The 114,168-nt window shown below is 63.3% G+C and carries 102 protein-coding genes and 1 tRNA gene (1 of these 103 only partly in view); 79 read left to right on the top strand and 24 right to left on the bottom strand.

What is annotated here, in order from left to right; translation table 11 throughout:
• The 9 genes from AUL39_RS00515 to AUL39_RS00475 form a co-directional block, all read left to right on the top strand.
• Positions 1-305 carry the 3' end of a DUF2232 domain-containing protein gene (locus AUL39_RS00515; RefSeq protein WP_059052579.1) on the top strand. The gene continues 775 nt to the left of window position 1, outside the view, so the window shows 305 of its 1,080 coding nt (coding positions 776-1,080); its start codon lies off the left edge, out of view; its stop codon occupies positions 303-305.
• 23 nt (positions 306-328) lie between these two features.
• Positions 329-868 carry a 50S ribosomal protein L9 gene (gene rplI / locus AUL39_RS00510; protein ID WP_059052578.1) on the top strand — a complete coding sequence of 180 codons (540 nt, stop codon included), beginning with the start codon at positions 329-331 and terminating at the stop codon, positions 866-868.
• A gap of 534 nt (positions 869-1,402) precedes the next feature.
• Positions 1,403-2,758 (top strand): replicative DNA helicase, encoded by a 1,356-nt coding sequence (dnaB, locus tag AUL39_RS00505; protein ID WP_070807546.1) that lies wholly within the window; start codon positions 1,403-1,405, stop codon positions 2,756-2,758.
• A gap of 206 nt (positions 2,759-2,964) precedes the next feature.
• Entirely contained in the window at positions 2,965-4,245 is a 1,281-nt protein-coding gene (locus AUL39_RS00500; RefSeq protein WP_059052574.1) for an adenylosuccinate synthase, read from the top strand.
• Positions 4,246-4,310: 65 nt separating this feature from the next.
• Complete coding sequence (purD, locus tag AUL39_RS00495; RefSeq protein ID WP_059052572.1) at positions 4,311-5,606, top strand: phosphoribosylamine--glycine ligase; 1,296 nt, start codon at positions 4,311-4,313, stop codon at positions 5,604-5,606.
• A gap of 194 nt (positions 5,607-5,800) precedes the next feature.
• Complete coding sequence (locus AUL39_RS00490; RefSeq protein ID WP_082667235.1) at positions 5,801-6,514, top strand: NUDIX domain-containing protein; 714 nt, start codon at positions 5,801-5,803, stop codon at positions 6,512-6,514.
• Positions 6,507-7,367 (top strand): hypothetical protein, encoded by an 861-nt coding sequence (locus AUL39_RS00485; RefSeq protein ID WP_070807524.1) that lies wholly within the window; start codon positions 6,507-6,509, stop codon positions 7,365-7,367. The genes AUL39_RS00490 and AUL39_RS00485 overlap by 8 nt, the downstream gene beginning before the upstream one ends.
• Before the next feature lie 867 nt (positions 7,368-8,234).
• A complete protein-coding gene (locus tag AUL39_RS11165; protein WP_160326999.1) occupies positions 8,235-8,384 on the top strand; it encodes a hypothetical protein in 150 nt (49 codons plus the stop codon).
• Between the two features lie 69 nt (positions 8,385-8,453).
• Positions 8,454-8,813 carry a hypothetical protein gene (locus AUL39_RS00475; RefSeq protein ID WP_059052569.1) on the top strand — a complete coding sequence of 120 codons (360 nt, stop codon included), beginning with the start codon at positions 8,454-8,456 and terminating at the stop codon, positions 8,811-8,813.
• 166 nt (positions 8,814-8,979) lie between these two features.
• Here AUL39_RS00475 and AUL39_RS00470 read toward each other — a convergent pair whose 3' ends face one another.
• Positions 8,980-9,849, bottom strand: coding sequence for a pyridoxamine kinase (locus AUL39_RS00470; protein ID WP_059052567.1), 870 nt, complete (start codon positions 9,847-9,849; stop codon positions 8,980-8,982).
• A 144-nt stretch (positions 9,850-9,993) separates the two neighbouring features.
• On the opposite strand from AUL39_RS00470, the gene purE reads away from it, so the two are divergent.
• From purE to AUL39_RS10805, 7 genes are all read left to right on the top strand, one after another.
• Positions 9,994-10,455, top strand: coding sequence for a 5-(carboxyamino)imidazole ribonucleotide mutase (purE, locus tag AUL39_RS00465; RefSeq protein ID WP_059052565.1), 462 nt, complete (start codon positions 9,994-9,996; stop codon positions 10,453-10,455).
• A gap of 57 nt (positions 10,456-10,512) precedes the next feature.
• On the top strand, positions 10,513-10,962 hold the full coding sequence (locus AUL39_RS00460; RefSeq protein ID WP_059052563.1) for a GatB/YqeY domain-containing protein: 450 nt from the start codon (positions 10,513-10,515) through the stop codon (positions 10,960-10,962).
• Between the two features lie 27 nt (positions 10,963-10,989).
• On the top strand, positions 10,990-11,982 hold the full coding sequence (locus AUL39_RS00455; protein ID WP_059052561.1) for a class B sortase: 993 nt from the start codon (positions 10,990-10,992) through the stop codon (positions 11,980-11,982).
• Positions 11,979-13,580 (top strand): amidophosphoribosyltransferase, encoded by a 1,602-nt coding sequence (gene purF / locus AUL39_RS00450; protein ID WP_235810711.1) that lies wholly within the window; start codon positions 11,979-11,981, stop codon positions 13,578-13,580. The genes AUL39_RS00455 and purF overlap by 4 nt, the downstream gene beginning before the upstream one ends.
• Before the next feature lies 1 nt (position 13,581).
• Positions 13,582-14,652, top strand: a complete 1,071-nt coding sequence (purM, locus tag AUL39_RS00445) for a phosphoribosylformylglycinamidine cyclo-ligase (RefSeq protein ID WP_059052558.1) — start codon at positions 13,582-13,584, stop codon at positions 14,650-14,652.
• The gene (purN, locus tag AUL39_RS00440; RefSeq protein ID WP_059052556.1) at positions 14,649-15,263 is read left to right on the top strand and encodes a phosphoribosylglycinamide formyltransferase; all 615 of its coding nucleotides are present in this window, start codon (positions 14,649-14,651) and stop codon (positions 15,261-15,263) included. The genes purM and purN overlap by 4 nt, the downstream gene beginning before the upstream one ends.
• Before the next feature lie 464 nt (positions 15,264-15,727).
• Positions 15,728-16,303 carry a Spy0128 family protein gene (locus tag AUL39_RS10805; RefSeq protein WP_153001524.1) on the top strand — a complete coding sequence of 192 codons (576 nt, stop codon included), beginning with the start codon at positions 15,728-15,730 and terminating at the stop codon, positions 16,301-16,303.
• A 121-nt stretch (positions 16,304-16,424) separates the two neighbouring features.
• On the opposite strand, the gene rlmD is transcribed toward AUL39_RS10805, so the two are convergent.
• Positions 16,425-17,606 carry a 23S rRNA (uracil(1939)-C(5))-methyltransferase RlmD gene (gene rlmD / locus AUL39_RS00430; RefSeq protein ID WP_059052552.1) on the bottom strand — a complete coding sequence of 394 codons (1,182 nt, stop codon included), beginning with the start codon at positions 17,604-17,606 and terminating at the stop codon, positions 16,425-16,427.
• A 215-nt stretch (positions 17,607-17,821) separates the two neighbouring features.
• Here rlmD and AUL39_RS00425 point away from each other — a divergent pair, with 215 nt between their 5' ends.
• The 3 genes from AUL39_RS00425 to AUL39_RS00415 all read left to right on the top strand — a co-directional run bounded on the left by AUL39_RS00425 (position 17,822) and on the right by AUL39_RS00415 (position 22,780).
• The gene (locus tag AUL39_RS00425) at positions 17,822-19,294 is read left to right on the top strand and encodes a radical SAM protein (protein WP_059052551.1); all 1,473 of its coding nucleotides are present in this window, start codon (positions 17,822-17,824) and stop codon (positions 19,292-19,294) included.
• A 298-nt stretch (positions 19,295-19,592) separates the two neighbouring features.
• Positions 19,593-21,668: an elongation factor G gene (locus tag AUL39_RS00420; RefSeq protein WP_059052550.1), complete on the top strand. Its 2,076-nt coding sequence runs from the start codon at positions 19,593-19,595 to the stop codon at positions 21,666-21,668.
• A 197-nt stretch (positions 21,669-21,865) separates the two neighbouring features.
• Positions 21,866-22,780 carry a hypothetical protein gene (locus tag AUL39_RS00415; protein WP_160326998.1) on the top strand — a complete coding sequence of 305 codons (915 nt, stop codon included), beginning with the start codon at positions 21,866-21,868 and terminating at the stop codon, positions 22,778-22,780.
• 307 nt (positions 22,781-23,087) lie between these two features.
• On the opposite strand, the gene AUL39_RS00410 is transcribed toward AUL39_RS00415, so the two are convergent.
• Positions 23,088-24,032 (bottom strand): endonuclease/exonuclease/phosphatase family protein, encoded by a 945-nt coding sequence (locus AUL39_RS00410; RefSeq protein WP_059052544.1) that lies wholly within the window; start codon positions 24,030-24,032, stop codon positions 23,088-23,090.
• A gap of 598 nt (positions 24,033-24,630) precedes the next feature.
• Here AUL39_RS00410 and AUL39_RS00405 point away from each other — a divergent pair.
• The 5 genes from AUL39_RS00405 (at position 24,631) to mtnA (ending at position 30,057) form a co-directional block, all read left to right on the top strand.
• Positions 24,631-26,139, top strand: coding sequence for a hemolysin family protein (locus tag AUL39_RS00405; RefSeq protein WP_059052542.1), 1,509 nt, complete (start codon positions 24,631-24,633; stop codon positions 26,137-26,139).
• A gap of 163 nt (positions 26,140-26,302) precedes the next feature.
• Positions 26,303-27,121: a cyanophycin synthetase family protein gene (locus tag AUL39_RS00400; protein WP_059052535.1), complete on the top strand. Its 819-nt coding sequence runs from the start codon at positions 26,303-26,305 to the stop codon at positions 27,119-27,121.
• 99 nt (positions 27,122-27,220) lie between these two features.
• The gene (locus AUL39_RS00395) at positions 27,221-27,667 is read left to right on the top strand and encodes a YtxH domain-containing protein (protein WP_059052534.1); all 447 of its coding nucleotides are present in this window, start codon (positions 27,221-27,223) and stop codon (positions 27,665-27,667) included.
• A 148-nt stretch (positions 27,668-27,815) separates the two neighbouring features.
• Entirely contained in the window at positions 27,816-28,919 is a 1,104-nt protein-coding gene (locus AUL39_RS00390; protein WP_059052533.1) for a PRC-barrel domain-containing protein, read from the top strand.
• Between the two features lie 64 nt (positions 28,920-28,983).
• Positions 28,984-30,057 (top strand): S-methyl-5-thioribose-1-phosphate isomerase, encoded by a 1,074-nt coding sequence (mtnA, locus tag AUL39_RS00385; protein ID WP_059052532.1) that lies wholly within the window; start codon positions 28,984-28,986, stop codon positions 30,055-30,057.
• Between the two features lie 234 nt (positions 30,058-30,291).
• Here mtnA and AUL39_RS00380 read toward each other — a convergent pair whose 3' ends face one another.
• The 4 genes from AUL39_RS00380 to AUL39_RS00365 form a co-directional block, all read right to left on the bottom strand.
• Positions 30,292-31,551 carry an Nramp family divalent metal transporter gene (locus AUL39_RS00380; protein WP_059052529.1) on the bottom strand — a complete coding sequence of 420 codons (1,260 nt, stop codon included), beginning with the start codon at positions 31,549-31,551 and terminating at the stop codon, positions 30,292-30,294.
• 3 nt (positions 31,552-31,554) lie between these two features.
• Positions 31,555-33,408, bottom strand: coding sequence for a magnesium transporter (locus AUL39_RS00375; RefSeq protein ID WP_059052528.1), 1,854 nt, complete (start codon positions 33,406-33,408; stop codon positions 31,555-31,557).
• A 516-nt stretch (positions 33,409-33,924) separates the two neighbouring features.
• Positions 33,925-34,476 carry a LemA family protein gene (locus AUL39_RS00370; RefSeq protein WP_059052524.1) on the bottom strand — a complete coding sequence of 184 codons (552 nt, stop codon included), beginning with the start codon at positions 34,474-34,476 and terminating at the stop codon, positions 33,925-33,927.
• Positions 34,477-34,562: 86 nt separating this feature from the next.
• Positions 34,563-34,648 (bottom strand) — tRNA-Ser (locus tag AUL39_RS00365).
• 73 nt (positions 34,649-34,721) lie between these two features.
• Here AUL39_RS00365 and tadA point away from each other — a divergent pair.
• The gene (tadA, locus tag AUL39_RS00360) at positions 34,722-35,219 is read left to right on the top strand and encodes a tRNA adenosine(34) deaminase TadA (RefSeq protein WP_070807523.1); all 498 of its coding nucleotides are present in this window, start codon (positions 34,722-34,724) and stop codon (positions 35,217-35,219) included.
• A gap of 149 nt (positions 35,220-35,368) precedes the next feature.
• A complete protein-coding gene (locus AUL39_RS00355) occupies positions 35,369-36,499 on the top strand; it encodes an ATP-binding protein (protein ID WP_059052522.1) in 1,131 nt (376 codons plus the stop codon).
• Between the two features lie 184 nt (positions 36,500-36,683).
• On the opposite strand, the gene AUL39_RS00350 is transcribed toward AUL39_RS00355, so the two are convergent.
• Together AUL39_RS00350 and AUL39_RS00345 are read right to left on the bottom strand one after the other, a co-directional pair.
• On the bottom strand, positions 36,684-37,973 hold the full coding sequence (locus AUL39_RS00350) for a class I SAM-dependent rRNA methyltransferase (protein ID WP_059052519.1): 1,290 nt from the start codon (positions 37,971-37,973) through the stop codon (positions 36,684-36,686).
• A gap of 205 nt (positions 37,974-38,178) precedes the next feature.
• Positions 38,179-39,447: a DEAD/DEAH box helicase gene (locus AUL39_RS00345; protein ID WP_059052517.1), complete on the bottom strand. Its 1,269-nt coding sequence runs from the start codon at positions 39,445-39,447 to the stop codon at positions 38,179-38,181.
• 272 nt (positions 39,448-39,719) lie between these two features.
• Here AUL39_RS00345 and AUL39_RS00340 point away from each other — a divergent pair, with 272 nt between their 5' ends.
• From AUL39_RS00340 to AUL39_RS00315, 6 genes are all read left to right on the top strand, one after another.
• Positions 39,720-40,685 (top strand): homoserine O-succinyltransferase, encoded by a 966-nt coding sequence (locus tag AUL39_RS00340; protein ID WP_059052515.1) that lies wholly within the window; start codon positions 39,720-39,722, stop codon positions 40,683-40,685.
• Complete coding sequence (locus tag AUL39_RS00335) at positions 40,685-41,164, top strand: hypothetical protein (RefSeq protein ID WP_059052510.1); 480 nt, start codon at positions 40,685-40,687, stop codon at positions 41,162-41,164. Before AUL39_RS00340 ends, AUL39_RS00335 begins: the two co-directional genes overlap by 1 nt.
• Positions 41,165-42,403 carry a serine/threonine protein kinase gene (locus AUL39_RS00330; protein ID WP_059052508.1) on the top strand — a complete coding sequence of 413 codons (1,239 nt, stop codon included), beginning with the start codon at positions 41,165-41,167 and terminating at the stop codon, positions 42,401-42,403.
• An 84-nt stretch (positions 42,404-42,487) separates the two neighbouring features.
• Positions 42,488-42,937, top strand: a complete 450-nt coding sequence (locus AUL39_RS00325) for a hypothetical protein (RefSeq protein ID WP_059052503.1) — start codon at positions 42,488-42,490, stop codon at positions 42,935-42,937.
• A 110-nt stretch (positions 42,938-43,047) separates the two neighbouring features.
• Complete coding sequence (locus AUL39_RS00320; RefSeq protein ID WP_059052501.1) at positions 43,048-43,863, top strand: FxLYD domain-containing protein; 816 nt, start codon at positions 43,048-43,050, stop codon at positions 43,861-43,863.
• Between the two features lie 47 nt (positions 43,864-43,910).
• Positions 43,911-44,216, top strand: a complete 306-nt coding sequence (locus tag AUL39_RS00315; RefSeq protein ID WP_059052498.1) for a hypothetical protein — start codon at positions 43,911-43,913, stop codon at positions 44,214-44,216.
• Between the two features lie 84 nt (positions 44,217-44,300).
• Here AUL39_RS00315 and yfcE read toward each other — a convergent pair whose 3' ends face one another.
• The 3 genes from yfcE to AUL39_RS00300 all read right to left on the bottom strand — a co-directional run bounded on the left by yfcE (position 44,301) and on the right by AUL39_RS00300 (position 47,183).
• Positions 44,301-44,861: a phosphodiesterase gene (gene yfcE / locus AUL39_RS00310; protein WP_059052496.1), complete on the bottom strand. Its 561-nt coding sequence runs from the start codon at positions 44,859-44,861 to the stop codon at positions 44,301-44,303.
• 235 nt (positions 44,862-45,096) lie between these two features.
• Positions 45,097-46,482, bottom strand: coding sequence for an ATP-binding protein (locus tag AUL39_RS00305; protein WP_082667153.1), 1,386 nt, complete (start codon positions 46,480-46,482; stop codon positions 45,097-45,099).
• The gene (locus tag AUL39_RS00300) at positions 46,479-47,183 is read right to left on the bottom strand and encodes a LytR/AlgR family response regulator transcription factor (RefSeq protein ID WP_059052491.1); all 705 of its coding nucleotides are present in this window, start codon (positions 47,181-47,183) and stop codon (positions 46,479-46,481) included. Before AUL39_RS00300 ends, AUL39_RS00305 begins: the two co-directional genes overlap by 4 nt.
• Positions 47,184-47,367: 184 nt before the next feature.
• On the opposite strand from AUL39_RS00300, the gene AUL39_RS11160 reads away from it, so the two are divergent.
• The 12 genes from AUL39_RS11160 to AUL39_RS00240 all read left to right on the top strand — a co-directional run bounded on the left by AUL39_RS11160 (position 47,368) and on the right by AUL39_RS00240 (position 63,908).
• Complete coding sequence (locus AUL39_RS11160; RefSeq protein ID WP_059052489.1) at positions 47,368-47,637, top strand: hypothetical protein; 270 nt, start codon at positions 47,368-47,370, stop codon at positions 47,635-47,637.
• Positions 47,638-47,639: 2 nt separating this feature from the next.
• Positions 47,640-50,702: a glycoside hydrolase family 3 N-terminal domain-containing protein gene (locus tag AUL39_RS00290; protein WP_059052487.1), complete on the top strand. Its 3,063-nt coding sequence runs from the start codon at positions 47,640-47,642 to the stop codon at positions 50,700-50,702.
• A 597-nt stretch (positions 50,703-51,299) separates the two neighbouring features.
• A complete protein-coding gene (gene dnaK, locus AUL39_RS00285) occupies positions 51,300-53,213 on the top strand; it encodes a molecular chaperone DnaK (RefSeq protein WP_059052485.1) in 1,914 nt (637 codons plus the stop codon).
• A 107-nt stretch (positions 53,214-53,320) separates the two neighbouring features.
• Complete coding sequence (locus tag AUL39_RS00280; protein WP_059052483.1) at positions 53,321-54,178, top strand: nucleotide exchange factor GrpE; 858 nt, start codon at positions 53,321-53,323, stop codon at positions 54,176-54,178.
• A gap of 63 nt (positions 54,179-54,241) precedes the next feature.
• A complete protein-coding gene (locus AUL39_RS00275; RefSeq protein ID WP_059052481.1) occupies positions 54,242-55,201 on the top strand; it encodes a DnaJ C-terminal domain-containing protein in 960 nt (319 codons plus the stop codon).
• Entirely contained in the window at positions 55,191-55,643 is a 453-nt protein-coding gene (locus AUL39_RS00270; protein ID WP_059052479.1) for a heat shock protein transcriptional repressor HspR, read from the top strand. The genes AUL39_RS00275 and AUL39_RS00270 overlap by 11 nt, the downstream gene beginning before the upstream one ends.
• Positions 55,644-56,107: 464 nt before the next feature.
• A complete protein-coding gene (locus AUL39_RS00265; protein ID WP_059052477.1) occupies positions 56,108-57,118 on the top strand; it encodes an SPFH domain-containing protein in 1,011 nt (336 codons plus the stop codon).
• A gap of 21 nt (positions 57,119-57,139) precedes the next feature.
• Entirely contained in the window at positions 57,140-57,355 is a 216-nt protein-coding gene (locus tag AUL39_RS00260; RefSeq protein ID WP_059052475.1) for a hypothetical protein, read from the top strand.
• 39 nt (positions 57,356-57,394) lie between these two features.
• A complete protein-coding gene (locus tag AUL39_RS00255) occupies positions 57,395-58,483 on the top strand; it encodes a CPBP family intramembrane glutamic endopeptidase (RefSeq protein WP_059052471.1) in 1,089 nt (362 codons plus the stop codon).
• A gap of 656 nt (positions 58,484-59,139) precedes the next feature.
• Positions 59,140-61,845, top strand: a complete 2,706-nt coding sequence (clpB, locus tag AUL39_RS00250) for an ATP-dependent chaperone ClpB (RefSeq protein ID WP_082667151.1) — start codon at positions 59,140-59,142, stop codon at positions 61,843-61,845.
• Positions 61,846-62,031: 186 nt separating this feature from the next.
• The gene (locus tag AUL39_RS00245; RefSeq protein WP_059052468.1) at positions 62,032-63,702 is read left to right on the top strand and encodes a PASTA domain-containing protein; all 1,671 of its coding nucleotides are present in this window, start codon (positions 62,032-62,034) and stop codon (positions 63,700-63,702) included.
• Positions 63,703-63,707: 5 nt separating this feature from the next.
• A complete protein-coding gene (locus AUL39_RS00240) occupies positions 63,708-63,908 on the top strand; it encodes a hypothetical protein (RefSeq protein WP_059052466.1) in 201 nt (66 codons plus the stop codon).
• A gap of 33 nt (positions 63,909-63,941) precedes the next feature.
• Here AUL39_RS00240 and AUL39_RS00235 read toward each other — a convergent pair whose 3' ends face one another.
• Complete coding sequence (locus AUL39_RS00235) at positions 63,942-64,523, bottom strand: hypothetical protein (RefSeq protein WP_059052464.1); 582 nt, start codon at positions 64,521-64,523, stop codon at positions 63,942-63,944.
• A gap of 239 nt (positions 64,524-64,762) precedes the next feature.
• Here AUL39_RS00235 and AUL39_RS00230 point away from each other — a divergent pair, with 239 nt between their 5' ends.
• The gene (locus tag AUL39_RS00230; RefSeq protein ID WP_059052462.1) at positions 64,763-65,188 is read left to right on the top strand and encodes an Hsp20/alpha crystallin family protein; all 426 of its coding nucleotides are present in this window, start codon (positions 64,763-64,765) and stop codon (positions 65,186-65,188) included.
• A 226-nt stretch (positions 65,189-65,414) separates the two neighbouring features.
• Here AUL39_RS00230 and AUL39_RS00225 read toward each other — a convergent pair whose 3' ends face one another.
• From AUL39_RS00225 to AUL39_RS00200, 6 genes are all read right to left on the bottom strand, one after another.
• Positions 65,415-68,255: an ABC transporter permease gene (locus tag AUL39_RS00225; protein WP_059052460.1), complete on the bottom strand. Its 2,841-nt coding sequence runs from the start codon at positions 68,253-68,255 to the stop codon at positions 65,415-65,417.
• A gap of 5 nt (positions 68,256-68,260) precedes the next feature.
• On the bottom strand, positions 68,261-68,941 hold the full coding sequence (locus tag AUL39_RS00220) for an ABC transporter ATP-binding protein (RefSeq protein ID WP_059053996.1): 681 nt from the start codon (positions 68,939-68,941) through the stop codon (positions 68,261-68,263).
• Positions 68,942-69,017: 76 nt separating this feature from the next.
• Complete coding sequence (locus AUL39_RS00215; RefSeq protein WP_059052457.1) at positions 69,018-70,049, bottom strand: sensor histidine kinase; 1,032 nt, start codon at positions 70,047-70,049, stop codon at positions 69,018-69,020.
• 4 nt (positions 70,050-70,053) lie between these two features.
• Positions 70,054-70,731, bottom strand: a complete 678-nt coding sequence (locus AUL39_RS00210) for a response regulator transcription factor (protein ID WP_059052456.1) — start codon at positions 70,729-70,731, stop codon at positions 70,054-70,056.
• Between the two features lie 131 nt (positions 70,732-70,862).
• Positions 70,863-71,687 (bottom strand): MBL fold metallo-hydrolase, encoded by an 825-nt coding sequence (locus AUL39_RS00205; protein WP_059052454.1) that lies wholly within the window; start codon positions 71,685-71,687, stop codon positions 70,863-70,865.
• Positions 71,688-72,061: 374 nt separating this feature from the next.
• On the bottom strand, positions 72,062-72,889 hold the full coding sequence (locus AUL39_RS00200; protein ID WP_059052452.1) for a hypothetical protein: 828 nt from the start codon (positions 72,887-72,889) through the stop codon (positions 72,062-72,064).
• Positions 72,890-73,945: 1,056 nt separating this feature from the next.
• On the opposite strand from AUL39_RS00200, the gene tilS reads away from it, so the two are divergent.
• From tilS to feoB, 6 genes are all read left to right on the top strand, one after another.
• Positions 73,946-75,481: a tRNA lysidine(34) synthetase TilS gene (gene tilS, locus AUL39_RS00195; RefSeq protein WP_082667150.1), complete on the top strand. Its 1,536-nt coding sequence runs from the start codon at positions 73,946-73,948 to the stop codon at positions 75,479-75,481.
• 54 nt (positions 75,482-75,535) lie between these two features.
• Positions 75,536-76,087, top strand: coding sequence for a hypoxanthine phosphoribosyltransferase (gene hpt, locus AUL39_RS00190; RefSeq protein ID WP_059052450.1), 552 nt, complete (start codon positions 75,536-75,538; stop codon positions 76,085-76,087).
• 39 nt (positions 76,088-76,126) lie between these two features.
• The gene (ftsH, locus tag AUL39_RS00185) at positions 76,127-78,169 is read left to right on the top strand and encodes an ATP-dependent zinc metalloprotease FtsH (RefSeq protein ID WP_082667149.1); all 2,043 of its coding nucleotides are present in this window, start codon (positions 76,127-76,129) and stop codon (positions 78,167-78,169) included.
• A complete protein-coding gene (locus tag AUL39_RS00180) occupies positions 78,159-79,343 on the top strand; it encodes a pyridoxal phosphate-dependent aminotransferase (RefSeq protein WP_059052448.1) in 1,185 nt (394 codons plus the stop codon). The genes ftsH and AUL39_RS00180 overlap by 11 nt, the downstream gene beginning before the upstream one ends.
• A 73-nt stretch (positions 79,344-79,416) precedes the next feature.
• Positions 79,417-80,475, top strand: coding sequence for a phosphatase (locus AUL39_RS00175; protein ID WP_235810710.1), 1,059 nt, complete (start codon positions 79,417-79,419; stop codon positions 80,473-80,475).
• Positions 80,476-80,604: 129 nt separating this feature from the next.
• Positions 80,605-82,962 (top strand): ferrous iron transport protein B, encoded by a 2,358-nt coding sequence (gene feoB / locus AUL39_RS00170; protein ID WP_059052446.1) that lies wholly within the window; start codon positions 80,605-80,607, stop codon positions 82,960-82,962.
• Positions 82,963-83,021: 59 nt separating this feature from the next.
• Here the strand turns inward: feoB and AUL39_RS00165 are convergent, their stop codons facing one another.
• Positions 83,022-83,804, bottom strand: a complete 783-nt coding sequence (locus tag AUL39_RS00165) for an exodeoxyribonuclease III (RefSeq protein ID WP_059053990.1) — start codon at positions 83,802-83,804, stop codon at positions 83,022-83,024.
• A gap of 154 nt (positions 83,805-83,958) precedes the next feature.
• Between AUL39_RS00165 and AUL39_RS11155 the strand changes: the two genes are divergently transcribed.
• The gene (locus tag AUL39_RS11155; protein WP_059052444.1) at positions 83,959-84,333 is read left to right on the top strand and encodes a hypothetical protein; all 375 of its coding nucleotides are present in this window, start codon (positions 83,959-83,961) and stop codon (positions 84,331-84,333) included.
• A complete protein-coding gene (locus AUL39_RS00155; RefSeq protein ID WP_059052442.1) occupies positions 84,330-84,827 on the top strand; it encodes a type II toxin-antitoxin system VapC family toxin in 498 nt (165 codons plus the stop codon). The genes AUL39_RS11155 and AUL39_RS00155 overlap by 4 nt, the downstream gene beginning before the upstream one ends.
• A 17-nt stretch (positions 84,828-84,844) precedes the next feature.
• Here the strand turns inward: AUL39_RS00155 and AUL39_RS00150 are convergent, their stop codons facing one another.
• Together AUL39_RS00150 and AUL39_RS00145 are read right to left on the bottom strand one after the other, a co-directional pair.
• The gene (locus AUL39_RS00150; RefSeq protein WP_059052440.1) at positions 84,845-85,735 is read right to left on the bottom strand and encodes a patatin-like phospholipase family protein; all 891 of its coding nucleotides are present in this window, start codon (positions 85,733-85,735) and stop codon (positions 84,845-84,847) included.
• Positions 85,736-85,885: 150 nt separating this feature from the next.
• Positions 85,886-86,902 (bottom strand): patatin-like phospholipase family protein, encoded by a 1,017-nt coding sequence (locus AUL39_RS00145; RefSeq protein ID WP_235810709.1) that lies wholly within the window; start codon positions 86,900-86,902, stop codon positions 85,886-85,888.
• 66 nt (positions 86,903-86,968) lie between these two features.
• Between AUL39_RS00145 and AUL39_RS00140 the strand changes: the two genes are divergently transcribed.
• The 3 genes from AUL39_RS00140 (at position 86,969) to AUL39_RS00130 (ending at position 89,890) form a co-directional block, all read left to right on the top strand.
• Positions 86,969-87,712: an NAD-dependent protein deacylase gene (locus AUL39_RS00140; RefSeq protein ID WP_059052438.1), complete on the top strand. Its 744-nt coding sequence runs from the start codon at positions 86,969-86,971 to the stop codon at positions 87,710-87,712.
• 97 nt (positions 87,713-87,809) lie between these two features.
• Positions 87,810-89,246, top strand: coding sequence for a 2-amino-4-hydroxy-6-hydroxymethyldihydropteridine diphosphokinase (gene folK / locus AUL39_RS00135; RefSeq protein ID WP_059053986.1), 1,437 nt, complete (start codon positions 87,810-87,812; stop codon positions 89,244-89,246).
• Positions 89,237-89,890, top strand: coding sequence for a hypothetical protein (locus AUL39_RS00130; RefSeq protein WP_059052436.1), 654 nt, complete (start codon positions 89,237-89,239; stop codon positions 89,888-89,890). Before folK ends, AUL39_RS00130 begins: the two co-directional genes overlap by 10 nt.
• Before the next feature lie 38 nt (positions 89,891-89,928).
• On the opposite strand, the gene AUL39_RS00125 is transcribed toward AUL39_RS00130, so the two are convergent.
• Positions 89,929-90,702 (bottom strand): type III pantothenate kinase, encoded by a 774-nt coding sequence (locus tag AUL39_RS00125; RefSeq protein ID WP_059052435.1) that lies wholly within the window; start codon positions 90,700-90,702, stop codon positions 89,929-89,931.
• A 699-nt stretch (positions 90,703-91,401) separates the two neighbouring features.
• Here AUL39_RS00125 and rpmE point away from each other — a divergent pair.
• A complete protein-coding gene (gene rpmE, locus AUL39_RS00120; RefSeq protein ID WP_059052433.1) occupies positions 91,402-91,836 on the top strand; it encodes a 50S ribosomal protein L31 in 435 nt (144 codons plus the stop codon).
• Between the two features lie 83 nt (positions 91,837-91,919).
• On the opposite strand, the gene AUL39_RS00115 is transcribed toward rpmE, so the two are convergent.
• Complete coding sequence (locus tag AUL39_RS00115; RefSeq protein ID WP_059052431.1) at positions 91,920-92,789, bottom strand: trigger factor; 870 nt, start codon at positions 92,787-92,789, stop codon at positions 91,920-91,922.
• Between the two features lie 218 nt (positions 92,790-93,007).
• Between AUL39_RS00115 and relB the strand changes: the two genes are divergently transcribed.
• The 22 genes from relB (at position 93,008) to AUL39_RS00005 (ending at position 114,031) form a co-directional block, all read left to right on the top strand.
• Positions 93,008-93,235: a type II toxin-antitoxin system RelB family antitoxin gene (relB, locus tag AUL39_RS00110; RefSeq protein ID WP_059052429.1), complete on the top strand. Its 228-nt coding sequence runs from the start codon at positions 93,008-93,010 to the stop codon at positions 93,233-93,235.
• Positions 93,232-93,519 (top strand): type II toxin-antitoxin system RelE family toxin, encoded by a 288-nt coding sequence (locus AUL39_RS00105; RefSeq protein WP_059052427.1) that lies wholly within the window; start codon positions 93,232-93,234, stop codon positions 93,517-93,519. Before relB ends, AUL39_RS00105 begins: the two co-directional genes overlap by 4 nt.
• Before the next feature lie 262 nt (positions 93,520-93,781).
• Positions 93,782-95,194: an NAD(P)/FAD-dependent oxidoreductase gene (locus AUL39_RS00100; protein WP_059052425.1), complete on the top strand. Its 1,413-nt coding sequence runs from the start codon at positions 93,782-93,784 to the stop codon at positions 95,192-95,194.
• Between the two features lie 161 nt (positions 95,195-95,355).
• Positions 95,356-96,423 (top strand): peptide chain release factor 1, encoded by a 1,068-nt coding sequence (gene prfA, locus AUL39_RS00095; RefSeq protein ID WP_032110000.1) that lies wholly within the window; start codon positions 95,356-95,358, stop codon positions 96,421-96,423.
• 410 nt (positions 96,424-96,833) lie between these two features.
• Positions 96,834-97,901, top strand: a complete 1,068-nt coding sequence (locus AUL39_RS00090) for a N5-glutamine methyltransferase family protein (RefSeq protein WP_059052423.1) — start codon at positions 96,834-96,836, stop codon at positions 97,899-97,901.
• A 224-nt stretch (positions 97,902-98,125) separates the two neighbouring features.
• Positions 98,126-98,761 (top strand): L-threonylcarbamoyladenylate synthase, encoded by a 636-nt coding sequence (locus AUL39_RS00085; RefSeq protein WP_059052421.1) that lies wholly within the window; start codon positions 98,126-98,128, stop codon positions 98,759-98,761.
• 240 nt (positions 98,762-99,001) lie between these two features.
• On the top strand, positions 99,002-100,255 hold the full coding sequence (gene glyA, locus AUL39_RS00080; protein ID WP_059052419.1) for a serine hydroxymethyltransferase: 1,254 nt from the start codon (positions 99,002-99,004) through the stop codon (positions 100,253-100,255).
• Positions 100,256-100,373: 118 nt separating this feature from the next.
• The gene (gene upp / locus AUL39_RS00075; protein ID WP_059052418.1) at positions 100,374-101,018 is read left to right on the top strand and encodes a uracil phosphoribosyltransferase; all 645 of its coding nucleotides are present in this window, start codon (positions 100,374-100,376) and stop codon (positions 101,016-101,018) included.
• Position 101,019: 1 nt separating this feature from the next.
• The gene (locus AUL39_RS11150; protein WP_059052416.1) at positions 101,020-101,298 is read left to right on the top strand and encodes a hypothetical protein; all 279 of its coding nucleotides are present in this window, start codon (positions 101,020-101,022) and stop codon (positions 101,296-101,298) included.
• Between the two features lie 437 nt (positions 101,299-101,735).
• Positions 101,736-102,536 (top strand): F0F1 ATP synthase subunit A, encoded by an 801-nt coding sequence (gene atpB, locus AUL39_RS00065; RefSeq protein ID WP_059052414.1) that lies wholly within the window; start codon positions 101,736-101,738, stop codon positions 102,534-102,536.
• Positions 102,537-102,624: 88 nt separating this feature from the next.
• Entirely contained in the window at positions 102,625-102,819 is a 195-nt protein-coding gene (atpE, locus tag AUL39_RS00060) for an ATP synthase F0 subunit C (RefSeq protein WP_059052411.1), read from the top strand.
• A gap of 42 nt (positions 102,820-102,861) precedes the next feature.
• The gene (gene atpF, locus AUL39_RS00055; RefSeq protein WP_059052409.1) at positions 102,862-103,470 is read left to right on the top strand and encodes a F0F1 ATP synthase subunit B; all 609 of its coding nucleotides are present in this window, start codon (positions 102,862-102,864) and stop codon (positions 103,468-103,470) included.
• The gene (locus AUL39_RS00050; RefSeq protein ID WP_059052407.1) at positions 103,460-103,933 is read left to right on the top strand and encodes a F0F1 ATP synthase subunit delta; all 474 of its coding nucleotides are present in this window, start codon (positions 103,460-103,462) and stop codon (positions 103,931-103,933) included. The genes atpF and AUL39_RS00050 overlap by 11 nt, the downstream gene beginning before the upstream one ends.
• 20 nt (positions 103,934-103,953) lie before the next feature.
• On the top strand, positions 103,954-105,624 hold the full coding sequence (atpA, locus tag AUL39_RS00045) for a F0F1 ATP synthase subunit alpha (RefSeq protein WP_059053984.1): 1,671 nt from the start codon (positions 103,954-103,956) through the stop codon (positions 105,622-105,624).
• 6 nt (positions 105,625-105,630) lie between these two features.
• Positions 105,631-106,548 carry an ATP synthase F1 subunit gamma gene (gene atpG, locus AUL39_RS00040; protein ID WP_059052405.1) on the top strand — a complete coding sequence of 306 codons (918 nt, stop codon included), beginning with the start codon at positions 105,631-105,633 and terminating at the stop codon, positions 106,546-106,548.
• Entirely contained in the window at positions 106,548-108,038 is a 1,491-nt protein-coding gene (gene atpD, locus AUL39_RS00035) for a F0F1 ATP synthase subunit beta (protein ID WP_082667147.1), read from the top strand. The genes atpG and atpD overlap by 1 nt, the downstream gene beginning before the upstream one ends.
• A gap of 8 nt (positions 108,039-108,046) precedes the next feature.
• Positions 108,047-108,472 (top strand): ATP synthase F1 subunit epsilon, encoded by a 426-nt coding sequence (gene atpC / locus AUL39_RS00030; RefSeq protein ID WP_059052403.1) that lies wholly within the window; start codon positions 108,047-108,049, stop codon positions 108,470-108,472.
• Positions 108,473-108,523: 51 nt separating this feature from the next.
• Positions 108,524-109,810, top strand: a complete 1,287-nt coding sequence (gene murA, locus AUL39_RS00025; RefSeq protein ID WP_059052402.1) for a UDP-N-acetylglucosamine 1-carboxyvinyltransferase — start codon at positions 108,524-108,526, stop codon at positions 109,808-109,810.
• A gap of 32 nt (positions 109,811-109,842) precedes the next feature.
• Positions 109,843-111,063: an LCP family protein gene (locus AUL39_RS00020; RefSeq protein WP_059052400.1), complete on the top strand. Its 1,221-nt coding sequence runs from the start codon at positions 109,843-109,845 to the stop codon at positions 111,061-111,063.
• A 67-nt stretch (positions 111,064-111,130) separates the two neighbouring features.
• Positions 111,131-111,559 (top strand): metal-dependent transcriptional regulator, encoded by a 429-nt coding sequence (locus AUL39_RS00015; protein ID WP_059052398.1) that lies wholly within the window; start codon positions 111,131-111,133, stop codon positions 111,557-111,559.
• Between the two features lie 179 nt (positions 111,560-111,738).
• Complete coding sequence (locus tag AUL39_RS00010) at positions 111,739-112,635, top strand: UTP--glucose-1-phosphate uridylyltransferase (protein WP_059052396.1); 897 nt, start codon at positions 111,739-111,741, stop codon at positions 112,633-112,635.
• Complete coding sequence (locus AUL39_RS00005; RefSeq protein WP_235810708.1) at positions 112,628-114,031, top strand: phosphohexomutase domain-containing protein; 1,404 nt, start codon at positions 112,628-112,630, stop codon at positions 114,029-114,031. Before AUL39_RS00010 ends, AUL39_RS00005 begins: the two co-directional genes overlap by 8 nt.
• Positions 114,032-114,168 lie beyond the last annotated feature (137 nt).

Below are 114,168 nucleotides of genomic sequence, written 5' to 3'. Positions count from 1 at the left end.
CGGTAGGTGTGGTGCCACAGGCATACACCAATGCCGTGAACATGGTCTCGGCTAACGTCCTGGTGGCTCTCCGGATTGCCTTTGCAATCCAGGGCTTTGCCATCATTGCCTGGCTTATTCAAACCAGGCATGTGGGTGCGTTTGCGGGCGCGTGCACAATAGTCGCCGGGCTTTTTCTCGAAGACCAGTTTTACGTCATGACCATCGTGGGGCTTGTCGATGTGTGGAAGAACTTCCGTCACCTTCCCAGGGGCGTGAAGACCACCATCCAGAGCAACACGGACCAAGATCAGAAGTCGGCATAGCCGACTGAACGAAGGAGTGTCCCATGAAAGTCATCCTCTTGGGTGAGCTCCGGGGCAAGGGCGGAGAGGGCGACGTCGTCGACGTGGCCCAGGGCTACGCGGAGAACTACCTCTTCCGCAACAAGATCGCCCAGCCTGCCACCCCGGGTAACCTTAAGCAGCTCGAGCAGCGCCGCGACAGCATTGCCAAGCGCGAGGCCGAGCGCATTGCTAACGCCGAGGCAACCAAGGCCATCCTTGACGAGAAGCTCGTGAAGGTCGACGCGAAGATTGGCGAGGAGGGCCAGCTCTTTGGCTCCATCACCTCTCAGCAGATCGTCGATGCCATCAAAGCGCAGCTTGGCGTTGACGTTGACCGCAAGCGCATCGTCCGTGGCGCCACCATCAAGACTGCTGGCCGTCACGCCGTCGAGATCAACCTCTACCGCGAGATCAACGCCAAGATCGTCGTTCTCGTGGGTGACGAGCCCGTGGCCGAGGAGCCCAAGGCTGAGGAGGCTGCCGAGCCCGAGGTCGCTGAGGCTGCCGACGAGGCAACTGAGACCACCGAGGCTGCCGAGTAGCCTTCGGAGTTTTCGACCAAACATGCTCTCAACTGGGGATTTCAACAATTCCCGCAGGTCAAGAGTAGTGGTCCAAGAACTCGGTTGGTAAGCGCACTACCACAAATTTGCCCCGCATGCACGTGTGGCATGCGGGGCAAACGCTCGAAAGATGCATGTTTTAAGCCTATTTAACTGGGAAAACGCCACGAAATCGGATAATCGCATCAAACCCGCTGGTCTATCTTGCACGTAATGAATATTTAAGGTGGTTGCGATAATCGGACTCCTGGCACGCATCCTCGTCGTTCGCCAAATTGTTGAAAACGTTGAAAACTCTCAAAGTCCCCGCTCAGCGAGAGGCGTTTTCAACATCGTATGTAGAAGACTTTGCCGCAACCTTCCCTTCTCGCAGGTAGATGGCGTACGTTGGGTGGACGGCGAGCAGCGGTACCAAATTGGGCAACACGGTAGCATCCAAGGGACGATAAGACTGGCACACAGGAGGGGGCACGGCTCGTGGCACAGGACGGCTACGACATCAATCCAACTCAGATGACGGCAACGTCGGACGTTGCAATGCCACAGGATCCCGAGGCAGAGTCCTCGGTCCTCTCGGCCATGCTCATCTCGCAGGACGTTTTGCAGGAGTGCCTCATCGAGCTGGAGCCGGATGATTTTTACATCCCCTCCAACCGCAAGATTTACCTTGCCATGCGCGAGATGTTCGACCGCAACATGGCAGTGGACACCATCTCGCTTGCGGACTTCCTCAAGAGCCAGGGCGAGCTTGAGCGCGTGGGCGGCAGGCCCTACCTGCTGGATTTGGGCAACAACTCGCTGGCGCTCGTTGGCTGGCGCCGCCACGTCGAGATGCTGCGCCGTGACTCTACGCTGCGCCGCATGATCTCTGCCGCCGCGCAAATCACCGCCCTAGCCTACGATGCCCCCGAGGACACCAAGGAGGTTGTGGACAGGGCCGAGAAGATGCTGCTCGACGTCACCAACAGGGACGTGCGCTCGAGCTACCAGCCAATTGGCACCATCATGAGCGACCTGTTTGACCAGCTCTCTGACATGTGCGAGAACCAGACCGCAGAGCTGGGCGTCAAGACGGGCTTCCCCACCATCGACTCCAAACTCCTGGGCCTGCGGCCTGGCCAGATGATTGTCATCGGCGCCCGACCCGGCGTTGGTAAGACCTCCTTCGCGCTGAACCTTGCCGTGAACGCGGCGTTCAACGGTGCCTCGGTCGCGTTCTTCTCGCTCGAGATGAGCAAGATCGAGATTGCGCAGCGCCTTCTCTCGGCCCAGTCTGGCGTTGGCCTGCAAGAGATTCGCTCGGCCCACATCCAGAACGATCAGTGGCCCGAGCTCATCCGCGGCACAGACGAGCTCTCGGGCCTGGATATCATGATCGATGACACACCTGGCACCACCGTCACCGAGATTAGAGCTAAGGCACGCCGCATGCTGCATGGTAAGAAGCTTGGGCTTGTCGTGGTGGACTACCTGCAGCTCCTTTCGCCGCCGGCAGGCATGCGCCGTGCGGACAGCCGTGCCACCGAGGTCTCGGAGATGTCGCGTGGCATCAAGATCATGGCCAAGGACCTTGAGTGCCCCGTCATTGCGCTGTCCCAGCTCTCGCGTCGCGTAACCGAGCGCACCGGCAAGCGCCCCGAGCTCTCGGACCTGCGCGAGTCTGGCGCTATCGAGCAGGACGCCGACATCGTCATCCTTCTCGACCGCTCCATGGACGAGGAGGAGGCAGCTCGCGACGACCGCCCGGACATGGGCGTCACCAATTTCATCATCGCGAAGAACCGCTCCGGCGCGCTTGGCGACGTGCCTCTCACCTTTGTGGGCAACAAGACAAAGTTCCTCGAGGTCACGACGCACTACGACGACTAGCGCCTGTGCGTCCCTCTCGCCAGCTGCGCCCAATGCTGTTCCGCGCTGCTCTCACAACGGAAAAATTGTTATGGCTGTGGGATGTTTCCGCACGTCTTTGCGCTGCTCCCGATAACCGCTGGCCATGCCGTATACTGGCTTGGTTAGGGGCACCGTGCGACAGGCGCCGGCAGCCCGGCTTATCACACTCTTTTTGAGGGGGAGCAATGCCTGCATCAGTTCTCGTGGGTACGCAGTGGGGCGACGAGGGCAAGGGTAAGGTGACAGACCTCATCTCCGGCGACTTTGACGTTGTCTGCCGCTACGCCGGCGGAGCCAACGCGGGCCACACCGTCATTGCCGGTGGCCACAAGCTCGCCCTTCACCAGGTGCCCTCTGGCGTCATGTACAAGGGTGTCTATCCCGTGATTGGCAACGGCTGCATCGTCGACCCCGAGGTGCTCCTTGGTGAGATCGACACCCTCGAGGCCCAGAGCATCTCCTGCAAGGACCTCAAGATCTCCGGCAACGCCCACATCGTGATGCCTTACCACAAGGACCTCGATGGCGCGCACGAGAAGAAGCTTGGCAAAAACCTCATTGGCACCACCAAGCGCGGCGTTGGCCCCTGCTACATGGACAAGATGAACCGCACCGGCCTGCGCATCCAGGACATGCTGGACGAGAAGATCTTCCGCGAGAAGCTTGAGGCTGCGCTGGCATACACCAACCCCATCCTCGAGAAGGTCTACGAGCTGCCCACCTACACCGTGGATCAGATTTGCGAGACCTACCTGCCCTACGCTGAGCGTATCCGCCCGTACATCGTGGAGAGCTCCCTCTTCTTGAACGAGCAGCTCGAGGCCGGCAAGAACATCCTCTTCGAGGGTGCGCAGGCAACCATGCTCGATATTGACCATGGCACCTACCCCTTTGTGACCTCCTCCAACTGCACCGCCGGCGGTGCCGTGACGGGCTCGGGCGTTGGCCCCACGCGCATCGACCGCGTGCTGGGCGTCGCCAAGGCATACCTCACGCGCGTGGGCTCTGGTCCGTTCCCCACGGAGCTGTTCGACGAGATTGGCGACAAGCTGGGCGAGGTTGGCCACGAGTATGGCGTGACCACGGGTCGCAAGCGTCGCTGCGGCTGGTATGACGCCGTGGTTGTGAACTACGCCGCCCGCGTGAACGGCCTTACGGACCTGGCCATCACCAAGCTCGACGTTCTGGGCTGCCTGGACGAGATTAAGGTCTGTGTTGCCTACGAGTGCGACGGTAAGCGCTATACCACCGTCCCCGAGCACCAGTCCGTCTTCTACCATGCCAAGCCTGTCTACGAGACGCTGCCCGGCTGGAATTGCGACATCTCCGGCGTGCGCAACTTCTACCAGCTCCCGCGCGAGGCAAAGGACTACATCGACTTCCTCGAGCAGCTTGCGGGCGTACGCGTCTCCATCATCACGGTGGGACCGGACCGCGAGCAGACCATTAACCGTTACTGGGACTAAGTGACGCGCTGACGCGCCCGGATACACCGGGCGCGTCATGCTGTTGCGACAACAAGGGAGGACACGTGGGCGATTCTAAGGTCGATATTCTTCTCCTGGGTGCGGGTGGGCGCGAGCATGCGCTTCTCGCCAAGCTTGCCGAGTCGCCCCGCGCGGGCAAGCTTTGGGTGGCACCTGGCAACGGCGGCATGGACGCTATGGCCGAGGTTGCTGCAATCGACCAGGACTCGCCCGTCGACGTGGCCAACTTCGCTCGCGAGAACGGCGTTGACCTCGTGGTCATTGGCCCGGAGGCGCCGCTCGTCGAGGGCGTTGCAGATGCCGTGCGCTCGGCGGGCATTATGTGCTTTGGACCCAACGCCTCGGCGGCGCGCATGGAGGGTTCGAAGAAGTTTGCTAAGCAGGTTATGGCACGCGCCGGTGTGCCCACCGCAGCGTGGCGTTCCTTCACCGAGCAGGAGCCCTGCGAGGAGTACATCCGCCGGCTTGACGGCCCCTGTGTGGTTAAGGCCGACGGCCTTGCCGCTGGCAAGGGTGTCATTGTGGCCAAGGATGTCGACGAAGCCCTGGCTGGCGTGCGCGAATGCTTCTCGGGCCGCTTTGGCGAGGCTGGTGCAACGGTAATCGTGGAGGAGACCCTCGACGGTCCCGAGTGCTCGCTTCTCGCGCTTACCGACGGCACTACGCTCGTGCCGCTTGCCACGGCGCAGGACCACAAGCGCGCCCTCGACGGCGATAAAGGTCCCAACACCGGCGGTATGGGGGTCTACTCGCCTGTTCCCATGGTTACGCCTGAGGAGCACGCCGCAATGGTTGCCATTGAGCAGCGCGTGGTCGACGAGCTCCGTGCCGAGGGCATCACGTACTCTGGCTGCCTGTACGGTGGCTTCATGCTCACCAAGGACGGTCCCAAGGTCCTCGAGTTTAACGCCCGCTTTGGCGACCCCGAGACCCAGGTGGTGCTGCCGCGCATGCAGGCAGACCTTGTCGACGTCTTTCTCGCCTGCGACGAGGGGACCCTCTCGCCCGACATGGTTTCCTGGAACGACGACTGGGCCGTCTCGGTGGTTCTTACCAGCGCCGGGTATCCCGGAAGTTACGAGAAGGGCAAGGCTATCTCGGGCATCGAGCGTGCAGAGTCGCTGGACGGCGTTACCGTCTACCACGCCGGCACCGCGATTGACGCCAACGGACAGCTGGTCACGGCCGGCGGCCGCGTGCTTGATGTGACAGCCGTGGCGCCCACCTTCGAGGAGGCTCGTCGTCAGGCGTACGCCGCGTGCGAGCTCATCGACTTTGAGGGCAAGACCATGCGGTATGACATTGGGGCAAAGGCGGTTCTGCCCCGCAACAACGGATAGTCCCGGCGGGTTTACGCAACACGGCAAACTACGTTATTTGGAGGAACAGGGCGGTGGCACGGGTGCAGGACACGGGCGACGAGATGGACGAGGGGTACTCCTACGAGGGCGCACCTGCGGACGATTCGCAGATTCGCCCGCAGTACGTCGAGGCCGTTCCCACGATGGATGACCTCCGCTCTGCCACCGCAGACATGCGCTCGGCGGCAGATGATCTCACCTTTGATGGTGACCGCTCGAGCCAAGATCACGTCTCAGGCGTCCCCCAGGCCCGTGACCTGGTGCTGGGTGAGGATGACCCGCGCGACGCCGGCCTGGAAGAGCACCCTGTCTCCGAGGACGTTGCCTGGACCGGACGCATCTTCAACGTCAACCGCCTGCGTGTGAAGCTCCCGGATGGTCGAACTGCCGTGCGTGACGTGGTGCGTCATCCCGGTGCCGTGGCGATTGTCGCGCTCACGGACGAGGGGCGCATCTGCCTGGTGCGCCAGTTCCGCACAGCGCTTGACCGCGTGACGGTCGAGATTCCCGCGGGCAAGCTCGATCCCGGTGAGGACCCGCTTGACGCGGCCCACCGCGAGCTGGCCGAGGAGACCGGCATGCAGGCCGAGAAGATGGCCTACCTTACCACCATTGCCACGTCCGATGGCTTCTGCGACGAGCTCATTCACCTCTACATGGCAACGGGCCTGAGCTATCAAAAGTCGAGCCCCGATGCCGACGAGTTTATCAATGTGGACCTTGTTGACCTCTCCGAGCTGGTCGACGCGGTTCTCGACGGTAGGATTGAGGACGCAAAGACCGTGGTGGGCGCTCTCGTCTGCGATGCAATCGCGCACCGCCTTGCGCCTGGTGAGACCGCCGGTCCTGTGAATGACCCCGCAGGCGAGGGGGAGCTTGATGGCTAAGTCAAACATCGAGATGGCCCGCCGCCAGACCAATGCCCTTACCGGCGACGAGGCTGAGAAGCTCTTCGAAACCGTTGACGAGACGGGCCACTCCAACGAGGAGGTCGCCCGCCGCGAGCGCAGGCGCCGCAAGGAGAAGGGTGCGGGCGTCGACATCGACCCGCTTTCCGCCGACGACCCCTCCGGTTCCAACGTGGGCAAGGTCATCGCAAAGACGGCCGTTGGCTTTGTGCTGGTCTTTCTCGTGATTGTTGTTGTCGGACAGGTCATTTTTGGCGTGGTGCGTCGCTCCAACACCGCAGACCTCGCGCACAACGTGACGGTTGCCACGGTGGCTTCGGCGCTGCGCGGCGGCGTCGAGTGGGGCAACGGCTTCACGCAGTTCCCCGAGGACTTCTCGGTGCAGGAGGCGGACGAGAACACCGGTACCGTCGAGGTGACCGTGATCGACACGACCTCCGAGGACGCGCTCGAGTGCTTTGCAGGCTCGCAGGTGCAGGCCTCGGCCTTCTCGGTGAACTGCCTGCTCAACCCCAACATCAATACCGTTATCTACCACGTGAACGTGCACATGGACGAGAACGGCAAGTTCAAGACGTCGCAGCTCTTTGGGTTCCTCAAGCCCACCGGCGATGTGACCTCGTTCATTACGTTTGTGTGGTCCAAGACGCAGAGCTCCACGGGCGTGAACTTTAACTGCAGCATCACGGGTGTGGATGAGACGCTCGAGGAGGAGCTGCGCGACCAGGTCACTACGTCGTTTACGCCGGTTGCGATTCTGAATGACCTCACGGGCGGGTCGACGGGGAGCGATGCGGAGACGAGCAGCGGGTCTGGCACTGGCTCGAAGTAGGGATGCGGGGGCACTAGGATGCCCAGGCAGCCGTGCCATGGGGCATTCTCGCAATCCCGCTCAATCTCGCCGTTTATGGGTGGCTAACCGTTCGGAATCCGCGCCGTTCCCGCAATGCCGCGCAACCTCGCCGTTTAAGGCGCTCTAAACGTTCGGAAAAGTGCTAACCGGCGAAAAGACGCGCCATGGGCGAGAAGGCCAAAATGGCATGACACGGTATGACAGCGTGAGCCATCTCAATTCTCGGCAATTCGATCAGAGCTACCCCTCATGGCCAGAATGCTACCGCCTACAGAATTACTTTAGAGACCAAACGACCAAACACCCTCTCTGAGCTGCGCGGAAGATTGCTGTCAGACAAGTGTCAGTTATAGATGACTCCGGGCTCGGTACAAGAAGCTCACCAGGGCGACCGGAGGGGGGCTAGTCGTGAGCAGGGGGTACTGGCGTGTGGTGCAGGATGAGGTGAACGAAGCTCTTGATGCGTCGGAGCAACGCGGGATGTGTCTCTGCGTGAAGAGCGATCGAACGAAGAGGCTTCTTGATCGTCGCGCTAAGGCGGGAGATGTGGTAGCACCATTCCCGCACGTGTATGCAAGGGCCTCGTATTGGAGGTCCCTCTCGCCAGCAACACAGGCCCTTCACGTAGCGAGGGCCGTCGCCGCACTGCATCCGGCTTGGGTGTTCTGCGGGACTTCTGCAGCGATAGTCCATGGCTTGCAAGTTTCCGAACCTGACCCCTCCGTTGTCCACGCACTGGATACAAGGGGTGGCAAGGGGCGCCGAAGCAAGTACGTGGTAAGGCACCGCATGCGTCCGGGCGATGACGAGAAAACCGAGGTTGTGTCGGGTGTAAAGGTAACGTCATTGGAGAGGACCATTGCGGACTGCTTGCGAACGCTTTCCCTGCCGGCAGGTCTTGCCGTTGCGGATTCCGCGCTTCGCGACTACGGCCTTTCGCGAGAAGACCTTGCAAACTTTGTGCAGGCCCAGCCGCATGCGCGCGGTTCTCGGTAGGCGCTTCAAACCATTGGCTGGGCGGATGGACGCTCCGAGAATGGCGGAGAGTCGGTTGCTCGCGGAATCATGATTGAGCTGGGGTTTTGCGTGCCAGAGCTGCAGGTTCTTGTGGAAGATCCGTCGCGACCTGGGTGCGAGTTCAGGGTTGACTACGTGTGGGAAACGGGTGTGGCACGCCCGATATTTGGCGAGCTTGACGGTGCAGCAAAGTATGCCGAGCGCGGAAGCTCTGGCGAGAAGGTCTCTGGCAGGGCGCTGCTCGCCGAGCGACGACGGGAGTCTCGCCTCACGTTGTACGGTGCGTCAATCATGCGGTTCAGCTTTGAGGAGGCAAAGAATCGCCCGTTCTTCAAGGAGTTGCTTGAGCGCTACGGTGTGCCTCGACGGTTGGCGTCAACGGAGATGCCGCGCGATTTCGCCGTTTAAGGTGGGCTAACCGTTCGGAATCAGCGGCAAGTCCCGTTATGCCGCGGGATTTCGCCGTTTAAGGGTCCCTAACCGTTCGGAAAATTCCTAACCGGCGAGAATCCGCGGCATCACCGAGAGGCCCCCGCCGCGCCCCGGCCCCGCGTTGCCGCCGGCCCGCCGGCGCCTACCCAACGAGTGCCGTGACCTGCCCCAACAGGCTCTCGAACGACACCCCGCGCACCTCGTTATCCGGCTGCAGCCGCGTGATGCGCATGGCATCCCGCACGAAGTCCGTGGCAAACGCCACCGCGTCGTACACGCTGCGCCCGCACATAACGGCCCCAGTAAGCGTTGAGGCAAACAGGTCGCCGGTCCCGTGCGTCATGAAAGGCAGTTGCTCGCCCACAACCTCTACTAGGTCGATCTTCTCGCCAGCCACGTAATTTCTGATAAGACTATCACCGCGCACCACGCCCTTTACCACAACGAGATGCGCGCCCATTCCCACCAGCTGCGCCACGTACCTCTCTACTTCGGCCTCCGAGAGATCCTGCCCGTGGTAGGGCATGCCGGTTAGTAGGTGTGCCTCCGTGAGGTTTGGCGTGAGAATGTCTGCCCCGGCAACCAGCTCGCGCATCTTCTCGCACAGCTCAACCGTGTACGTGGGGTACATCTTTCCGCCGTCACCCATAACCGGATCAACCACGCGCAGCGCACCCGGGTGCTCGCGATACAGCCGCTGAATAGCGCCCACTTGCGCAGCAGACCCCAGGAACCCAGAGTAAATTGCATCAAGCTCGATACCTTCTTTAGCCCAGGCATCCAGATAATCCTCAAGGATTCGCGTCGTATCGTGCATATAGTATGTAGGGAACTTGGTGTGCGCCGAGAATAGTGAGGTGGGCACCGGGCACACATCGCATCCTGCCGCAGAGAGCACGGGAATGGCAATCCCCAGCGAGCACTTGCCGTATCCGCACAGGTCGTGCACCGCGGCGACGCGCGGAATGTACGCGCCCTCTCGCTTGTAAAGAACAAGATCCTTTGCGTCCATGTGCTACCTTTCGGGTCGTAATTGGCTCGTGGCGCCTGCCGTGTCTCTGTTGCTGTTGGTTAATGATAGGCCGTTCGCGCCCCGGCACGCCCGGCTCCATCTATACTGTGATGCGTCTCTGAACCCAAATCCAAAGGGGGTCCTATGGCGGACAAGCCGCTGGTGGGAATCATTATGGGGTCTAAGTCGGACATGCCGGCGATGGAGGCGTGCACCGCTCAGCTGGATGAGCTGGGCGTTCCGTACGAGCTGGTCATTGCCTCGGCGCACCGCGCGCCACAGAAGGTTCACGACTGGGCGTCCACCGCTGCGGACCGCGGCCTTAAGGTGATCATTGCTGCCGCGGGCAAGGCCGCTCACCTGGGCGGCGTTGTTGCAGCCTACACGCCGCTGCCCATAGTTGGCGTTCCCATGAAGACGAGCGACCTGGGTGGCATGGACTCCCTGCTCTCCATGGTGCAGATGCCCTCGGGTGTGCCTGTGGCCTGCGTGGCCATTGGCGGCGCCAAGAACGCAGCCATCTACGCAACCCAGATTCTTGGGGCCACCATGCCGGAGTACCGCGAGAAGATTATCCAGATGAAGCAGCAGATGGCAGCGGCGTAGAGTCCGCCGTGCTGCGTGCGGCCGCGCTCACCTCGCGGCCAGGGAGGAAAGCACTACATGAAGAAGGAAGAGCTGCTCGAGCAGATCAAGCTTGCCATGAAGGCGCACGACAAGGCGCGCGTCTCCATCTTGCGCCAGGTAAACCAGGCCGTGAAGCAGGTCGAGGTCGATGAGCGCCGCGACGCCACCGAGGCGGATATCACCAAGGCGGTGAAGAAGCTCCAGAAGGTCACCGCCGAGGAGCTCGACGGCCTGCGAAAGGCCGGCGCCGAGTCCCACGCCGAGCGCATCCAGGAGCTCTCGACACAGGCAGACGTCCTTTCCCAGCTGCTGCCGCGCCAGCTTGAGGGCGCCGACCTCGAGAAGCTGGCCGACTCTCTCATTGCCGAACTGGGCGCCACGGCCAAGCGCGACATGGGCAAGGTCATGGGTGCACTTACCAAGGCAACCAATGGCAACTTCGACAAGCCCGCCGCCGCGGCGTACGTGGGGAGCAAGCTCTCCTAGTTCGCCTCGACCGAGAAAGGCAGTCACGTGTCAAACAGTCAGGGCAAGCATTTTGGCCAGACGTCTGGGGGTGAGCCTACGCTGCCGCACGGCACCGCTAATGACCAGCGTGCGGCTGGCTTCATTCCCGTGGTCACCGACGACCCGTCGTCCAAGGGCGCGGCAGGCGCAGGCGCTCGTTCCTCTCGCCATGGCCGCCGCATGAAGAGCGACAACTACCGCGAGACCGACCCCTACGACCTCTCCGGTCGTAGGTCTCGCGATCCGCGCAAGCGGCGCAACCGCATTATCTCTACGGTGCTCTTCATTGTGGGCATCGTGCTTATCGTGGTGGCGGCCGGCTTGTACGGCTACTCGCAGTGGCAGTACCACGAGCAGGACGTGGAGAACGAGAAGCTCGCTACCTACGCAACCGTGGACGACGAAGGCAACCAGCCGCCTGTGGTGGACTGGGCTGGCCTCAAGGCAGTGAACCCCGAGGTTGTTGGGTGGGTGCAGATTCCCAACACCGTGGTGAGCTTCCCCGTTTACCAGGCGTCGGATAACGACAAGTACCTCCATACCAACGCCGAGGGCACCTACTCGCTAGGCGGCCAGGTCTTTATGGACTACCAAAATCAGGCGCCCGGCATGCTCGACCAGCAGACCATCATCTATGGCCATCACCTACGCAACGGTGCCATGTTCAAGCCCATTGCCGACATGGACAACCAAGAGGCCTTCGACTCCGTGAGCACCGTGTGGTACGTCACCGAAGACGCCAACTATGAGCTTGAGCCCCTCTTCCTCTACTACACGGACGAGAACGACACCAACGTGCGCGTCTTTGACTGGTCCAGCGACGACGAGTTCCACTTGTATCTCTCGGACCTTCTCGCCAAGGCCGTGACCAGCCGCTCTGACGCCTCGGAGCTCATCGGCAAGACGAGCCACGTGCTTACCCTCTGCACCTGCAACTACATTGATGGCTATGGCCGCACCATCCTGGTGTGCGTCCCCAAGAGCGAGGTGGCATCGTGACGGAAGCGTCGTGGACGCCAGAGCCCAGTGACGACAAGCTGCACGACGAGTGCGGCGTCTTTGGCGTGTGGGCGCCAAACCGCGACCCAGCGCGCATGGCGTACTTTGGCCTGCGGGCGTTGCAGCACCGCGGGCAGGAGTCGGCGGGCATTGCGGTGGGAGACGGGCGCACCGTTCTGGTGCGCAAGGACCTTGGCCTGGTCACGCAGGTCTTCTCCGAGGCAGACCTTGCCGCAATGCCGGGCAAGGTGGCTATTGGCCACTGCCGGTACGGAACGGCCGGTGCCAAGGGGTGGGAGTCCGCGCAGCCGCACCTCTCGATGATCAACGACGTGATCATCGCGCTGGCCCACAACGGCACGCTCGTGAACTTTGACGCGCTGCGCGCCGAGCTCATTGAGATGGGCATACCCTTCCGATCCAGCACCGACAGCGAAGTTGCGGCCAAGCTCATTGGCTACTTCACGCAGCGCGGGCATCGCCTGCGTACGGGTATCGCGCACACCATGCGCATGCTCGAGGGCGGCTATGCCATGGTGCTTGCGCGCGAGAACGCCCTCTACGCCTTCCGCGACCCGCACGGCATTCGTCCGCTGGTTCTGGGCAAGCTTGGTGAAGGAGAATGGGCCGTTGCGTCCGAGACCTGCGCCCTGGATATTGTTGGTGCCACCTATGTGCGCGAGGTTGCGCCCGGTGAAATCATCCGCATCTCCGATGACGGCTTTCGCTCCGAGCAGGGTGTGCCGCCGCAGCCCCGTGCCGATTGCATCTTTGAGCACGTGTACTTCTCGCGACCGGACTCGGTGAAGGACGGCAGCTCGTTCTATCTCATGCGTCACAACATGGGCCGCCGTCTTGCGCGCGAGACCCCCGTTGATGCCGACCTTGTCATCTCGGTGCCGGACTCCGGCACGCCCGCGGCCGAAGGCTACGCTGCCGAGCTGGGGCTGCCGTACGGCACCGGCCTCATCAAGAACCGCTACGTTGCGCGCACCTTCATCCAGCCCACGCAGGCCCTGCGCCAGATGGGCGTGCGGCTCAAGCTCAACCCGCTGCCCGACGTGGTGCGCGGCAAGCGCATCGTGATGGTGGACGACTCCATCGTGCGCGGCACCACGTCCAAGCAGATCGTCCAGATGCTGCGCGACGCCGGCGCCACCGAGGTCCACATGCGCTCGGCCTCGCCCATGGTCACCTGGCCGTGCTTCTATGGCATCGACACCGCCAACCAGGACCAGCTCATCGCCGCCAACATGTCACTCGAGGAGATGCGCGACTTTATCGGCGCCGACACGCTGGGCTTCCTCTCGCCGCAGGGTCTTATCGACTGCGTGCCTCACGGCGGCTACTGCACGGCCTGCTTTACCGGCGACTATCCGGTTGCCATCCCGCGCTCGTTCTACGAGGAGAAGTTCCTGCCCGGCTACAAGCCGCATAACCTCATGCAGGCGTCTCTCGAGTCGCACATGAGCATCGACCAGATTGCGCGCGAGGTCGAGCAGGACTCGGCGGCGCGGCTTGAGGCCGCAGGCGCCGCGGGCGAGGCAGGCGGAAATGCCGAGAACAACGATGAAACCCCAGCTAGGAAGGATGCCTAAGATGGCAGATAAGCCCCAGCACGTCTCGTATGCAGATGCCGGCGTCGACGTGGACGAGGGTGCCCGCGCCGTCGACGCAATCAAGGCGGCCGTTGCCTCGACCAACCGACCCGAGGTCATTGGCGGCCTGGGCGGCTTTGGCTCGTGCTTCTCGATGGCCGCGTACAAGGACATGGAGGACCCGGTGCTGGTCTCGGGCACGGATGGCGTGGGCACCAAGCTTGCCATCGCGCAGCTGCTTGACCGGCACGAGACCGTGGGTGAGGACCTCGTTGCCATGTGCGTCGACGACGTGGTGCCTATTGGTGCGGAGCCGCTGTTCTTCCTGGATTACGTTGCCATTGGCAAGCTGCACGCCGAGCACGTTGCCAAGATCGTGGGCGGCATTGCCGAGGGCTGCCGCAAGTCCGGCTGCGCGCTGGTTGGCGGCGAGATGGCCGAGCACCCCGGCGTCATGAACCCCAACGACTACGACCTGGCCGGCTTTGTGGTGGGCGTGGTCGACCGGCCCAAGATGATTGGTCCGCACCTGGTGCACGAGGGCGACGTGATTCTCGGCCTTCCCAGCTCCGGCATTCACTCCAATGGCTACTCGCTCGTGCGCAAGGTGGCTATCGAGGGCAAGACCGTGGAAGAGCTGGAACGCCCGCTTCCCGAGCTGGGCGGCGAGAGCCTGGCCGACGCCGTGATGCGCCCCACCACCATTTACGCCGGCGGGCTGGTTCGCGCACTCAAGGCCGGCGTGCCCATCCACGCTATGGCGCACATCACCGGTGGCGGCATTACCGAGAACCTCAATCGTGCGCTGCCCGCAAACGTTGACGCCGTGGTCGACCGCGGCGGTGAGGATGGCCCCGCATGGGACGTGCCGCCGGTCATCACGTACATGGTGCGCGCTGCGGGCCTCACGCCCGACGAGGCGTACAAGACCTTCAACATGGGCGTTGGCATGAGCATCATCTGTAGTCGCGACGACGTGGACGAGGTCTGCGAGGGGCTTGTTGCCCAGGGGTTCTCGCCGTTCGTGATGGGCGAGTGCGTCGCGGGCGAGGGCAAGGTGACCTATCGATGAGCATTAAGCTGGGAGTGCTCATTAGCGGCTCGGGTACCAACCTGCAGGCGCTCATCGATGCTATTGCCGCAGGTAGGCTTGATGCCAGCATCGAGCTGGTGGTGAGTTCGCGGCCAAGCGCGTACGGTCTCAAGCGCGCCGAGGCGGCGGGCATCCAGACGCTCACGCTCTCCAAGGAGATCTACGCAGACCCAATGGTTGCTGACGAGGTCATAGCCACCGAGCTGCGCCGCGCTGGTGTGGACTACGTGCTCATGGCTGGCTACATGCGGATGGTGCATGACCCCATCCTGGCCAGCTTCCCCAACCGCGTGGTCAACATCCATCCGGCGCTGCTGCCCAGCTTCAAGGGGGCGCACGCCATCCAGGACGCCTTCGACTGCGGCGTCAAGGTCACGGGTGTGACGGTTCACTTTGCCAACAGCGATTACGACTGCGGCCCCATCATCGCACAGCGGCCGGTGGAGGTAGAGGAGGGCTGGACCGTCGACCAGCTCGAGGCTCGCATCCACGAGGTCGAGCACCAGCTCTACCCGCGTGTGGCGCAGCTCTTGGCAGAGGGACGCGTGCACGTGCGCGAAGACGGACACGTGGTGATCGACCAGGCGTAGCGGCAGTGCTTGATAGCTGATCTGTGGCCCCTCCGGTTTTGGCTGGAGGGGCCTTTCCGTTTGGCAGCAGTTTTGATTGAACCCCTTATGTGTTACTGCGCGAGAGTTTGCCGGTGTTACTACTTGAGGGGTCGAGAAAACCCGTAGCCCAACCGCAAATTCTTGCCGCAGACCCGCCCCCCTGCAACCCCGGAGAATAGCTCCTTTTATTAATACCGCCATCGTCGACCTGGGCAAACGTGATGAACGTTTAAAAAAGAGCTATTCTCCGGGGTTGTGGGCATTCAGCATTGCGATGCATCTCGTCTCGTGTTAGGTGCGATAGCGGATACGGGTCGCAACTGGCGTCGGGCCCGTGCGACACCGACCCCGCTACCAAAAGTGAACACGAAAACAATGCGCAGGGCCACGTGGCGGCGCCTGCCCAGGAAACTGGTAATAACCGGTCGATTTCGTGTTCACTTTTGAGGCGGAGAGGGGCGTCGGCAAGCGAGAAGTCCCTGGGCGATAAGCCAGCAAGCGAGAAGACCTCAATCGAGAAGTCCTTGGGCGAAAAGGCCGCCGGCAACCGCATTTGTGCCGCCGCCATACTTTGGGATGGTAGCGCCAGCGAGAACGGCGTGACCACGGACATCATCAACGGCGACGGCACGGTCTCGCTGGGGTCGATCACGTTCGACCAGGTTGGCTCGTACTCCTACAAGGCGTACGAGGTCGCGGGCAACGCCGAGGGTTGGACCTACGACAGCACCGTCTACAACGTGACCTACACGGTGACCGATGACGGCGCCGGCGTCCTGGGGACGAGCGCGTTCATCACCACCTCCGACGGTACCGCTGCCGACGCAGTGACCTTCGAGAACGTTTACACCGCGCCCGCGCCGGAGCCCGAGCCGGCCAAGGAGGAGCCCAAGAAGCCGACCATCCCCAACACCGGTGACGCCACGCAGACCGCTCTGCCCGTTGGTCTCGCAGTCGCCGCGGTGGCAGTGCTCGCAGCTGCCGTGGTGGTGAGGAGGAAAGATCGTCGCAGCAAGTAGTGGTTCTTCTCGGCGTCTGATTGTTTGACGTCAGGTTGGTTCACGTACCACCCCGTTTGTCCGCCCCCAGACCCCCAGGGGCGGGCGCTGCGCTATGAGACAAGGGGACAGTCCCTTTGTCTCATCGTCGTGCGAGCGTCGCGACGCACTCCACGTGCTTGGTGTGCGGGAACATGTCCACCGGCTGCACGCGCTCAAGACGGTAGCCGCCCTCGCGCAGCAGCTCGACGTCGCGCGCCTGCGTGAGCACGTTGCACGAGACGTACGACACGCGCTCGGGCCCAAGCGCGCACACTGCCGAGAGGAACTCGGGCGTCGAGCCAGCCCGCGGCGGATCCATGATGAGCGTGTCAAAGCGTTCGGCGCGCCCGTTGCGCGCTGCCGCTACCAGGTACTCCGTGGCGTCTGCCCGCACAAAACGGCAGCGCTTGTCCAGCCCGTTGGCTATGCCGTTACGTCGTGCCGCCGCCACCGCGCCGCCAACTTGCTCCACGCCCACAACCTCCACGTCCGGGCACTCGTGCGCAGCGCAGATGCCAATGGTTCCCGTCCCGCAGTACGCGTCGAGCAGCCGCATCCCGGGCACAATGCCCGCCCCGGCAATGGCAAGCCGGTACAGCACCTCGGTCTGCGCGGGGTTTGTCTGGTAGAAGCTCGTGGGCCCAATCTCAAACGAGCAGCCCAGCAGCCGGTCGTGCATGACGCCTGGACCGTACAGCGTGATGCACTGCCGGCCGAGAATCGCGTTGGTCCGGCGCTCGTTGATGTTCTGGACAATGCTTGTGACCTGCGGTTGGTTGCGACGTATGTCGTTCACGAACTTCTCGGCGCGTGGAAGCCTTGGTCCATTGGTAACCACTGTGAGCAGGCACTCCTTGGTGGCGTAGCCCATGCGCACCACGGCATGGCGCAGCACGCCGCTCCCGCGGTCCTCCTGGTAGGCGGGGATGCCGCAGCGCTCGGCCGCGCGCGCCACGGCGTTGAGCACGTCTCGCGCACCAGGGGCTTCTACCAGGCACGACGAGCAGGGCACAATGCGATGCGAGCCAGCGGCATAGAAGCCGCAGCGCACGCGTCCGCGCGAGCCCGGCGCAAACGGTGTGGCCGCCTTGTGCCGGTAGCTGCGTGGCTCATCCATGCCGCAGATCTTCTCGAGCGTGCCGTGATCCCGGCGCGCGGCTTGGCCCAGGACCTCCTCGACCAACGCCTGCTTGCGATCAAGCTGGATGGGGTAGGGCACCGCAAGCCACTCGCAGCCACCGCAGGACTTTGCGATGGGGCAGGTGTAGGTGCGATATCCCATGGGTCTCCAGTCAACGAGGGTAGCTTGCGCAATGCGTGACTCTCAGCATACACGCACCAAACGAGTTGAGTGCCCGCGCCTTGCCAACTACGTAGTCCCAGCGCAGGGGCCAAAATTTCCTTGTATGTTTGACTTGGCGGGCGTATAGTTCTCTCAGATTTAAACGCAGGTCAAAAATCTGCGAACAGGGAAGCGCATTAGCAAGGGAGCACGTAATGCAGTCAAAGATTGCTCACGCGGCAGAGCGCAAGGCGTTCAGCGTCGCGCTCGACCAGATCATCAAGGCCGCCTCTGGCGATGATCGCGAGAAGAACCTCGACAAGCTCATCAACATGGCCGGCAACCTGCTCAAGGACACCGCCCCCGGCGTCACGCGCGGCCTGAAGGCGGGTCTCTACCCCGGCTCCAAGTGGGAGCAGTTCCTCTGGAGCGTCATCGACGAGACCGACCCGCACGTGCTCAAGACCGTCGTGCTCAACGGCGGCTACGAGGCTGCCTTCCGCGGTCTGCGCAACACCACGGCCAATGCCGACAAGTACCAGTGCAACGTGCCCCGGATTATCATCTTTGACCCCACCAGCGCCTGCAACAAGCACTGCATTGGCTGCTGGTCTGCTGACTACGAGAAGTGGCAGAACCTCACGTATGAGGAGTGCGACAAGATCATCACGCAGGGCTCCGAGCTTGGCTGCCACCTCTACATGCTGACCGGCGGCGAGCCCCTGGTGCGCAAGAAGGACGTCCTGCGCCTCGCCGAGGAGCACAACGACTGCCTCTTCAACATCTTCACCAATGCGTCCCTCATTGACCAGCCGTTCTGCGACGAGGTCAAGCGCCTGGGCAACATCGTGTTCTCCATCTCGCTCGAGGGCTACGAGGACACCAACGACGCGCGCCGCGGCGACGGCTCCTATGACGAGGTCATGCGCGCCATGGACCTTCTCCACAAGAACGGCCTGCTCTTTGGTACCTCCACGGCCTACACCCGCGCCAACACCGAGACCGTCACGTCCGACGAGTACCTCGACCTCATCATCAGCAAAGGTGCCCGTTGGGCCTGGTACTTCCACTACATGCCCGTGGGCGAGGGCGCAAACGCCGACCTCATGCCCACCGTCGAGCAGCGCGAGTACATGCTGCACCGCATCCGCGAGGTGCGCGGCATCACCGGCGGCAAGCCCATCTTTGCGATGGACTTCCAGAACGACGGCGAGTATGTTGGCGGCTGCATCGCCGGCGGCCGCGTGTTCTGCCACATTAACGCCAAGGGCGACGTGGAGCCGTGCGTCTTCATCCACTACTCCAACGCCAACATCAAGGACCAGGACCTTCTCGACTGCCTGCGTCAGCCCGTCTTCCAGGCCTATCGCGAGAACTACCCCTGGAACGACAACATGCTGCGTCCTTGCCCCATGCTCGAGAACCCCGAGATGCTGCCCAAAATCGTGCACGCGGCAGACGCCAAGTCCACGGAGTACATCTCGCCGGAGGACGTCGACCACCTTTGCGCCCGCACCACGCCCTACGCCGAGAAGTGGGCACCCGAGGCCGAGCGCCTGTGGCTTGAGGAGCACCCCACCGGCAAGAAGATCTACGCGGACAAGATGTCCAACGAGAAGATCTCCCTCAAGGCAAAGCTCATCGCCGAGGAGGACGCCAAGGCCGAGGAGGCCGTCAAGCAGGGCTAGCTGCGGCTGGTTTGCTTCTCGCGCATTGTGATCGCTGGCCCCGGGCTTCGTGCCCGGGGCTTCTTTTTTTGTTGCGGCGCGGCGGCTGGGGCCGCGCAGGCGCGGTTCTTCTCGCCTGCGGCATCGCGCCTGCGGCGCATGCGCCCACGCTGCCCGATGCGTGCGAATCCGTCTCAGCTCGCGCGGGTAAGGTGAATCCAACGCGCGGCAGATGCCGCGCAGTGACAAAGGCACGGTGGCTTCGCCGTTGCGCTTCTCCTCGGCGATGCCGCCCTGGCATGCGGCTCGAGGAGGAACCATGGCTACAACGGGCACTGAGAAGGTCAAGAACGTAGTCCTTGTGGGCCAAGGCGGCGTGGGCAAGACCATGCTGGCCGAGGCCATGCTGCACCTGACGGGCAAGACGACCCGCCTGGGCGGTCACGCCGGCACCAAGCCCACGCTGGATTACGACGCGGAGGAGGGCGAACGCGGCTTCTCCATCTCCACCACCATTGCCCCCGTCGTCTGGGGGAACACTCGCATCAACGTGCTTGACGCGCCCTGCTATCCGGACTTTGTCGGCGATGCCTATGCAGCCATGAGCGCGTGCGAGACGGCGCTCTTCGTGGTTGACGCGGCAGGCGGCCTTGGCACCGTGACCACGCGCCTGTGGTACGCCGCCGAGAACCTCTCGCTCGCGCGCGCCATCTTCGTGAACCGCTGCGATAGGCCGGACGCAGACTACGACGTGACGCTCGAGGGGCTGCGCGAGCACTACGGCAACAATCTGGGCGCCGTCACCATTCCCATGGGCACCGGCGACGCGTTTGGTGGCGTCATCGACGTGGTTCACATGAAGGCGCGCCACCTCGAGGGCGGCAAGCCCGTGGTGACCGACGTTCCGGCCGAGTACAAGGACGCCGCCGACGAGGCGCGCGCCAGCCTTACCGAGCTTGTGGTCGAGGCCGATGACGAGCTCATGATGCGTTACCTCGAGGGCGGCGAAATCACCCAGGCCGAGCTCGAGGGGCTTCTCGGCAAGGCCATGGCCGAGCGCGTGTTTGTCCCCGTCTTTGCTGGTTCTTGCGTGCGCGAGGAGGGCCTCTTCTCGCTTATGGACGCCATCGTTGGCTGGTTCCCCACGATGGCGGACTTTGGGCGCATCCCGCTGGTCAACGGCGAGCAGCTTGACATCTCGCCGGACGATGACCGCCCCGTTGCCTTTGCCTTCAAGAGTCTCAACGACCCGCAGAACGGGCGGCTCTCCTTCCTCAAGGTGCTGGCGGGCACGCTGACGCCGGGCATCGAGCTCACCAACGCGCGTACGCGCAAGACCGAGCGACTGGGGCACCTTTACCTCATGTGCGGTCGCGAGACCGAGGAAGTTCAGTCTGCAGCGGCCGGCGACATCGTGGTGGTACCCAAGCTCGAGGCAATGACGGGTGACACGCTCTCCGTTACCGGTAAGGTCGAGGCTGCGGCGTTCCGCTTCCCCAACTCGCTCTACCGAATCGCCATCGAGCCTGATAAGCGTGGCACCGAGGGCAAGCTGTACGCATTTCTCGAGAAGGCCGCCGACGCCGATCCCACGCTTAAGGTTGAGCGCGACGAGGACACCGGCCAGACGGTCATCTCCGCTATCGGCGAAGCGCAGGTGAGCGTGCTGCTTGATCGCCTCGAGGATCGTGCGGGCGTGACGGCGCACACCGTGGCTCTGCGCATCCCGTATCGCGAGACCATCCGTCGTGTCGCCTCTGCGCAGGGCCGTCACAAGAAGCAGACTGGTGGTGCCGGCCAGTACGGAGACTGCTGGCTGCGCATCGAGCCCAACCCCGGCAACGGCTACGAGTTTGTTGACGAGGTCGTGGGCGGGCACATTCCGCGCGGCTTCATCCCCGCCATCGACAAGGGCGTGCAGGAGACCATGCGCGAAGGCGTGCTTGCCGGCTACCCCATGATTGACGTTAAGGTTGCCGTTTACGACGGCTCGTACCACCCCGTGGACTCCAACGAGATGGCCTTCAAGACGGCGGCGCGTATCGGCTTCCAGAAGGCCGTTGCCCAGGCTGAGCCGGTGCTTCTCGAGCCCATGGCACACCTGCGCATTACCGTGCCGGACAGCTACGCCGGCTCCGTGATGGGCGACGTCTCCGCCTCGCGCGGGCGTGTCGAGGGTATGTCTGCTGGCACGGGCGCCGCGAGCGGCGAGACCACGATTGAGGCAACCATCCCGTACGCCGAGGTTACAGACTACGCCACGCGCCTGCGCTCGCTCTCGCGCGGCACGGGCGAGTTCGAGATGGAACTCTCGGGCTACGAGCAGGTGCCGCATGACATTCAGGCAAAGCTCGCTGCCGAGTACGCCGAGAAGCGCGCCGCCGGCGAGAAGTAGTTGTAGGGATACGCTTGGCGTTCTGCCAGGTACATAGTGGTATCGAGGCCGGCTCTATGAGCCGGCCTCGTTCGTCTTCCGAGGAAGTCTTGCACGTGGCTGACGGCTTCCTATCTAGGTTCAGGGGGTGACGGTGCATGGGTACGCGTCTGGTTATTGGGTTTGAGTCAGCGCTTAGCTTCTGGCGGTCGGCGCGAGTGGCACAGCTGGTAAATCGTGACGCGGCGGCACAGGAGGAGCCTGGTGTGGTGTTCGGCGCGGGGAACTTGACGTTAACGGAGCGGGCACGCAGGGCGCTGGAAATCTGCTGCTGCGACGGACCGCTGGATGTCGTTATTGGTGAGAGAGACGCTCGGCATAACTGCCCGCTTATCAGGGATCACCGATGGGCCGGGCCGGCGGTTGGCGAGGGGCTATTCAGGGTCGACGAGCGGATGTACATATACCGAATGCCCGCGGTTCTGGTTCAGCTGGCAAGCATCTGGGATGACGTTGAGCTTGCGATGGTTGCCATGGAAATGCTTGGCACTTACGGACTCTCTGACCAGCTGGAAAAGGGATGGGATGTCGATCTTGCCCCGTTGATCACGTATGGGGAGCTGACGAAGTATATCCGTGCCTCAAAGGCGCTGGGAGTTCGAGGCTCAATCCGGGCAGACTCTGCTCTTGAACTTGCCGTCGCAAACTCCAATTCACCTCGTGAGACGGCTTTGGCGGTGTACTTCAATCTTTCAAGGCGTCGCGGTGGTGCTGAGCTTAGAGGTTTTGAGATGAACCAACCCATTGAACTGGTGGGCGAGCAAAGGGAACTTGCTGGCCAGGATCAAGTGAAGCCAGATTTTCTCTGGGAATGCAAACGCGTAACAGTTGAGTACGACAGCGATCTTACGCACCTAAATTCGAAGCAGAAGACCAAGGACGAACGTCGAAGGAGCGCGCTTGAGTCAGTGGGTTACAAACCTCTGGTTGTGACAAATGGCATTACCAGCGATGAGGTTGCGCTCAATGCGTTGACCTCGCAGCTTGAGCGGCGGTTGGGCTATCGGAGAAAGCCGCTGAGCGCGCGGGAGGCAGCGCTTAGGTCGATGCTCTTGCGTCGGCTGTTCGGCTAAGGTCGCCGATGCATCGAACTCGGCTCCGTTACGCAAAATCCCGAGTTTGTGCGCCGAACTGCCTCTCGTTACACGTGTATTTGGGACAGTGCGAGGTATTAGAGTATGCATATTGTGGCAAATACTTCGATAAACACAATATGTTGTGGCTGCTGCCCAATCACTACTTGGGGTTGCCCAGAAACTACGTGTAACGTAGGGCAGTTCGGCGCAAATAACTCAATTTTTGTGTAACAGAGCCGAGTTCGATGCAAAACCCCTCCCGCGCGTTGCGCGGGAGGGGGCGGGGCACCTGGGGTGCCCCGCCCTAGGACGCTTCGAGGATTCCTATCAGCGCTCGGTGGTCCGCTCCACTGACAGCCACCGCTTCAAGGTTGCTCACCACAATGCCCGAGGACTTCGAATACACAAAGTGGTCGATCTCGATGAGCGAGGGAACTTTGCCGCTTGAGGGGTACGTCATGTAGAACCCCTGTCCGCTCTGTTCCCCGGCATCCACAAACGTGTCACCAAGAAGCTCGCGGAAGCGCGCGTGATCCCACGTCGAGTTGAAGTCACCGCACAGCAGGTAGGCGTGGTTGTACCCAGAAAGCGACTGTATGACAGAAAGCCCCTGGCTCCACTCGCTCTGAGCGCCGCGTACGGGCGAGTTGGGGTGCACCGCCACGATGCGCACCGTTGTCCCACCCATCACAATATCGGCCGCTGGCATCGAGCTCGTGTTAATGGGGAGCAGGTTGGTGGACACATTCGACATGGGCGCCGCCGTCCAGATGCCGTTGCGCCCTCCGTTGTTGATCTCTGACGCCGCATCGGAAATCTCGTGGTACGGCAGGACAGTATCGAGCCCCGCCGCGCTCAGCGCCTGCACCTCGGCATCCGTAAGCTCCTCCAGGCAGAGGACCTCAACGTTGTAGCTCTTGACCAGGGCGATGATCTCTGCCGCTGAGGCGTTTCCGTTGTACGTGTTGAGCGTCATGATGCGCGCGGCGTTGTCGCTGGTAGAGGCCGACGCCTGCACACTCGTCACCGCTGAAGAGCTCACGCGCGACGTTGGGATAAAGTACCCGATGTGCCAGACGGCAATGGTTGCGAGAGCCGCTGCGCTCACAACGAACAAAATCCGGCGTCGCCACAGCGCAGCCAGAACCAGGCATGCAAGCACCGGCACAAAGAGCACCGGCACAAACGAAACAAGCTCCGGCACCGCGCGACCATCGGAGTACGACGCCGGAAGGCACCTGATTGCCATTAGCCCCAGGCACGCGAGCATCACCAGCCATAGAATAAAGCTCAGAAACCCGTGCCGGGCCCGTTTTGGGCGGCGCCTCGGCTTTTGAGCTCGCGCATTGGGCCTCCCGGTATACCCGGCATATCCGTTTTCGCTGGATGTCGCATACCCGTGCTCTGCACTGGGAGAACCTCTCCGATAAAGGCTGGGCTGCGTGCCATCCATGAGGGCCCCGGGAGCAGCAACAGGCATGACGCTGGTATGTCCCACCTCCACGCTGGTGCTTGCTTGGTCATACGATATGGGCCCAAGTCCGTCTTCGATGTCTCCCATCTCCATCGCCCAGCCAACGTCGGGAATGGGGTCAAGCAGATCCCGCGTGCTGTCGGTGTCTTCGGCCTCGGCGCTCCCTTCGCTGGTCGGCCTTTGGGCCACACATCGTACCAGCCGCATATGGCGCCCTCGCGAACGCATAAAGACGATACGAACCATTGGGTTACGACTCATGCGTAGCGCCGCGCCCAGTGGGTATTTCTTATAGAATCAGATAGCAGCCGCGACTGCCGCCACCCGGCCCGCAGCCGCACCCGTGTCGTCCAAGGAGGTTGCGCACTCGCGCATGGACATAGCCTTATCGATTCTCGTCACGTTTCTGCTCACCCTGGTGAACGGGTACTTCTCGATGTCGGAGATGGCACTTTCCACCGCACGGAAGGTGCTGCTCGATCATGATGCCGAGGAGGGTGACGCAAGGGCGGCCACCGTTGCGGACATGATTGAGGACCCCACGCAGTTCCTCGCCGCCATCCAGGTCGCAATCACGCTTGTTGGCTTCTTCTCGTCCGCGTTCGCAGCCACCAGCCTCTCCGAGCCGTTTGGCATGTGGCTCTCGGGCTTTGGCATGGATCTTGGCCTCGCAAACGGTCTGGCCACGGTGCTCATCACCCTCATCGTGTCGTACTTCTCCATCGTGGTGGGCGAGCTTGTGCCCAAGCGCATCGCCATGGCCGACGCCGAGGGCGTCTCCAAGCGCGTCGCAGGCTTCTTGCGCGGCTTCTCGCGTGTTGTAAAGCCGCTCATCTGGCTCACCTCCGCGAGCGCCAACGGCATCGCGCGCCTGCTCCACGTGAAGTCCGCCGAGGACCGCCAGGAGGTCTCGGAGGACGAGATTAAGTACATGGTCACCGACTCCGACGAGCTCTCCGACGAGGAGAAGTCGATGATCCACGAGGTCATCGACCTGGGTGACACCATTGCCCGCGAGGTCATGGTGCCGCGCGTGGACATGTGTGCCATGCGCGAGGACGCCACGCTCAACGAGGTGCTCTCCGTTATGCGCCGCACGGGCTTCAGCCGCATCCCCATCTATCGCGGCAACGTCGACCGCATAGTGGGCATCGCCCACATCAAGGACCTCATCTCGCCCATCATCGACGATGGCCGTGGGGACGAGAAGATCTCGCGCCACATGCGCACGCCAGACTTCGTGCCCGACACCAAGGACATCATCCCGCTGCTCTCCGAGATGCAGTCGAGCCACGATCAGATGGTCATCGTGGTGGACGAGTACGGTGGCACGGCGGGCGTCATTACGATTGAGGACATCGTCGAGGAGATCGTGGGCGAGATCGAGGACGAGTTCGACCCAGACAACAAGTACCTCACCAAGCTCTCGGACCGCGAGTGGCTCGTCGACGGGCGCTTCTCGCTGGATGACGCCATCGATCTTGGCTGGCCGGTAGAGGACAACGAGGAGTATGAGACCATCGCCGGCTTCATCACCGACATGGCCGACAAGCTCCCGCATCCCGGTGACGTGATAACCAAGGACGGCTACACCTTCCGCGTGCAGTCCATGCGAGGCCGTCGCATTGCCATGCTGCGCGTGACGGCTCCGGAGCCTACGGAAGAGGAGGGGCTAGGCACAGGTGAGCAGGCCAGCGACTCCGAGGGCGACAAGGACAAGGCACCCGAGAAGAGCGATGCCCCTGCCGTGCCCGCCGAGTCCGCCGACAAGCCTGTGCCACCCGCGCTGCTTCAGTCCCGCGTCGCCAAATTGCGTGAAAAGTCGCAACAGAAGGGCGACTCGGGCGAATCGCACAGCGAAGAAGGGGAACAAGGCGCCTAAGGGCACCGTTTGGCCGCGCCTTGACCGGACCCCGCCCCGCGCTGCCGCTCGGCATGCGCCGTCCGGCCATGCACCAAAGGTTCAGTCTGGGTTTTAACTACAATGGAGCCTAGACTTGACCGCCTGTCCGCACATGCGGGCGCAAAAGAAGGGGAGCCGCACGATGGCCCAGCTCGTGGAAATCAAAAAGGTCACGGTAGGGCCGAGGGATCTCGACGCCCTCGTGGAGATTGCCCCCAATGCCCCGCTTATGACCAGTGAGGACATTGAGGCCACCGCACGCGTTTTCCATCTCATGCCCGAGTTGGCAGACCACGTATGCATGGGGGACTCTGGTCGACTCTTTCGTGACTGCATGGGCCACACCGAGCTTGCCCACCTGCTCGAGCACATGACCGTTGAACTTCTCGCACGTACAAACATCGCAGGTGACATTACCTGCGGGCGTACGTATCCCGTTGCCGGCAACGAGCGTGCCTTCGACGTGGTGTTCCCCTGCTCCGATGACGTTTTGGTGACGTCGGCGCTCTCGAGTGCCGCGTGGATTCTGCAGTGGGCATTCACTGGCGGCGGTGAGCCAAAGCCCGACGTTGAAGCCATTGTCGATGGCATTGTTGGCCTGGTGCAAAGCGTCTCTGGTCCCGTTGATGAGGGCGATGAGGGCGCCGAGCAGGACGCACCCATCCAAGAAGACGTGCAGGATTCGACAGATGACGAGCCGTCCGCCAGCGAGGAGGCTCCGTTCGCCGAGGAGTCCGCTCCTGCCGAGGAGCCGGAAGACCCCATGGCCACCGCAAGCCCCGAGTCCACGCTTGTCTCGCCTGCGCTCGCGCCGAGTGACTCTTCAGTGACAGACGACGAGCTCGACGAGCCGGATGACGTCGCCGAGGAACCTGCGCCGGAGCCCCAGCCGGAAGCTGCCGCGCAAGATGACGGCGACTGGGACATGGCGAACATGCCGCGCCCCCGTCCGGTGAGGTAGCTCGCTTCGAAAGGCATTTCGCTCGAGCCAATTGCTGGCCGAATTTGTAGTTGGAAGCAAGAGGGTCGCATCTGCGTCCCGCAACGACAGGAGGATGTCATGAGCAAGACCGCTAGTTTCGTCCTTGGCAGCATCGTTGGTGCTGCTGCTGGAGTCGTCGCTGGCATGATGCTGGCCCCGCGTCCGGGTGCGGAGAGCCGTGCCATGGCCGCCGACGCCATGAACGACGCGTGGGACTCCGCCGTTGACACCTACGAGCGCGGCGCTCGCAGCGTCTCCGATCGCCTGGGTGACGTGCGTCCCGGCGTCGACGCTAAGACCGACGAGCTTCGCGCAAAGGTTGACCTGGCTCGTGAGCGCATGGACCAGCTTCGCGACTCGCTTTCCGAGGCGGTCTCCAGCACGTCCGCGCAGGTCTCCGATGCCGTGAACACCGTGACCGATCGCGTTTCGAACATGGCTGGTGACGCCGCTGCCGCCAACGAGTCTGCCGCGCAGTCCGTGCACGTCGAGGTTGTCGACAACGCCGAGAAGCCCGAGGAGTAGGTCATCCATTTGACCGGAGCGCATTGGTTCGTAACATGGCGGGGTGCCCCTGGGCGCCCCGCTGCCATGTTGGGAACGCCCTGGGCCCGGGCCCGATGCGGCACAAACGCCACGCGTTGCCGGCATATGCGGTAGGGGGAGAGACACCGTGACCAAGATCAGCGACATGCAGGGCAAGAAGGTCTTCATCACCAAGAAGGCCCGTTCGAAGAAGCCCAAGAAGGGCGAGAAGACACCCGCAGGCGAGCAGAACGGCGAGCGTCTCTCCAAGCTTGGAAAGATTCACATGGCCGTGTTCACGCCTGACGGCCGCTCGATGGTGGGCTACCTGGTGGCACGCCCCGATGTCGCGGGCATGGTCAAGCGCGAAGACGTCTTTGTGGCCTATGACTCGCTTGCTGCCTGCGAGAAGGGCTTCCGGGTTGTGGACGAGGACAATGCCTTTGACGACAAGGCACGCGAGCGCCTGGGCGTGGACTGGGACTCATGCATCATGTGGGCTGGGATGGACGCCCGTACCGAGTCCGGCCGCGAGCTGGGTTATGTGGGCGATGCGGAGTTCGACGAGGCCACGGGAAAGGTGACCAAGTTCCTGGTTGGCGACGGTGGCATGGCAACGGCACTCGTGGGCTCGGTGGAAATTCCACCCAGCATGCTGGTGGGCTACTCCAAGGGTCGCATGATCGTGAAGGACGAGGCCTCTAAGCTGGAGCTCAATGGCGGCCTAGCCGCCAAGGCGGGCGAGGCTACGGCAAAGGCAAAGATTCGCGGTGCCGAGTTTGGCGAGAAGGCCGGCAAGGCTACCAGCGAGGCCGTTGACAAGGGCTCGTTCGCGCTTGGCAAGGTGCTAGGCAAGGCCAAGCGTGCCATAGACGACGCCCGCGCCGAGAACGAGGAGGAACGCGCCCGCGAGGAGGCCGAGGAGCTGCGCGCCACTGCCGAGAAGAACCAGCTTCCCGCAACCGAGGCGGCAGACGTTCATGTCTCCGAGCCCACGGCTACGCTCAAGGCCGGCGCCGACGAGCGCGCCGCCACGGCCTCTGAGCCAAAGACCTATGCCGTAAAGAAGTCCGCCGCAGGTGCTGGCGCCAAGTCCGTCTCGGCAGCCAAGCCAGCCACAGCCAAGGCCAAGAAGCCGGCAGCCAACCGAAGCGCCGGCGACGAGGCCGCCCGCGCTCTGGGGCGTGGCCTTAACAGCATGGGAAAGATGTTTGGCTCGTTTAAGGACGAGTTCGATAAGGCGAGCAAGTAAGCGGCTGCGCCCCGTGGCGCTTCTCGCCGCGGCACCGCAGGCACAGAGAGGAGACCAGGCCCGCATGAGTGTTGAGGAATTCTTCGACCGCGTCATCTCGGTGAAGCTGCCGGAGGACTGCGAGTCTTTGGACATCATCGACCAGACACTTCTTCCCGGTACGGTGAAGCGCATCAACCTTCGTACTAAGGAGGAGCTCTGGGAGGCCATCAAGAAGCTGCGCGTGCGCGGCGCTCCAGCCATTGGCGTGGCCGCGGCCGAGGGGCTGGCCATGCTCGCCAAAAAGATTGATACCGCCGACCAGCAGGAGTTCTATCGCCAGTTCAAAGAGATTGCGGACTACCTGGCAACTTCTCGTCCCACTGCCGTCAACCTCTTCTGGGCGCTCAACCGCATGGACGCGTTCTGCCGTGACCACCTCGACCTGCCTGTGGACCAGCTCAAGCAGGAGCTTATCGCCGAGTCGCGCCGCATTCGCGAGGAGGACGTGCAGATTAGCCGCAACATCGGTGCCATTGGCTTCAAGATCATGCAACAGGTGAGAAAGCCGGGGCAGCCCGTGGGCATCCTCACCCACTGCAACGCCGGCACGCTGGCTACGGCCAAGTACGGAACCGCCACGGCCCCCATGTACACGGCGCTTGAGCAGGGCTGGGCCGGCACCGACATGCACGTGTACTGCGACGAGACCCGCCCGCTTCTCCAGGGTGCGCGCCTCACGTCGTTCGAGCTGTACAACGCGGGCATCACCACCACGCTGCAGTGCGACAACATGGTTTCGATGCTTATGCAGCAGGGCCGCATCGATGTGGTCTTTGTTGGCTGCGATCGCGTGGCGGCCAACGGTGACGCGGCAAACAAGATTGGTACCTCGGGCGTGGCCATTCTCGCCAAGCACTACGGCGTGCCGTTCTACGTGTGCGCCCCAAGCTCGACCATCGACCACGACACCCCAACCGGCGCGCAGATTCCCATAGAGATGCGCGGCCCCGACGAGGTCACCGAGATGTGGTACAAGGAGCGCATGGCTCCGGAGGGCGTGGACGTTTTTAACCCCGCGTTCGACGTGACCGACCACAGCCTGATTACGGGCATCATCACCGAGAACGGCCTGCTCTCGGCGCCGTACGAGCTGTAGGTCTGCGGCGCTTTGCTCCCGGCGGCGGCCGGTGACGCCGCAGCGAAGGTTTCGTACGCCGTAACTGCGACAACGGGCCTTCCGGCGAGAAGTCGGCGCCGGAAGGCCCCCTTTGTACGTGATTGCTTCCAAAACGCTCCCTCCGGCGCCAGAATCTCGCCGAAGGGAGCGTTTTCGCAATCGTGTGCGCTGAGAATCGCTGTTGCGGCGCCGGCGTTCGCTGTTGCGGAGCCCCTACAACCCCATTGCCTGCAGCACAAACATGATAATCGTGAGCACAATGACCACCACGATGGTGAACCACGTGAGAACCGTCCACACGTGGCCGTTCACGTACTGGCCCATGACGCGCTTGTCGCTGGCGATAAGAACCATGCACACCATGAGTACCGGCAGCAGCACGCCGTTGATGACCTGCGCCAGCATCATGATGCCAAAGAGGTCAACGTTGGGGATAAGTACGATTCCCGCCGAGAGAATCGTGATGCCGGTGATGATGGCGCGGTACGCCGGCGCCTCGTTCCAGCTGCGGTCGACGCCGCGCTCCCAGCCGAAAGCCTCGCACACGGCGCTTGCCGTGATGCCGGGCAGCACGCACGCTGCTAGGAACGACGCGCCCGCAAGGCCGGCCGCAAAGAGCGCCGAGGCGTACTGGCCCGCAAGCGGCACGAGCGCCTGCGCCGCGTCGGCCGCGCTGTTCACGGTGACGTCTGCCGGGTAGAGCACGGTGCCGGTCGTGAGGATGATGAACCAGGTGGTGATCTCTGCCGCAATCACGCCAGAGACGTTGTCTGCGCGCTGGCCGGGGATGTCGGAGCCCTTAAGGTTCTTCTCGACCACGTTGGAGCTCACCATGAACAGCATGTACGGCGAGATGGTGGTACCAACGTTTGCCACCAGCAGCGACACGTAGCCGGGGTCGCTCGAGAACTGCGGGACCACCGTGTCCTTCAGGGCCAGACCCCAGTCGGGGTTGGAGATGATACCGCTCACGATGTAGGTGAGGAACACGCAGGAAAGCGCCAGCAGGATTTTCTCGACGCGGTGGTAGGAGCCGCTCTGCGTGAGAAGCCACGTGGCAATGCCCGCGATGGGTACGCTCACCTGCAGCGGAATGCCAAAGAGCTCCATGCCCGAGGCAATGCCGGCAAACTCGGAGAGCGTCACCGTAAAGTTGGAGATGATAAGCGCGAGCATGGCGATGGCCGAGACGCGCACGCCAAACTGCTCGCGGATGAGCGCCGCAAAGCCCTTGCCGGTGGCGCAGCCCATGCGCGCGGCGGTCTCTTGCGCCACGATGAGCAGGATGCACATGAGCGGCACGGTCCAGAGCATGCCATAGCCGTACGTGGCGCCGGTCGAGGAGTACGTCGCAATGCCGCCGGCGTCGTTGCCGGCCATGGCGGTGAGAAGGCCTGGCCCCATGGCGGCGAGAATCGCGAGGCGTCCGGTCTTCTTGGTTGTCTTCTTGGTGCCGTTCTTTGCCTCTGCCATGGGCTACCCCAGGACGATTCCGGTCGTGCCGGTCACGGCGATGGCGATGGCAAACACCACGGCGGCGACGGTCATGGAGATAATGGCAAGCGCAAAGCCCGAGGTCTCCTGGTTCCTCTCGTCACGCTTGCGAAGAATCACCAGGTAGATGGGCGTAAGGGCAAACGAGACCAGCACCGAGACGGCGGCTGCGGTAAAGCCCAAGCGAAGCGCATGCGCCAGCGCGGCGTCGGAGGCGTCCGGCAGCGCCAGGCTCACAAAGGCAAGTACCAAGAGCGTGCAGATGAGGGCAAAGACCAGGCCGGTCCCAATGCTGCGCAGCGTGAAGCCAAGCGTGGAGGGCGAGTCCTCGTCGTCCGGGTCGTTCTCCAGGAAGAAGTTGGTGACGTAGCTCACGGAGTCATCGGCCACCACAAGCGCGAGCGGCATGGCCGCGCAGGCGAGAAGCGCCGTCGTGAAGGTGCTGGTGTCGGTCTTGAACGCAAAGGTGATGATGGCCGTGGCCACAACCCAGAAGAAGAACCAGGCGTTGCGGCGCAGCAGCCACACCAGGTCGTGGGCGTGCTCGGTGCCGTCCGCGTCGGAGCTGGCGCCGCCGGCAATCTGCAGGTCCTCGGCGTGCTCCTCCTCCAAGACGTCCAGGGCGTCGTCTACGGTGACAATGCCTAGCAGCTTGCCCTCGTCCGAGACAACGGGCATGGCCAGCAGGTTGTACTTTGCGATGTCCTGCGCAACGTCCTCCTGGTCATCCTCGGGACTGGCGGTCTTAAGTTCCTTGGTGGCAATGTCATCGAGACGGGTGTCGGGGTCGGACACAATGAGTCGTCCCAGCGTGACCACGCCGGAGAGCTTCTCATCCTCGTCGGTGAGATAAACGTAGCGCACGCTCTCGAAGTCCTCGTCCAGCCCGCGCAGGCGCTCGACGGCGTCGGCCACGGTCTTGTCCTCCGGAAGCGAGACCACCTCGGAGGTCATGATGCGGCCGGCCGTGTCCTCGCGGTAGCCCAAAAGCTGGCGAATGGCCTTCTGCTCGTTGACGCCCATGAGCTTGAGGAGCTTCTCGGCCTTGTCGTAGTCGAGCTCTGAGACAAGCTCGGCTGCGTCGTCCGGGTCCATCTCGGAGAGGATTCGCGACGCGTCTGCCTCGTCCATGCTGCCCATGATCTGCGCGGCCATGGCGTCGTCATCCAGTTCGGCCATGGCGCCGGCGCGCTGCTCGTCGTCAAGCTGGGCAAAGACCTGCCCGCGCAGGCGCGGGTCCAGGCGCTCGATGATGTCGGCGATGTCGGCGGGGTGCATATCGTCGAGGGTCTTGTGCGAGACCGAGAGCTTGACGTCAGAGAGGTCGCGCTCGACGAGGTCCATGTAGCTCCACGCAATGATCTTCTCGGGGAGCTGCTTGCCAAACGTGTGCGCGATGCGCAGCGCAAGTCGCTCGATGCCGGGGGAGAGCGAGCGCAGGATGCCGCGGATGCCCACTTCGGCGCCAAGGAGGCGCAGCTGGGTGGAGTTGGTGTCCGAGAGCTTGAGGTCGTTCACGCGCACCACGCGCATGCCGCGGGTATCAACAATTTGCTTGTTGAGAATGTCGCGTGCGAGAAGGACCTCGTTTGGCTGCAGGTAGGAGAAGCGGATGTCGGTGGCGACGACCTTAAGGTGTACCTCGTGCTCGTCGTAGGAGTCAACGTACTTGCGCCAGCTGATCATGAACGGCGTGTGGCCGGGGCCCATGAACGCAAGGCTGGTGACGCGAGGAAAAACTTCGCCGGTGGCGATGCCCAGGTCAGAAACGGTGCCTATCTTCTCGCCATTAAGGTCGAGAACCGGGTTTCCCAGGAGTTGGGAGAGGTAGATCATGCGTGCTCCTTCTCTGCCGGCGTGGACCCGGGTAAGGCTACGCACACGGCATATGTGGTGGAACGGCACCCCATGCGGCGGGCTGCCAATAGCACGCCGGAGGGGTCATCGACTGTGAGGTCGGGGTTTCATGGAAGCCTTTCTCTTTGACCTTTGATGACCGCGCACGACACGCTTGGCCATGCGCACAGGTCATTGTACACGAGGGCCCGTGACGAAGGGCTGTTGGCCCCATCGCGTTTGCGTAACGATTCGTTAATCTCCACGTTAGGGTGCAAGGGAGCGTCGGGGTCACGGTACTGAGTCACCTCCCTGCGCCACTCTCCCTGCGCCACCCTCCGTTCTTTAGCGGAATCTGAGAATCGGGGGTGACGTTTCCGCAGGTCGCAATAATTGCGATTCTCAGATTCCGCTAAAGAACGAGAGAACCAAGCTCTCCGCCGCCTCAACAGCGAAAAGCCGGTGGGGCGATATTGCCCCACCGGCGCTAGGCCTGCGTATCTCGCCGAGAAGAGACTAGAACTTGACCTGCGGCGCCTGGCGCGCGGCCTCAGACTGAACCTCGAAGCCCTGACGCTCCTTGAACTTGGAGCCGGCCACGACGTTGCCGGGGAAGGTCTCGATGGCGTTGTTGTACTCGAGTACGCAGTCGTTGAAGCTCATGCGCGCGTAGCTAATCTTGTTCTCGGTGTCCGAGAGCTCGGACTGCAGCTGCTGGAAGTTGGCGTTGGCCTTGAGCTCGGGGTATGCCTCGGAGACGGCGAAGAGCGACTTCAGCGTGTCAGAGAGCACGTTGGAGGCAGCCATCTTGTCCTCGGGCGTCTTGGCGGACATGACGGCCGCGCGCGCCTGTGTGACGGCCGAGAGCGTTCCGGACTCGTGCGCGGCATAGCCCTTGACGGTTTCAACCAGGTTGGGGATCAGATCGTTCCTGCGCTGCAGCTGCGCGTCGATGGTCTGCCAAGCGTTGTCACAGCGGTTGTCCTTGCGAACGATTCCGTTGTAGATGCTCACAAACCAGACGGCGAGAACAACGATGATGGCGATGATGACAATGACAACGATCATGAGGGGCTCCCTTCAAGCGGGCGGGCCGTGGCGGACGTACCAGGGACGCAAGCGGCGTGCGGTGCTCCATGACGGGACGCATGAGGCGGAGGGGGAGGGATTCGAACCCTCGAGACGCAAGGCGCCCGGCGGTTTTCAAGACCGCTGCAATCAACCACTCTGCCACCCCTCCGTTGGGTGCGTGGATATATCCTAACGCATACGCTGGAAAAGTTGGGCCCGCGACGGAACAAGAGGGGCGAGAGATGAGCCAAGACGAGCAGAGCAACAACGCGGATGCCGCTGCGGAGGACCTTCGGTTCATGAGAGTCGCTCTTGAGGAGGCTGCTGCCGCGGCGAGCGAGGGCGAGGTGCCAATAGGTGCGGCGGTGGTGTGCGACGGGCGGGTTGTCTCTCGTGCGCATAACCGTCGCGAGGAGGATGCGGACCCTGCAGCGCACGCCGAGTTTCTCGCCATGGAGGAGGCCGCACGGGCGCTTGGTCGCTGGCGGCTCTCGGGGTGCACGGTCTACGTGACGCTCGAGCCGTGCCTCATGTGCGCAGGGCTCATGGTTAACGCGCGCGTGGACCGCTGCGTGTACGGTGCGCCCGACCCCAAGGGTGGCGCGCTCGGCACGCTCTTTGACGTGAGCCACGACCCGCGGCTCAACCATGCGTTTGAGGTGACGCCGGGCGTGCTTGCAGACGAGGCCGCCGAGCAGCTGCGCACGTTCTTCCGCGCACGTCGGAAGAGCAAGGGGTAGCGGCGACAAGGGCGCTGCATACGACCAGGCGATGCAAGACGGTATAAAATCGTGCAAGACGGTATAAGTTCGTGTAGAACGGTATGAAATCGTGTAATACGGTATAAGTTCGTGTAAAACGGTGCAAAACCGCAAGGAGGGTATGTCCAATGAACCCCTTCAAGCCCACGGCTGGCAAGATGCCGCCCATTCTCATTGGCAGGGAGTCGGTCATACGAGATTTTGAGGAGGCTCTGGATAACGGTGCTGGTGCCCCTGGCCGTCTGATGCTTATCTCGGGTCAGCGCGGGTTTGGTAAGACGGTCATGCTTACCGAGCTGGGGCGCGTTGCCAAAAAACACGACTGGGTTGTGGTTTCCGACACGGCGTCGAACGGTTTGTGCGAACGGCTTGTGGCCGCTCTTTCATCGGGTGCCGTTAGGTTCGGCGGAGCGACAATCAGCCCCTCCGTGGGGGTGGGAGGAATGGTCTCCGCCAGTCTTGGGAGCGTCAGTATCTCGCCGAGCAACGCAGCGCTTACACTGAGAGAGGCCATCGAAGCGAGGCTCAGGCGAATGCCGGATGGCAAGGGCATTCTTTTCACCATAGACGAGGCACAGGCGGCCTCGGAGGAAGACCTGGTTGCCCTGGCTACGGCCATCCAGCACGTCCTGAGGGACGAAGACATGCGGGACGTTTCGGATGCCAAGAAACATGGGGTGGCGTTTGTGTTTGCGGCTCTTCCCTCGATGGTTGATGAGGTGCTCAACAACAAAGTTCTTACGTTCTTGCGCCGTAGTCAGCAGCAGGTGCTTGCCGAGGTTCCCCTCGCCGATGTCCGTGCTGCATACGTGGACGCGGTCAGGGAGTCCGGCAAAGAGATTGGCCAGGAGGATGCCTTGGCTGCTGCGCAGGCGGCGGCCGGCTATCCCTATATGGTGCAGCTTGTTGGCTATTACATGTGGCAGGCGGCGGATCGCAGGGGGTCCAAGACCATCGAGCGCGCCGATGTCGAGCGTGGCGCCAGCGATGCCGTGGTGGCGTTTGGCGAGGCAGTCTGTGCACCAATCATGGACGGGCTTACCCCTGCGCAGCGGGAGTTTGTGAAGGCGGTCGCTGCTGATGCGCCCAGCTCTACCGCGGTGTCAGATATCGCAAAGAGGTGCAGCAGAAGTTCGAGTTGGGTGAGCAAATACCGCGCGAGTCTTATAAAGGAGCATGTCATCGAGGCGGACGGCAAGGGTTACGTGCGCCTGTCGACACCTCACATGGCAGAGTACCTGCGCGGCTCGTCGTGGTAGGTAAAGTGAGGGTGGACTTGCTCTTGTTGACGAGCAATGCAAATTAGCTTCTCGGCTCTACTGATGAAATTTAGCAGCTTGTACTGATGAATCTTTTCAACTGCTACTGATGAACTCTCTCATACAGCCCATTTTTTCATATGTGGTTTAGTCCCCAGAGGCCATATAACAGCAGGCAAGAGCCCTACACTACCTGGAACACAAAAAAGTCCAGGTAGTGGGTCTCGGGGACGCCCCACAGGATGGGGTGGTCCGGAGCCTGCTGGCGTTCCTCGATCTGACGCAGCTGGACATTTGCGTTATGCGCGGCCTCGGCAATGGCGCGGGCGAGAAGGTCGCGCGTCATGAAGTGGCTGCAGCTGCACGTTGCAAGGTAGCCGCCGCGCGGTAGGAGCCGCATGGCCCACTCGTTAATCTCGCGATAGCCGTGGGCGGCGTGGTCGACGGTCCCGCGGCTCTTGGTGAATGCCGGCGGGGCCAGGACGATAAGGTCGAAGGGGCCGCCCTCCTCGCGCAGGCGCTTCTTGTCCGAGACAAGCTCCGGCAGATACTCCAGCACGTTTGCGCAGGTGAAGTCCATCGTTGCCTCAAGGTTGTTGAGACGGGCGTTCTCGCGTGCCAGGTCGATGGCCGTCTGGCTCACGTCGACCTCGCGCACAAACTCGGCACCGCCCGCCGCGGCGTTGAGTCCAAACGGCCCCACGTGGCAGAAGCAGTCGAGCACGCGGCGCCCGCGGGCCAGTTCGCGCACGGCACGGCGGTTGTACTTCTGATCGAGGAAGAACCCTGTCTTCTGGCTGTTCTCGAGGTCAAGGTCGTAGGCAATGCCGTTCTCGTGCGCAATTACACGCGCGCTATCCGGCATGGGCCTGCCGTCCTCGACCCACCAGCCCTTCTCTTGCGCAAGGCCCTCCTTGAGGCGAGAAGGCGCGTCGTTTCTCTCGTAGATGCCGCGGATGTCCTGGCCGTCGGAGCGCAGTACGTCGAGCAGCAGCGGGTAGAGCGTGGGGCGCAGCCGCTGCATGCCCACGGTGCCCACCTGCGAGACGAGCACGTCCTCGTAGCGGTCGACGACGAGGCCCGGAAACCCGTCCGCCTCCGAAAAGAGCACACGGCAGCAGTTGGTGTCCGGCTCGCAGCCCGGAAGCGCACGCGAACCCATGGTGGCCTTGCGATAATCCCACGCCCACTGGAGTTTGCGTGCCCAAAACGCTTCGTTGATGCGGTCGTTGGCATTGCGGCTCACCACGCGCACACGAATCTTGCTCTGCTCGGAGAGAAGCCCCACACCCTGCCAAGTGCCGTTCTGCTCGACCACGTCCACCACGTCGCCGTTCTGGGCAGCGCGTCCGTCCGCGGGTGCGGGCTCCATGCGACGGACCTCGCCCTCGAAGACCCAGGGGTGTCCGCCGGCAAGGGCGCGGGCGGCCTTTCTCGTGACGATGACCTGCGGATACGGACGCTGCTGCTTCATGGATATCCCTCTTGTGGGTGGGTCGTGGCTTACTCGTTGGCGTGGCGGGACCGGACGGCGTCTCTCTGCGGCCCCCCTCTCCGTTCTTTAGCGGTTTCTGAGAATCGGGCCCCGCATTTGCCCAGTTGGCGAGAAGCTCGGTTCTCAAATACCGCTAAAGAACGGAGAGGGGGGAGGGGGGGCGAGAGGGCCGCCGGCGCCGGCCCTAGAAGTGACGGCCGTACCGCCCGCCGCCAAAGCCGCGCCCGCGAGCCTTGGAGCCCGAGAACATCGTGCGCGTGGGCTTGACGGTCGAGCGCCCGGACTGCGGGATGATGCGTCCCTCGTCGTAGGCAAAGCCGGGCAGATCCCACACCGGCACGAGCTTCTTGGTGAAGTACTCGATCTCTCGCAGGGGGCTCACTTCGTCGGGCGCCATGAACGTGTAGGCGTGGCCCGTTGCGCCGGCGCGGCCGGTACGGCCAATGCGGTGCACGTAGTCCTCCGGGTCCATGGGCACGTCGAAGTTGACCACCGCGTCGATGCCCTCGACGTCGATGCCGCGGCTCATCACGTCTGTGGCAACAAGCACCTGGACCTTGCCATCGCGGAACCGCTCGAGGGCCTTCTCGCGCGCCTTCTGCGGGCGGTCGGCGTGCATCACGTCCACCTTGAGGCCGGCGTTCTTGAGGAGCTTCGAGACGTCGTCCACGCGGTGCTTGGTGCGACAGAAGACCAGAACGCGCTCGGGTTGCACACCGGTGCCTCCACCGGTCTTGATGAGTGCCTCCAAAAGCTGGGTCTTTTGGCCCTGGGTGACGGGGCAGAGGTGCTCCTCAACCGTGTCGGCCGTCTGTCCAACGCGTGCAATCTCCACGTAGGCGGGGTCTCTCAGCAGCGCGTCGATGGTGCTCTTGATGCTTGGCGGAATGGTTGCCGAGAAGAGCAGGGTCTGGTGCTTCTCGGGCAGCGCGTGCATGATGCGGCGCACGCTTGGCCAGAACCCCATGTCGAGCATGCGGTCCGCCTCGTCTAGCACCAGGACTTGCACCTTGGAGAGGCTCACGTGGTTGTGCTCCATGAGGTCGAGCAAGCGGCCGGGCGTGGCAACCAAAAGGTCGCAGCCCTTCTCGAGCTGCGCGATCTGCTTGTCGAACTTGGCGCCGCCCATCACTATGACGGCGCGCTGGCCTGTCTCCTTGCACACCACGCTCACCACGTTGTCAATCTGCGCGGCAAGCTCGCGCGTGGGCGTCACCACCAGGGCGAGCGGCTCCTTGCTGGGCGCCTTTTTGCCCTGGATGAGCTGCAGCGCAGGCAGGGCAAACGCAGCGGTCTTGCCGGTTCCCGTCTGCGCGGACGCAACCACGTCGCGCCCCTCAAGGACAACGGGGATGGCCTGCGCCTGGACGGGGGTGGGGGTTTCAAAGCCAAGGGCTTCCACCCCGGCGAGGATCTGCTCGTTTAGCCCGAGCTCGGCAAATGATGTATTCATGCTGCACAGTATGGGGTATGTACGTGCGCTTTTCCACCTTCACGACAATATCGCCGCATGAAAACGGGGGACAGTCAACGCGCTCTTTACTATACTGGGAGAGCGTGCGTGCCATATGGGGTGCGCGTGGCGAGAAGGACCTTGCATGAGCTGGAACAGGGCAAACATGGCTCCACTCACGGCGCGAATGTGTCGAATGCGCTAGCTGCGTCGCGGCAACCGCCGCCGGCGCCCGTCCGTCTTGCCCGTTCGCTCTATTCAAGGAGACATGCATGCCTATCAACATCCCAGACGGCCTGCCCGCCAAGAAGATCCTGCACCAAGAGCGCATCTTTGCCCTCGAGGAAGAGGTTGCCGAGCGCCAGGAGATCCGCCCGCTGAGGGTGGCCATCCTCAACCTCATGCCCACCAAGATCGAGACCGAGACCCAGATTCTGCGCCTCATATCTAAGTCGCCGCTGCAGGTGAGCTGCGACTTCATGCGCGTCTCGACGCACGAGGCCACGCACGTCTCGCAGGACCACCTCGTGAAGTTCTACGATACGTTCGACTCGTTTGCCGACAAGAACTACGATGGCCTCATCATCACCGGCGCCCCCGTGGAGCAGATGGACTTCGAGGACGTTGACTATTGGGACGAGCTCTGCGGAATCATCGACTGGTCGCAGGAGCACGTGCTCTCCACCATGTACCTGTGCTGGGGCGCCATGGCCGGACTCTGGCACCTGTACCACATCCCCAAGAAGCAGCTGGGCTCCAAGCTCTTTGGCGTCTTCCCGCAGCGCCTGTGCGACGAGTACAACTTCCTCACGAACGGCTTCGACGAGGTGCACTACATGCCGCACTCGCGCCACGCCGCCATCGACACCAACGAGCTTGCGCGCCACCCCGAGCTGCACGTGCTTTCGGAGGGCTTTACCAGCGGCCCAGCTATTATCGCCACGCCAGACTTCCACGAGATCTACGTGACCGGCCACTTTGAGTACGGCCGCGACACGCTCTCCGACGAGTTCTGGCGTGACTTCCACAAGGGGCTGCCCATTCGTCTGCCCGAGAACTACTTCCCGGACGACAACCCCGAGAGCCAGCCCATCTTCACGTGGCGCGCACACGCGAACCTTCTCTACCGCAACTGGCTCAACTGGGTCTACCAGATGACCCCCTACGACCTGGACCTCATTCCCCAGACCATCCAGCAGCTCCACGCAGGCGCCAACGGCATGGTCGACAAGTTCTGATGCTGGGGGAGCAGGCGGAGCCGCGCGAGGCGTCTGGCAAAGGCGAGGGGTCCGTGCGCCTCACGGCGGAGCTGCTAGAGCAGCTGCTCGCCTCGGCCTCGCCCGAGCAGTACCTTGCGCGCGCAAACCTGGAAGAGCGCCCACTCGCGGAGTACGCAGAAGCCGTGCGAGAGGCGCATGGGCTCAAGAAGTCGCAGGTTATACGTGCATCTGGGCTCAACCCCACGTTCTGCTACCAGATTTTCGAGGGTGCACGGCGTCCTGGCCGTGACAGCGCGATTATGCTGGCATTTGGGCTGGGCTGCTCGCTTGTCGAGGCGCAGCGCCTGCTGCGGCTTGCCGGCGCCTCAGAGTTGTGGTCGCGCAACCGTCGCGATGCCATCATCATTTTCTGTCTGGAGCACGGCATGGACCGCGCGCAGACCGACGACGAGCTGTGGCGCCTGGGCGAAAAGACCCTAATCGATGGGGGAGCATAGGTGGCTGTCTCCGAAGACGGGCAGCTTATGGCTGCGCTCGAGAAGGACGAGGCCTACCGCGTGGAGCGCGTGCTCGCGAGCAACGAGGCGGGTTCGACCGAGGTTGTGAGCCGACAGGGCGCCGGCCACGTGGGCGAGGGTCCTCTCGTGCGCAAGCGCATCAAGCGCAACGTTGCGAACGATGAGGTGTTCTCGCGCCTCTCGTCCGTTTGCGGCGCGCACCTACCGCGTGTGGTCGAGACGTACGACCTGCCTGACCAGGTAGTTATTGTTCGCGAATACGTCTATGGGGCGTCGCTTGCGACGTGTGTGGCCAATGCCGGGCGTATGGGACAGACCGCGGCGGCGCGCGTGATCGTTGACGTCTGCGATGCGGTTGCCGCCCTCCACGAGCAGGGCATCGTTCACCGTGACGTGTCTCCAAAAAATGTGATTCTCTCCCCGCGTGGGGCGGTTCTCATCGACTTAGGTATTGCGCGCGCCTACGTCGAGGGCGCCCAGCGCGACACCACGCGGCTTGGTACCTGGGGATTTGCGTCCCCCGAGCAGTACGGCTTTGCCCAGACCGACGGCCGCTCCGACGTCTACTCGGTGGGCTGCCTGCTTGGCTATATGCTCACGGGCCTTACCCCGGATGCCGAGGGGTATGCGACGGCACTTGCGGATCCCGGCATTGTCCGCCCCGAGCTGCGGCGCATTGTCGAGAAGGCCTGCCGCTTCGAGCCGAGCGAGCGCTACCAGAGCGCGACGGCGCTGCGTGACGCCATGCTGCAAGCAGTGCCGGAGGCGGCTGTCGGGAACGACGCCAAGACTTCGGGCGCAAAGAGCAGCAAGCGTGAGAAGATCCCGCGAACGCTGGCGAGGCCTGGCCAGTTGGTGGCGGCGTTCTCTGAGGCCAAGCCGTGGGTGCAGGTGCTTACCGTTGCCTTGGTGGTTCTCGGTGCATTTGTGGGCATTCTCTTTGGCTCGGCCGCGGTCTACGCCACCAATGCCATGGCTGGCGACCATCCCGTGGAATCGCTCCTGGTGATTCTTGGCGTGACGGCCTACCTTGTCCTTCTTTTGGTGGATGAGATTCCGGCGGCGATGCTGGGGGCGGGTCCGTATGCTGCGATGAAGTACAAGCGACGCTCTGCCCGTGTAATCCTTATGGCAAAGCGGCTGCTCATGGGGCTTGGCTTGCTCATTGCGTTCGTTGCCGTCCTCACGATGTGCGTGGCGCTGACGCCTGGAAGCTAGTCTTGAGGCCCCGCTCGCGCCCGTCTTGTCTTTTAGCAGCAAGCTAATGAAAGTAGCTCGCCGTTTTGCCACCATCCATTGCGGATGGAGGCGGACGTGGAAGAGCCCTGGTACGCCATAACGCACGACGCGGACCTCGATGAGGTTCTGGCCCATGCATTCCTCGACGAGAGGAATCTCTCGGCCTGGGCGCGCGACAGCATGGCAGCAAGTGGGATGCCGAGAAACGAGGCCATCTATCGCAGCCGCCTCAATCAGACCTTTGCGTATCAGATTCTTGCGGGAACTAGGCATGCCTCGCGCGACAAGCTGCTGCAACTTGCGTTTGGGATGCGGCTGGATATCCGCGATGCCTCCGAACTGCTCGAACGCGGCGGAGCGTGCCGCCTGCGGCCCGATAACTGCCGCGACCTTATCGTTGCATACGCACTCCATCATGGTGTGGGCATCGAGCAGTGCGACGACCTTCTCTGGGCGCATGGCGAGCGAACCATCATGCCAGATAGGGCGCGGGGCGACCACCGCTCGCAGTGATTTAGCTGGGAGCTAATGAAGAAGCCGTGGTGCCCTTCTAGGATGCATTCAGCTCCCGACAACGAACCTGGCCTTGTGGAGGGGGCTCCGACGCAGAAGGAGGAATCCATATGAAGCGGAATGATGACGCCACCCAGGAGAAGAACGAGGACAAGACGCCAAAGAAGCATCGCGGCAAGAAGGTCCTCGCTGTCATTCTTGTGATACTGGCGGTAATCATTGTGATGGCAGCCCTCGGCGGCAACTCCTCGAAGCCATCCTCCGAGCCGTTTGATCCGGCAAACTATCAGCAGGTAGACTATGCCAAGGTCGCCAAGACCCCCGATGACTACAAGAATCAGAAACTCTATTTTGTGGGTAGCGTTGCTCAGGTCATTGAGGGCAGCAACGAGACAGACGTTCGCCTTGCTACCGACGTGTCCGGCTACGACGACATGGTGTACGTAAAGATTGACAACTCAGTGCTTGGGGACAATCACCTTCAGGAGGGCCAGGCGCTTGGTGTCTACGGCACCTGCACCGGTCAATATCACTACACGTCAGCCCTTGGAGTGGACGTTGCCATTCCCGGTATGGTCGCAGACCAGCTGGACGAGAACGTCGAAACCCCACAGCAGCAGATGGTCGACAAGGTCCAAGCGCTCTTCGACGGGGCTAGCTTCGACAAGACCGACAAAGGCTATGGCATGTACGAGTACACCGCCACGATTGCCAATGCGACTGACCAGAATCTAAGCAATGTAAGCGTTATCTTTGGCTTTTACGACGAATCGGGTACGCGTGTGGACGAGACGTACGTTAGTGCGAGCTCATGGGCTGCAGGTGAGAACGCCGTGTTTGATGCCCCTGCCACCACGGATGCCGCGCAGGTCAAGGCTGAGGTCCAGGCATTCCAGATTGGCGATGACTACTACTCCGCGAAGTAGCTCTCGTGCCGATTTGGGTCGCTTGCTCCCAATGAAAGGAACTCACAATGGCAGAAGCAAAGTCAAAGCTCGCTGAATGGCATGGCACTGCCAAGAAGGTGTCCATTGGCTCGCTGGTGGCATCTGGTGTGCTTGGGATGGTGTATGCGTCGCTCCTCGACAAAGCATCAAGGACGCTGTCCGACGCCTCTGCTAGTGCGATAACCAGTTATTCCTTAACGTCTACCTATGAGAGTGCCGTCACAAATGCGCAGGCAGCAATGGCGCTCTTCTACATCGCGGTTGGTGTTGCCACGATTGCGACCCTCGCGTGGTTGGCATCTAGCCTGCTCATCGCCTACAAGGAGCCTTAGCGAAGCACTTCTCGGCATGAGGCACCAAAAAGCGGCCGGGGTCTGCGGCACACGTCGCGGGCCCCGGCTGTCTTTGTGCTTGTCCTACTCGTCCCACACGCGGAACTCGAAGTGGCCGTTCTCGTAGATGCCGTAGCTGTGCGTCCCGTCCTTGGGGATGCCAACCGAGCCGGGGTTGAACACGGTGATTCCAGGATGGGAGTCACTTAGCTGGTTGACCTTTTTATGCGTGTGCCCATATACCAGCGCCGAACCCTGCGGCAGCTCGGGCCACGCGTCGACGGAATTGTGGATTCCCGGTCCCCATACGTGCCCGTGCGTGAGGAAGATGGTCATTCCCGCGCCGTAGTTGGCGTCGGGGTCAAGCAGGACGTTGTACTCGGCCATGCAGGGAAAGTCGAGCACCATCTGGTCGACCTCTGCCTCGCAGTTGCCACGCACGGCGATGACCTTCTCGGCAATGCCGTTGAGCATGCCAATCACCTTTTTGGGGGCGTAGTCTTGGGGGAGGTCATTTCTCGGCCCGTGATAGAGCAGGTCGCCGAGAAGAACCACGCGGTCCGGGTTCTCGGCGTCGATGGCGTCCATGAGTCGCGCGCACCAGTCGGCGGCGCCGTGGATGTCGGATGCGATGAGAAGCTTCATGGGTACCTCCCGTGGTTGGGTTTGCCTCTAGATTGTAGGCGCGGAGCGTGACGCGGGGGAGGTTTCGCTCTGCGTTGTCCCCGTGCTGTTCACTGGCCGCCCCATGCGCTGTTGAGAAGGAATTCGACGAAAGCCTGGTCCCTGGGGCCGTAAAACGTCGAATTCCTTCTCAGCAGCATCGGCACGCAACCCCGACGTGCACCCGGAGGGCCTGCCGCTCCTCGGAAAGTGGATCCTACGGCACAGGAATCATGGCATCTACCGTAAAGGTGCGATCGCGTTGCCCAAACGTCAACGTCCCGCCGTGTCTCTCCACTATCTCACGCATCGAGCGCGTGCCAAACCCGTGTCGTGACGTGTCATTCTTGCTCGTCTGCGGCAGTCCTCCGGAAAAGCTTGTGTCCCCGGCGAAGTAGTTCTCAACGTGAATCGTCGCAAGCTGGCCCACGCGCCTAACGGTGAGGGAGATGCTGCGCTGCCCGGAATCATCGAGTGCGCGAACGGCGTCTATGGCATTGTCCAGCGCGTTGCCAAAGAACGAATAGACTTCGTGGGGCGCAAGCGCATCAAGCGCATGCCCGTCGGCGATGACACTCAGCGAGATGCCCTCGCGCTCGCAAAGCAGGCCCTTCTCGGTGAGGATTGTGTCCAGCGCCTCGTTTCCCGTCTTGGCCTGTGAATCGTAGACGGCCACTTCCTGCTCGACGCTCGTAAGGAACTCGGGATCGATGACACCGCTGCCAGCCACGGCGCGGTGAATTTGGTGACGTATGTCGTGGCACTTCACGTTAATGGCGTCGATGTTTGCGCGAGAGAGCTGGTACTGCCGCTCGCGCTCGGCGGCAATCCGTCGGTTCTCCGAAAGCTCAATCTCCAGTCCGCGCCTTCTCAGCATCACCGACTGTACGAAGAGAACAAAGGCGCATACGGTTCCGTGTACCGCACGCAGGCCAAAGAGCATCGGGAAGTCTGCCGTTCTCGATAGCTCTTTGATGAGCACGTCGAACGTAATTACGACGAGAATAACCAGCAGGAGAACCTCGGCCATCCCATGGTCTTCGATGCTGCCCAGTCCCTCCCGTCGGGCGGGTCGGATAAACGCGAAATAGGAGATCGTGTAGACCAGCAGCAGGGGGACGACGGTCACGATGGTCGCTATGAGCGCGTCCATTGTTGCAATGGCCTGCTGCATGGTGACGCTTCCGGGAATGCCGCGTGCCTGCCTAATGAGCAGCCACACAAACTCCGTCGTACCCGATGCCAAGTTTTGTATGGTGTAGCCCGCGCCGACGCAGAAGAGCGCCTGCCAGGCCGAGGCCTCGAAGATGGCCATGACAAGCGGCACCAGCGATACCAAGATTACAATGGAGCTGAAGAGCGAGTAGGAGGCTCCCCCGACGGGAACGCTTCCGCCCGTCACCGCAAGAAAGACGAGCGGGCATGCCACGAATATCGCGGCCCCAGACCCAGCGATGGAAAGGACACCCCGTACGCCCAGGCGTTCTCTCCGTGGCCTGGCAGAGGCGAGCATGATAACGGGCACAATGACCTCGAACGTTTGGAGAATCAGCGCAACCTCGTAGTAGAGAAAGGCCAGAGGGCCCGCTGGCTCCGCCATCATGCGCCACCACCCAAGAAGCGCGAAATCTGCGCCAGGCAGCGCTTTTTGTTGGCACGGCTTATATAGCTCACGCTGCCGTCGGATAGCGTGACCGCGGTGTCTTTCACCCCGCGAACGTGTGACATGTTGATGATGCAGCCGGAGGAGATCCTGAGGAACGGGGTTCCGCCGAGTCTCTCTTCTGTCTCCTTCATGCTCCCGCGTGCCGTTACCACGCTGCCGTCGGAGAGTCCGTAGTTAACGTCGTGACCACGCATCCAGACGCTCACCAGGCTGGATGCGGGAAAGATTCGCAGTCCGTCTCTCGTCTGGACGGAAATCGAACGGCCCTCCTGCCTGCGCAGGACCTCCATGGCGCGGTCCATCCGCAGCGAGAAGCTCCCGTACGTGAAGGGCTTCACAATGAAATCCAGGGCGTTTACCTCATATCCCTGAACGGCATACTGGGCGAGGTTGGTGACAAAGATGATGGGCGTCGAGCGGTCAAACTCGCGTATCTCCCTTGCGGCATCCATGCCATTCTCGACGCCGAGGTCGATGTCCATGAAGATGAGGTCGAAGGCGGGCTCGTCGAGGTCGATGGTATTTCTCATCCAGCCAACCTGGAACTGCTCAGCGTGCTCGTCGCCATAGCGCCTGATGGCGTCGCGCAATGCTGCGGCGGCGTCTGGCTCGTCCTCGACAATGAGAATCCGATACACGAAATCCCCTCCCTGCAGGAATCTTAACGCAGGGGGATGACTTCCAAGGCCCGCCACTGGCGCTTGACTCCCGGTTTTGTCACCTGACTCACCAAATGTGCCGCCTACCGCAAAACGGCATGTTGCGGAATACCCTGCGCTTGTCAGGGCCCGTCCGAGGGGACGGGCAAGAAGGGGAGGCTCAATGTCACGCAAAGCAGGGGCGCAGACAGCGCCTGCAGCCGAGGGGGCTGCAAAGCTCAAGATGTCAAACACAAAGTTCAGGGTTCTGCTCATCATCCCCATGGTGATCTTGGCGCTCGTCGCCATTCTTGTCACCGCGGCGGGTACCCTGCTTGGGTCCACGCTCGACACCTACCTGGGCAAAGGCGAGACCTACGTGGAGACGCCCAGCGACAAGACGTCGTGGGACTCCAATTACTACGTACCGCAAGTAACCCAGGGGGAGGAGTAGCCATGAGAGAGGCGAGAATGACGAGGCGCCAGCTCTTTGGCGCCGCCGGCAGTGTCGCGGCAGGCGCAGTGGCAGCAACCGCCCTGAGCGGCTGCTCGTCTACGGGCGCCGACATGACGAGGACCGCGCCGCAGACCCCGGACCCGACGCAGGCCAAGGACGCAGCCTACAAGGTGGCGGCCAGGATTCAGGACGAGGGCACGGTGCTGCTCAAGAACTCCGGCGTGTTGCCTCTGGCAAAGGGCTCGACGGTCATGCCGTTTGGGCGCGCCTACCTCGACCCCATCTACGGGCAGCTTACGCCTGGTGGATCGGCCAAGTGGTCGGTTGACCCCGTGACGCCCGAGCAAGGCCTCTCGGCCTTCTCGATCGACAACTCTGCCGCCGACGCCATGCGCGCGGCGGGCGACCCCGAGGTGCTCGAGGAAGCGGAGGGCACGGCGCCCGCGGGCAAGGCCGGGTCTCTGCTGGGCGGCGACTGCCGCATCTACGAGTACGACCCCTCGATTTACGACGGGATTGCCGAGAACCGTGCGGCCACGGGCATCGTGTTTGTGACGCGCGCCGGCCAGGAGGGGCAGGACCAGAAGATGGACGCCTACTCCGACGGCACGCCCCATTACCTCGCGCTCTCGCAGAGCGAGCGGGGTGCCATCGCCGCCGCGAAGCGCGTCTGTGGTGCCGTGATCGTGGTCATCGTGGGCTCCGCGCCCATGGAGGTCGGCGACCTCATGTCCGGTGACCTCGAGGTGGACGCCATCATCCACTACGGGCACCCCAGCGAGCGTGGCTTCTCGGAGTTCTCGACGATTCTCGACGGCGACGTCAACCCCAGCGGCCGCACCGTCGACACCTGGTCGCGCGACTTCACGGCCGACCCGTCCTTCGCGAGCGTTGGGACGCACACCTACGACAACCTGCCCATCAAGTCCGGTGGCTACGGCAGCTCCGGAGAGTTCATGCGCACCTTCAATGAGTACCAGGAGGGCATGTACATGGGCTACCGCTACTACGAGACGGCGGCGCTGGTGGACCCGTCCTTCTCGTACGACGACGCGGTGGTGTTCCCGTTTGGCTTCGGTCTCTCGTACACGACCTTCTCGCAGTCGCTTGACTCCGTGAGCGCCGACGACGAGCGCGTTGTCGCGCGCGTTACGGTGACCAACACGGGAGACGTCAGTGGCAAGGATGTCGTCCAGCTGTACGTTACCTCGCCCTACACCGAGCTCGACCAGTCGGCGGGCATCGAGAAGCCCGCCTGCCAGCTTGCCGACTTCGCCAAGACGGACCTTCTGGCGCCGGGGCAGTCGCAAACGCTCGAGCTCTCGCTCGACCGTGAGGACATGGCCTCCTACTGCTACACGCACGAGAATCCCAACGGAACCGTGGGCTGCTACGTGCTGGAGGCCGGGGACTACGTGGTGAGCCTCCGCGAGAACAGCCACGCGGTCATCGACCAGGCAACCGTCACACAGGACGAGACGCTCTGGTTCGACGGCACCGACGCCGAGCACACGCGTCGCTCCGAGCGCGAGGCGCAGTCCGTGCTCGACGACCAGGGCCGCCCCGTCGAGGACCCCACCCAAGCCTACGTCGCCGCCAGCAACCGCTTCCAGGCGAGCAGCGACTACATGCGCGCACAGTCGAGAATCCTCTCGCGCGCTAACTGGTCGGGCACGCAGCCGGTCTTTGAGGCGACCAAATCGATCGACGACGAGTTCGCGACGGACCACGACCTCTTCGTGACCTTTGACCCCAAGACGGACTCCCGCTTCGGCGACGTGGAGGGCAGCCTGGTCTATGCCGCCGAGGCGCCGACGTCTGGTGCCAAGAATGGTCTCGTGGCCTCCGACCTGCGCGGCGTCGCGTACGACGACCCGATGTGGGATGCCCTTCTCGACCAGATTGACTGGGACGCTGACAAGGCAAACATCGTGAGGAACTTCTCGGGCGACGCATACGTTACCGCTGCAATTGATTCCATCGGCCTCCCGGCGACCATCGACATGGATGGAGCCAACGGCCTCAAGGTCCAGGGCTCCGACAGCGGTTACGACATGACCAAGAGCTGCTCCTACGGATACGCGCCCCTGGCTGCGGCTACGTGGAGCAAGGACCTCCTCTACCAGATGGGCGAGGCGATTGGCACCGAGGGACTGGCGCATGGCATTTCCGGCTGGTACTCGCCCGGTCTTAACCTGCACCGCTCGTTCTTCTCGGGCCGCGTTTTTGAGTACTACTCCGAGGATCCCGTGCTTACCGGAAAGCTTGCGGAGCGCATAGTCTCCGGCACGGGCGACAAGGGCATGTACTGCTACCTCAAGCACTTTGCGCTCAATGACACCGAGACTGGACGCGACCGGCTCATCTGCACCTGGGCGGACGAGCAGACCATGCGCGAGTTGTACCTCCGCCCATTTGAGATCGCGCTGAAGGGCGCCAGGAAGACGGTGCGCTATACGTCCGATGACTCCGGTGGCGTTGCCGAGAAGGTCATGCGCGCCGGAACGGCGGTCATGGCAGCTCAGACGTGCATTGGAACCACGATTGGCCACTGCAACTATGCGCTGCTCCACGATGTCCTGCGCGAGGAGTGGGGCTTTGAGGGCATGGTGATTTCGGACTACTGGACGTGGAATGGCGACAACCATCGCGACCTCGCCATGCGAGTTGGCTGCGACACCTATCTGTGCATGAGCATGCCCGCCATGTGGTCCATCTCTGACTACGACAGCCCCACGGCGCGCGTCTGCATGCGCAGGGCGATTCACAACCTGGCGTATGCGGTGGTGAACTCCTCGGCCATGCAGGGGATGGTGCCTGGCTCGGTGCAGCACACGGAGGAGTCACCCTGGTGGGGAATCGTGCGCGGCGTTGATATTGCGGTTGGCGCGCTGGTGGCCGGAGGCGTGGCGCTCATCGTGCGGCGCACCAAGGCCGAGCGGGAGCATCCCGAGCTCTACAAGCGCAGCAAGCGCAAGCAGGCCAAGCTGGATCGCAAGCTTGCCGAGAAGGCCGCTGGCGATAAGTCCGCTAGTGAGAAGGATGCTGGCGAGAAGAACTAGCTAGCTGGCTTTATTGGTATCCCCTCGAGCGACGGTCGTGCGCCTTCTGGCGTGCGGCCGTCGTTTCGTATGCGGCAGGACCCCGCCGTGGCGCGTGGGGCGTCCCGCCCTGTGGCACCCTCCACCTCCACTGCCCCTGCTCACGGAAAAACTGCGGCTTAATTGCAGTGCCGAGAAAGGCTGCGAGTTATCTACCTGCGGTTTTTCTCAGCAGCACCTCCGACTGACTGCAATTAACCCGCAGTTTTTGGGAGGGGCCGCCGCCGGCCAGCCGCCGACCAGCCGCCGGTCGTCCTCCCCGGGATGTCCCCCATGTGCTGTTGAGAAGGAATTCGACGTTTCGTGGCCCCAAGGAGCCAGATTTCGTCGAATTCCTTCTCAACAGTGTCTGAGAGACGGCCGTCCGCGTGATTGAGGAGTGCCGCACGGCTCCGTGCCCACCCCTTGCGCCAGATGGCGTTAAAAAATCTCATGCAAAGAGACTTAGATAATGTATAAAGTCAAACCATAGGGGGCATAAGACAAAACGTACAAGAGCGAACAAAGCGCTGAGCACGGCAAATGCCGCAGCGGCGCAGAAGGAAAGGAACGAACACCATGGGCAAGATTCTCGGTATTGACCTTGGTACAACCAACTCTGCAATGGCAGTCCTCGAGGGCGGTCAGCCCACCATCATCGTGAACGCGGAGGGCGATCGCACCACCCCGTCCGTCGTTGGCTTCCGTGCCGACGGCGACCGTATTGTGGGCAAGGCTGCTAAGAACCAGGCCGTCACCAACCCCAAGAACACGGTCTTCTCGATCAAGCGTTTCATGGGCCGTCGCTATGACGAGGTCGGCTCCGAGCTCAAGACTGTCCCGTACACCGTCAAGAGCGGTACTGGCAACCGTGCCGTTGTCGAGATCGACGGCGAGGACTTCACGCCCGAGCAGATCAGCGCCATGATCCTTGGCAAGATGAAGGCAGACGCCGAGAAGTACCTTGGCGAGCCCGTCACCGAGGCCGTCATCACCGTCCCGGCGTACTTCAACGACGCCCAACGTCAGGCCACCAAGGACGCAGGCAAGATCGCTGGCCTCGACGTCAAGCGTATCGTCAACGAGCCTACGGCCGCGGCACTCGCCTACGGTCTGGACAAGAAGGGCACCGAGCAGAAGGTCCTCGTCTTCGACCTGGGCGGCGGCACCTTCGACGTCTCGCTGCTCGACCTCGCCGACGGCGTGGTTGAGGTTCTCGCCACCAACGGCGACAACCACCTGGGCGGCGACGACTGGGACCAGCGCGTGATTGACTGGGCGGCCGACAAGTTCCAGCAGGAGAACGGCATCGACCTTCGCAAGGACCCCATGGCGCTTCAGCGTCTGAAGGAGGCTGCCGAGAACGCCAAGAAGGAGCTCTCCGCCGCACAGCAGGCCGACATCAACCTGCCCTTCATCACCGCTGACGCCACCGGCCCCAAGCACCTTAACTACACGCTGACCCGTGCCGAGTTCGAGCGCATCACGCGCGACCTTCTCGACCGTTGCAAGGCCCCTGTGACCAAGGCGCTCCGCGACGCCAACATGCAGATCTCTGACGTTGACGAGGTTATTCTCGTTGGCGGCTCCAGCCGTATGCCCGCCGTGCAGGAGCTCGTCAAGCAGATGACCGGCAAGCAGCCCAACATGTCCGTGAACCCTGACGAGGTCGTTGCCGACGGCGCTGCCGTTCAGGGCGGCGTTCTTACCGGCGATGTTTCCGGCATCCTGCTGCTCGATGTCACGCCGCTGTCGCTTGGTGTCGAGACCATGGGCGGCGTCATGACCAAGATGATCGACCGCAACACCACGATCCCCACGAGCAAGACCGAGGTCTACTCCACGGCCGCAGACAACCAGACGTCCGTCGAGATCAACGTCCTGCAGGGCGAGCGCGAGATGGCGGCCGACAACAAGTCGCTCGGCAAGTTCACGCTCACCGGCATTCCTGCCGCGCCGCGTGGCGTGCCGCAGATTGAGGTCACGTTCGACATCGACGCTAACGGCATCGTGAAGGTCACGGCTAAGGACAAGGCCACCGGCAAGTCCCAGCAGATCACCATCTCTGGCTCCACCGCGCTTTCTGACGACGAGGTTGACCGCATGGTCAAGGACGCCGAGTCCCACGCCGAGGAGGACAAGAAGCACAAGGACGAGATTGAGGTCCGCAACCAGACCGACTCTCTCTGCTACTCCACCGAGCAGACCCTGAAGGACCTTGGCGACAAGGTGCCCGAGGACCAGCGCAAGAACGTCCAGGACGCGGTCGACGCTGCCAAGAAGGCGCTCGAGGGCACGGATATCGACGCCATCAAGGCCGCGGGCGAGAAGCTCCAGGAGGCCAGCCACAAGCTGGCGGAGGTCGTCTACTCCAACACGCAGGAGCAGACTGCGGGCGGTAACGCCGGTGCCTCCAACGCCGGCTCCGGCTCCGCCGACGACGTGGTCGACGCCGACTATGAGGTCGTCGACGACGACAAGAAGAAGGACTAGCCTCGGGATTGGCGCCGCTGCCAAGCTGCGGCGCCGGTTCTCGAAGACAGACTGTCTAGGGGGCGGCCGAGAAGGCCGCTCCCTCTGGTACGCATGAGGAGGGTGACGTGAAAGTGCCAATCGAGGATGCAGACGAGAAGAAGCCTGGCACCACGCAGCCGGGCGAGGCAGAGTCCTCGCCCAAGGACGCGTCGGCATCCACGGCAAGCTCGGCGTCAGCCGCCACCAGCTCTGCCCCCGGTGACATCGATCCGGATGATGACGCGGCGATGCGCGCCGCTGCCATGAAGGCTGCCGATGAGGTGCTCGAGCAGGAGGCCGTTGAGGACGCGAAGAAGTTCCGCTCCGAGCGCGACGAGCTGCAGAAGAAGCTCAGTGACATGACGGAGGACATCGAGAAGGCCAAGAAGGAGGCCGCCGAATCCACCGATCGTCTCGTCCGTCTTCAGGCGGACTGGGACAACTACCGCCGCCGCACCGCCCAGGAGCGTTTGGACGAGCGCGAGCGCGCCGCCGAGAAGCTCGTAGTGAGCCTGCTGCCCGTCATCGACGACATGGAGCGCGCGCTCGAGCACGCGTCCGGCTTTGGCCAGGACACAACGGCAGAGCAGTTCAAGCAGTTCGTCGATGGTGTCTCGGCCGTCCATGACAAGATGGTGGGCGTCCTTTCCAAGGAGGGCGTCGAGCCCATTGACCCCGCTGGCGAGCCGTTCGATCCGCTTGAGCACCAGGCCGTTGGCCGTCGCGAGGACAAGGACGCCTATGACGAGACGGTCGACCAGGTCTACCAGAAGGGTTACCGTATGGGCAAGAAGGTCATCCGCACGGCGATGGTGACCGTCACCTACGGTGGGCCCAAGCGCCCGGCGGACGCTGCGGCCAACGCGGCCGATAAGGACGCCGAGGCCAAGGGCAGCGGCGACAAGGAACCCGGCTCGGGCAATGGCGCCGCAAAGGAAAAGTAGTGTAACGGCGCCCGGGCCGCTCGGTCCGGGCGCATTGATATGAGAGGGGGCTCGTGCGAAACCATGGCCAATGGCAAGAAGACGTACTATGACATCTTGGGCGTGAAGCGCGACGCCACCCAGGATGAGATCCGGAAGGCATTCCGCAAGCTTGCGGCAAAGTACCACCCCGATGCTGGTGGCGACGAGAAGAAGTTCAAGGAGATCTCCGAGGCCTACACCACTCTGTCGGACGAGAAGAAGCGCAAGGAGTACGACCAGCTGCTCATGTTTGGCGGCATTCCCGGCGCGGACTTTGGCGGGTCCGGTGGCCCCAGGCGCACGTACACCTACACCAACGTTGGTGGCAACGGCGACTGGTCCGACATCTTCAATGGTATGGGCGGTGACTTTGGCGGCTTTGACTTCTCGTCCATCTTTGGCGGCGCTGCTCGCCAGCAGGCTCAGCGGCCCGCCAAGGGCGGGGACCTCACCATGCGCATCGACGTCACCTTTGACGAGGCGCTCAACGGCGCCACGCGCAAGGTGTCGTACCGCGTGCCGTCGACAGGCGAGGAGCAGACGCTTACCGTCAAGATTCCGGCTGGCGCTGTGGATGGCGGCAAGCTGCGTTATCGCGGTCGCGGCGAGTACGGCGCAAACGGCGGTCAGCGCGGCGACCTCGTGATTACCACGCACGTCGAGGAGCACCCGCTCTTCAAGCGCGACGGCGCCGATATCCGCATGGAGCTGCCGATAAGCATGTACGAGGCCGCGCTTGGAGCGACGGTCGACGTTCCCACGCCAAACGGCACCGAGGTTCGTCTCAAGGTGCCCGCGGGGACGCAGGACGGCAAGTGCTTCCGGTTCCGCGACCTGGGTGCGCCCAACGTCAAGCGCAAGGGCACGCGTGGCGCGCTCTACGTGACCATCCGCGTGAAGGTGCCCACGTCGCTTTCAAAGAAGGAACGCGATGGCCTTAGCGCCCTGATGGATGCCGACAAGCGAGACTACAGAAAGGACGTCGAGCGCTATGAGTCGTAGCGATGGCGCATCCGAGGGTCGCGACGCGCGCGACAGGGACAAGCCCCTGTACATGATCAGCGTGGCCGCGGAGCTCACGGGCATGCATCCCCAGACCCTTCGCGTATACGAGCAGAAGGGCCTGGTCACGCCCGGTCGCTCGCGCGGCAACACGCGCCTGTATTCGCAGGCCGACATTGACCGGCTCAACCTCATCTCCAAGCTCACCGATGAGGGCATTAATCTGGCTGGCGTGGTACGCATCATGGACATGCGCGAGCGTGCGCGCGAGCGGGACGAGGAAATCGACCGCCTGCGCGCCCGCGTGCGCGAGCTCGAGGACGAGGTCCACGAGTTCCATATGCGAGAGAGGATCACAGCGCTTGCCCGCTACGACGGGCAGAGTCCCGAGCAGGTCATGCGAGGGCTTCTCGGAAACGGCAACAACGACCCCGTCGAGTAGGCGGGGTCGTTTTGCGCAGGCGGGTGCGAGAAGCGCGCCTCACCGCAGGCTAGAAGAACAGCGGGACGCGGTCGCGGAGGAAGTCATCCAAGCTGCATGCTCCCGCGGAGCTTCCTCCAACCACAATGCGTTTTGCTTCGGGATGCCGGGAGAGGAACTCCGCCATGCCGCTCTATCGAGCATGCACGCCACCTTTGACCTCGATGGCCGAGAGCGCGCCAACGGCGGATCCAACGAGGCGACCCCTGCGTTTCGCGTTAGATCCCCTTGCTATTGAGTGCATTTGCTCAATACGCCGAATGGGTGAGATGCTCACCGGACGCGGCTGCCCTTGCGTGGTCCTTACAAACCCATTACCCCAACAGATATTGCGCTATGTATTCAATGTACATATTATTGTGATATCACATTGAGACCAATCGGCCCGGCACGTATCATGGAGGCCGAAGCGGAAAGGGGCAAAGATGACGTCCGAGAAACTCATCAAGGCTAAGTCGGGTTGGGCAATGCTCGCCATCACGGTGCTTGTCTTCGTTGCCAGTTGCGCGGGGCTCGTATGGTCCATCGTGCTTCTCGTCTCAGCGGATGATGCGGGCCTGGAGGCGCCGGAGTTCGCAGGCCCCCTGATGTTCGTGGGGTTCCTCCTGCTGGCACTTGGCTTCATTCTGAGCTCGGGCTTTATCGCCCTGCAGCCGGGTGAGGCCAAGGTTTGTCTCCTCTTTGGCAACTACATTGGCACCATTCGCGAGTCGGGCTTCTACTGGGCGAACCCCTTCTACAGCCGTAAGATGGGCGAGTCCGGCCCTGACGAGGAGATAACCGAGGAGGGCGGCAAGAAGGGCGCCCTCGCGGTCAAGGCTGCGGCGGGCATCTCGACCAAGGTGTCGCTCCGCGCGCGCACGCACAACGGGGAGCGCATCAAGGTCAACGACAAGCAGGGCAACCCCATCGAGATTGCAACCGTTGTGGTGTGGCGCGTGTCTGACACCGCCAAGGCCCTCTTCGACGTGGACAACTACATCTCCTACGTCTCCATGCAGACCGAGACTGCGCTGCGCCACGTGGCAAGCATCTACGCCTACGATCACATGGAGGACGACGACGCGGCCAATACCAGCATCACGCTGCGCTCCAACATCGAGGAGGTCTCGAACAGCCTGAAGGAGGAGCTGGGCCTGCGCCTGGCGCCCGCGGGTGTGGAGGTCGACGACGCGCGCCTTACGCACCTTGCCTACGCGCCTGAGATTGCGCCCGCGATGCTTCGCCGCCAGCAGGCTGAGGCCATCATCGCCGCCCGCAAGAAGATTGTGGAGGGTGCCGTCTCGATGGTTGACATGGCGCTCTCCGAGCTCTCCGATGGCGGAATCGTCGACTTTGACGAGGACCGCAAGGCAACCATGGCGTCCAACCTCATGGTGGTTCTCTGCGGCGAGTCCGAGGCGCAGCCGGTGCTCAACACCGGATCGCTGTACTAAGGCCTGCGGAGGCATCTACGCATGACACGTCGCAAGCAATATCCCCTGCGCATCGACCCGGAGATCTGGGCCGCGGTCGAGCGCTGGGCCGAGGACGACATGCGCAGCGCCAACGCACAGGTGGAGTGGATATTGCGAGACTCGCTCCGGCGCGCCGGAAGGCTTCCGGACCGCGGCGGCGAGAGCGACCGCGGCGCGGGCGACAAGAGCAACGACGGCGCGGGCGAGAGGGACTAGCGGTTCTCGCCTGGGGCGTCCCCAGAAACGGAGGCTGTGATGGCAGGAGAACGTCCGACCCCCAAGAGCGTGCTTGGCCTGATTGGCAGCTATGCTCTGGCATTTGCGTTGCTTGTTCTGGGGTCTGTCGTGGGTGGGGTTGTTGCGATTTTCATTGCGGCATTTGCCTACGGGGCTGTGACCTCGGGCGAGGGCGTGCAGGACATGGTGAATGTCCTTGCGCTCCAGGACGGCCTGGGAATGCTTGGGCTTGCGGAGGGCGAATACTCTACTTCCGCTGCCGCTGCGATCTTCACGGTCGCATCCTACTTGAGCTTCATTGGCATTTGGATTGTGTTTCTCGTCTACCTGCGCGCAAGCAGGCGCGTAAGGCCCATCCTGGGCGCAGTCACGCGCCGGACGGCTGGAAACACGCCGGCGCGGCTTGGCCTTGGGCTGCTCCTGGGATTTGCGCTCAACGGCGCATGCGTGCTAGTCGCGGTGCTTGAGGGCAGCTTTTCCCTCTCGCTTGTTGGCGTGAATGTGGCGGGCATCATCGTGGTCTTTCTCGCCGTCTTTGTGCAGTCCTCTGCCGAGGAGCTTGTCTGCCGGTGCTATCTCTACCAGCGAACGCTCCACGTTGGGGGAAGCCATGTGGTTGCGATTGTATTGAGCACGGTGTTCTTCGTGGCGCTGCATCTGGCAAACAGCGGGTTGACGGCGCTTGCCCTCGTTAACCTGGCACTCTGCGGGGTCCTGTTTGGCCTGGCCGTGTGGAAGCTCGACAGCCCTTGGGCGGCGTTTGGCCTGCACGCAAGCTGGAATTTCACCCAGGCCGTGCTGTTTGGGCTGCCCAATAGCGGCGGTACCACGCCGTTCGCGATATTTGGCGTAACCCCGGGGACCACGCCCGCGGCAGGCTTTGCATATGACCCCGGCTTTGGGATTGAGGGCTCGGCGATGGCGACGGTTGTGCTGATCGCAGGCTGCGCGCTGTTGTGGTGGCTTGGCGAGCGTCGGGGCGTGAGACCGACGGACCTCTGGGTCGACGCTGGCGCCGACGGCCTCGGTGGCCCCGAGTGTTCCGGTGACCCCGCTACAGCCGCCGGCTCCTCTGGTCCAACAGCAGAGAATATCGCCATTTCTTAGTTTTGGCTACAGCGACCTGGGCAAACGCAATTGCCGTTTCAAAAATAGCGATAAACTCCGGACGCTGTATGTGCGCCGAGCGCTGCGCGTCTGGTGGCGCCGTATCATCGCCGGGCGCTGCGTGCACCGGCAAGCCCCTCTGCTCGTCATCGACTCGACCCACGCTGCAAAAAGTGAACAAAAAACAATGACCGCTAATTGATTCCTGGGAAAAAGCGGCCGCACGATATCCCCGAATTGATTTCGTGTTCACTTTTGGTGGACGCTCTCGCGAGAGCCAAGGCCCCCGTGCGCTTCCGGGTCTCGCGACCGTCTCTCGCCGTACTCGTCGGCTGCAAAAGTGAACACGAAAACGGTCGGGCTTAATCGTTATATGGGATAACGTTGTTGCGCATTTCACCGGATTGATTTCGTGTTCACTTTTGAGTGACCGGAAGATGAGAGGCGCCTTGGCTGGGCGCTGGGTGTCGAGAAGCGCCTCCGGGCGGAGCACGCCGGCCCTTCTCGCCAGCAAATCCTGCGTGCCATCGCATAGGAAAATCTGCTATAAGAACACTTAGATTCTGAATATATCGCCCCTCAAGGGGGAATACTCAAGAACGATAAACAGAATTCCGCCGCCCCTCAGGCCGTGCGGACCATAGGGAGTGATGCATATGAGAATTGATAAGTGGGCAGTCACCGCCCAGGAGGCGCTGCAGTCTGCCGTCGGCATCGCGACGGACGCCGAGGCGGGCCAGGTGGAGCCAGTCCACCTGCTCAAGGCCCTTCTCAGCTCCGGAGAGCAGAACATAAAGGCAATTGTGGAGCGCGTGGGCGCGGACCCGGCCGCAATAGAGGCGCAGGTCGACCGTGCCATCGCCAACGCGCCCAAGGTCACGGGCGACAACTCGCAGATGGGCGCCGGCACCAACTTCGTGCGTGTGGCAGACGCCGCCGAGAAGCTCGCAACCAAGATGGGAGACTCGTACGTCACGAGCGAGCACCTGCTGTGCGCCCTCGCGGACGACCGCTCCGAGGCCGGCAGCATCCTCAAGTCCGCCGGCGTAACGGGCAAGCGCGTGCAGGAGGCCTACGAGGCCCTGCGCGGCGACGAGCGCGTGACTAGCCAGGACTCCAAGCCGGAGTTTGAGGCTCTCTCCAAGTACGGCCGCAACATCACGGACCTCGCTCGCCAGGGCAAGCTTGACCCGGTCATCGGCCGCGTGGAGGAGATTCGCCGCACCATCCAGGTGCTGAGCCGCCGCACCAAGAACAACCCCGTGCTTATCGGCGAGCCCGGCGTGGGCAAGACCGCCATCGTCGAGGGCCTGGCTGAGCGCATTGTCTCGGGCGACGTGCCCTCAACCATCCGCGACAAGGACGTCATCGAGCTCGACATGAGCGCCCTTGTGGCCGGCGCCAAGTACCGCGGCGAGTTCGAGGACCGCCTGAAGTCCGTGCTCAAGGAGGTCGAGAAGTCCGACGGGCGCATCATCCTGTTCATCGATGAGCTGCACACTATCGTGGGTGCCGGCGCAACCGAGGGCTCGATGGATGCGGGCAACATCCTGAAGCCGGCACTGGCCCGCGGCGCGCTCCACGCCATTGGTGCCACGACGCTCGACGAGTACCGCAAGTACATCGAGAAGGACCAGGCCCTCGCACGCAGGTTCCAGCCGGTCATGGTGTCGGAGCCCAGCGTCGAGGAGACCATCTCAATTCTCCGCGGCATCAAGGACAAGTACGAGCAGCACCACCGCGTGCGCATCACGGATGCCGCGCTCGTCTCGGCAGCCGATCTTTCCAACCGCTACATATCTGACCGCTTCCTGCCCGATAAGGCCATCGACCTCGTGGACGAGGCGGCAAGCCGCCTGCGCATGGAGCTTGACTCCATGCCCGCAGACATCGACGCCGTCGACCGCCAGCTCACCCAGATGCAGATCGAGGAGCAGGCCCTCATGAAGGAGGAGGACGAGGCGTCGCGTGAGCGGCTCAAGAAGCTGCGCGGCGAGATAGCCACCACCCGCGAGAAGCTCGACGGCATGAAGGCCAACTGGCAGAACGAGAAGCAGGCCATCGACCACGTCCAGGACCTCAAGTCCCAGATCGAGGACGCCAAGGGCGAGATGGAGCGCGCCACGCGCGACGGTGACCTCGCCAAGGCCTCCGAGCTGCGCTACTCGACCATCCCCTCGCTCCAGCGCGAGTATGACGCCGCGTCCGAGGCGCTCTCGCAGAAGCAGGAGTCCGGTGGTATCCTCAAGGAGGAGGTCACGTCCGAGGAGATTGCCGACGTGGTCTCCGAGTGGACGGGCGTGCCCGTGTCCAAGATGATGCAGGGCGAGATGGACAAGCTCAAGAACCTCGAGGCCGAGCTCCACAAGCGCGTCGTGGGGCAGGACGAGGCCGTCTCGGCCGTTGCCGCGGCCGTCCGTCGCAGCCGCGCGGGCCTCTCGGACCCCAACAGGCCCATTGGCAGCTTCTTCTTCCTGGGCCCCACTGGCGTGGGCAAGACCGAGCTGGCCAAGGCGTTGGCCGAGTGCCTCTTCGACGACGAGCGCGCGCTCGTGCGCATCGACATGTCCGAGTACATGGAGAAGTTCAGCGTCCAGCGGCTCATTGGCGCGCCCCCGGGATACGTGGGCTACGACGAGGGTGGCCAGCTCACCGAGGCCGTGCGCAGGCACCCGTATAGCGTGATCCTGCTCGACGAGATGGAGAAGGCACACCCCGACGTCTTCAACATCCTGCTGCAGGTGCTCGATGACGGGCGCCTCACCGACGGCCAGGGCCGCGTCGTGAGCTTCAAGAACACGATCATCATCATGACGTCCAACGTGGGCAGCCAGTTCATTGCGGGTGCCAATGCGCAGAGCGACCCGGACGAGGTGCAGCGCAAGGTCAACGACGCCCTGCGCCAGACCTTCAAGCCGGAGTTCCTCAACAGGATCGACGACGTGGTTGTCTTCCACCCGCTGGGTCTCTCCGACATCGAGAAGATCGTGGACATCCAGCTCAAGGACGTTCGCGCACGTCTTGCCCGCGAGCGCATCACGCTCGAGCTCACGCCGGCGGCCAAGCAGTCACTTGCGCTTGACGGCCTCGACCCTGTCTACGGCGCGCGTCCGCTCAAGCGCCTCATCCAGCGCCAGGTTGTCGACAACGTCGCCAACCTCATCATCGACGGCAAGGTCGGCGAGGGCGACACCGTGAAGGTGGACGTTGGCGATGACGACAGACTCTTCGCTGCCCGCGATGACGCGGCGAGCGAGGAGAGCCGCCGTCGCGCGGCCGAGGCGGTTGCCGCCGAGGCCAGCGCTGGCGCCGGTGAGTCCGCCTCGACGGACGAGCCCGTTGAGCCCGACTCCGTGGAGTAGGGCGAGAAGGACGCCGCTGCGCCGCAGCGTCAGGCATGGCGTTAATGCGGCCCCGGAGCCTGCGCTCCGGGGCCGTTTTGCGTGTGCCGCCGATACCGTGAGCGGGGTCTCCGCAACGTGATTTCCCCTGTTGGGGCACAATGGTGAACAGCTGAGCAGATACTGCTGTTCCGGGGAGGTTGCGTCATGGAGGATCCAGAGCTCGATAAGGACGCCGCACGTGCGGGGCAGCCCGACCCGGATGCCACGCAGCTCGTGGATCCCGACGCCACAGTGCTCGCGGAGGTGGAGCCCACGACGGCCGTCGATCCCGACGCCACAGCGCTCGCAGACCCGGGAGCGACGCAGCCCGCGGATCCGGACGCCACCCAGCTGGCCGAGCCGCCCGCGCCTGCGGACTCCGGCGGCGCAGCAGCCGACGAGATGCCCACCATCGTGGTTCCCCATGCCGTCTCGGCCGGTCAGGAAGGCCCCGACGGCATCGACGCCATGGACGACCCCTACGCCCCCATCAACGACGCCGACTTCACGCGCGTGACCCCCTACGCGCCCGTGGCCATAGACTCTCCGGTCACGTCAGACGGCAAGCATCGCGGCCGCGTGCGGCCCTGGGCCGTAGTCCTGGTGGTTGTTGCGCTTCTCGCCGCTGCCGCCTTCGTGGTGAAGTACACCTACGAGAACGAGTACTGGGGCGGCAAGACCGTGCCAGACGTGGTGGGCAAGACCGAGACCGAGGCGCGCTCGACCCTCTCGCCGCTTGGCTTTAGCATTACCGTCAACGAGGTACTCTCTGATGACAACGTAGGCAAGGTCGTCTCGATGGACCCCGCCGCTGGCACGCGTACGGGTGACGATCTCTCGGTGACCATCACCGTGGCCGTTGCGCGCACCATCCCCTCGGTTGTGGGCCTAAGCCAGTCAGATGCAAAGACGGCCCTGCTCAACGAGGGTGCCAAGAACATCACCATCGCGTACAAGAACTCCAGCGAGGCCGAGGGCACGGTGCTTGCGGTGAGTCCGGGCGAAGGCGAGGCGTTTGTCTCGTCAGACCAAATTACGCTTACGGTGGCGCAGCCCTTCAAGGTGCCGGATGTGGTGGGCCTCTCGCTTACCGACGCCGAGCAGACCCTCCAAGACGCGGGCCTTACCTATTCCGTCTCGTACAGCGACGAGAAGGGCGACGAGAACGTCGTGCTCTCGACCTCGCCCGAGGCAGGAACCCAGGTGTCCGAGGGCTCCACGGTCACCCTGTACGTACCGGCGCCCAAGCTGAGCGACGCCTACCACATTGCCGAGTACTTTGACATCGAGCCGGCCGACCTGGACGCGTATCTCGCAAAGCAGGGGTATTCCGTCTCGTCTACCGGTGTGTTCTCCAGCGGCGACGCATACGCGGTCTACACCAACGGCACCGTGACCATCACCATCACGGATTCGCCGGAGTCCGCGGACGCTGCCGGAGCTGGGACGGGCACCAGCGCGCTTGCCGGCGGCAAGCCCGTGGGCGGCGTGCGCCTCCAGGCGTCGGCGTCTACGGTTGCTTCGGATGTGGGGATCGACTCGAGCGGACTAACCACAGCGATGGATGCCTGCGGCCTGAGCAACCTCGTCTCGTCCTGTACGGCCGATTCTGTGCAGACGTCGCGCAGCATCGACAAGACCGGGCTCTCGTTCATCTGCGGCTATGGTCAGCAGGGCGATTACGTGTGGAGCGTCCTTTTGGGGAGCCCCAACGGGTCTGCGACCAACGCCATCGTGACCATTGCGCCCAAGAGCCACTACGATGGCCTTGACCTCAGCGAATATGGAAATGACCTGGCGAGCTATATCGCCATCACGAACTACTACGGGAAGTGACGTGCATGGACGAGAAGAACGTCGCGCCCAAGGACGCAAAGCCGCAAAAGAGACCTGAGCCTGCGGAAAGGCGCGCGGCCGAGAAGATCGACCCTGCTGACCAACCCTTCATTCGTGCGGAGAACGAGGATGACGACGGCTACGATCCGTACTCAGACCGCCAGCCGCACCCCGAGCCGCTCTTCGAGCGCGACCCGTGGGACTAGCTGCGCGTTGCGCTGAGCGCGGGGGAGCGCCGGCTAGCCCGTTGCGCCCCAGTTGACCTGCATGTACTGCCAGACAAAGAATACGATCACGGCGAGAATCACGATCACGGCGATAAGCGCAATCACCGAGCGGATGCGCATCTTACGCTCTCGCGAGGCAAAGATGTCACGGCGACCCTTGGGGATCTCCAGGTACTGGCCGTAATGAAGGTCGCGTCGCAGCTGTGGCATCTCTGAGCGCGACTTGCGGTAGGAGCGCCCAGAGAGCACCGAGCCCCTGTTGGCATAGTCCGAGTCGTGCGTGAAGCCCTCGAAGCCGTCAGCGTTCGCCTGGTTGTCGAAGTCGCTGATGGGGGCGACGGTCTTGTGAGGCGTGCGCGCACGCGTGTAGCGCTGCGGCCTGGGAGCCGGTTGCTGGGGTTTGGGCGCGGGCGTCTCGTCAAAGCCTGCTGCGGGGGAATTCTCGCCAGAGTAGTCTGCCATGACGGTCTCGTCGAGCGATGCCTGGCGCTGATCCTGCGCGTTGTCTGGCATGGCGAAGTGCGATCCCTCGGGCATAGCCTGCGGGCGAGAAGAAACGTTGCCTGGGTTGTCCAGGTCGTCGTAGTTGTTCATGTGTTCGTGCCTCCGGTTGCGGTCTGCACGGCAATACCAACATCATAGAGCACGTAAGGTCTGCTAACCAGCTGTGTGCGTTCATTGTGACGGTGACGTGCGCAGGGACAAAATCTAAGTCGTAGACACTGAGAAAATCTTTTCTCGTGCGTTTAATAAATCGGATGTCGGGAACATATACCAGCGAACACCAAGGGCGCCGCAAAGAGGCGTCCGCTCGTCTCAAGGAGTTGAGCATCATGGCAAGCATGATTCCGTATGACAGGTACGCAAGGGCCCTTTCCAGCTGGCCGTTCGGCGCGTTTGATGACTTCTTCGCTCCGCTGGCAACCACCGACGGTGACCTTGCCTTCAAGATGAACGTCGAGGACGCGGGTGATAGCTACGTGGTCACCGCCGAGCTCCCGGGCGTCAAGAAGGACGAGGTCGACGTCGAGCTCAACGAGGGCAGGCTCTCCATTTCGGTGGACAAGAAGGAGTCCGACGAGGAGAAGGGCAAGAACTACCTCCACAAGGAGACCAGCGAGTGGAGCGCCACGCGTGGCGTCTATCTGAAGGACGCTGCGACTACGGGCATCACGGGCAAGCTTGAGGGCGGTGTTCTTACCGTGAACGTCCCCAAGCAGTCCGAGAAGGCCAACGTCACCAAGGTCTCCATCGACTAGCTGCAACCAACAGTCGGGCCGGCACCCATCCCTCGCCAAGGCCCCAAGTACGCGCCCCGGTTTCGGCCGGGGCGCTTTTGTGTTGCGAGGCCTTTCTTGGCTCCTCCCCATCTCCTTCTTTAGCGGTTTCTGAGAATCGGAGTCAACGTTTGCCCAGTTGGCGAGAATCTCAATTCTCAAATTCCGCTAGAGAACGGATTGAGGGGAGAGGGGAGGGGGGAGGGGGCTAGATTGCGTCGGCGCGGAGGGCCTCCACGATGTTCAGCGCGTGGCTGCGGCGCAGCGCGTAGGCAACGGAGAGCCCCAGCACCGCTACCACGCCCGTAACGGCCCCCGCCACATAGCCCCAGGGCAGCTCGAACGAGAGGCCCACGCTGGAACTCAGCGCAGTCCAGAAGAGCCAGACCACGCCCACCGAGAAGACAAGGCCAATTCCAAGCCCGCGCAGCGCGTAGCTTGCGCACTCGGCCACGAGCATGCGACGGAACCCCTTGGGTCCCAGGCCCACGCTCTGTAGCACGGCAAACTCGCGCGTGCGCAGGATGATGCTCGTGGAGAGCGTGTTAAACACGTTAGCAACGGCGATGAGCAGGCACACCACCGAGAAGATCGTCACCAGGAGCTTGAAGAGGCCAACGATGGCCTCGGTCATCTCGTTTTGAGCCACGTTATTGTTGACGTATGCCGTGGCGTTGTCGCTGACCGTGGCGTCGGCTGCCGCTTCGAGGGCGTTGCCCGCGTCAAAGGGATCGGCGCCCTCAGCAAGCGAGAACGGCACCACGATGCTTGTTGCCGAGAAGAGATTGGGGCGCGCCTCGAGAGCCGAGCGCGGCATGATGACGGGAAGTATCGAGGAAGACGTGAGGCCCGTGTTGGCGAGCTGGTCCGGAAGCGAGTCGAGCGTTCCCACAAAGGTGATGGTGCCAGAATCCACGGCCGCATCATCAATGCTGGTCTGCCGCTGCGACCCGCTCGCTCCGCCGTCCGAGTTCTCCCACGTCTGGACCAAGGCACCGCCGTTGGAGTCAAGCAGGAGGGTCGACTGCGCGTCGCTCAGCTCGTAGACGGTCGCGGTGGTAGGCGTGCCGTACGGGGCAACCGTCCTCACGCTGTTCGATTCCATCCATGCCAGCACGTTGAGCGCCAGCGCCGGCATGCTCGTGCCATCTGTCGTCGTGGCGCTGCCTGCTCCGGCCTCCTTGCAGAGCTCGGCCCAGGTGTTGTCATCCACAAACGAGACGAGCATGGGACCGGCGTACGAGCCGTTCTCGGCGGCGCCGCTATCGCCAGCGTAGTAGTCTGCGAGAAACGCGCGGCCGTCTGCAGAGACGCTGCCGGCGGGAAGGGTGACCTCGAGGGCGCCGTTCACGATGGCCGAGCTGGACGTGAGGCCATCTACCTGGCCTGATATGCCCTGCACGTCTCGCACAAGGCCCAGGGTTGCCTTGGATACGGTGCCCTGGTCGGCTTCCTGCCTGTTGTAGATGGTGAGCGAGATATCAGAGCGCCCAACGGCGCCGAGGTCGCTGCCAACATCCATGGCGCGCCCCATGTAGAGCGAGATGGCGCCGGATAGCACGATGAGGACAACTGAGAGCGCGAGCGACACCACGACGGTGCGGCCACGCGAGCTGGAGCGCGAGAGGTTCCTGCTTGCCAGAAGACCGGGAAGCCCGGCGATGCGCTCGAGCAGCGGCGCCCGCGGCGCCTTCCCGGTGGCCTGGGCCTTCTCGATTGCGCGCTCGGTCCGCTTGGAGAGCCTGATGTCTTGCTGCTGGCGAATGGCGTCGATCGCCGAGACCCTGCTCGCCCGCCACGCCGGTGCCCAGGCGCTGGCGAGAAGCACAAGGAATGACGCAGCGGCCATGCCTGCAACCACAGCCGGGCTTATCACCAGAGGAATGCCCTGGGCGGTCCCCGAGAGCGAACTGCGGAACATGGCGTCAAACGCCCGCGCCGAGCTGCTGAGCATTGCCGCGACCCCGGCCAGCCCGGCTGCGAGCCCCACCGGTATGCCCACAACGCCAATCGCCACAGCCTCCAAGAGCACCGTCCTTCTCAGCTGGCGCTTTGACGCGCCCAGCGAGGAGAGCAGGCCAAACTGACGCGTGCGCTCGGCCACCGAGATCGAGAATGAGTTGCCAATCATCCCGATGGCTGCAACCACGATGACCCCACCAATCACGGCGACCATGCCGCTCAGCGACTCCATGACGGTGCTCTCGTCGCTCGCCATTCCCTGGAGCGCCAGCAGCTGGCCGTGGAGGTAGTAGTCCTCCTCGCCAAAGATGGGGGCCGCCCAGCCCTTGAGCGCGTCCCGCGTGGAGAGGCCGCTCGTGCTTACCCACACGCGCGTGAAGACGGGGTTCGAGACGTCGTTTGGCGAGACGATCGCGGTGGCGCCGGCCTCCTCAAAGGCGGTGAAGTCGTTTCTCAGGAAGTGCTGGGGCACGTAGAAGCCCACCACGGTGAAGCTGCGTGTGGTCGTAGGCGTGCCGAGGGAGTCGCCGTCGCCGAGCGTGGCGCCAAGCGGCAGCGTGACGGTGGACCCCAGCTCGATGGGGCCGTCGCTGGCGGCGCTGGCGCCCGAGCCGTCGTCTGCGAGCGTGACGCCGGAGAACGTGACAGGCAGCATGACCTCGCCCGGCGCCTCGGGCTCGCGGCCGGAGCGCACCGTGGGCATCACGGTGAGGCTGCGCGCCTGGTCTGCGCCGCCGCGCAGCACCCGCGGTGCGGTCTGGATGGCAAGCAACGTGGTGCTTAGGTCCGCGTCGCTCGCATACGAGGCAAAGCCTGCCACCTGGGAATCCATGGCAGTCGCCACGTTGGTCTCTGTCGCCAGCCGGCCAAGGGCCGAGTCTGCCTCGGCCGGCTGGAGGCTGTCGTAAACCTGCCAGGAGCCCTCGGTCTCTATGGTGCGGCCGAGAAGGGCTGCGGCGACGCTCGTGGCGGTGGCCACCACGCCCGTGAGCAGGGCCGTCGAGAGGATCACGCCAATCACGGTGACCACGGTGCGCGTGCGGTTCTTGCGGAGCGACCGTAGGGTGTAGCTTGCGAAGACCCCCATCGCGCTCACCCCCTGCGCTCGTCTGAGACCACGCGGCCGTCCTCGATGGCAATCACGCGCTGGGCCATGAGGGCCACGTCCTCATCGTGCGTGATTACTACGAGGGTCTGGTGCAGGTCCTTGTTGGACGCACGCAGAAGCCGCATGATCTCGGCCGAGTTCTTGGAGTCGAGGTTGCCAGTGGGCTCGTCCGCAAGCACGATGGCGGGTGAGTTCATGAGTGCCCGGCCAATGGCAACGCGCTGCTGCTGGCCGCCGGAGAGCTGGTTGGGCAAGTGGTGCTCGAAGCCCCTAAGGCCAAGCGACGAGACAAGCGTGGCCAGGCGCTGCTCGTTTACCTTGCGGCCGTCCATGCGCACCGGAAGCGTGATGTTCTCCTCTACGTCCAGAACGGGGATGAGGTTGTAGAACTGGTACACCAGCCCCACCTCGCGGCGGCGGAAGACGGCGAGCTGCTCGTCCGAGCGCTTGTACACGTCCTCGCCGTTCATGCGCACCGTGCCCGAGGTGGGACGGTCGACGCCGCCCATGAGGTGCATGAGCGTCGACTTGCCAGAGCCGGATGAGCCTACGATGGCCACAAACTCGCCGGCCGCGATGGAAAGGCTCACGTCGTCAAGCGCCCGTACGGCGGCGGGCCCGGTTCCGTAGACCTTGGTGAGATGCTCGATGCTCAGGATGTCCATGGAGCTCCCCTCGATTGCCTGTGGTTGTGCCACCATGGTGCGCCCGCGCTCCCACGCGGCCATGACGCGCGCGTGACTAAACCGTCACCTTGGGAAAGACCAGGTCAAACCGCGCGCCTCCGGTGGGGCTCACGTTTGAGGCCGTGATCTGGGCGCCCTGGGCAACAAGCAGCGCCCGCGAGAGCGAGAGGCCAATCCCCACGCCGCTGGGGTTGCACACGTCCTCGTCGCGACGGGTTGCGTTGCCCGCGCCGTGGTAGAAGCGGTCAAATACGTGGGGCAGGTCCTTCTCGGCAATGCCTGGTCCGGTGTCCTCCACGCATATGCGGCAGGCCACGGTGTCCTCGCGGGCGGTAATGCGCACGGTGCCACCGGCGGGTGTGTGCTCCACGCAGTTCTTGAGCACGTTGGTCAGCGCCTCGCGAGTCCAGGCGGCGTCGCCCATGAACGAGCAGCCGGGCTCCACACGCGCCTGGAAGGTCACGCCGGCGAGGTCCGCGGCCACGGCGAGCGGATCTTGCGCCGCCTTGGCCAGCGCGGCAACGTCGACGCGGCGACGCTCAAGACGCACCACGCCAGCGTCCAGGCGCGCGAGCTTGAGCAGTGACGAGACGAGCCACTGCAGCTGCTCGAGCATGCGTCCGCAGTCGCGCACGCGCTGGGAGTCCTCCGGCGTCGCGGCCGCCTTGCGCATGAGCTCAAGCTCGATGCCAAGCGATGTGAGCGGGGTTCTCAGCTGGTGGGAGATGTCGGCCAGGGCGTCGGCGAGCGTGTGCTTCTCGGCCTCAAGCTCCTCGTTGGCCACGACCAGGCGCGTCACGGTCTTGTCGAGCTGGCTGGCGAGAATGGCCAGCTCGCCCTCGCCCATGCCCCTGAAGCTCACGTTGCGCTCTCCGGAGAGCGCGCGGTCCAGGCGCTCGGAGAGCTGGGCGATGCGGCGGTAGCGCAGGGCGGTCGAGACGGCGAAAAGCGCAACGAGAACGATGCCGCACGCGGCGACCCATGCTGCCGCGGCTGGGCCAGCCTGCAGCCAGGCGCCGGCGCAGAGGGCTGCGGTTGCGGCGGCACCTATGCCGAGAAGGGCGATGAACCTGGAATCGCGGGGCATGGCGCTACTCCGCCGCGCGGTAGCCCATGCCGCGAACGGTACGGATGAGCTGCGGGTTTGCCGGATCGTCCTCGATCTTGTCGCGCAGGCGGCGAATGTAGACCGAGAGGGTGTTCTCCTCCACATAGGCGCCGGAGTCCTCCCAGAGCGCCTCGCGCATCATGTCGCGCGTGACGATGCCGCCCGCCTTGCTTGCAAAGAGCAGCAGCAGGCGGTACTCGACGGCCGAGAGGTCCAGCTCGCGACCGTCCTTGGTCGCGCGTGCGCGGGCGGGATCAACGATGACGCTGCCCAGGTGCAGCAGGTGCTGCGTGGGCTGCGAGCGCCGCAGCACGGTGCGAATGCGGGCGAGCAGCTCGCGCGGCCGGAAGGGCTTGGCAATGTAGTCGTCGGCGCCCATCGAGAGGCCGGCAACGGTGTTGAACTCGTCGTCCGAGGCGGTGAGAAAGATTACGGGCAGGTGCGGGCGGGCCTCCTTGAGCGCGCCGCACACGGCGAATCCGTTGCCCTGCTCCAGCGTGACGTCGAGAAGCACGAGGTCAAAGGGCTTCTCGACACGCGTGCCCAGGGTTATGGCGCCATCTTGGCTGGGCGTTGCCTCGACGTTGTAGCCCTCGGAGCGGAGGAGCTCCGTGAGCGTGCGAACTATGTCTGCGTTGTCCTCGACGAGCAGAATGCGCATGGCGCCTCCCCGGTTGTGCGGCGATTGCGTGGTGTCGCGGCGGTCGCGCGGTCGCGCGGTCGCGCGGCGGGCGTTCCGGCGGTGCGGCCCCGGCGGTCGCGACTCCTGCGCGGCACGTTACCACATCACACTTACCACACCGAGAGCGGCGCGTCCTGGGCAGAGACGCAGACGGTCAGGTGGCCGTCGGGCGTGCGCGCCTCCGTGAACGTCTCGTTGGTTGCCTCGGCGCCCACGGCGGCGGCCAGCGTGCGCACCGCAACGCTGGGTCGGTTGTTCTCGTGCGAGAGGTGCATACCCACGATGACCTCGGTCTCGTTGGTCACAAGGTCCTGCAGCGCGTCGGCTGCCTGGGCGTTAGAGAGGTGCCCCTGGCGACCGTGGATGCGCTGCTTGAGGTAGCCGGGGTAGGGGCCCGTGGCAAGCATGCGCTCGTCGTGGTTGGACTCGAGCGCGAGCACGCGGCAGCCGGTGAGCGCCTGGCCGGCGTCGTCGGTAAGCACGCCCGTGTCGGTGCAGTAGCCCAGGGCGTCCGCAAGCTCGCCGTTCTCGTCCGTGGTCGCGAAGCGAAAGCCCACCGGGTCCGCCACGTCGTGGCTGGTGGGGAAGACGGTCACGTGCATGCCGCACAGCTCGAGCGCGTCCATGTGATTGATGACCTCAAACGGGAGCTGCGAGAGGCGTTCGCGCGCGGCGATGGTGCCGGCCGTCGCGAAGAGCGGGCCGTCAAAGTGGTTGGCAAAGACCGGCAGGCCAGAGACGTGATCGGTGTGCTCGTGGGTGAGAAGGACCGCGCGGACGTCGCCCATGTCGACGCCCAGCTCGCTGGCGCGCGCAAAGAGCGTGCGGCGGGCGATGCCGTCGTCGATGAGCACGCTGCCCGTGGGGCCTTCGACCACGGCAGCGTTGCCCTTCGAGCCCGATGCCAGGACGTGCAGGTGGATCTGTGGGGTCATGCGACGGTTCCTCTCAGTGGTTGGGTAGTGCGTTTTGCGCGCCGCGGTGTTGCGCGGTGGCGTTGCGCAGCGGACAGCGTAGCAGCACCGCGCCAGCCCGTCAGCGCCCCTCGCCCAAGGCCCGAAAAGTGAACACGAATTCAATCCCATGCGGTGTCCCGCGGCAAAATCCCTGTTGGCGAGAAGTGCAAAAGCGCCGTCATTGAAAACGTGTTCACTTTTTCGGGCCGGGAGGAGGCCGGGAGGGGGCGGGGCTTAGGCCGGAGCTTGGGCCTCGAGCCGAGGCCTGGGGTCGCCGCCCAGCCGGAGGCCCGGCCGCCGGGCGCTCGCAGCAAACGAGCCGCGGCGGCCTTCTCGTGCCCGCATGCTACGCTCTACATGCGCTTTATTGTCATCTTGCCATTATCAAACGTGATGTCGTAATCCTCGACCGTTGCCTCGGGCGGCTCGCGCCTGGCCAGTTCCTGGCTTAGCTCCCTTCCACGCCGCCCCGGAAGCATCGACCAGATGAGTCGCTGTCGCTCCTCCGCAAGCTTCGGCCTTCTCAGCACGCGTCTGTGCTTCGAGTAGTCGCGCTGGTCAATGCGCTCGAGAAGTGACATCGCCTGCAGCATTACGCGGTCAATGCCGCCGGAATCGTAGAAGTCTTCCTTGGTCACGGGGAGAATCGCGAGCCCCTGCACCAGCAGGTCGCGGTCGCGGCGCTTGTCGGCAACGACCGCCTTGCGCATGTTAGTAGCCGTATTGCTGTCGAGAAGTCCGGTCCCAGCCATGTCGGGAGCATCCTCTCCAAAGTGGGGTCCGCCATCATAGTTGAAACCAACGTGGGTATCTCTCACGAGCGAGTCGGGAACGCGACTCTTCTTGTCCACAAGCGAGAGGAGCGGCCCACGCACAATAAACCTAGGATTAAGCTGCAACTCCCCAAGCTCATATCCAAGCTCGTGAAGCGGCATGCGCGCAAGCCCGTTGAGAAGCGCCTCCTGCGGAGACCACGCCTCGTCCATGAGCCACTCTGCTACCCTACGGCTCTGCTCGAGTCCCGCAAGATCATGAACCGCCGAGACATACGACCGAATTTTATCTGCAGTGGTTATTGGCTTGATGCCGAATGTAGTGGTGCCGTCGCGCGGGTCGCGTGCGTCGCGCGAGAACCGCCCGCACAGCTCGAGCCCCACAAGAAGCTGCGCGATTGGGGACATGATGGTTCCAAGTTCAATAAAGAGCAGCTCGGGGCGGGGAATTCGAACCGTGCTGTTCAGTTCGGTGATGGGGGCCGCCGGTAAGCCGCGCGCGTATACAGTGTTTCTCGCGGTCCGAGAGCGAATGCGTGCGCCAGGCCGGGGGACCATCACCTGGACACGCCCGTGCACGCTGGAAAGACTGGTGCCCACGGATTCCAGGCACGCGTTAATACGCCGCCGCGTCCAATACCTCCCCGGTGCGACCATGGATGTCTCGAGGCCGTGGCGGTCCGCGGTGAGCGTGCGCCCCGAACTTCGCCATACGCGGAGGATGTGCAGGGCGGTGAGCTTGTTGAACGTTATTCTCATCCCGACCTCCCCGGACAGTGGATTCCCGGTGTCTCTCGGTGCGCCTGCCGCGCGTTCTGGCGTGTTCTGAGAGCCTACGCCAACCCCGCCCTCAACCCCTCTCTGGAAAGTGAACACGATTTCAATGGGTGGGTCTGCCATGCGACAAAGGCCCTGTTGAACGAGGCCTTCGCGCATGCGTAATTGAAAACGTGTTCACTTTCATGCGCCTCACATGTGTCAGATTGGGAGGGGCCGTTTTGGGGCCAAAGGGCGATGGTGGCGAGAAATAATGTCACGAAGGTGTGTTTTTATGCCCCAGATCCCAAAGCCGTCAGAATAAACCGTTCACTTGGCGCTTGTCTGGCCCTTCTCGGCGTCTCCTTGGCGCGAAAATGTACGTCGTGGCTTGCGCGAGAAATACCATCGTTTCGCCACACTAATAGCTGCTGGACTCAGCCGCTCCGAACTTTATCGCCTGGCCGTCGAAAGCCCGCGTTCCCTCACGAAAAGTGAACACGAATTCAATCCGGCTGGGATGATGTGGCCAAAACCCCAGTTGGCGAGCAGCACGATGTTGTTGCAACCGAAAACGTGTTCACTTTCGAGGGAGCGGGCCGGGCGGTCGCCGTTGGTCGTGGGGTGCGACGGGGTAGAATCGTGCGCGTAATCGCGCGCGCCGGCACCGCGCCGGCACCGTACGCACCCGAAGGGAGGAAATCGCACATGCCAAGCGTTGCTCGTAGATACGGCTCGGGGGACGCCGGCTCCGGCAGCCCCTTCGAGCGACCGTCCCGCAGCACCGACGACGCTCTGCGCGCTCCCGTTATCCTCATGGTCTCCGGCGGCGCGGACTCCACAGCCCTTCTGGTGCTGGCGGCAACCTCCGCGCTGAACATCGAAGACGGCCGCGGCCGCGCACGCATCGCCCGCGAGCGCCTCCACGTGCTTCACGTGAACCATCGCCTGCGCGGCATCGACGCCGACGAGGACGAGGAGTTTGTTCGTGACCTCGCCGCCCGCTACGGCATCCCCTGCACCATCCGCCGCGTGGACGTGGCCGCGCTGGCAGCGGCGTCCCCGGACGGCAACGTAGAGAATGCCGGCCGAGAGGTGCGCTACAGCGAAGCCACCCGCTTGGCCAACGAGCTCTCGGCCCAGCTTGGCACGCCTCGCTCGGCCGCGCGCATCCTCACTGCCCACACGGCCAACGACCGCGCCGAGACCTTCGTGATGAACGCCATCCGCGGCACCGGCGCCTCGGGTCTCTCGTCCATCCCTCGCCGACGCAACCGCGTGGTTCGCCCGCTGCTCGACCGCACGCATGACGAGCTCTGCGAGTTCCTGCGCATGCGCGGCATCGTGTGGCGCGAGGACGACACAAACGCCGACACGCGCTACCTGCGCGCTTACGTGCGCCACGAGGTTATGCCGGTGCTTGAACGGAGAAACCCGCGCGTGGTGGCAAGCCTCTCGACCACCTGCGACATCCTCTCGGACGAGGACGCCTACCTCACCGCCGTCGCCGCGCGCACCCTGCGCGACCTCACGCGCCGCACGGGGGAGGGCGCCCTCGCGCTGGACGCCGCGCGCCTCTCTGCCTGTGAGGTCGCAATCGCCCGACGCGTGGTGCGCGCGGCCATCCTCGAGGTCTGCCCCGAGGCCCGTCTTGAGGCGCGCCACATCGCCCAGGTGCTCTCGCTCGTCGCGGCAGGCACCGGCTCGGCGTCCATCCCCATGGGCGCGGAGGCTCGCGTCGAGTACGGCCTGCTCTTCCTGCGTGCCCACGCGCCAAAGGCCGGCGACTTCGCCGGCTGGCTGGAGGTCCCCGGCGAGCTCCCCCTGGGGGACCCGCGCCCGGGCCGCGCGTCCACGCACCTCTCGGCGCGCCTCCTTCCGGCGCCGGACGGCGCGGACATCCCGGCGCTTGCCCTCTCGCACGGCCGCGAGTGGGCCGGCACCTCGGTTCTTCTCGATGCTTCTGCCTGTGGCATCGACGCCAACCTGGGCGGCCGGCTCTGGGTCGACTCCCCGCACCCGGGCGACGTCCTGTGCCCCCTGGGCATGCACGGCCAGTCTAAGAAGGTCTCCGACCTTCTCAACGAGGCCCGCATCCCGGCGGCCGAGCGCCCGCTGGTGCCCGTGGTGCGCACCTCGCCCACCGGCCCCGTGGTGTGGGTTGCAGGAATCAGGGCCGACGAGCGCGCTCGCTGCACGCCACGCACCTCACACTTGCTAGAATTGAGTCTCCGAACAGCATAGACGGCGCGCAGGCCGAGAAGCGCGGCGAGCGCCCGTCGGGAGTGGAGGATCGCAATGGCAGAGATGCATCCTGACGTGGAGAGCGTCGTCCTGAGCGAGGAGGACATCCACCGGATCGTGTCCCGCATGGGGCGTCAGATCTCCGAGGACTACGCCGACAAGAACCCGCTCATCGTGGCCGTCCTGCGTGGGGCCTTCGTCTTCACCGCAGACCTCATGCGCGCCATCACCGTGCCGTGCTCGGTGGACTTCATGGCCGTGAGCAGCTACGGCGACGGCGTCAAGAGCTCGGGCGTGGTGCGCATCGTGAAGGACCTGGACACAAAGGTCGAGGGGCGCCACGTCATTGTGGCCGAGGACATTCTCGACTCCGGTCTTACCCTGTCCTACCTGGTGAAGCTCCTGCAGTCGAGAAAACCCGCGTCCATCGAGATCGCGGCCTTCTCGATCAAGGACATTCCCAACCACACGCCGGCCGTCACCCCGCGCTACGTGGGCGCGCACGTGCCCGACGCCTTTGTGGTGGGCTATGGCCTGGACTACGCCGAGCGCTACCGCAACCTGCCCTACGTGGGCATCCTCAAGCCTGAGGTTTACACCAAGTAGCGCCCCGGCCCCAGAAAGCAATCGCAAGGAGACGTTTTCGTGTCAGACAACAACCCGCTCGACAAGCTCCCCACCCCGGGAGGTGACAACCGCGGCCCGCAGAACCAGCGCAGCTTCCTGGTGACGCTGCTCATCATTGTGGCGATCGTGGCGTATTTGGCCTTCTCCACCGGCCAGAGTCCGCTTTCCTCCTCGGACACCGTGGACACGCTGGCAACCAACGAGTTCGTGACCGCGGTCAAGGACGACCGCGTGAACTCGGTCACGTTTAAGACCTCGGACGGCAGCATCTCGGGTGACTACTGGACGAGCGAGGACGACTTGGGCGACAAGTCCAAGCTCAAGAAGTTCAAGAGCTACTACGTGGGCGCGGATTCGCTGGAAGAGCTCATGGCCAAGCACTCCGAGACGTCGTTCACCATCGACACCTCGGACGGCAGCGCCTGGGAGACCGTCCTGCTCTCGGTTGTGCCCACGCTGCTTCTCGTGGGCGTCTTCGTCTACTACATGCGCCGCATGAGCGAGCAGAACGGCCGCACAATGGACTTCGCCAAGACCAAGGCGCAGACCACCGAGGAGGAGCGTCCCAAGGTCAAGTTCTCCGACGTCGCGGGCATCGACGAGGCGGTGGAAGAGCTCAAGGAGGTACGCGACTTCCTGCGCGAGCCCGAGCGCTACCAGAAGATGGGCGCAAAGATTCCGCACGGCGTGCTTCTTGTGGGGCCCCCGGGCACGGGCAAGACGCTGCTTGCCAAGGCCGTGGCTGGCGAGGCGGGCGTGCCGTTCTTCTCGATATCCGGCTCTGACTTCGTGGAGATGTTCGTGGGCGTGGGCGCAAGCCGCGTGCGCGACCTCTTCAAGCAGGCCAAGGCAGCCGCGCCCTGCATCATCTTCATCGACGAGATCGACGCCGTGGGACGTCAGCGTGGAGCCGGCCTGGGCGGTGGCCACGACGAGCGCGAGCAGACCCTGAACCAGCTGCTGGTAGAGATGGACGGCTTCGAGGACAACTCGGCCGTCATTCTCATTGCCGCAACCAACCGCCCGGACATTCTCGACCCGGCGCTGCTGCGTCCCGGCCGCTTTGACCGTCGCGTGACCGTGGACCGCCCGGACGTCAAGGGGCGCGAGAAGATCCTGCGCGTGCACGCGCGCAACAAGCCCTTTGACAGCACGGTGGACTTTGCCGCAATCGCTAAGATCACGCCGGGCTTCACCGGCGCAGACCTCGCAAACCTCATGAACGAGTCCGCGCTTCTCGCCGCGCGCAGGCACAAGGAGAAGATCGGCCAGGACGAGGTTGAGGAGGCCATGGAGCGCGTGATCGCCGGCCCCGAGCGCAAGAGCCGTGTGATCACTGAGAAGGAGCGCCGCGTCATTGCGTTCCACGAGAGCGGCCACGCACTTGTCGGCCACGTGCTCGAGAACTCCGACCCGGTGCACAAGATCTCGATCGTGAGCCGCGGCCAGGCCCTTGGCTACACCATGCAGATGCCCGAGGAGGACCACTTCCTCGAGACGCGCGATGGCATGCTCGACCAGATTGCCGTACTGCTCGCCGGCCGCACAGCCGAGGAGCTCTTCTGTGACGACATCACCACTGGCGCGAGCAACGACCTCGAGCGCGCCACCAAGCTGGCCCGCGAGATGGTCACGCGCTACGGCATGAGCGAGGAGCTGGGCACGCAGGTCTTTGGCGAGGCGCAGCACGAGGTCTTCCTTGGCCGCGACTACGCGCAGCACAACGACTACGCGGCCGAGACCGCCAAGCGCATCGACGACGAGGTCGAGCGCATCATGCGCGAGGCCCACGCCCGCGCCCGCGAGGTCCTGGAGGCCAGGCGGCCGCGGATGGAGACCATGGCCGAGGTTCTGCTCCAGCGCGAGACCGTCGAGGGCGAGGCTGTGAACGCGCTGCTCGACGGCACGTGGGATGAATACCTGGCCAAACACCCTGAGAAGGCCGAAAAGTCTGCTGATGGCGCAGCAGACAGCGCTGAGGTTGTCGCCGCGCCGGAGGATGCCCCCGCGCCCGACGCCCCTGAGCAAGACCCCACAGAGAGGAACACCAATGACGATTAACGAGAAGAACTACGCCTACGGGGCGTCCAAGTCGTCCATCCGCGAGATTGCCGCCTACGGCGCCGCGCGCAAGGCGCAGATTGGCGCTGAGAACGTCTTTGACTTCAGCCTGGGCAACCCGTCGATCCCCTCGCCGGACGCGGTCCGCGAGTCCATCGAGCGCTCGCTCCAGCTGCCGCCCACGCAGCTCCACAGCTACACCCCGGCCGCTGGCCTGCCCTTTGTTCGCGAGAAGCTCGCCGCGTCGCTCTGCCGTCGCTATGGCGAGAACACCGCTGCCGCCGGCGACCTCTATCTCACCTGCGGTGCGGCGGCGTCGCTCTCCATCAGCTTCCACGCGGTGGTCAACCCTGGCGACGAGGTCATCGTGATTGCCCCGTACTTCCCCGAGTACCGCGTATGGATTGAGACCGCCGGCGCCACATGCGTCGAGGTCATGGCAGACCCCGAGACCTTCCAGATTGACACCGAGGCCGTGCGTGCCGCCGTCACCCCGCGCACGAAGGCCGTCGTGATCAACTCGCCCAACAACCCCGTGGGCTCGGTCTACTCGGCGCAGAACCTTGCCGCGCTGGCAGACGTCCTGCACGAGCGCGAGGATGCCCTCGGTACCGCCATCTACCTTGTGGCCGACGAGCCCTACCGCGAGATCTCCTACGGCGTGGAGGTCCCCTGGGTCCCGGCAATCTACGACCGCACGCTGGTTTGCTACTCGTACTCCAAGAGCCTCTCGCTTCCTGGCGAGCGCATAGGCTGGGTGCTCGTGCCACCCACCAACCCCGACCACGACCGACTTGTTCCCGCCATCGCGGGCGCCGGCCGCTCGCTGGGCTTCGTCTGCGCGCCCGCGCTCTTCCAGCGCGTGATTGCCGACTGCTGCGACGTGCCCTCCGATGTTGATGCCTACGCGCGCAACCGCGAGGCGCTCACCCGCGGCCTCTCCGAGCTGGGCTACCACTACATCGAGCCGCAGGGCGCCTTCTACCTGTGGGTCAAGGCCCTCGAGCCCGACGCCAACGCGTTCTTCGAGCGCGCAAAGTCCCTCGAGCTCCTGCCCGTCCCGTCCGATAGCTTTGGCTGCACGGGTTGGGTGCGCATTGGCTACTGCGTGAGCTACGAGACCATCGTGAACTCCATGCCCGCATGGAAGAAGTTGGCCGAGAGCTACAAGTAAGTGTCTGCGGCGGGCGTACTCCCACACCGGGTGTGCGTCCGCCGCACATAAACCTGCCAGGAGGGGGCCGAGCATGACGCCTCGCACGTCTGGGAACACCTGCGGAGACTGCATCTTCTTTGGAGAACGCACGGGTATCGTGCGCACGCGCAACGTGTGCGAGCGCCCCGGCGAGAAGCTCCGTGCGGTCGAGAAGGACACGGCGGCCTGTGACGCCTACCAGGCCTCGCCCCGGACGTCGTTCGGTCTTGGCCAGCCGCGAGCGAACGCTGCTGGATCCGCCGCCGTCCCCGCACCGGCGGCCTCCGCACTCCGGCCAACCCCCGGCAGGCAAATCCTCTGCGACACGCACTGCCACACGCTCTTCTCGCGCCATGCGTACTCGACGCTCGAGGAGGATGTTCGCGCCGCTGCCGCCCAGGGCATGGAGCTTCTCGGTGTCACCGACCACTACTCAAGCATGCTGTTTTCTCAGCAGACCATCCAGGACTGGCAGTACTTTCTCAACCTGTGGGCCTGGCCACGCAGGTGGCACGGGGTGCGCCTGCTCCGCGGCTGCGAGGCGGACATCATCGACCTCGACGGCAACATCTTTGGCCACGACATCTTCTTCGACAAGGGGAGCAATGGCAGCGCGTATCGCCATCCCCACAGCCTCAAGAAGATGGCATTCGCGCAGTGTGACTACGTGATTGCGAGCGTCCACAACAAGGACTTCACCGAGGGCGCCTCGCGCGAGCAGATCACCCGGATGTACCTGCGCGTTCTTGAGGACCCCAAGGTGCTTATCCTTGGTCACGTTGGTCGCACGGGCCTCGACTTTGACCTGGATACGGTGCTTGGTGCCGTCAAGGAGCACGGCAAGCTCATCGAGGTCAACGAGTCGAGCCTCATCGCGCAGAAGCGTGCGGGCTCCTACAAGCGGTGCCGCCAGATTGTCGAGCGTTGCGCCGAGCTGGGCGTGAGCGTCTCGTTTGGCTCGGACGCGCACGTCTCGTCGCTTGTGGGCCATCACGAGGCCGCAGATGCCCTGTTTGACGAGGTGCACTTCCCCCAGGAGCTTGTCGCCTGCCGCGACGCTGCCACGTTTGCCGGCGTTGTCGAGTCCGCGATAGGTCCTATGGCGGAATAGGGGAGGCCTTCTCGCCACCGCGCTCGCCAGCACACGCGCTCTCCAAACGGGGTAAAGTTAGCCCAAACAGACTGAAACCCCCAATCGGCCGCAAGGCGCCCGCGTCCGGCGGCCTTCGCAAGGAGAGCAATGACACTCGATACGCTCGAGATTGGCAAGGACGCCGTCGTTCGCTCGGTAGACTGCGACGAGAAGTCCCTGCGTCAGCACATCTTTGATATGGGCCTCACGCCGGGTACCGAGGTCACCATGGTCAAGTACGCACCCATGGGAGACCCGCTTGAGATTCGCCTGCGAGGCTACGAGCTCACCATCCGCGCAGCAGACGCGGCCCAGATCTCGCTTGAGAACGTCCATGATGCGCATGAGAAGGTCCGGCTGCAGGTGGCCTCGGGCGTCACGAGCCACCCGGCCATCGGCGAGAGAAAGCTTCGTCCCCGCGCCGCGGGGAAGGTGGTTCCGGCGGGCAAGCCCCTCACGTTTGCTCTGGCTGGCAACCAGAACTGCGGAAAGACCACGCTCTTCAACCAGCTTACTGGCTCTAACCAGCACGTGGGCAACTTCCCCGGCGTCACCGTCGACCGCAAGGACGGCCAGATGCGTAGCCACCCCGAGGCAACCGTCACGGACCTTCCGGGCATCTACTCGCTCTCGCCCTACACAGGCGAGGAGGTCGTGAGCCGTCAGTTCATCATCGACTCGAAGCCCGACGCGATCATCAACATCGTTGACGCCACCAACATCGAGCGCAATCTCTACCTCACTACGCAGCTCATGGAGCTCGACGTTCCCATGGTCGTGGCCCTCAACATGATGGACGAGGTCACGGAGAACGGCGGATCCGTGGATGTGAACGGCTTGGAGTCCTTCCTGGGCGTGCCGGTGGTCCCCATCTCCGCCGCCAAGGACGAGGGCGTGGACGAGCTGGTCGAGCATGCCATCCACGTTGCCCGCTATCGCGAGCGTCCGGGTCGCATTGACTTCTGCCGCCCGGACGGTCCCGATGGCGGCGCCGTCCACCGCTGCATTCACGCCATCGGCGAGCTCGTCTCCGACCACGCGGAGCGCGCCGGCCTGCCCGACCGCTACGCCGCGACCAAGCTCATCGAGGGCGACGAGCTGGTCATCAAGGCGCTTGGTCTCGAGAAGAACGAGCTCGACGCCGTAGAGCACATCATCTCTCAGATGGAGGAGGAGTCCGGCTCAGATCGCCTTGCGGCTCTCGCCGACATGCGCTTCTCGTTCATCGAGTCCATCTGCGCCCGCTGCGTCAAGAAGCCGCAGGAGAGTCGCGAGCACGAGCGCTCCGCGCGCATCGACCGCGTGCTCACCGGGCGCTTCACGGCCATCCCGTGCTTCATTGGCATCATGGTCGTGGTGTTCTGGCTCACGTTCGACCTCATTGGCGGCAACCTCTCGGACCTCATGGCCACAGGTGTTGACGCGGCTTCCGGTGCCATCGACGCTGCGCTCACCGCCGCAGGCGTGAACCCCGTGATTCACTCGCTGGTCATTGACGGCGTGATTACCGGCGTAGGCACGGTCGTCTCGTTTCTCCCCATCATTGTGACGCTGTTCATCCTACTGTCGATCCTCGAGGATTCCGGCTACATGGCGCGCGTGGCCTTTGTGATGGACAAGCTGCTGAGAAAGATTGGCCTTTCTGGCCGAAGCTTTGTCCCCATGCTGGTGGGCTTTGGCTGCTCGGTGCCGGCCATCATGGCAACGCGCACGCTGCCCTCGGAGCACGACCGCAAGATGACCATCATGCTCACGCCGTTCATGAGCTGCTCGGCCAAGCTGCCGGTCTACACCCTGCTGTGCGCCGCGTTCTTCTCAAAGGGCGCGCCGCTCGTGATGGTCTCGCTCTACGTGATTGGCATGCTCGTTGGCGTGCTGGTGGCGCTGGTCCTCAAGCACACGGCCTTCAAGGGCGAGCCGGTGCCCTTCGTGATGGAGCTCCCGAATTACCGCATGCCCAGTGCCGGAACCACGCTTCGCCTGGCTTGGGACAAGGCGAAGGACTTCCTCACCAGGGCGTTTACGATCATCTTCCTGGCAAGCGTTGCCATCTGGTTCCTGCAGACCTTTGACGTGCGTCTCAACATGGTGTCCGACCAGTCGCAGAGCCTGCTTGCCATCATGGGCTCGGCCATCTCGCCCATCTTTGCGCCGCTGGGCTTTGGTGATTGGCGTGCCTCCACGGCGCTGGTGACCGGCTTTGCCGCCAAGGAGTCCGTCGTGGCAACGCTCACCGTGCTCGTGGGCGATACCCCCGCCGCGCTGGCCACGCTCTTCACGCCCTTCTCGGCCTTTGTGTTCCTGGTATTCGTGCTGCTCTACACGCCGTGCGTGGCGGCCATCACCGCGGTGCGTAACGAGCTCAACGGCCGCTACGCGCTGTACGTGGTACTGCTCCAGTGTGGCGTGGCATGGGTGGTGGCGTTTGCCGTGCACGTCATCGGGGTGCTGCTTGGTTTAGCGTAAGCCCGGGGCCGCTCCCCGCGAGCGCCCCTTCGCCGACCAAACGGCCGCCGGAGGCCGCCCTACAGCTCCAACTCCAGCTCGATGGGGCAGTGATCCGATCCGTACACGTCGTCCAGGATGGCCGTGCCGGTCACCTTGGGCATGAGCTGCGGGGAGACCAGGAAGTAGTCGATGCGCCAGCCGATGCCCCGCTCGCGGGCGCGCATGCGGTAGCTCCACCAGCTGTACGCACCGGCAAGGTCCGGATGGCGCTCGCGGAACGTGTCCACAAGCCCGCTCTCAAGCAGCTTGGTGAAGCTCTCGCGCTCCTCGTCCGAGAAGCCCGCGCTCTCGTGGTTGTCATCGGGGCGCGCAAGGTCGATCTCCTCATGTGCCACGTTAAAGTCGCCGCAGGTCACAACCGGCTTGTCTTGGGCAAGCTCGGTGAGAAAGTCGCGGTAGCGCGCATCCCACTCCATGCGCTCGTCCAGGCGCGCAAGGCCGTTCTTGGAGTTTGGCGTGTACACGTCGACAAACCACAGCTTGGGGAACTCAAGCGCGCACACGCGGCCCTCGTCGTCGGCCACGGGCGAGCCAATCGTGCGCACAACCTGCAGCGGCTCCTCGCGCGTGAAGACGGCCGTGCCCGAGTAGCCCTTGCGCTCGGCATAGCTCCAGTACTGGTGGTAGCCGGGAAGGTCAAGCTTGACCTGGCCCTCCTGGAGCTTGGTCTCTTGCAGGGCAAAGACATCTGCGCCCAGCGTGTCGAAGATCTGGATGAAGCTGGGCTCCTTTTTGAGCACGGCGCGAAGGCCGTTTACGTTCCATGAAACAAAGCGCAGGCTGCGAGTGGTGTCTGCCATCATGTGTCCTCTTCTGGTGATACGTGCGGAGCAAGGCCGCGCGGGTCTGTCTGGTAGTCGTAAATGCTTCTCAAAGCGTAGCACATGTGCCGTAAGGCGACCTCAGCGCAGCACTATGCTATACTGTCTAGCAACAGCGCTTTGGAGGCAAGTCATGTCAAACACCGCAGCATCTGTGCAGATCAATGTGCGCATGGACAAGGCGTTGAGAGATGCTGGCGATGCGGGCCTTGCCGCGATGGGCGTGAGCCCAACTCAGGCCGTGCGCGCCGTATGGCGGCTTGCGGCGTCGGGTCCCGCGGGTATTGATGCCCTTGAGCAGCTCTTCGCTGTTACTGTGCCTGCTTCTGGGACAGACCAAAGCCCTAACGAGAACCCCCTCCACCAGGGATGGGGCCTCTTCTCGGCTGCATGCGGTCGCTTGGGCCTCGACGCGAACGCTGCCGAGAAGGATGCCACGCCACACAGCTCGGACGCGGAACTGCTCGAGAAGGAGCTGCTCGCGCGCTTTGGCGGTGGCACCCAGTGAGCGCAACACCGCATGTCCTGCTGCTGGACACAAACGTCTGGCTCGACAGCTACCTGCCCTTTAGACCGGGGCATGCCGATGCCGTTCGCTTGCTTACATATGCCCAGGAGTCAGAGGCCCGTCTGCTTTACGCGATGGGTTCGCTCCAAGACCTTGCCTACATCCTGCAGGCGAGTGCCAAAGAGCAGTTCAGACGCATGGGACGTCAGGTGGACCAAGAGACCGCGGCCGTTGCTAGGGATTTCTCGCTGGACTGCTTGGCAAACCTGCGGACCATTGCCACGGCTGTTGGGGCAGATGAATCCGACCTCTGGCTTGCCGAACGCTACCTGCGTGTACACCACGATGTCGAGGATTGCCTGGTCATGGCAGCAGTAACCCGTTCGAAGGCAGACTGGCTCGTGACCTCGGACCAGGCCCTACTCCGCCACGCCCCTGTGCCGGCACTGTGTCCGGCAGATCTGCTCGCGCTTGTAGGCGCAGAGGGCGCCTAGCGTCGGCCCCGCACCAACTATCCGCGGAGCCACTCCATCATGCGCGGGAAGTCCCTCTCGGCCTGCTCGTGCCCCATGGCGTAGGACTCCTCGAGCTTGGGCTTGTCGATGGTGGTGGAGCGCACGGGCATCACGTCCGGCCTGAAGACCCATGCACGCCCCTCGCGCTCGAGGCGCTCCAGGTGATCCATCGCGTCGTTGTATCGCTGCCAGCGCGTGGCAAGCGCTGCCTCAACGGCCTCGTTGCCGTGCGAGATAACGTGGTAGAGCCTCAGCTCGCGGTTGGTGGGCGCCACCTTGCGATAGCCCGCCGGACGCGTGCACACCATGACCAGGCGCTCAAAGCCCGCGTCCTCTGCCATGTGCGTGGGGAGTCCCGCGCCCTCACCCAGGCCGCCGTCGTACATCACGTGGCCGTCGACCTCGATGGGCTTCATGACGCCGGGGAGGGTCGAGCTGGCGCGCACGTGCTCCATCATGGGGATGGCCGCGCCCATGACGGACTTGTCCCACACCACGGTCCTGCCCGTGTCGGCCTCGAAGCTCTGGATGGCCAGCCGCGCGGGGTTGGCCGCAAAGGCCCTAAAGTCAAAGGGCATGTAGCCCTCGAGCGCCGCACCCACGTAGTCGTAGTCCGCGTTGAAGTAGCCGTGCCCCATGAGCATCGAGCGCACGCCGCCCGCCTTGGGGCGCTGGTCCGCCAGGGCGATAAAGGCGTCGCGTACGCGTGTCTGGTCGCGGCTCAGGTAGTCGACCGTGTGGCTGGCACCCGCCGAGATCCCACAGACAAAATCAAAGTACACACGATTCTCGAGCAGGACGTTGGCAAACCCCGCGGTGTAGCTAGCGCGGTAGCCGCCCCCCTCGAAGCACAGCGCGCAATTAAAGACGTTGCTCTTAAGCTCCATCAGAGCCTCCCATAAGACGTTTTACCGTCTGGATTATAGGGGAGGCCCGGGGTGGCTGGGCGAGAGCCCCCAGCACCACGGGGCGAGAAACACGGCGCTACGAGGACGAGCGCCTCCGCGCTGTCGGACTGGGAGCCCTAGCCCTACGTCCTACTCGCCAAACAGGAACTCGCGCCAGCGCGGCAGCTCGGCGATGCCCTGCTCGTGCCCAAGCAGGTAGGCGTGCTCGAGCTCCTTGACGTCGCGGGTGGTGCGCGAGACGGGCATCTCGCGCGGCCTCACCACCAGCGCGCGGCCGGACTTCTCCAGCTCCTCCAGGTGCGCAAGCTCCTCGTTGTAGCGCTCGGGCCGCGTGAGCATGGCGTTTCTCGCGTAGGGATGGTCCTTCATTATGTGTATGATGCCGCGGCGCCTCACGGGGGAGAGCTCGTGCTTGCGGTACCCGGCGGGGCGAGACGTGATGACGAAGAGCTTCTCGATGCCGTCGTCCTCAGCGATGTGGTTGGGGAGGCCCGCGCCCGCGCCAAGCGAGCCGTCGAGCATGACATGGCCGTCTACCTCGATGGGATTCATGATGCCTGGCATGGTCGAGCTTGCCCGCACGCACGCCATGAGCTCCTCGAGCGTCTGCATGTGGTCGCGCCCCCACACGACGGTGCGACCGGTGTCACGCTGAAACGCCTGAATGCGCACGCGAGCGGGGTTGGCCTGGAAGGTCTGCCAGTCAAACGGCATCGAGCCGTCCTCGATGCAGCCCAGGTAGTCGTAGTCGGCATTGAAGAAGCCGTGTCGGTCGAGGAACGACTTCATGCCGCCCATCTGGGGGTTTGCCGCAAAGTCCACAAACGAGCGCTTGGTGCGCACCATGTCGCGCGAGACGTAGTTGGTGGCGACGGTTGCGCCGGCCGAGATCCCACAGACGTAGTCAAAGTAGATGCCCTGCTCGAGAAGGACATTCACCAGGCCCGATACGTAGCTTGCGCGCATGGCGCCGCCCTCGATGACCAGGGCGCAGCCGTGTACGTTGTTCTCGAGGGCTGCGGGTGAAGCCGCAGGTGCCGGCGCCGCTTTCCCCTCCTTGGCTGCATCGCTCTCGGGCTGGGTGGCCTGGGGTTTCTCGGCCATACGCTCGGATGGGTCGTCCTCGCGCTGTGACTGGTCGGTCATGGAAACCACTCCTCTCGGTGCTAGCATCGGAACTGTTCTTCTACCCATTCGTCGAGGGAGTAGCCCATGTCTGGTGCGAAGGTGGTCTCGGACGCGCGTGAGGCAGCCCAGGAGTTGGCCGAGAGGGTCGGGCGTGCCAAGCGCGTGGTGTTCTTTGGCGGGGCAGGTGTGTCGACGGCAAGCGGCATCCCGGACTTCCGGAGCGAGGATGGCCTGTACCATCAGAAATTCAAGTACCCGCCCGAGGAGATGCTAAGCCACGAGTTCTACCTCACGCACACCGAGGAGTTCTTCGACTTCTACCGCACGCGGATGATCGCCCTGGGGGCCAAGCCTAACCAGGCCCACTACAAGCTGGCCGAGCTGGAGCGCGAGGGCAAGCTCACCGCCGTGGTCACGCAGAACATCGACGGCCTGCACCAGGCGGCTGGCTCGAGGCGCGTCTTCGAGCTCCACGGCTCGGTGCACCGTAACGTGTGCCAGAGCTGCGGGCACGTGTACTCGGCCGAGTGGATCATGGGGACCACGGGCGTGCCGCATTGCGAAGAGTGTGGCGGGCGCATCAAGCCCGACGTGGTGCTCTATGGAGAGTCGCTGGACGAGAAGACCCTTGTGGGCGCAGCCGAGGCCATCCAGTCCTGCGACATGCTCATCGTGGGCGGAACCTCGCTCGTGGTTTACCCCGCCGCTGGCCTCGTGCAGTACTTCCAGGGCGATGACCTCGTGATTGTCAACAAGCAGCCCACGCCGCAGGATGGCGCCGCCAACCTTGTGTGCGCCTGCGACATCGCGAAGGCGTTCGACTTCTAGCACCCAAACCCACACGCTACAATAGCCTGAATGCGGGGCGGCGCGTGCTACCCCCGTCGCGCTCTCGCGCGGCGCCGTCAACGGGAGGTCGATGTCTGTGCTCCGAGAGAACTATGCAACCTGGCTCGTCGGCTCGCACGAGCTCTCGCTCGCGCGCCCGCGCATCATGGGCATTCTCGACGTGACCCCAGAGGCCTTCCCGGACGGCAAGGGTGGCGTCGACACCAAGGCCGCCGCCGAGCGTGGCCTCGAGATGCTCGACGAGGGCGCAGATATCGTCGATGTGGGAGCAGCGCCCGCGCTTCCCGGCCAGGAGCCGCTTGCCTCCAACGAGGAGGCCGAGCGCGTGGTGCCTGTGGTCCGTGCGCTTGTCGCCGTTGGCGCCATTGTCTCGGTGAACACGCGCCACCCCGATGTGGCCAAGATGTGTGTGCGCCTTGGGGCCTCGATCGTGAACGACGTCACTGGCTTCACCAACCCGGACATGGTGCAGGTTGCTGCCGAGACCGACTGCGGCTGTGTGGTCATGCACTGGGAACATGCGGGGCTCGGCTCGCATACGCCTCGCCGCGAGGTTCTTCTCGACGACTCGCGCCCCACGCGCTCTGCAGCGCCGCGCCCCATGGCCTCGCAGCACCGTTTCACGCTGCCGGACGAGGCGCCCATCATGCGCCAGGTGATGGGCTTTCTCGGCGACCAGGCTCGCACCCTCATGCGCGCGGGCGTCGCACACGACCGCATCTGCCTAGACCCGGGCGCGGGCTTCGACAAGTTTGCCGATGAGGACGTGGTCATCCAGCGCGCCACGCGCTCCATGGCTTCGATGGGCTACCCGCTGCTTGCGGCGGTCTCGCGCAGGCGCTTCGTGGGTGCCATTGCTGGTGCCGTGCAGCCGGGCCAGATGGACCCCGCCACGTACGGCATCTGCATCTCCTCCATTCAGAACGGCGCACGCATCCTGCGCGTTCACGACGTTGCCGGCACGGCGCAGGCCGTGAACGCGTTCTGGGCCGTCTCGCACAAGGACTCCCGCCAGGGCTTTGTGGCGCTTGGGTCCAACGTGGGCGACCGTCTCGCCAACATCACCCGTGCGGTCCAGATGATCGATGACATCCCGCTTACCTGTGTGGTCTCGGTGAGCCACGCGTACGAGACGGAGCCTGCCTACGGCATAAAGACGCCGGTTGCGGACGCCGTGGCCGAGATTCGCACCGAGCTGCACCCCCTGGTGCTCATGGGGCAGCTGCTTGCCGTAGAGGACGCCCTGGGCCGCGAGCGCAACCCGGAGGAGGCCGGCCACGGTCCGCGCACCATCGACTGCGACCTAGTGTGGGTCGAGGGCGAGACCCACGCGGGCAAGCGCCTCACGCTGCCGCACCCGGGCCTTGGCGAGCGCGACTTTGTGCTGGTGCCCATGGAGGACCTCATGCACGACCCCGTGCGCTTCCTGCGCCATTCCGGCGTGAACGTGGTTGACCCGGACGATCGCGTTGGCCACGTGACTGATGACCTTGGGGAGATCGTATGGGAGTAGCTGCCGAGCAGGCCTTGGAGCGTGCGCGCGAGGGCGCGCCGCACGGCGAGCTCTTCTCGCATCGCGAGGGGGGGGAGCTTGAGCTTGCCTGCGTGCTGCGGCCGCAGGTTGGTATGGGTAGTCTCTCGGGTGTGCCCTACGTTGCGGCGCTTGGCGCCTGCGAGGGGCTTGAGCGGCTTGGCGTTGCCGGCGTGGGCGTTGGCTGGCCGGCGGACGTGGTTCGCGAGGACGGTGCGGGCCTGGTTGCGCGCGTGCGGACCAGCGCTGGGTACGCCGAGGGCATGTTCGTGGTGTGCTCGCTCTCGTTCGACGTCGCGGGCGGGGCGCACGCGGACGCGCTGCCGGTAGACGAGCAGGTCGCAGACGCCGTATGCGGCGCCATTCTCGCCCGTGTGGACGCCTGGGCTGCTGCCGTGGGCGCTGGTCGCGCCGTTGCGGGCCCGCTTGCTCCGGTGCTCTCGGACTACTTCGATCGTGTGGCGCTCGTGGGCAAGCCTGTCGAGCTGGTGTATCCCAACGGTCGCGTGGCCATGCGGGGCACCCTTGCGGGCGTCGACGTGTGGGGGCGCGCCACGGTGAGAAACGAGCTTGGCGGCGAGGTCGAGGTCTCGCCCGAGCAGGCGTCCATCCGCGCGGCGCAGTAGAGACGCGCATCTCGACCTGGCGCGGGTTGCCTACGGCACTAGCGCTGCTGGTGCAGCCAGATCTCGCGGATGCCTCGCAGCGTGAGGTCGGGGTCGACGGCCGAGAAGAGATTGGTCGCCGCACTCACGGTGCGCGCAAGGCCACCGGTTCCCACCACGGGTGCGTTTGGTATGTCCAGCTCACGCTTGATGCGGGCCACCAGGCCCTCCGCCTGTGCTGCCGCCCCCACGACGATGCCCGACTGCACGGCTGCCTCGGTTGTCTCGCCCAGCGCGTGGGCGGGCGCCTCGATGGGCACGCTGGAGAGCTTGGCCGCGCGCGAGAAGAGCGCCGCCGCCGAGAGCATGAGGCCCGGCGAGATGGCGCCGCCACGGTAGGAACCCGCGGCGTCGACAACATCGATGTTTGTTGCCGTTCCAAAGTCCACCACGATGACCGGCGCGCCGTAGGTGAGGCGTGCGGCCACGGCGTTGGCGATGCGGTCGGCACCAACCTGGGTGGGGTCGGGCATGTCGATGCGCATGCCGGAGTCCGTCTGGGGGGTCACGACCAGCGGCTCTGTGCCCGTGCGGTCGAGCAGGCACTTGTACCATGCGCGCGTGAGCACAGGCACCACGCACGCGATGCCCGCGGCAGTGACGCGCGCCTGGTCTAGGCCGTCCTTGTTGAAGTAGCCGTGCAGGCGGGCGTCGATCATGTCCGAGGTGTCCGTGTGGCTCGTCGCCATGCGCCAGCCGTGCGCCACGCTGCCGTCCTCGTCAAAGAGGCCGAGCGTGGTCTGGGTGTTGCCAACGTCAATCGCGAGAAACATGGGCGTCCTTCCTGGCAAGAGCTGCTGGGGCGGCAGCGGGCACGTCTCGGCTCGCGGCGTGTTTGGTCCCCGATGCCATTAGAACACACACGGTGCCGGTCTGCTCGCGATTGCCCTGGCGCGCGGTGCCCTCGGCGCGCCACGGCCCACCCCCGCTCGCCCTTGCTCCCGCCCCTTTCCCCTTCCCCTCGCTCAAAAGTGAACACGTTTTCAATGAGCGCCCCGCGGCCCCTGGGGAAACGTCGCGCCGGTGGCCCACGAATTGAAAACGTGTTCACTTTTGGAGGGGCGCTGCGGCAGGATCTCGGCTTGGGGGGCCTTGCTCCCACCTGCGGGCCCCCTCGTCGCGGAGTTTAGCTCCTTTTCTTAATGGCGATTAGCGCTACCTGGGCAAACGTCGGACCAGATCAAGAAAAGGAGCTAATCTCCGCGCATGGCAGGGCGAGAAGCCCGTTGCTGTGGCGGGGGGCGGGGGCTGGAATGCGAGAAGCCCGTTGCTGTCGCGGGGGTCGGGGTCCGGATTGGGAGAAGCCCGGTGCTGCGGCCTCGACCCGCCCGTGGTCAGCGATTCTCCACACACCGTCGACGCGCGATTTGCTATACTCCGAGAGCTTGACCGTCTTGGACGGAGCAATCCGTGCCAAGATATCACCACCCCTGTCCTGGTCGGAAACCAGGACCGACAAAAGGAGTCCTGCAATGAAGCAAGGAATTCATCCTAACTACGTGGAGTGCACCGTCCGCTGCACCTGCGGGAACACGTTCAAGACGCGTTCCACCAAGCCCGAGCTCGTCATCGACCTCTGCGACAAGTGCCACCCGTTCTACACCGGCCAGCAGAAGCTCGTCGACACCGGCGGCCGCGTCCAGCGTTTCGCCAACAAGTTCGGCGGCGCCGCGCAGGCCAGGCTCGATGCCGAGAAGGCCGCCAAGGCTGCCAAGGCCGCGAAGGCCGCGGAGCTCGAGGCTGCCCGCAAGGCCGCCAAGGAGGCCAAGGCTGCCGAGAAGGCCAAGCGTGCCGCTGAGTACGCCAAGAAGGCCGAGGCAGAGGCTGCCAAGGCTGCCGCGAAGGCCGCCGAGGCTCCCGCAGAGCCCGAGGCCGAGGCCGCTGCCGAGGCTCCCGCAGCTGAGTAGCACTCCCTCATAGCGCAACAAAAACGGGGAGGTCGACGTTGGTCGGCCTCCCCGTTGCGTTACCGCTGTCGGTGCTGGGCGCGCTACACGAGCTTGAGCCCGGAGCTGCCGTTCGCGCCGCTGCCTGCTGGGCTGTCGCTGTCCTTTTCGGCCGCACTGGCCGCCTTGCGCGCCAGCTCCTCTCGGTGCTGCATGACAGCCGCCACCTCTCCCAGGCGCTTCTTGGCCTCGGCCTCGGTCTCCTGCACGTAGGTGCAGTGGCACTCGGACACCACGGCCTCGAGGGCCTTGGTGCGGCGGGCGGCATCAACGAGCTGGTCCATTTGGCCCGCCGCCTTTGCGCGAGCGATGAGCGCCTGCGCGTCGGTGGGGGAGAGCTGCAACAGGTGTGGGAGCTCGGTCTCGTCGACCTTGATCTTCTTCTCGCTTGCATAGGCGTCGAGCGCCGCCTCGTGCTCGGCCTCCTTCACGGCCTCGCTCTGGAGCATCGAATCCAGCTGGTCGGGTCGCATGCCCATCTGTGCGAGAACCGCCTCAACCGGTTGGCCGGTCGTGGCGATCTGCTGCGCGATGTCCTGGAACAGCGCGTCTTTCACCTGCGACACCTGTGCGGCCGGCACCGACTGGCACAGGCGCTCGGCAAGCGCGTCGAGACACGCGTTGGCCTTCTGCTCCTCGGCGGAGTCCTCGCTCAGCGAGCTGAGGTATGCGCGGGTCTGCTCGCGCAGGCGCTGCTCGTCCTCGAGGCCGTCAAAGTGGCTTGCGACCCACGCCGGGTCTGCGAGGTCCTTCTCGGTGCCGCCTGCCTCGCGCACCAGAGTCTGGATAGCAAGCCCTACCTCCTCGTCCGTTGTGCGAACAACGTGCACCTCCACGTCTACCGGCCCGTACGAGGTAAGGGTGTAGAACGCCTTGTTCCCGATTACAAGCGGCTCGGGCTTCTGGATGGCCATGAATCCTCCTGACTGCGCGACTGGCTCATGCGCGCGGCTGACTTCTGGCCAGTATGCCCAACTTTCTAGCGTCTCTGCGCGAGAGCGGAGAGCGTCCTCCGGTACCAATTCCCCAGTTGGCACAATCGGCTAATTCGTCTCAGCTAAAGCTCACGTTTTAGCGGAGTACGACTGGGTATAATCGTATTACAAGGAAATACGATTGGAGGAGAACGAAAATGGCAATGGAGGCAACGACCATCCGCTTCGAGCCGGAGGAGAAGTCTTGGATTCAGGCATATGCCGACTTTGTTGGCAGGACGTTCTCTGATGTGGTGCGCGAGGCGGCGCTTGAGATGGTCGAGGACGCTGCTGACCGCCAGGCATACGAGGACGCTCTGGCCGCGGACGATGGCATGCGTTACTCGATGGATGAAGTCAAGCGCATGGCAATGGAAGCCGAATGAGCTACGAGGTCGAGTGGTCTCGCATCGCGATAAAAGAGCTGCTTTCCATCGAGATAAAACAACGGTTAATGATTCTCAAATGGGTCGATGACAATCTCACAAGCCGTGAGAATCCCAAAGCAATTCCTGGTTCCAAGGCGCTCAAGGGAACGAAGAATGGCTGGAGATACAGGGTTGGTAGCTACAGGATTCTTGCGACAATCAACGAAGGAAAGCTGCTTATCGAGGTTGTTCGGGTTGGACATAGGCAGGGTGTATACAAGAATCTGCCTAAGGAAATATGACAAGCCGGGGGCCGCGTCTGGTTAGGTGTGGCCTCCGGCTCGTTTGGGTAATAGCGCGCCAACCATTTACTAGGCACTAGGGCTTCTCGGTGGAAGGCCGATTGGTGCGAAGCTTGACTATTATAAGGGCGGAGCTGCTGGGTGAAACCGAGACCTGCCGGATCGCGCTGCATCAAAGACTTCAGCCCCCAAATGGGGCAAAATGAGTACGCAAGGGACGCGCCCACGGTACGGGCCCCTTGCGGAGAGGAACAAGGGGAACATGGCAGACACAACTACCACCATCCGCACGGACGTCGCAATCGTCGGCGCTGGTCCGGCCGGTATCTTCACCGCGCTCGGTCTTATCGGCAAGGGAGACACGCGCTCCATCACCATCGTCGAGAAGGGGCTACCCGTCGAGAAGCGCAGCTGCCCCAAGGCCAAGGTGGGCCACTGCGTCAACTGCCAACCGTGCCGCATCACCACGGGCTTCTCGGGCGCCGGTGCCTTCTCGGACGGCAAGCTCTCGCTCTCGCGCGAGGTGGGCGGCGACCTGCCCGAGCTCATCGGCCACCAGTTCGCGCAGGACACCATCGACCGCGTTGACCAGATGTACCTCGACTTTGGCGCTGACCCGCACGTCGAGGGCCTTGGCCACGCCGACGAGGTTGCGGAGATTCGCCGCCGCGCCATTAGCGCGGGCCTCAAGCTCGTGGACTGCCCCATTCGCCACCTAGGCACCGAGAAGGCCCAGCAGCTCTATGCGCGTATCGAGAAGCACCTGCTTGACGCCGGTGTGACCATCCTCTTCGAGACCGAGTGCGAGGAGGTCGTGATCGAGGATGGCGTGTGCCGTGGCCTTGTGGTGCGCAACCGTGACGGCGAGACGCGCGTCGTTGCCGGAGAGACGATCGTCGCCACGGGTCGTCGTGGCGCCAGCTGGTTCGATTCTATGTGCGAGGAGCACGGTATTGGACACGTGGCGGGCCCCGTTGACGTGGGTGTTCGCGTGGAGGTACGCAACGAGGTCATGGAGCGCGTGAATGACGTGCTCTACGAGTCGAAGCTCATCGGCTATCCCAATCCGTATAAGAACAAGGTGCGCACCTTCTGCCAGAACCCCGGCGGCTTTGTGAGCCAGGAGAACTACGACGGTGGCCTGGCAGTGGTGAACGGCCACTCGTACAAGGACCGCAAGAGCCCCAACACCAACGTGGCGGTGCTCTGCACGCTTAACTTCAAGCACCCCTTCAACCAGCCCATTGCTTACGCGCAGCGCGTTAGCGAGCTCATCAACATGCTGGGCGCCGGCCACATCCTGGTGCAGCGCTTTGGCGACATTCTCGACGGCAAGCGCACCTGGCCCAAGGAGCTTGCGCAGTCCAACGTGGTGCCCACGCTCCCTGATGCCGAGGCTGGTGACATCACCGCCGCCATGCCCATGCGCCCCATGGTCGAGATCATCGAGTTCATCAAGGCCGTCGACCGCGTGGTTCCGGGCTTTGCCTCCTACGAGACGCTGCTCTACGCGCCCGAGGTCAAGTTCTACAGCAACCGCGTCCAGATGGACGAGAACTTCGACACCAACGTCCAGCACCTCCACTGCCTGGGCGACTCCTCTGGCTGGACCCGCGGCCTCATGATGGCCTCGGTGATGGGCCTGCTCATGGGCGAGAAGCTCGCCGACCGATGAGACAAAGGGAGTTTCCCTTTGTCTCATGTGCGTCGCGCGTGTGGGGCGCGCCCGGCTGAATCGAAACACCCCTGCGGTGGTAGACTTTGCAATGCTGACTAATCATGTCGCGTCACCGCACGTCCATCGTGCGCCGCGGCCCACCTGCAAGGAGAACTGCCATGCGCGACAAGCTCGAGAAGATTATTGCCGCGTACGAGGAGCTGGAGCAGAAGATGGTCGACCCGGCCGTCGTCTCCGACCCCAAGGAGTACGCGCGCATCGCAAAGGAACACGCCGACCAGGCCGCCCTCGTGGCCAAGGCGCGCGAGTACCTCCAGGCCCTCGATGACATCGAGGCCGCCAAGGAGATGCTCCACGAGGCGTCCGACGCCGAGGAGAAGGAGATGCTCCAGGCAGACATCTCCGATAATGAGTCCAAGCTTCCCGCCCTCGAGGAAGACGTCAAGTACATGCTCATTCCCGGTGACCCCAACGACGAGAAGGACACCATCGTCGAGATTCGCGCCGGCGTGGGCGGCGACGAGGCGGCCATCTTTGCCGGCGACCTCTTTAGCATGTATCAGCGCTTCGCTCAGTCTCGCGGCTGGAAGACCGAGGTCCTCGACGCCAGCCCCGGCGAGGCAGGCGGCTTCAAGACCATCGAGTTCAAAGTTACGGGCGAGAAGGTCTACTCCGTCATGAAGTACGAGAGTGGCGTCCACCGCGTCCAGCGCGTGCCCAAGACCGAGAGCCAGGGCCGCATCCAGACCTCAACGGCCACCGTCGCGGTGCTGCCCGAGGCCGACGAGATTGACATCGAGATTAAGCCCGAGGACCTGCGCATCGATACGTACTGCTCGTCCGGTCCTGGCGGCCAGGGCGTCAACACGACCTATTCGGCCGTGCGCATCACGCACATCCCCACCAACACGGTGGTGCAGTCGCAGGAGCAGCGCTCTCAGATCCAGAACCGCGAGGTCTGCATGCAGATGCTGCGCGCCCGCCTCTACGAGGCCGAGCTCGAGAAGCAGCAGGCCGAGCAGGGCGCCGAGCGTCTCTCGCAGATTGGCCATGGCAACCGCTCCGAGAAGATCCGCACGTACAACCAGCCGCAGGACCGCGTCACGGACCACCGCATCGGCTTCAACTCTACGTACAACGGTGTGCTTCTCGGCGACCAGCTGGGCACCGTGATTGACGCCCTTGCAGCGGCAGACCGCGCCGAGAAGCTCGCGCAGGCGGTGTGAGCGGGGGCGGTTTCCCTCGTAGCATCTTCACAATCATCGGGTGTTTCTTCGCGCGCCAGCCGGACCGAGTCCGCTGGCGCGCTTGCGTGAGCGGCGCTAAAGCGTTCGAAGGGAAATAGGTCCCCGGCCAAGGCAACATAACGATGAACGTTTTAGTGCGCTGCACAAAATTTGCGGTTGACGGCCCAAATTTGGGGTCCAGCTTAGTATCACCCCGCGGGTGCCATTTTTCTACCAGGGGCTCCGCAAATAGTTAGCGCTTTCGTACTCGGAGATCCGCCCAAAATGGGCCGTCAACCGCAAATTTTGGGCAGGCATACCCTTGCAGGGGAGGACATGGGGATTCCAAACGGCCCATCCCTCCGGTTGCGCTATGATTCGATGACTTATCACTCGATTAGGGAGGAAGAGTGTCCCAATCTCGGCAGGAGACGTGGACCGTCAGGCGCATCCTCGACTGGACGCGTGGGTACCTCGAGCGCAAGGGCGACGAGCACCCGCGGCTCTCTGCGGAGTGGCTGATAAGTGATGTCACCGGGCTCTCTCGGGTCCAGATTTACATGAACTTCGACAAGCCGCTCACTCCGTCCGAGCTAGACGCCATGCACGATGCCGTGGTGCGACGCGGTCGCGGCGAGCCCCTGCAATACGTGACCGGCGAGATGCCCTTCCGCCACATCGTGCTCCACTGTGAGCGTGGCGTGCTCATCCCGCGGCCCGAGACGGAGGTTCTGGTCGACGCCGCCCTCGAGGGCGTCGATGCGGCTTCGCTTACGTTCCCGGCCATCTTGGGCGACGTTCCCGCGCCAGTAGAGGACGAGAGCGAAGAGGAGGCCTCGCCCCAAAGCGACCAGCACGGCGAGACAGACGCTGCCTCCGACGGCCAGCCCGCCGAGCCGGCCGAGCCCACCGAGCCCGCTGCCCCGGCCGCCCCGCCAGTGCTGGTGGAGCCCGGTTGTCGCGTGCTCGAGATTGGCACCGGCACCGGCTGCATCGCGCTCTCAATCGCGAGCGAGCGCCCCGGAACTCGCGTGGTGGCCACGGACCTCTCGCCCCAAGCCGTGGCGCTCGCCACGCGCAACCGCGATGCGCTGGGACTCGAACACGCGGTCAGCGTGGTGGATGGTGACCTGGCCGCTGCCGTCGACCCGGAGCTCATGGGCACGTTCTCGGTGCTTGTCTCGAACCCGCCCTACATCCCCTCGGCTGTCGTGCCCACGCTTCCGCAGGAGGTCATCGGCTATGAGCCGGGCCTCGCGCTCGATGGGGGAGAGGACGGCCTGGACGTCTTCCGTCGCATCCTTGAGCTGGCGCCGCGCGCGCTGGCGCCGGGCGGCATGCTCTGCTGCGAGCTCTTCGAGGATAACGTGGAAACCGCAGCCGAGCTGGTGCGCGCCCAGGGCGGATGGGCCAGCGCTGAGGTGCGAGAAGATCTCACGCATCGTCCGCGCGTCCTTGTCGCCGTGCGCGAGGGGTAGTATATCGACCTGCGGGGTAAGCCTGCAGCTCCGCTGGTGCCGCGATGGCGCGCCTGGTGTTGCGATGACCTGCCTGGTGCCGCGACGGCCCGCCAAGTACTGCTGAGAACAAATTGGACATTTCACAGCGTTGAGAGGGCCAAAAACGTCGAATTTGTTCTCAGCAGCCCCAGCGCGCGAGCCGGCTCCGGCCCGTGCAAGCCGCGTCAACAGGAGGAGAAACCATGGGTAGCGTGATGCGAGTAAGCCAGGACAGCCCCACCCAAGCGGCGCTCGATGCCGCGGCAATGGCGCTTGAGGCCGGCGGCGTCATTGTCTCACCCACGGATTCCGTCTATGGCCTCGTGTGCGCGGCAACGCCAGGCAATCCTGCTCATCAGCGCATTTTCAAGATCAAGAACCGCCCCGCCACCCAAACGCTTCCCCTGTTTGTGGCGGACCCCAAAGACCTTCCGCGCTTTGCGGCTTCAGTTCCATCCTGGGCTTGCGCGCTTGTCGACGTGTACTGGCCTGGAGCGCTCACCCTGGTGGTCACCGCTTCCGAAGCCCTCCCGGCCGAGTACCTTGCCCCAACGGGTACTGTGGCGCTCCGCTGCCCCAACTCGATGCTCGTGCGCGAGCTTGCACGCCGCGTGGGTCCTCTTGCCCAGACCAGCGCGAATATCCACGGCGAGCCCTCCGCAACCTCGGGCGCCTCAGTCGAGCCGCAGATAATCGAAGCCGCTGACCTCACGCTTGACGGAGGCCCCGCCCCCCTGGCCGTTGCCTCCACCATCGTCGACTGCACGGGCGCCTCGCCCCGCGTCCTCCGCGAGGGCGCCATTGCGGAGAGGGACGTCCTGCGCGTGGCAGGGGCCTAGCTTTCTCTCGTCATCGGTCCACAAGGTTGCCGTTCCGCAAAGGCGTGTTTCACATGGGCGAAAGGTGACGGCGGCGCGTTTCCGCACGCGCTATTCTTTTGGCAAGGTGCCGTACCACGTGCGTGTCTGCGTGCAATCCGGCGTTCCTCGGTGCTTCCGAGGAACTTGGCCTGTAATGCCCGCCTACCATCTGCCAGCCGTCGTCGTGGGCCGCCCGACAGGCCCAAGAAGGAGAAAGCCATGTACCTCGAGCACCTAAGTGCCACCGATCCCGAGCTTGCTTCCGCCATCGGAGACGAGCTCACGCGAGAGCGCAACTCCATCGAGCTCATCGCATCAGAGAATTTCGTCTCGCTTTCGGTGATGGAGGCAGTGGGCTCGCCGCTCACCAACAAGTACGCCGAGGGGCTTCCTGGCCACCGCTACTACGGCGGCTGCTGGGCCGTCGACGAGGTCGAGAACCTCGCGCGCGACCGTGTGAAGAAGCTCTTTGGCGCCGCCTACGCCAACGTTCAGCCCCACTCCGGCGCGCAGGCAAACTACGCTGCCGAGGCCGTCTTCGCTAAGCCCGGCGACACCATCATGGGCATGGCCCTCGACAACGGCGGCCACCTCACCCACGGCTCGCCCGCGAACTTCTCGGGCAAGCTCTACAACGTGGTTTCCTATGGCCTGGACCCGCAGACCGAGCGCATCGACTTTGATGACGTCGCGGCTAAGGCCGAGAAGTATCAGCCCAAGCTCATCATTGCTGGCGCTTCCGCCTACCCGCGCACCATCGACTTCGAGCGCTTTGCCCAGATTGCCCACGACAACGGCGCTGCTCTCATGGTCGATATGGCCCACATTGCCGGACTTGTCGCCACGGGCCGCCACCCCTCGCCGGTGCCCTACGCCGACGTGGTTACCTCCACAACGCACAAGACCCTGCGCGGTCCCCGCGGCGGCATCATCCTCTGCAATGACCCCGCCATCTCCAAGAAGATCAACTCCTCGGTCTTCCCTGGCACGCAGGGTGGCCCGCTCGAGCACGTCATCGCCGGCAAGGCCGTTGCCTTTGGCGAGGCGCTGCGTCCCGAGTTTGCTGCCTACACTGACGCAATTCTCGCCAACGCCAAGGCGCTTGGCCGCGGCATGGAGTCGCGCGGCCTAAGGCTCGTGACCGGCGGCACCGACAACCACCTGCTGCTCGTTGACCTCACGCCCGCCGGCGACGTTACCGGTCGCGACGCCGAGACTGCGCTCGACGCCGTGGGCATCACGGTCAACAAGAACACCATCCCCGGCGAGCAGCGCTCGCCCTTCGTCACGAGCGGCATTCGCGTGGGATCTGCGGCGGCAACCACACGCGGCTTTGGCGAGGCCGAGTGCGAACGCATCGGCGAGCTCATCGGCGACGTCGTGACCAACCTCGGTGACGAGAACGTCCAGGAGCGCGTTGCTGGCGAGGTCAAGGAGCTCCTGCAGGCCCACCCCCTCTATCCAGAGCTCTAGCGAGCTGAATGAGACAAAGGGACAGTCCCTTTGTCTCATTCCTAAGTGCTAAGGTCTTTCGGGGAAGACCATGAGACAAAGGGACTGTCCCTTTGTCTCAATACGAGAAGGGATGCACATGGCAGATTACGACGAGAGCAGGCTTACGGTCGTCAATCACCCTCTGGTCCAGCACAAGCTGAGTATCCTGAGGGACAAGGACACGGGTACCAAGCAGTTCCGCGAGCTCGTGACTGAGCTTGCCATCTTCGAGGGCTACGAGGCCATGCGCGACTTTCCGCTCGAGGACGTCGAGGTTGAGACCCCGCTCGAGAAGACCACCTGCAAGCGCATCGCCGGCAAGAAAGTTGCCATCATCCCCATCCTTCGCGCCGGTCTGGGCATGGTTGACGGTATCCTCACCCTCGTGCCCTCCGCGCGCGTGGGTCACGTGGGCATGTACCGTGATCCCGAGACCCACATTCCGCACCAGTACTACTGCAAGTTCCCGCCTGACGTCGAGAACCGCACCTGCCTCGTGGTCGATCCCATGCTCGCTACGGGCGGCTCTCTCACCGCGGCCATCCAGTTCCTGCGCGAGGCGGGCGTGAAGGACATCCGCTGCCTCACCATCGTCTCCTGCCCTGAAGGCGTCAAGGCAGTTCTCGACTACGACCCTGACGTACGTCTCTACACGTGCTCCGTTGACAGGTGCCTTAACGAGAACGCCTACATCCTTCCTGGCCTGGGCGATGCCGGTGACCGCATCTACGGCACCAAGTAGCATGGCCACAATGGTCATCTTGGGCGTGGCAGCGGGCGTACTCGCGGCCACGCCCGTCCTTTTCACGCTCCATCGGGCCGCACGGGGGGACAAGCCCTCCCTGGCGGCAGGACTGGGGAGCATTCTGGCGTCGTTCTTTGGAATCCAGCTTCTCGTCCTTGCCGTTTACCTCGGTGATTCGACCGCTGTACTACCGTTCGGCGGTTCCGCTGCGCTTTCTTTTCTCGCGGTCTCGACCGTTGCGGGACTTGTCGCTTGGCAAAGAAACCCACGTAAGTAGCGTTTTCCGGGGTACTCCTTTGGTCGTACTTCTTCGGCGCTTCAGACGTGCAGAAATTGTGTCTTCCTTGCGAATTTGATGACGTATCGACACTTTTGGCCAATCGGGAAAATACGGAAGCGGTTCTCGTTTTGCCAGGTATTTTGGGGCGTCAGACTTGTTTATTGAACGTTGTTCAAAAATTGACCTGAACTTGGTTCCCGTCTACTCCCAAAGTGCTAATATCGCGACTTGCTCTTTGGACATCTGAGTTTTCGTTTATGGGATGCCGAGCGGAAAATGCTCATCAATGAGCATTTCTGCTCGTTACCGTACGCGGAAGAAGCGAATGACTCCCTGCATGGAGTGGGTAGAATGGACCACATGCGCGGTCTAGGATGCTCGCCAGGGAGTGTCGCAGACCCCGCAGAGGCGGAGTGTGGAAGGAAGGACGAATAGTGGACGCGCTTTCCAAGTTGCCCGATGCGATGAATGAGCTGCTTGACGGTTTTATGTCTCATGCCATCGTTGGAGACACCACGGTCGGCCTCACCCAATACATCTTTTGGATGTGCGTCGCCATCGCGTTGCTCCTCATTGTGATGTTCGTCTTCAAGAAGAAGCAGGCCCAGAGCTTGGTGCCCCAGGGCTTCTTCGTAAACGGCGTCGAGTACGTGGTCGAGTTCGCACGCGACGACATGTGCAAGTCCATCTTGGGCGATACCTGGAAGAAGCACTTCCCGTTCATCGCCACGCTCTTCTTCTTCATTCTGTTCAACAACATCGTGGGCATCATCCCCGGCTGCCACCCCGGCACCGGTACCATCGGTGTCACGGCCGCACTTGCCCTCTGTTCGTTCGTCTACTTCATTGCAGTGGGCATTAAGCGCAAGGGCGTCTGGGGCTACATCAAGAGTCTGGCACCCGAGGGCTTGGCCCTTCCCATGCGCATCATGGTATGGGTCATCGAGCTCTTCTCGACGTTCCTGCGCCTCATCACCCTTGCCGTCCGACTCTTCTGCAACATGTTCGCCGGCCACGTGGTCATGGGCACCTTCGCCATCCTGGCTTCGCTCTTCTTCGAGCCCCTGCTCCAGGGCTTCTCGGCAGCGGCGCTCGGCAGCGCAGGGGCGTCAATCTTCTGGGTGCTCATTCTCATTGTCATCTACCTGGTCGAGATTCTGGTCGCAGTAATCCAGGCGTACGTCTTCACGCTTCTCTCGGCCGTCTATATCCAGCTCGTCGAGCAGGACGAGTAGTAACAGGGCAACAAGCGGTACACGGCCGCTTCTGCATAGCACGACGTCAGAGTTCGCCTGGGTCCAGGCGAGTGACAAAGGAGGAATCGTGGGAGTCATTGGTTATGGTCTCGGTGTCATCGGCGCTGCTATCGGCATTGGTCTGGCTGCCTATGGTGCTACAACTTCCATGGCGCGTCAGCCCGAGGTTCAGGGTCGTCTGTTTACGGTCTTCATCCTGGCCTCTGCATTCGTTGAGGCACTCGCCCTCATCGGCTTCGTCGTGACGTTGATGTCCGCCTAACGCATGGGACAACACGACGTACAAGCTGAGTTGGAGGGACGTATGAATAGGAACATGAAGGGGAGCGCGCGCATCGCGGCCGTTGCTGGTCTCATGCTGGGCACGGTCCTCTCGCTGCCTACCGTTGCCCTCGCCGACAGCCCAAGCGGTGCCGACCTCCTTCTGCCTAAGCCCGCGGAGTTCATCCCCGCGCTCATCGCATTCCTCGTCATCTGGTTCATCATGGCCAAGTTCGCTTGGCCCTCGATCCTCGGCATGATGGAGAAGCGCCAGCAGAAGATTCAGGACGACCTCGACTCCGCGGAGAAGTCCAAGGCGGAGGCTGCGGCAGAGGCACAGAGCTACGAGGACAAGCTCGTCGAGGCTAACCGTAAGGCTGAGGAGATTATCTCCCAGGCCAAGAAGGAGGCAGAGGAGGAGCGCTCGCAAATCCTTGCCAAGGCGCAGCACGAGGCATCGGACATCATCGCCAAGGCGCACGGTGCCGTTGATTCCGAGCGTCGCAAGGCCACGATTGAGCTTTCGAACTCGGTCGTTGACCTTTCGGTCGAGATTGCAAGCAAGATTATCGGCAACGATCTTACCGAGGATCAGCAGCGCAGGCTTGCCGAGAAGTACCTCGCGGAAGTGAGTGCCCCCGATGAGCATTAAACGAGCCGACGAACAGAAGGCAGAGGCCTATACCAGGGCTCTGCTCGAGGCGGCCCGTCAGCAGGGTCGCGCGAACGCTGACCTGGTGCAGTGGCAGCATGCCAAGAAGTTCTCGCCCGAGGTGCTGGAGACGCTTACCGCCATGCAGGCCGAGAACGACTCGGGCCTCATTGACCAGGTTGCCAAAAAGTACCAGGAGCTTCTGGACAATGAGGATACGACTGTCTCGGTTACCGTCACGACGGCCGTCCCCATGGACGAGGCACTTCGTGGCAAGGTCCGCGCACAGTCGGAAAAGATGCTTAACGCACCTGTCTATCTCGTTGAGCGCGTTGACCCAAGCATCCTGGGTGGCGTTGTTATCGAAGCGCGCGGTAAGCGCATGGATGCTTCGGTGCGCGCCCAGCTTTCGCTCATCAGGAAGACGCTCTCCTCAGCATTCATCGGAGGTGAAGAGCAGTGACAGAAAACGAGCAGGTTACCATCGAGAAGCAGATTAGCTCGCAGCGCATTCTGGACACCCTGCGCGAACAGCTCTCAGCCATCAATGCTACGGTTGATCGCCAGGAGGCGTCGGTTGTAACGCAGGTGGGCGATGGTATCGCGTACATCTCTGGCCTCAAGACGGCAATGGCGGGCGAGCTCTTGCAGTTCACGAGTTCCGTGACGGGTCGTAGCGTCTATGGCCTCGCACAGAACCTCGAGGAGGACAGGGTCGGCGCCGTTCTCTTTGGTGACGTTGATTCCATCAAGGAGGGTGACGAGTGCCGTACCACCGGCCGCGTCATGGACATTCCTGTGGGCCATGCAATGCTCGGCCGCGTGGTGAATCCGCTGGGCCAGCCCATCGACGGCCTTGGTCCCATCGACTCCATGCACCGTCGCCCCATCGAGTTCAAGGCCCCCGGCATCATGGCACGCCAGCCGGTCTGCGAGCCCGTGCTTACCGGTCTTCTCGCCATTGACGCTATGGTGCCCATTGGTCGTGGCCAGCGTGAGCTCATCATCGGCGACCGAAAGACAGGCAAGACCGCCATCGCCATTGACACCATCGTGAACCAGCGCGATACGGACATGCTCTGCATTTATGTGGCAATTGGCCAGAAGGCCTCTACGGTTGCCACAATCAGGGAGTCCCTCGCCAAGCATGGCGTTCTCGATAAGACGGTTATCGTTGCCGCTACCGCAGCGGATTCCGCACCGCTGCAGTACATCGCCCCCATGGCCGGCGCGGCCATTGGCGAGTACTTCATGTACAACGACGCCAACGGCAACCCCGCGGACGCCACGCACCCCGGTGCTCACGTCCTCGTGGTCTACGATGACCTCTCCAAGCAGGCTGTGGCCTATCGTCAGATGTCGCTGACGCTTCACCGTCCGCCTGGACGCGAGGCCTATCCTGGCGACATCTTCTACCTGCACTCTCGTCTGCTCGAGCGCGCGTGCAAGCTGTCCGACGAGAACGGCGGCGGATCGCTCACGGCACTCCCCATCATCGAGACGCAGGAGGGCGATGTCTCCGCCTACATTCCCACCAACGTGATTTCCATCACTGATGGGCAGATCTACCTGCAGACCAACCTGTTCTTCCAGGGTCAGCGCCCCGCTGTTGACGTGGGCATCTCGGTCTCCAGGGTTGGTGGCGACGCGCAGTACAAGGCCATGAAGCAGGTTGCCGGTACGCTGCGTCTGGACCTTGCCGCATACCGCGACAAGCAAGCCTTCGCACAGTTTGGCTCTGACCTCGACGCAACCACTCAGTACCAGCTCAACCATGGTGCACACATGATGGAGCTCCTCAAGCAGGGTCGCTTTGCCGCCCTTGCTGCACCCGACGAGATCATCGCGGTCTTCGCCGGCAAGGAGGACTTCCTCGACGACATCGACCTCAACCACGTGGGCCTGTTCCGCGACGGGCTTGCCAAGTACATGGCCGACAAGCACCCTGCGCTTCGCGCCTCCCTTCTCGAGGGCAAGATCTCCGAGGACCAGGAGCGTCGCCTCAAGGAGCACATCACGCACTACAAGGCTCAGTTCATGCTCGAGCACCCCAACAAGGTCAAGGCCAGCGATGTCGAGCGCACCGCAGAGAAGGCCGTGGCCGCCGAGAGCGTCGAGGTGCCCAGCCAGGACGCGGAGAAGGGCCAGGAGTAACGACCGATGGCCAACCTTCGCGAAATACAGCGGCGCATGTCCTCCATCAAGAGCACTATGCAGATTACCCGCACCATGGAGATGATCTCCACAGCGCGGATTCGCTCGGCGCTCAAGAAGGCGGATGAGGCCACCCCGTACAAGGACGCCATCACCAACATGCTCGCGAACGTTGCGAGTGCGGGTTTTGACGATTCTCAGCCCCTCCTCCGTGGTCGCACGCATGAGAAGAACGTCCTGTTCATTCTTGTCGCGTCCGACCGAGGGCTTGCGGGCGGCTTCAACCTGCTCCAACAGCGCGCAGTCGAGCACGAGATGGCTGCGCTCAAGGAGAAGGGCGTCTCATCCGAGATCATTACCTGCGGCAGGAAGCCCACGGAGTACTTCACATTCCGCAAGGTGAAGCCGGTGATGTCCTTCGTGGGCATCTCGTCCGAGCCAAACCAGGATGAGGCAGACCGCATTGCTACCTACGTGATGGATGCCTATGCCGCTGGGCGTATCGACCGTGCTGTTCTGTGCTACTGGCACGCCAAGAACCGCGTCGACCAGACGCAGGTCGTAGAGCAGCTGCTGCCGGTTGAGCAGGAGAAGCTCATGATGCCCAACGCGCCTCGCACCAAGGAGGCATTGTCGGAGGTTGGTCACAAGTTCTACTCCGACTATACCTTCGAGCCTTCTGCGCAGGAGGTCCTGGGGTATCTGATGCCCGCCTATATCAAGACGGTCATCTTCCACGCGCTTCTCGACTCGGCCGCTGCCGAGCACGCCGCCCGCCGTCGTGCCATGCAGTCGGCAACCGACAACGCGAAAGAGGTCCTGAACTCGCTCGGTCGAACCTATAACCGAGAGCGTCAGGGCGCCATCACCACCGAGCTGACCGAGATCATTGGCGGTGCGGCTGCATTGGAGGACAGCTACTAATGGCAGAAATCACCGAACAGGTGCGCACCCCCCTTGAGGAGGCCACCTACAACAAGCTCAACAAGAGCGTCGGAGATGGGTACATCGTCCGTATCGTCGGACCTGTCGTGGACGTCAAGTTTGATGGCAGGGTCCCCTCGATTTATACGGCCCTTCTCGTCGATGACGACACGCCCATCGGTCGCGTAAAGACGGTGCTCGAGGTCGAGTCCCAGCTTGCTGGCGACATCGTGCGTACCGTTGCCATGTCGTCTACCGATGGATTGCAGCGTGGGCTGCGCGTCAAGGACACCGGACACCCCATGATGATGCCGGTTGGCCCTTCGACGCTCGGTCGCGTTTGGAACGTCATGGGTGAGCCCGTCGACGGCAAGCCAATCCCCGACGATGTGCAGTACTATCCCATCCACCACCCCGCACCCGCCTTCGAAGAGCTCACCACCCAGACGGAGATTTTCGAGACCGGCATCAAGGCCATCGACCTTCTGGAGCCCTATGTTCGCGGCGGCAAGACTGGTCTCTTCGGCGGCGCCGGCGTTGGTAAGACGGTCCTCATTCAGGAGCTCATTAACAACCTTGCCCAGCAGCACGGCGGCACCTCCGTCTTCACGGGCGTCGGCGAGCGCACGCGTGAGGGTACCGACCTCTACCTTGAGATGAGCGAGTCTGGCGTCATCAACAAGACCTGCTTGGTCTACGGCCAGATGAACGAGCCGCCTGGAGCACGTATGCGTGTTGCGCTGGCTGGCCTCACCACAGCTGAGTACTTCCGCGACCAGGGCCAGGACGTCCTGCTTTTCATCGACAACATCTTCCGCTTCTCGCAGGCGGGCTCCGAGGTCTCGGCCCTTCTCGGCCGCATGCCTTCCGCCGTTGGCTACCAGCCCACGCTGGCAACTGAGATGGGCGAGCTGCAGGAGCGCATTACCTCCACCAAGGAGGGCTCCATTACCTCGGTCCAGGCCGTCTACGTTCCTGCCGACGACCTTACCGACCCTGCCCCTGCAACTACGTTCACGCACCTGGACGCTACCACGGTTCTTTCGCGTGCCATTACCGAGCTTGGCATCTATCCGGCTGTCGACCCCCTGGCCAGCTCGAGCTCGGCGCTCGATCCGTCCATCGTGGGCGAGGAGCACTACCGCGTGGCCATGAAGGTGCAAGAGATCCTGCAGGAGTACTCCGATCTCCAGGACATCATCGCCATTCTGGGCATGGATGAACTCTCCGAGGAGCAGCAGCTCACGGTTGCCCGTGCGCGCAAGGTCCAGCAGTTCCTGTCGCAGAACTTCCACGTTGCCCAGAAGTTCACGGGTGCTCCCGGCGTGTACTGCACCGTCGATGAGACCGTCCGCTCGTTCGCCCAGATTGTCGATGGCAAGTGCGATGACATCCCCGAGCAGGCGTTCCGTTTTGCCGGCAACATCGACGACGTCCGCGCTCGTGCCAAGAAGATGGCGCAGGCGACCGGCGAGAAGTCCAAGGGCTAGGAAGAGACATGGCCGAGCTCAATTGTCAGTTCGTCCGTCCGGACAGGTTGCTGTACAAGGGACCTGTCGCGAGTCTCATCTTGGTCACGCACTCCGGCGAGCTTGGCGTGTGGCCAGGGCATGCTCCTGAGATTTGTTCGCTGGGCGACGGCGTCGTTCGTCTCCACCTCCGCGAGGAGGATGGGGGCGGCACGACCAAGGTTGTCATCTCGGGCGGCTATGCCCAGATTGACGGCAAGGGCGTCATCATCCTTGCCGACCACGCGCGCCTTGTCGATGACATCGAGCCGAACGTGGTGCGTGAGACACGCGACACCGCCCTCGACACGCTTAACGGTCTCGCGGAGTCAGATGGACGTCGTGCGTATTGGGAGAACAAGGTAAAGTGGTGTAATCTACTGCTCAAACAAGCGGCGGAGCATAAGCAGAACTAAGACCCAGGCGGCCCCGCGAAAGCGGGGTCGCTTGCTGTATGCGGGAGGAACATGGACGTTATTAAGGTTGAGGGCGGGCACGAAATAACAGGCGAGGTCACGGTTGAGGGCGCCAAGAACTCTGCGCTCAAGCTCATGGCCGCAACAATCATGGCTCCCGGCGTCACCACGCTGAAGAACGTCCCCAACATTGCAGACGTCCACGTTATGGGCAAGGTGCTTAAGCGTCTTGGCGCCACTATCGACGTGCTGGACAAGCACACCCTCGTAATTGACACCTCGAACGTCGATAAGTGGGAGACCCCCTACGAGCTGGTTGCCCAGATGCGCGCATCGACGGCAGTTCTCGGTCCCCTCATCTCGCGCTTCGGCAAGGCTGTTGTGGCAATGCCAGGTGGCTGCAACATTGGTGCCCGCAAGATCGACATGCACATCCTTGGGCTCGAAGAGCTTGGCGTCCAGTTTGACGTCAAGCACGGTAACATCCATGCCACTACACCCAATGGAATTACGGGCAATACCGTTACGCTTGCCTTTGCGAGTGTGGGTGCCACCGAGAACCTCATGATGGCATCGGTTCACGCAAAGGGAACCACCATCATTGACAACGCCGCACGCGAGCCGGAGATCGTCGACCTGGCAAACATGCTCAACGAGATGGGCGCAAAGGTTAAGGGTGCGGGCTCGCCGGTCATCGAGATCGAGGGCGTGGGGGAGCTCCATCCCGTCACTCATACCGTTGTGGGCGATCGTATCGAGGCAGGTACCTTCCTCGCCATTGGCGGCCTTTGCGGCAAGCCTGTTACCGTGAATGGGTTCGACCCCATCCACCTGGGACTTGTTCTCAAGAAGTTTGAGAAGATGGGCCTTGCTGTCCAGCGCGAGGCACACGGCTGCACCGTCTGGCGCGAGGGACCCATTCTTCCCACAGACATTCAGACGCTGCCCTTCCCCGGTTTTCCCACCGACATGCAGGCGCAGACCATGTGCCTTCTCGCGCTTGCCAAGGGCTCGTGCGTTATCACCGAGAACGTATTTGAGAACCGCTTCATGTTTGCAAGCGAACTGCAGCGCATGGGCGCCGACATTACCATTGAGGGCCATCACGCCATCGTGCATGGCGTGCCGGGCTTCTCGGGCACGCAGGTAAAGTCGCCGGATCTTCGCGGTGGCGCCGCGCTTGTCATGGCCGGCCTCGTGGCCGATGGAGTCACAACCGTTTCTGCCATCCACCATATTGAGCGAGGGTATGAGGGCTTCGTGAGCAAGCTTGTCTCGCTTGGTGCCAAGGCAGAGCGCGACACGGTTCCCGATGACGAGGATGCGATCAGGGACTAGTTCCCTCGCGCGGACAGGATGCGGAGCGGCTGATGAGTAAGCACATGAGGACCGAGGAGAATGACTCCGGTATCGATGCGCCTGACGAGTACAGCCGCGACAACGTTGAGCGCTACAGCAATAAGCGTCGTAAGCACAGTCTCCGCAAGAGTGTCGCGCGCGGCATAGTCATTGCCTTGGTGGCGATTCTCGTTGGTGGAGGGGTTGCGTTTGCCTTCTGGATTAACAACGTCCAGACCCGCATGAACAACAGCCAGGTCATTACCCCCGAGCTTCAGCAGAGTCTGGCAGACGCCTCCGCTGACAACACGCCCGATACTCCGAACGACCCCTATTACGTACTGCTCCTTGGAACCGATGGCCGTCCCGGCGAGACGGACTACCGTGCCGACACCATCATCCTCGCCCGCATTGATCCGCCCAGCAAGCGTGTGACGCTCCTCTCGATTCCGCGAGATACCATGGTCGAGTGGAAGGGAACGACCATGAAGATCAACGGCGTCCACACCTACGATGGTGCTGCTGGTATGGTGCAAATTGTGAGCGAGAAGTGCGGCGTTCAGATCTCTCACTATGCAGAGATTGCCTTTGACGGCCTCTCGACGCTTACCGATGCCATGGGTGGCGTGACGGTTGACGTCGACCAGTACATGAAAGACACCGAGAATTTTGACGATGTCACCGAGCTTGAACCCGGCGTCCAGACACTTGATGGTGCGCAGGCACTCTTCTACTGCAGGTGCCGCCACTTTCCAGATGGTGATTACACCCGCATGCGCCATCAGCGCACTTTTATCAAAGCCATGCTCAACCAGCTTCTGGCAACCAACGACCCAACAAAGATCGTGAGCCTTGTTGACGCTACCGCAGACGTCATTTCCACCGATCTCTCCATCTCGGACATTGTGACCTTGGCATCCGAGATGGTAGGCATGGATACGGAGAGCGACATTTACACCGCCTATGTTCCCTCCGAACCAAAAGATGTTGACGGCGTCGCATATGTTGTTGCCGACTGGAATGCGCTTGACGAGATGATGAAGGTCATCGATGCGGGCGAGGACCCCTCGTCCCTTGACGTTGACCAGTACGGCTATGTCGATGAGGGCTCCTCGTCCACAAGTGCGGATGCCGGCGCAGATGGAGCTACGGATTCTGCGAACTCTTCCCCTGTGGCCACATCAACTGCGACAACATCCTCGCAGTCTGCCGAATCTACGGCTTCCTCGTCTACCTCGGCGCCAAAGAACTGATTACTTGGGGATAATGTCTCCAGGACACGCGCCGGGGGCGCGTAAAGCAAGATGGGGGAGACTTCTCATGGCTCTAACGGGTGACGGAAACCAAGACCATGCCCTTACAAGGGCAGGCGAAGACTATCTCGAGTCCATATACAGGCTGTCTAAAGAGTCGGGTGATTCCGATGGCAGCGTTCGCTCCGTCGATGTTGCCGAGCAGCTCGAGGTGTCGAAGGCAAGCGTTAACAAGGCGCTTTCTATGCTCAAAGAGGAGGGCATGGTCAACCAAAGCCGCTATGGCCGCGTGACCTTAACCCCCGAGGGCAAGGAGTACGCCGCCATCGTGTGGCGCGCTCATCGCGCGCTGCGAGCCTTTCTCGAAGCGGACCTTGGCGTCGAGGCGGAGCGTGCGGACGAGGAGGCATGCCTCATGGAGCACGTGCTCTCTGCCGACACCATGTCGCGTCTGATTGACTACCTTGCAAAGCAGGGCGTGACCATTCCCGATTAGCATCATGGCCATTTGATGCACTAGGTGTGTGCGCCATGTGACGGCGAACTGGAATACGTCCGCAGTCCGGCGGAGGTCTGCCGCTAAGAGAAGGCGGGGCAATCGACGCATACGCAGGGGTATGGTGTGTCTGGCGCTTTTGGCCACAAGTGCAAACTATTGAAGGGAACACGACCACTATGAAGGCAATCATTCCGGCAGCAGGCCTCGGCACGCGCTTCCTGCCCGCAACAAGGTGCATGCCCAAGGAGCTTCTGCCCGTCCTCGACAAGCCCATCCTCCAGTACGTTGTCGAGGAGGCCCTGGAGCCCGAGGGCGTCGATGGCGTCGTGATTGTGAACTCTCGCGAGAAGCCCCAGATTGAGCAGTACTTCTCTGTCGACGAGGACTTCGAGAACATGCTTCGCGAGCGGGGCAAGGGTGAGGCGGCGGATCGCGTGCACGAGGCATCCACTTTGCCGGTCTCCTTTGTCTACCAGGACAACCCACGTGGCCTTGGCCACGCCGTTCACTGTGCGGCGGACAAGATCGACGGCGAGCCGTTCTTTGTACTTCTAGGCGACTACTTTGTGCCGGACAAGCAGATGTGCGTGCGCATGGCGCAGGTCTCTCGCGAGCACGATGGCGCTTCGGTTATCGCCGTTGCGCCGGTGCCTGAAGACCAAGTGAGCCGCTATGGCATTATTGCCGGCCAGTGCGTTGGTCATCTTGATGGCGCAAAGGACGGCGAGGAGGAAGAAGGCGCTGTCTGGAAGGTGACAGGGCTTGTCGAGAAGCCAAAGCCCGAGGATGCCCCCTCACACCTTTTCATTGTGGGGCGTTATCTGCTCTCTCCGCGCATTATGGAGCTTCTCGCCACGCAGGCACCCGGTGCCGGCAATGAGATTCAGCTTACCGATTCCATGCAGCGCCTCCTTGCTGAGGAGGAGATGTACGCGCTGGTAGTTGACCCCGCAGAGGGATGTGACACTGGGACCCCCGCGGCCTGGGCGGCGACAAACGCACGCATGGCGCTCAAGAGCCCCCAGACGGCGGAGGCCTTCCATGAGGCATTTGGAGACAAGGCACTTGGATAGGCGTTCCAACATAATCCGCTTTGGTGCAGACGGCTGGCAGGCGCGCCTGGATGACGGCTTTGACGAGGCTGGCGTCAGGCGCGTTGCCGATTCGCTCGGCCTGCTCTGGGCAGAAGCCCATCCCGGCGCCACAGTTCTTGTTGGCTATGACACGCGACACAACTCTGCAGAGTATGCACGTGCGGCTGCCTGCGTCCTTGCGTCTTTTGGCCTGCGCGCTGTTGTCTCTGATAGACCGTGCCCCACGCCCGTTGTGTCGTGGTGCTGCTCGAGGAGGGATGACGCGGTAGGCGTCGTTATGCTTACGGCGAGCGAGCGCTCCTGCGAGTATGGTGGCCTTATTGTTCGCGGTGCGGACGGCGGCCCAGTGTCGCGCGAGTTCCTAGACACCGTAGAACAGCACATATCTTTGGAGCCTCCCACAGATTGCGGAGAGCTCCGGGTTGAGAACTTCATAGATCCGTACCTTGATGACCTCGTCACGCTTGTGGACGGTGCGGCCATAGCAGCCGCTACCCCAAGCGTCATAGTTGACCCCATGTACGGTGCGGGCACAGGCGTGCTTGCAAACGCGCTCGAGCGCCTTGGTTGCAACGTAACCGAGATCCACGCTGGCCCCTGTGAAGACTTCTGCGGCCTTCACCCGGAACCCGCCGATCCGTGGGCGGACGAATGCGAAGAGACCGTCTCGTCGACAGGCGCCGACATGGGATTCCTGCTCGACTGTGATGGCGACCGAGCGGGCGTGGTGGACGAGAATGGCAACATCTTGCTGCCGCACGAACTCTCTCCGCTTGTCCTTGGTCACCTTGTCGAGAACCGCGGGGAGTCTGGGCGAGTAATAGTTACGCTCACGTGCTCCGCAAGAATTGCGCGCCAGGCCGAACGCCTTGGGTGCCAACTCACGTCGGTTCCCGTTGGCTTCTCTCGCATATATAGAGAAATGCTCGAGGGAGACGTGTTGCTAGGCGCTGAGGAGTACGGCGGTCTGGCATTCCCCTCTCATCTGCTCGAGCGGGATGGGCTGCTCGCCTGCCTTCTCGTGGTGGAACTGGCAGCCAAGAGCGGACGGACAGTCCGTCAGCTGGTAAGCGACATGGGCGACAAGATCGGCCATATGCGCTATACGCGCAGAGACGTTCGGCTTGACCCCGCGGCAACGCAAGCGTTCCGGAACGTGTTGCCGGGGCTGAATCCCGGTTCGGTTGCCGGGCGTCGGCCTGTTGAGGTAAGCCACGCAGACGGTCTGCGCCTCCAGTTCGATGACGGCTCTTGGGTCCTCATGCGTCCTTCGAGGTCAGACCCAGTGGTCAGGGTCTATTCCGAGGCCCCCACCGAGGGCGAGCGCGACCGCCTCCTGGACGCCTCCTGCGGCATGGTGCGCGCGGGCGCCTGAGCCCGGTTGTGTAGGAGGTGTGGAGACGCCCCTCGGCCCTTCCCACGGGCCCCGCAGGGGGCGTATATTTCTACCTCGCGCGGCGCACGCCCCACACGGACGGACGCCGCGGGGCACCCTGAGAACCGGATACCGTG

Source organism: Tractidigestivibacter scatoligenes (assembly GCF_001494635.1).
Taxonomy (GTDB): domain Bacteria; phylum Actinomycetota; class Coriobacteriia; order Coriobacteriales; family Atopobiaceae; genus Tractidigestivibacter; species Tractidigestivibacter scatoligenes.
The sequence above is the reverse complement of the archived record's forward strand: the minus strand, read 5'-3'. Positions and strand labels throughout refer to the sequence as shown.

What these genes read in the sequence shown, in the direction of transcription:
- AUL39_RS00410 (WP_059052544.1), bottom strand. Translation starts at nt 24,032, where the DNA reads ATGGCAATCAGGTGCCTTCCGGCGTCGTACTCCGATGGTCGCGCGGTG.
- murA (WP_059052402.1), top strand. Translation starts at nt 108,524, where the DNA reads ATGGACGTTATTAAGGTTGAGGGCGGGCACGAAATAACAGGCGAGGTC.
- AUL39_RS00225 (WP_059052460.1), bottom strand. Translation starts at nt 68,255, where the DNA reads ATGGGGGTCTTCGCAAGCTACACCCTACGGTCGCTCCGCAAGAACCGC.
- AUL39_RS00460 (WP_059052563.1), top strand. Translation starts at nt 10,513, where the DNA reads ATGAAGAAGGAAGAGCTGCTCGAGCAGATCAAGCTTGCCATGAAGGCG.
- AUL39_RS00405 (WP_059052542.1), top strand. Translation starts at nt 24,631, where the DNA reads ATGGACATAGCCTTATCGATTCTCGTCACGTTTCTGCTCACCCTGGTG.
- purE (WP_059052565.1), top strand. Translation starts at nt 9,994, where the DNA reads ATGGCGGACAAGCCGCTGGTGGGAATCATTATGGGGTCTAAGTCGGAC.
- atpG (WP_059052405.1), top strand. Translation starts at nt 105,631, where the DNA reads ATGGCCAACCTTCGCGAAATACAGCGGCGCATGTCCTCCATCAAGAGC.
- AUL39_RS00265 (WP_059052477.1), top strand. Translation starts at nt 56,108, where the DNA reads ATGACGTCCGAGAAACTCATCAAGGCTAAGTCGGGTTGGGCAATGCTC.
- AUL39_RS00200 (WP_059052452.1), bottom strand. Translation starts at nt 72,889, where the DNA reads ATGTCCCCAATCGCGCAGCTTCTTGTGGGGCTCGAGCTGTGCGGGCGG.
- mtnA (WP_059052532.1), top strand. Translation starts at nt 28,984, where the DNA reads ATGAGTGTTGAGGAATTCTTCGACCGCGTCATCTCGGTGAAGCTGCCG.
- relB (WP_059052429.1), top strand. Translation starts at nt 93,008, where the DNA reads ATGGCAATGGAGGCAACGACCATCCGCTTCGAGCCGGAGGAGAAGTCT.
- AUL39_RS00400 (WP_059052535.1), top strand. Translation starts at nt 26,303, where the DNA reads ATGGCCCAGCTCGTGGAAATCAAAAAGGTCACGGTAGGGCCGAGGGAT.
- clpB (WP_082667151.1), top strand. Translation starts at nt 59,140, where the DNA reads ATGAGAATTGATAAGTGGGCAGTCACCGCCCAGGAGGCGCTGCAGTCT.
- AUL39_RS00350 (WP_059052519.1), bottom strand. Translation starts at nt 37,973, where the DNA reads ATGAAGCAGCAGCGTCCGTATCCGCAGGTCATCGTCACGAGAAAGGCC.
- AUL39_RS00115 (WP_059052431.1), bottom strand. Translation starts at nt 92,789, where the DNA reads ATGGCCATCCAGAAGCCCGAGCCGCTTGTAATCGGGAACAAGGCGTTC.
- AUL39_RS00270 (WP_059052479.1), top strand. Translation starts at nt 55,191, where the DNA reads ATGAGTCGTAGCGATGGCGCATCCGAGGGTCGCGACGCGCGCGACAGG.
- yfcE (WP_059052496.1), bottom strand. Translation starts at nt 44,861, where the DNA reads ATGAAGCTTCTCATCGCATCCGACATCCACGGCGCCGCCGACTGGTGC.
- prfA (WP_032110000.1), top strand. Translation starts at nt 95,356, where the DNA reads ATGCGCGACAAGCTCGAGAAGATTATTGCCGCGTACGAGGAGCTGGAG.
- AUL39_RS00015 (WP_059052398.1), top strand. Translation starts at nt 111,131, where the DNA reads ATGGCTCTAACGGGTGACGGAAACCAAGACCATGCCCTTACAAGGGCA.
- AUL39_RS00215 (WP_059052457.1), bottom strand. Translation starts at nt 70,049, where the DNA reads ATGCCCCGCGATTCCAGGTTCATCGCCCTTCTCGGCATAGGTGCCGCC.
- AUL39_RS00165 (WP_059053990.1), bottom strand. Translation starts at nt 83,804, where the DNA reads ATGGCAGACACCACTCGCAGCCTGCGCTTTGTTTCATGGAACGTAAAC.
- AUL39_RS00500 (WP_059052574.1), top strand. Translation starts at nt 2,965, where the DNA reads ATGCCTGCATCAGTTCTCGTGGGTACGCAGTGGGGCGACGAGGGCAAG.
- AUL39_RS00125 (WP_059052435.1), bottom strand. Translation starts at nt 90,702, where the DNA reads ATGTTTCTCGCGATTGACGTTGGCAACACCCAGACCACGCTCGGCCTC.
- AUL39_RS11155 (WP_059052444.1), top strand. Translation starts at nt 83,959, where the DNA reads ATGTCAAACACCGCAGCATCTGTGCAGATCAATGTGCGCATGGACAAG.
- AUL39_RS11160 (WP_059052489.1), top strand. Translation starts at nt 47,368, where the DNA reads ATGTCACGCAAAGCAGGGGCGCAGACAGCGCCTGCAGCCGAGGGGGCT.
- AUL39_RS00175 (WP_235810710.1), top strand. Translation starts at nt 79,417, where the DNA reads ATGACGCCTCGCACGTCTGGGAACACCTGCGGAGACTGCATCTTCTTT.
- AUL39_RS00425 (WP_059052551.1), top strand. Translation starts at nt 17,822, where the DNA reads ATGCAGTCAAAGATTGCTCACGCGGCAGAGCGCAAGGCGTTCAGCGTC.
- glyA (WP_059052419.1), top strand. Translation starts at nt 99,002, where the DNA reads ATGTACCTCGAGCACCTAAGTGCCACCGATCCCGAGCTTGCTTCCGCC.
- AUL39_RS00470 (WP_059052567.1), bottom strand. Translation starts at nt 9,849, where the DNA reads ATGGACGCAAAGGATCTTGTTCTTTACAAGCGAGAGGGCGCGTACATT.
- AUL39_RS00220 (WP_059053996.1), bottom strand. Translation starts at nt 68,941, where the DNA reads ATGGACATCCTGAGCATCGAGCATCTCACCAAGGTCTACGGAACCGGG.
- purN (WP_059052556.1), top strand. Translation starts at nt 14,649, where the DNA reads ATGAGCATTAAGCTGGGAGTGCTCATTAGCGGCTCGGGTACCAACCTG.
- AUL39_RS00375 (WP_059052528.1), bottom strand. Translation starts at nt 33,408, where the DNA reads ATGATCTACCTCTCCCAACTCCTGGGAAACCCGGTTCTCGACCTTAAT.
- AUL39_RS00105 (WP_059052427.1), top strand. Translation starts at nt 93,232, where the DNA reads ATGAGCTACGAGGTCGAGTGGTCTCGCATCGCGATAAAAGAGCTGCTT.
- AUL39_RS00100 (WP_059052425.1), top strand. Translation starts at nt 93,782, where the DNA reads ATGGCAGACACAACTACCACCATCCGCACGGACGTCGCAATCGTCGGC.
- AUL39_RS00260 (WP_059052475.1), top strand. Translation starts at nt 57,140, where the DNA reads ATGACACGTCGCAAGCAATATCCCCTGCGCATCGACCCGGAGATCTGG.
- rpmE (WP_059052433.1), top strand. Translation starts at nt 91,402, where the DNA reads ATGAAGCAAGGAATTCATCCTAACTACGTGGAGTGCACCGTCCGCTGC.
- AUL39_RS00140 (WP_059052438.1), top strand. Translation starts at nt 86,969, where the DNA reads ATGTCTGGTGCGAAGGTGGTCTCGGACGCGCGTGAGGCAGCCCAGGAG.
- AUL39_RS00315 (WP_059052498.1), top strand. Translation starts at nt 43,911, where the DNA reads ATGGCAGAAGCAAAGTCAAAGCTCGCTGAATGGCATGGCACTGCCAAG.
- rlmD (WP_059052552.1), bottom strand. Translation starts at nt 17,606, where the DNA reads ATGGGATATCGCACCTACACCTGCCCCATCGCAAAGTCCTGCGGTGGC.
- AUL39_RS00355 (WP_059052522.1), top strand. Translation starts at nt 35,369, where the DNA reads ATGAACCCCTTCAAGCCCACGGCTGGCAAGATGCCGCCCATTCTCATT.
- AUL39_RS00340 (WP_059052515.1), top strand. Translation starts at nt 39,720, where the DNA reads ATGCCTATCAACATCCCAGACGGCCTGCCCGCCAAGAAGATCCTGCAC.
- AUL39_RS00235 (WP_059052464.1), bottom strand. Translation starts at nt 64,523, where the DNA reads ATGAACAACTACGACGACCTGGACAACCCAGGCAACGTTTCTTCTCGC.
- dnaK (WP_059052485.1), top strand. Translation starts at nt 51,300, where the DNA reads ATGGGCAAGATTCTCGGTATTGACCTTGGTACAACCAACTCTGCAATG.
- rplI (WP_059052578.1), top strand. Translation starts at nt 329, where the DNA reads ATGAAAGTCATCCTCTTGGGTGAGCTCCGGGGCAAGGGCGGAGAGGGC.
- AUL39_RS00255 (WP_059052471.1), top strand. Translation starts at nt 57,395, where the DNA reads ATGGCAGGAGAACGTCCGACCCCCAAGAGCGTGCTTGGCCTGATTGGC.
- AUL39_RS00130 (WP_059052436.1), top strand. Translation starts at nt 89,237, where the DNA reads ATGGGAGTAGCTGCCGAGCAGGCCTTGGAGCGTGCGCGCGAGGGCGCG.
- AUL39_RS00475 (WP_059052569.1), top strand. Translation starts at nt 8,454, where the DNA reads ATGATTGAGCTGGGGTTTTGCGTGCCAGAGCTGCAGGTTCTTGTGGAA.
- tadA (WP_070807523.1), top strand. Translation starts at nt 34,722, where the DNA reads ATGAGCCAAGACGAGCAGAGCAACAACGCGGATGCCGCTGCGGAGGAC.
- AUL39_RS00145 (WP_235810709.1), bottom strand. Translation starts at nt 86,902, where the DNA reads ATGACCGACCAGTCACAGCGCGAGGACGACCCATCCGAGCGTATGGCC.
- AUL39_RS00420 (WP_059052550.1), top strand. Translation starts at nt 19,593, where the DNA reads ATGGCTACAACGGGCACTGAGAAGGTCAAGAACGTAGTCCTTGTGGGC.
- AUL39_RS00320 (WP_059052501.1), top strand. Translation starts at nt 43,048, where the DNA reads ATGAAGCGGAATGATGACGCCACCCAGGAGAAGAACGAGGACAAGACG.
- purM (WP_059052558.1), top strand. Translation starts at nt 13,582, where the DNA reads ATGGCAGATAAGCCCCAGCACGTCTCGTATGCAGATGCCGGCGTCGAC.
- AUL39_RS00010 (WP_059052396.1), top strand. Translation starts at nt 111,739, where the DNA reads ATGAAGGCAATCATTCCGGCAGCAGGCCTCGGCACGCGCTTCCTGCCC.
- atpF (WP_059052409.1), top strand. Translation starts at nt 102,862, where the DNA reads ATGAATAGGAACATGAAGGGGAGCGCGCGCATCGCGGCCGTTGCTGGT.
- tilS (WP_082667150.1), top strand. Translation starts at nt 73,946, where the DNA reads ATGCCAAGCGTTGCTCGTAGATACGGCTCGGGGGACGCCGGCTCCGGC.
- AUL39_RS00150 (WP_059052440.1), bottom strand. Translation starts at nt 85,735, where the DNA reads ATGGAGCTTAAGAGCAACGTCTTTAATTGCGCGCTGTGCTTCGAGGGG.
- AUL39_RS00085 (WP_059052421.1), top strand. Translation starts at nt 98,126, where the DNA reads ATGGGTAGCGTGATGCGAGTAAGCCAGGACAGCCCCACCCAAGCGGCG.
- AUL39_RS00230 (WP_059052462.1), top strand. Translation starts at nt 64,763, where the DNA reads ATGGCAAGCATGATTCCGTATGACAGGTACGCAAGGGCCCTTTCCAGC.
- feoB (WP_059052446.1), top strand. Translation starts at nt 80,605, where the DNA reads ATGACACTCGATACGCTCGAGATTGGCAAGGACGCCGTCGTTCGCTCG.
- AUL39_RS00020 (WP_059052400.1), top strand. Translation starts at nt 109,843, where the DNA reads ATGAGTAAGCACATGAGGACCGAGGAGAATGACTCCGGTATCGATGCG.
- atpC (WP_059052403.1), top strand. Translation starts at nt 108,047, where the DNA reads ATGGCCGAGCTCAATTGTCAGTTCGTCCGTCCGGACAGGTTGCTGTAC.
- AUL39_RS00210 (WP_059052456.1), bottom strand. Translation starts at nt 70,731, where the DNA reads ATGCGCATTCTGCTCGTCGAGGACAACGCAGACATAGTTCGCACGCTC.
- AUL39_RS00485 (WP_070807524.1), top strand. Translation starts at nt 6,507, where the DNA reads ATGGCTAAGTCAAACATCGAGATGGCCCGCCGCCAGACCAATGCCCTT.
- AUL39_RS00490 (WP_082667235.1), top strand. Translation starts at nt 5,801, where the DNA reads ATGCGCTCGGCGGCAGATGATCTCACCTTTGATGGTGACCGCTCGAGC.
- AUL39_RS00380 (WP_059052529.1), bottom strand. Translation starts at nt 31,551, where the DNA reads ATGGCAGAGGCAAAGAACGGCACCAAGAAGACAACCAAGAAGACCGGA.
- AUL39_RS00275 (WP_059052481.1), top strand. Translation starts at nt 54,242, where the DNA reads ATGGCCAATGGCAAGAAGACGTACTATGACATCTTGGGCGTGAAGCGC.
- AUL39_RS00370 (WP_059052524.1), bottom strand. Translation starts at nt 34,476, where the DNA reads ATGATCGTTGTCATTGTCATCATCGCCATCATCGTTGTTCTCGCCGTC.
- AUL39_RS00305 (WP_082667153.1), bottom strand. Translation starts at nt 46,482, where the DNA reads ATGATGGCGGAGCCAGCGGGCCCTCTGGCCTTTCTCTACTACGAGGTT.
- AUL39_RS00395 (WP_059052534.1), top strand. Translation starts at nt 27,221, where the DNA reads ATGAGCAAGACCGCTAGTTTCGTCCTTGGCAGCATCGTTGGTGCTGCT.
- hpt (WP_059052450.1), top strand. Translation starts at nt 75,536, where the DNA reads ATGGCAGAGATGCATCCTGACGTGGAGAGCGTCGTCCTGAGCGAGGAG.
- upp (WP_059052418.1), top strand. Translation starts at nt 100,374, where the DNA reads ATGGCAGATTACGACGAGAGCAGGCTTACGGTCGTCAATCACCCTCTG.
- atpD (WP_082667147.1), top strand. Translation starts at nt 106,548, where the DNA reads ATGGCAGAAATCACCGAACAGGTGCGCACCCCCCTTGAGGAGGCCACC.
- dnaB (WP_070807546.1), top strand. Translation starts at nt 1,403, where the DNA reads ATGACGGCAACGTCGGACGTTGCAATGCCACAGGATCCCGAGGCAGAG.
- AUL39_RS00245 (WP_059052468.1), top strand. Translation starts at nt 62,032, where the DNA reads ATGGAGGATCCAGAGCTCGATAAGGACGCCGCACGTGCGGGGCAGCCC.
- AUL39_RS11150 (WP_059052416.1), top strand. Translation starts at nt 101,020, where the DNA reads ATGGCCACAATGGTCATCTTGGGCGTGGCAGCGGGCGTACTCGCGGCC.
- AUL39_RS00180 (WP_059052448.1), top strand. Translation starts at nt 78,159, where the DNA reads ATGACGATTAACGAGAAGAACTACGCCTACGGGGCGTCCAAGTCGTCC.
- AUL39_RS00325 (WP_059052503.1), top strand. Translation starts at nt 42,488, where the DNA reads ATGGAGGCGGACGTGGAAGAGCCCTGGTACGCCATAACGCACGACGCG.
- AUL39_RS00335 (WP_059052510.1), top strand. Translation starts at nt 40,685, where the DNA reads ATGCTGGGGGAGCAGGCGGAGCCGCGCGAGGCGTCTGGCAAAGGCGAG.
- AUL39_RS00240 (WP_059052466.1), top strand. Translation starts at nt 63,708, where the DNA reads ATGGACGAGAAGAACGTCGCGCCCAAGGACGCAAAGCCGCAAAAGAGA.
- AUL39_RS00290 (WP_059052487.1), top strand. Translation starts at nt 47,640, where the DNA reads ATGAGAGAGGCGAGAATGACGAGGCGCCAGCTCTTTGGCGCCGCCGGC.
- AUL39_RS00050 (WP_059052407.1), top strand. Translation starts at nt 103,460, where the DNA reads ATGAGCATTAAACGAGCCGACGAACAGAAGGCAGAGGCCTATACCAGG.
- AUL39_RS00205 (WP_059052454.1), bottom strand. Translation starts at nt 71,687, where the DNA reads ATGACCCCACAGATCCACCTGCACGTCCTGGCATCGGGCTCGAAGGGC.
- AUL39_RS00345 (WP_059052517.1), bottom strand. Translation starts at nt 39,447, where the DNA reads ATGAATACATCATTTGCCGAGCTCGGGCTAAACGAGCAGATCCTCGCC.